Raw genomic sequence first — 103,295 nt, 5'->3', positions numbered from 1 at the left:
GCTCACGTTCTCATTGGCGAGAAATCGGCCGTATCGGACTATCTTGGCCCGATCGCCATCCGCCGCTCGACGCAGGCACGAGCTCGCGCGCGTGACCATCCCTTCGAGCAGGGCCGCCCCCCTTTATCGAGACGACCATCCCCGAACCGCCCAAGCCTGAATTGTTCATTCAACATCTTGGCACCTCAATGGAATCGAAGTGCCAGATACAGAATCACAGCAGCCCGTCGCCGCGGAAGGCCAAATCAAAACACCGAGTCATTCCGTCGCAGCCGCAATCTGTGCATCTGCTAGTGCGTTCGCAGGGACGACGGTGAGCCGGGGCACCTTGCCGCCCCAACGCCCACGTCCTTATATCCAGCGCCTGCTGCATCGCGGCACCCCGCATATGGCGGTTCAACTGCCCCGGCTTTCGTGCAAGGATGCCTGCCGAACGCAACCGTTCCTCCTCATTGCTCCCTGATAAAGAGGTTTCCGATGGTCAATCGCATGCAATTCTACATCGATGGCGCCTGGGTCGATCCGGTCGTCAAGAAGTCCACGCCCGTCATCAATCCGGCGACCGAAGAGGCGATGTATGAAGTTGCGCTCGGCTCGAAGGCCGACCTCGACAAGGCCGTTGCCGCCGCCAAGCGCGCTTTCGTGACCTACTCGCAGACCAGCCGCGAGGAGCGCATTGCGCTCCTGGAAAAGATCGTCGAGGTCTACAAGGGCCGCATGAAGGAAATCGGCGCGGCCGTCTCCGATGAGATGGGTGCGCCGCTGCCGATGGCCGAGCGGCTGCAGGCCGGCGCCGGCCTTGGCCACATCGCTTCCACGCTCGAAGTGCTGAAGAACTACCATTTCGAAGAGACGATCGGCTCGGCCGTCGTCCTGCGCGAGCCGGTCGGCGTTGTCGGCATGATCACGCCGTGGAACTGGCCGCTGAACCAGATCGCCTGCAAGGTCGCGCCCGCGCTCGCGGCCGGCTGCACCATGATCCTCAAGCCATCGGAATTCACTCCGACCTCGGCGTTGATCTTCGCCGAAATCCTGCATGAAGCCGGCGTGCCGAACGGCGTGTTTAACCTGATCAACGGCCTCGGCCCCGAAGTCGGCGCCGCGATGGCCGAGCATCCTGATATCGACATGATCTCGTTCACCGGCTCGACCCGCGCCGGCGTCGACGTCGCCAAGCGCGCCGCGCCGACCGTGAAGCGCGTCAGCCAGGAGCTGGGTGGCAAGTCGCCGAACGTCATCCTCGAAGGCGCCGACCTCACCAAGGCCGTCACCGGCGGCGTGATGCACATGTTCAACAACTCCGGACAGTCGTGCAACGCGCCGTCGCGGATGATCGTGCCGCTGTCGAAGATGAAGGAAGTCGCCGCTATCGCGAAGGGCGTCGCCGACAAGACCAAGGCCGGCGATCCGCGTGCTGAAGGCACCACCATCGGTCCGGTGGTCAATCGCGGCCAGTGGGACAAGATCCAGGCGCTGATCAAGAAGGGCATCGACGAAGGCGCAACGCTGGTTGCCGGCGGTCCTGGTCTGCCGGAAGGAGTCAACAAGGGCTTCTACGTCCGCCCGACCATCTTCGCCGACGTCACCAACGACATGACGATCGCCCGCGAAGAAATCTTCGGGCCGGTGCTGACCATCATCGGCGCCAAGGACGAAGCCGATGCGGTCAGGATCGCCAATGACACGCCCTATGGTCTCGCCGGTTACGTGACGGGCGATACGGTGGAAAGCGCGCGCCGCGTGGCCCGCCAGATCCGCGCCGGCAACGTTAACCTGCAGGGCGTTCCGAACGACCGCTCCGCGCCGTTCGGCGGCTACAAGCAGTCCGGCAACGGCCGCGAGTGGGGCAAGTACGGCCTTGAGGAATATCTCGAGGTGAAGGCGGTCGCCGGCTACAACGCCGCGTAAGTTGATGCGGCGCTCGCGCCGTCCATGAAGAAAGCCGGCTGCCGAAAGGTGGCCGGCATTTTTTCGGCCCAAATCATCGTCAGGCTGAAGCCCGCGTCAAGGCTGGCCGCGACGACGCAAAAAGAAAAGATGGAGGACGCGCGTGAAGAAAATTGCTGTTGCGCTCATCGCGCTGTTGCCGCTTGCCGGGGCAGCCCAAGCTCAGACCGCGAAGGACCTGCTCGCGACGCTCCGCGTCAAGTGGAACACGCCGACCGAGCCCTTCAAGATGATCGGCAACGTCTATTATGTCGGAACCGATGGCTTGGCGTCCTACCTGATCACCTCTCCACGCGGCCATATCCTCATTGATACGGTGATGCCGGAATCAACGTCGCTGATCAAAGCGAATATCGAGAAGCTCGGCTTCAAGATCACCGATATCAAATACCTCCTCAACACCCACGCCCATATCGATCACACCGGCGGACTTGCCGAGATGAAGCAGGCGAGCGGCGGCCAGCTCGTCGCCGGCGAAGCCGACAAGCCGCTGCTCGAAGGCGGCTACTATCCGGGTGCACAGGACGACGACGCGCTCAAGTTCCCGCCGGCGAAGGTCGACCGCACGGTGCGCGAAGGCGACAAGGTGACGATTGGCGATGTCACCTTGATCGCGCGCGAAACGCCGGGACATTCTCCGGGCTGCACGAGCTGGGAATTTTCGGTGAAGGAGGGCGATGCCACGCGCTCGGTCCTGATCTTCTGCAGCGGTACCGTCGCGCTGAACCGCCTCGTCGGCAACCCGACCTATTCCGGGATCGTCGCCGATTACCGGAAGACGTTCGCGCGCGCCAAGGACATGAAAGTGGACGTGCTGCTCGCGCCGCATCCGGAAATGTACAAGATGGCGGAGAAGCGCGCCAAGCTCAGCGATGGCGGGCCCAATCCGTTCGTCAGTCCCGGTGAATTCAACGCCTATGCGGCGACGCTTGAGAAGGCGTTCGAGGACGCGCTCGCCAAGCAGACCGCCGCCGCGCAGGAGAAGAAGGGGTGAGTGAACGCTGGCGCGTAGGGAGCTATCCGCCCGGCGCGCCCTGTGTGTTGACATAGAGGGCGTAGATCGATTGGCTCGCGGCCATGAAGAGGCGGTTGCGCTTCAAACCGCCGAAGCAGAGGTTGGCGCAGCGCTCGGGCAGGGCGATGCGACCGATCATGACACCATCGGGAGCGAACACCACGACGCCGTCGAGCTCGGGATCGCCCATGCCCCAGCCGCACCACAAATTGCCATCGATATCGACCCGAAAACCATCCGGCGTGCCTGGTCCAGCATCGACGAACACGCGCTTGTAGGAAAGCTCGCCAGACGGCGAGACGTCATAAGCGAGGATCTTGCGGTTGGGTACGCCGCGAGACTCGATGACGTAGAGAATCTTCTCGTCCGGCGAGAACGCGAGCCCGTTCGGTCCCAGAACGCCCTCGGCGACGATGGTGGCTTTGCCGGTCGCGCCATCGAGACGGTAGACATGGGCGTCGATCTCGGGCTCGGCCTTGTAGCCCTCGTAGTTGCCGAGCAGGCCGAACACCGGATCGGTGAACCAGATCGAGCCGTCGGACTTCACGACGACGTCGTTCGGCGAGTTCAGCCGCTTGCCGTCGAAGGAATCGATCAGCACCGTGATCGATCCGTCATATTCGGTGCGCGTCACCCGCCGGCCGCCATGCTCGCAGGTGATAAGCCGTCCCTGGCGATCGCGGGTGTTGCCGTTGGCGAAGTTCGACGGCTTGCGGAAAACGCTGACTGCGCCGGTCTCCTCCTCCCACTTGATGATGCGCTGGTTCGGAATGTCGCTGCACAAGAGATACCGCCCGTCGCCGAACCACACCGGACCCTCGGCCCAGCGCAGGCCGGTGGTCAGCCGCTCCACCGCCGAGAGCTTGAGCCAATATTTTTCGAAGCGTGGATCGAGTGCACGGATAGCCGGATCGGGGTAATAAGTTGCCGGGCGCCACCCGGCGGCATGCGATGCTGCATCGGACATTTGCTGTTCTCGTTGGTGCGTTCCCTCTGCGTTTGGGTTTGCTATCATTCCCTGCTAATGACCGCAAATCGGTTGCGAGATAAGAGGAACGAAATGCCACGCATATTGATGACCGGCGCCGCCGGCGGGATCGGGACATCCCTGCGCAAGCTGTTGCCGCCGATCTATCCGGACCTGCTGCTGAGCGACCTGAAGACGCCGGCCGACCTCGGCATGGACGAGAAGTTCAAGGCGGCCGATCTCGCCGACCTCGCTCAGGTCGAGGCAATCTGCGAAGGCATCGACGGCATCCTGCATTTCGGCGGCTATTCGGTGGAGGGGCCTTGGGATTCGATCCTGCAGTCCAACATCATCGGTGGCTACAATCTGTTCGAGGCGGCGCGGAAGAAGGGTGTGAAGCGCGTGGTGTTCGCCTCGTCGAACCACGCGGTCGGCTTCTATCCGCGCCATCACCGGATCGGCACCGACGTCACGGCGCGTCCCGACAGCCGCTACGGTGTGAGCAAGGTGTTCGGCGAGGCGGTGGGGGCGCTCTATGCCGACAAGCACGGGATCAGTGTGACTTGCCTCAGGATCGGCAATTTCGGCGAGATGCCACTCGACCACCGCAGGCTTTCGATCTGGCTGAAGCCGGAGGACCTCGTGCAGCTCTGCCGCATCGGCCTGGAACATCCCGACATTCACTTCGAGATCTTCTACGGCGCTTCCTATAATGAGCGCACCTGGTGGGACAACCACCGCGCCTACGAGCTCGGTTACCGTCCGACCGGCCGTGGCGAAGATTTCCGCGAGCACGCCATGGCCGAGCAGGCCAAGCTGAAGCCGGATCCGGTCGGCGATTACTACCAGGGCGGTACGTTCTGCAGCATGGAGTTCGACGGCGACGAGAGCCGGATCATCGACTGGAAGTGAGATATCGAATTCCGGGTCATGCGCCCTTGCGGCGCCGGCCCGGAAACCATACTGACGATTCTATCATGGCCCGCCCTCGTCAAGGCGGCGGAACTGAAGCCTCGAAGACGGGAACAAGAAGATGGCCGACGGACTCCGCAAGGGACTGACGAGTTATGGCGATGCTGGCTTCTCGCTGTTTCTGCGCAAGGCCTTCATCAAGGCCATGGGCTATTCGGACGATGCGCTGAACAGGCCGATCGTCGGCATCACCAATACCTATAGCGACTACAATCCCTGCCACGGCAACGTTCCGCAGATCATCGAAGCGGTCAAACGCGGGGTGATGCTGAGTGGCGCGATGCCGATGGTGTTCCCGACCATTTCGATCGCCGAGAGCTTTGCCCATCCGACCTCGATGTATCTGCGCAATCTGATGGCGATGGATACCGAAGAGATGATCCGCGCGCAGCCGATGGATACGGTGGTCGTGATCGGCGGATGCGACAAGACCTTGCCGGCACAGATCATGGCCGCAGTGTCAGCGGATCTGCCGACCGTCGTCATTCCGGTTGGGCCGATGGTGGTCGGGCATCACAAAGGCGAGGTGCTCGGCGCCTGCACCGATTGTCGCCGGCTCTGGGCGAAATATCGCGCGGGCGAAATCGATGACAATGAGATCGAAGCCGTCAATGGAAGGCTCGCGCCCTCGGTCGGCACCTGCATGGTGATGGGCACTGCCAGCACCATGGCCTGCATCACCGAGGCGCTCGGGCTTTCGCTGCCGATGAGCGCGACCATTCCGGCGCCGCATGCCGAGCGGTTTCGCTCTGCGGAGGCGAGCGGTAGGGTGGCGGCCGAAATGGCGAAAGCCAAGGGGCCGAAGCCGAGCGAGATTCTGACGCCGGCATCGTTCCGCAACGCTCAGGTCGTGATGCAGGCGATCGGCGGTTCGACCAATGGCCTGATCCACCTCACGGCGATCGCCCATCGCTCCCCGCACAAGATCGATCTCGCGACATTCGACAAGCTCGGCCGCGAGGTGCCAGTGCTGGTCGATTTGAAGCCCTCGGGCGAGCACTACATGGAGCACTTCCACCATGCCGGCGGCGTGCCGAAACTGATGGCGCAGCTCGGCGACCTCATCGATCTCGACGCCAAGACGATCACGGGGCAGACCTTGCGCGATATCGTTTCCGGCGCGGAGGACGTGCCGGGACAGGACGCCATCCGTTCGCGCGACAATCCGATCAAGCGTGAAGGCGCGATGGCGATACTGCACGGCAATCTTGCGCCGCGCGGCGCCGTCATCAAGCAATCGGCGGCAAGTCCGAAATTGCTGCAGCATACGGGCCGTGCCGTGGTGTTCGAGTCCGTCGAGGATATGACGCTCCGAATCGACGATCCCGATCTCGACGTCAATGGCGACGACGTGCTGGTGCTGCGTAATGCCGGTCCCAAAGGGGCGCCTGGCATGCCCGAAGCGGGCTATTTGCCGATCCCGAAGAAGCTGGCGCGCGGCGGTACCAAGGATATGGTGCGCATATCGGATGCGCGCATGAGCGGCACCGCGTTCGGCACTATCGTGCTGCACATCACGCCGGAATCCGCTGTGGGTGGTCCGCTGGCGCTGGTAAAGAACGGCGATATGATCCGGCTCGACGTCGCAAACCGCAGCATCGATCTGCTGGTCGACGACGCCGAGCTGGAAAAGCGCCGCGCGGCGCTCGCGCCAGCCGTTACACCCGATGTGGCCAGGCGCGGCTACGCGCGCCTGTTCAACGAGACGATTCTGCAGGCCGATGAGGGCTGCGATTTCGATTTCATGCGCGGGCAGGGCAAGGGTTAGCCCCATGGCGTCATGCCCCGCGAAGGCGGGGCATCCAGTACTCCGAGGCGCTGAATTATGAATCGAACGTGCGCGGCGTACTGGATCATCCGCCTTCGCGGATGATGACAGTTGAGTGAGCGGTGGGAGTGTGCCGCTACTTCCCCTTGCTGGTGAACTTCTTCACCGCAACGCGAAATTCATCAGTGTGCATGGCGTCGATGATCTTCGCTTCCTCGGCGTCGAGCTGCTGCTTCACCGGCGTAGTCGCGGCCTGATAGACCAGCGACTTGGTGCCGCCGATCGCCGCCGGCGGATTCTGCGCCAGCCGCTCGGCGAATTTGCGCGTTTCGGCCTTCAGCTCCGCTGCCGGAACAACGCGGGCGACCAGGCCCCATTCATAGGCCTGCTGCGCCGTAAAGCTGTCCTCGGCCAGAAATATCTGCAGCGCGCGGCGGGTGCCGACGGTGCCGACCATGCCAACCGTGCTGCCTCCGTCAGGCGAGACGCCGATCTTGGCGTAAGCCGGCGTGAAGCGAGCGTCATCGGCTGCGATGCAGAGATCGGCAACGAAGGCCAGCCCCATGCCGGCGCCGGCGGCTGAGCCGTTGACGCTTGAGAGAACGATCTTCGGCATCCGCCGCAGCGTCTCGATGAAGGCGTGATAGTGCTTCAATAATTCGCCGACCACAGGCGCGATCGTGTCGTTGGCGGCAGCAGCGCCGATGGTCTGCAGGTCGCCGCCAGCCGAGAAGGCGCGACCTTCGCCTTCGATCACCAGCACCCGAATATCGTCGTTGCCTTCGACCTCAGCGCCAAGCTGCTCGAGCTTTTGCGCGATCGCAAGATCGACGGAATTGAAAGCCGCGGGCCGGTTGAGCGTGATGGTGGCGATCGGACCGTCGATCCGGAGCAGGGCGGGGTCGCTGGCAGCGGTATCATCTGATGTCGGCATGGCTGGGCCCTCGGCTCAGAATTGGCCCAGCATTTAAATAACAGAAGGGAAGAGGTGACAATCCCCGGGGCAGGTCCGCAATACATTGCGCAATCCGTCCTCCCGGGCGACGGCGCTCTTGCGTCCGTTCGCGCCATGAGGTCAGATAGGGCCTGTCATCGTTTAGGACGGACACGAGCGCCGCTTCCAAGGGACGGGACAGGCAAGCCAAAATCATTGGAGGGAAAACGACATGGGTCATTCCCGTGCGCTCGAACGTAGGACGTGCCTATGACGATAGGACCGGTTGTCATCATTGGGGCCGGCCATGCCGGCTATCAGCTTGCAGCCTCGCTGCGCCAGCACGGCCTTTCGGAGCGCATCGCGCTTGTGAATGACGAAAGCCATTTGCCGTACCAGCGGCCGCCGCTGTCGAAGGCCTATCTGAAGGGAACCGGCGGGCCTGATAGCCTGATGTTCCGTCCGGAAAAGTTCTATTCTGACCAGAAGATTGATCTGATCTCCGATCGCGCAGTGTCGATCGATCGCGCCGCGCGCAAGGTGGCGCTCGCCTCCGGCGCTTCGCTCGATTACGGCCACTTGGTGCTGGCGACCGGCGCGCGCAATCGCCTGCTCGATATCCCTAACGCCAATCTCGACAGTGTGCGGTACCTGCGGACGCTCGACGAAAGCCAGTCGTTGCGAGACTACATCACTGCAGGCCAGCGCGTCGTCGTTATCGGCGCCGGATTCATCGGGCTCGAGTTCGCGGCGACGGCTCGCGCCAAGGGCCTCGAAGTCGACGTTGTCGAACTCGCGCCGCGGGTGATGGCGCGCGCCGTGACAGCGGAAATCTCGGAATACTTTCAGTCCCGGCATACCGCGGCCGGCATCCGAATTCATCTCGGCGTACAGGTCACCAGCATCGAGAGCGACGGCAGCAAGGTAACCGGTGTGAGCCTGAGTGACGGCCGGCATATCAAGGCCGACCTGATCGTGGTTGGCGTCGGCGTGCTGCCTAACGTCGAACTGGCGGCCGAAGCCGGCTTGAAGGTTGCTGCGGGCATTATCGTCGATGAAAATCTTCTGACCGCGGATCCGAATATCTCGGCGATGGGCGATTGTGCGCTTTATGCGAGCCCGCGGTTCGGCGGTTCGCTGCGGCTGGAGTCCGTGCAGAACGCCACCGACCACGCCCGCTGCATTGCAGCCCGCCTGACCGGCGACGCCAAGGCCTATGATGGTGTGCCATGGTTCTGGAGCGATCAGGGGCCCGACAAGCTGCAGATGGTGGGGCTGACAACCGGCTATGACCGCGTGGTGGTGCGCGGTGATCGCGAGAAGGGAGCATTCTCCGTCTTTTGCTACAAAGAGGGGCAGCTCGTGGGCATCGAGTCCGTCAACCGCGCGGGCGACCACATGTTCGGGCGACGCCTGCTTGCCGCCCACGGCTCGATCACGCCCGAGCAAGCGGCCGACGCCAATTTCGACCTAAAGAGTGCCCTGACTTAGAACACACCCTGACTTAAATTGGACTTGCCGTGGCGTCAGCTTGCTTGCATCTGCCGACTGTTTTGGCAACCTTGCCGACGGAAGTCCGTCACTGGTCTCCGGCGGTCCGTTATCGGCTGCAATCCCGCTGCACAATGACGCGTCCGTCGGGGCGGGCTGAGCAATACGACGAATTGCAGGCGCTGAAGTAGCCATAGCGTTTTCGAACGAAGCATGCCCTCGGACTTGATCCGGGGTGGACACCGGTTCGAAGAAAACGCGTCACAAAAGAATCTAGAGCCCGGTTCTGATTTCAAATCAGAACCGAACAGGCTCTAGCGGCTTAGCGCTGCCACCTCGGCTGCGGTAGGCATCGATGGCGCAGCGCCCATCCGCTGCACGCAGATTGATGCGGCGGCATTGGCAAATTCAAGCGCGTCGCGGATCGCCGTACCGTTGGCAAGCTGTGCGGCGAGGGCGCCGACGAAGCAATCGCCGGCGCCGGTGGTGTCCACCGCCTTGACGGCGCGTCCCGGTATCAGCGAGGGATCGCGACCGGCAAGGGCGAGCACGCCGCGCTTGCCCAATGTGACGCAGATAATCTTGCCTGAAGCCGTTGGCAGGCGTCGCGCTGCTTCAGCGAAACGAGCGGGTTCGTCGCTATCATGAAGCTCGGTCTGCGCGAGCAGCCCGAGCTCGGTCTCGTTGAGGATGAGGATATCGACGAGGTCGAGCAGGTCGGGGCCACAAGGGAGCGCCGGCGCCGGATTGAGGATAGTGGTCGCTCCAGCCGCGCGGGCGCGCTTGAAGAAAGCGGCGATCGTCGCTTGCGGAATCTCGAACTGGCTCACGGCGACGTCGCCCTGGGAGAACACAGGGGCGGCGACATCCTCGGCGCTGACCAGCGCGTTGGCGCCGGGCACGACAACGATCGTGTTGTCGGCATCCGCAATGGTGATTACAGCCGTCCCGGTGTGGATGTCGGCGGTGTCTTTTACCAAAGAGAGGTCGACGCCTTGGGCGGCGAGAAACTGCCGCAACTGCTGGCCAAATGCATCTGCCCCCAGCCGGCCGATCAGCGCTGAGGACGCGCCGAGCTTCGCTGCCGCGACCGCCTGGTTTGCGCCCTTGCCGCCCGGAAAATAATGCACGGCTTGGCCGGCGACCGTCTCGCCGACCCTGGGATGCCGGCTGGCTTTCGCCACCACATCCATATTGATGCTGCCGGCGACGAAAACGCGCCCCGAATTGCTTCTCAAGGATTGCCTAATCCCAAAATTCCTTCTTACGCGCGATCTGGAATTCCTGCTTGACGGCATCGATATCGGCAAGCGTCGGCAATCCAGCCTCGTTGCCGAGGCGCTGGATCTTATAGGTGGAGGCCGCGCGCGCAAACTCGAAATGCTCGTGCCAGCCTTTCGCGGGATTATTGAGATACGAAAACACGTAAGCGCCGTGAAATACGTCACCGGCGCCATTGGTATCGATGACGCGCTCGGGCGCGATCGGCAGCGCAGGTAGCCTGCGCACCGCGCCGGCCTCGTCATACCAGAGCAGGCCCTGCTCACCCATGGTGACACCGCCGACCCGGCAGCCGCGGCTCTTGAGATAATCGAGCATGCCCTCCGGCGTCTTGTCCATCTGCTCGCACAGCCGTTCGGCCACGATGGCAACATCGATGAACTGCAGGAGCTCATGGGTGTTGGTGCGCAAGCCGCCGCCGTCGAGCGATGTCAGGATGCCGTCCTCGCGGCAGAGTTTTGCGTAGTGGATCGCCGCGTCCGGTTGATGGCCGTCGATATGCAGCGCACGACAGCCCTTCAGGTTGAGCAGCGGGAAAGGATGAATGTGCTCGTCGTCGCGGCAGCGCACGATGGCGCGTTTGCCGTCTTTCGGCATGATGAACGAGAGCGATGAGGAATTGACCTTGCGCGGATGGATCGAGATTCCATACTTCGCGCTCATGTCCTGAAACATGCGCCCAAGCCAGTCATTGGCGACGGTCGCAATCAGGTCGGGGACGATGCCGAGCTTGGCGCAGCAGAATGCCGCGGTGACGGCGTTGCCGCCAAAGGACACGGCATAGGCGGAGGCCACATGTTTTTCGTCGCCGGTCGGCATGTGGTCGGTGATGAAGGTAACGTCGATATAGGTCTGTCCGATGAAGAGAGCCTGCATTCGTTTTCCGTCATGAGCTTGGGGGTGGTCCCGGCCCCGGCGTACACACATTAGCACCGGTTATCGGATGCATTCGCTGAAATTATTCGCAACCGTGCCGTCTTTGCAGCTTGAGATGGGAGTATGAGGAGAATACGACCGTCCTTGGGGCTTCCATAGAGTCTTGGGCATACTGCCGTATAACGGCTGACGGCTGCCCGGGTTTCCCAGCGGCGCGACAAAAGTGGAGGGAATTGATGACCGTTTATTCCGGTCCGGTGTTCGACATGGCGGTTAACCAATTTGGCGTCATCGCCAATCATCTCGAAATCCCGATGGATGAGCGCGACCGTATCCTGATGCCAAAACGGGCCATCACCGTCTCCTGTCCGATTCACCGCGACGACGGCACGGTCGCGGTGTTCGAAGGGTACCGGGTGCAGCATCACCTCACTCTCGGCCCTACCAAGGGCGGCACGCGATTTGCGCCGTCGGTCGACATCGGCGAGGTCGCAGCGCTTGCGATCTGGATGAGCTGGAAATGCGCGCTCGTCGGCTTGCCCTATGGCGGCGCCAAGGGCGGCGTCAACGTCGATCTCGCCAAGATCTCCAAGCGCGAGCTGGAAGGGCTGTCGCGCCGCTACATGCAGGAGATGATCCCATTCGTCGGCCCCCACACCGATGTGATGGCGCCGGACATGGGCACCAATGAGCAGGTGATGGCCTGGTTCATGGACACCTATTCGATGTACCAGGGCCAAACCGTGACCGAGATCGTCACCGGCAAGCCGGTCTCGTCGGGCGGCACGCTTGGCCGGCGCGAAGCGACGGGGCGCGGCGTCGCCTACCTCGCCAGGCGCGTGCTGAAGGAGCTGTCGATCAATCCAGGCAGCGCGACCGCCGTGATCCAGGGCTTTGGCAACGTCGGATCGTACGCCGCGCTGGAGCTGCATCAATACGGTTTGAAGATCATCGCCGTCAGCGATCACACCGGCGCGCTGCATGATCCGGCCGGGCTAGATATTCCCGCTTTGATGCGGCACGCCAGCGCGCATGGCAGCATCGCCGGCTTCTCCAACGAACTCACGTTCGATCCCGAGCAGATCCTGACATTGCCCTGCGACGTGCTGGTGCCGGCGGCGATGGAGCGGGTGATCGACGCCAAGATCGCGGAAAATCTCAAATGCCGCGTGCTGGCCGAGGGCGCCAACGGTCCGACCACGCCGGAAGCCGATCTGGTGCTCGAGAAGCGCCAGGGCGATGTGTTCGTGATCCCCGACATTCTCTGCAATTCCGGCGGCGTCGTGGTCAGCTATTTCGAATGGGTGCAGGATCTGCAGCAATTGTTCTGGGAGGAGGAGGAGGTGACGCGGCGCGAATACGCCATCCTCGATCGCGCCTTCGACACCATGCTGCAGCGTGCAAAGGCGGATAACATCCCGCATCGCACGGCGGCGATGGCGATCGGCGTGGAAAAGGTGCGCGCTGCCAAGAACACGCGAGGCCTGTTCCCGTGATTAGCGGCCTCGATCACGTCGTCGTTCTCACCGGCGATATCAAGGCGGCATCTGCCGCCTACCAGACCTTGTTAGCTCGCTCACCGGCCTGGCAGAACAGCGGCGATGGTGCCGATCGCGTCCTGTTCACGCTCGATAATACGTCGCTGGAATTGATGGCGCCGAGCGGCGAGGGCGCGAATGCCGATCGCATTCGCGCAGTGCTTGCCGCGCAGGGCGAGGGGCTGGCGAGCCTCTGCTTCCGGACCAGCGACATCGCGAAAATGCATCGCAGGCTCGACCGGCTGACGCTGAAGCCGGAGGCGATCGCCGAGGTCGAAAGCCGTGATGCAGTCTCGGGCGCGACGCTGGCATGGAAGCGCACGCGAGCGGCAACGGAAGCCACGCGCGGCGTACGCCTGTTCTTCATGGAGCGTGACAGGGAGAGGCCGCTGTCGGTGCGGACCACGACCGCATCGGTCACGGCGCTGGACCATGTCGTGGTCTCGACCTCGGATCCCGAGCGGGCCGCCGCCCTCTATGGCGCGCGGCTCGGCCTCGACATGGCACTCGACCGCTCGCATCCCGACTGGGGCCGGCTGATGTTCTTCCGCTGCGGCGACCTCATTGTCGAGGTGACGCATCGGCCGGGCAAGGAGACGGATACGTCTCTGGACCGGCTGTACGGCTTGTGCTGGCGCGTCGCCGACATCGACGCCACCCATGCACGGCTTGTTCAGGCTGGCGTCGACGTCTCGGAAGTCCGCACCGGCCGCAAGCCTGGAACGCGGGTCATGACGGTGCGGAGGGGCACGTGCGGCGTGCCGACGCTATTGGTGCAGCCGTCGGCCGGGAAGGAAGCGTGAGACGTTCATCCTCCGGGGGAGGGTAAGAAACGCGGCGCGGTTCGTTCTCAAACCGCAGCTTGCGTGCTACAGCTGCTTCACGCAATCATCGGGCAACTGATTTGGCAAAGGCAAAACGCGTTCAGAAGTGGCAGCGCGACCCGGAGGGGATGCGGATTCGCATTCTCGAGGCCGCCAAGCAGGAATTCGCCGCCCACGGCCTGGCCGGTGCGCGCGTCGACCGCATCGCGGCCAATGCCGGCGCCAATAAGCGCATGCTGTACTACCACGTCGGCAACAAGGAAGATCTCTATCTCGCGGTGCTGGAAGGCGCCTACGAAAAGATCCGCTCGGAGGAGCGGGAGCTCGATCTGGAACATCTCGACCCGCCGGAGGCGATCGAACGCTTGATCGACTTCACGTGGAATTATTTTCTCCGTAACCCCGAATTTTTGGCGCTGCTCAACACGGAAAACCTGGCCAAGGCGCGCCATCTGAAGCGCTCGACCAAGGTCAAATCGATGCATTCGCCGTTCGTCGAGATGATTCGTACCGTGGTGACGCGGGGTGTCGAAAGCGGCGACTTCCGCGTCGCGGTCGATCCGGTCCAGCTCTACATTTCGATCGCGGCGCTGTGCTTCTTCTATCTCTCCAACAGCGCCACGCTCTCCGTGATCTTCGGCCGCGACCTCCTGAAGAAGGAGGCGAGGGACGAGCGGCTTGCCCACATGGTGTCGCTGGTGCTGGCGGCGCTGACAGGAAAATCGACGGCGGATTTCGGTAAGGCTGCAGGGCAGGGCGCGCGGTCGCCCGAGCATCAGCCGGTTTGACCCCTCGTTCCTGCGAACGCAGGAACCCATAACCGCGTGGTCTTGGTTGTTGAACCGGACAGCGGCCCCAGCTTTCGTAAAACAGATGCCTGTGGTTATCGGCCCCTGCGTTCGCAGGGGCAACGGGGGTCGGGTGCGTCGAGGTGCGTGCGCAGGAACGATAGCGGCAGTCCAAATTGCCGCACGAAAACCCGCTTGCCAGTATTTATCCAACGGGTTAATTTCCGCCCGAAAGAGATAATCCCAGGGAGCGGAACGTGGCCGAGCTGAAACGCGAAAGTAGCGTGTCGAAAGTGCTGAACGCAGCGTGGGTGCGGCCGTTCCTGTTCCTGATCTTCATCGTGGTGATGTGGGACGTCACCATCCGCCTGTTCCAGATTCCGGCCTATCAGATCCCGGCGCCCGGCGATGTCGTGGCCGTCTTGCGGACGGAGTGGCCGGAACTCCTGCGGCAGTCCTGGCCCACCACCTATGCCACGATCTGCGGCTTCCTGCTGTCGGCCGTGTTCGGCATCCCCGTCGCGATGCTGATTGCAGGATCGAAGACGGTGGAAAGCTACATCTATCCGCTGCTGGTGTTCTCCCAATCCGTGCCGAAAATCGCAATCGCGCCGCTGTTTGTGGTCTGGTTCGGCTTCGGCATCATTCCGAAAGTGATCTCGGCGTTCCTGCTCGGATTCTTCCCGGTGGTCGTTTCGGCGGTGCAGGGCTTCAAGTCTGTCGATCCTGATATGGTCGACCTTGCGCGTGCGATGCAGGGCAGCCGCTTCCAGGTGTTTCGCGCCGTCAACCTGCCGCATGCGATGCCGGCCATCTTCTCCGGCCTGAAAGTGTCGGTGACGCTTGCCGTCGTCGGCGCCGTGGTCGGCGAATTCGTCGGCTCCAATTCCGGCATCGGCTACGTGATGCAACGCTCGATTGGAACGTTCGACCTGCCGACGATGTTTGCAGCGCTGGTTATCCTCGCGCTGCTCGGCGTCGTGCTGTTCTGGGTCGTCGATCGCATCGAGCGCCTCGTGATCCCCTGGCATGTCAGCCAGCGCGACGACATCGTTTTTGCTTCGTGAGGTTACTGAACGAAAACGACAACCAACGTCATTGCGAGCGCAGCGAAGCAATCCACGCTGCCGCAAGCGGAGGAATGGATTGCTTCGTCGCTGACGCTCCTCGCAATGACGGGGAAATGGAGGAAAACATGATCCGATTGATAGCTGCAGTTTTGACAACAATTGCCTGGACCGCGCTTTCGGTGCTTCCGGCATCGGCCGCCGACAAGGTGGTGCTGATGCTGAACTGGTACGTCTATGGCGAGCACGCGCCGTTCTACTATGGCAAGGCCAAGGGCATCTATGCCGCCGAGGGCATCGATCTCGAAATCCAGGAAGGCCGCGGCTCGGCGGCGACCACGCAGGCCGTTGCAGCGAAGACCGCCAATTTCGGCTATGTCGATGTGCCCACTATGATGCGCGCGGCGGTGAAGGGCGCGCCGATCATCTCGACCGGCGTGCTGCTGCAGACCAGCCCGATGTCGGCGATGGGCTTTGTCGAAAAGAACATCAAGAAGCCCGAGGATATCAAAGGCAAGACGGTGGCGATCACGCCGGCCGATTCCATGACACAAATCTGGCCGCTGTTCCTGAAGAAGACCGGCCTGAAAGAGAGCGACTTCCAGACGGTGGCGGGCGACGCCCAGACCAAGCTGAATGCCGTCATCAACGGTCAGGCCGATCTGCTGCTCGGCTACGTCATGGACCAGTCGATGAAGATCAAGGACGCGACCGGTAAGGACGTCAACGCGATCAAGTTCGCCGACTACGGCATCAACATGGTCTGCTCTGGTGTCGTCGCCAACACCGACTTCGTCAAGGCCAATCCCGATCTCGTCAAGCGCTTCATGTCGGCAACGACCAAGGCAGTTGAAGCCGCCGAGAAGGATCCGAAGGGCGCGGCGCAATCGATCCTCGACGCCAACCCGAAGGGCGGCAAGATCGAAACGCTGACGCAGGGCTTTGAGTTGACGATCCCGCTCTACCGCACGGCCGAAACCAAGAACAAGCGGCCGTTCCAGGTGACCGACCAGAACATGACGGACACCGTCAACCTGATGGTCGAATATGGCGGGCTGGATGCCAAGGCCAAGGACAATCCGAAGGCGTTCTATACCAACGATTACCTGCCGCAAGGCGGTTCGTGAGCCGCTGATGACGCATCTATCGTCGTCCCTGCGAAAGCAGGGACCCATAACCACCGGCCTTCGTTGTTGCGGAAGGTCCCTGCCGCGTGCCCGAACGACGGGCCGCGGCGTATGGGCCCCTGCGTTCGCAGGGACGACGGGTGGAGAGGGCTTTTCCAAATGGACTCATCTGAATGAACCCGGCGACTAAACAAACCGAGATCAATCAACCAGCCGCGCATCTGCGGCTGGTGTCGGATCGAGCAGGCGGCGCGGCGCCGGGGATTACGCTCTCGGGCGTCTCCAAGACCTATCGCTCGCGCGATGGCGATGTGCCGTCGCTGCGGCCGTTGGATTTCCATATCAACGAGGGCGAGTTCTTTGTCGTGGTCGGCCCGTCCGGCTGCGGAAAATCCACGCTCTTAAAGATGATCTCAGGGTTGCTTGCGCCGACGACCGGCGAAATCATGGTCGACGGCGAACCCGTGACGAAGCCGCACGGCAATGTCGGCATCGTCTTCCAGAATGCGCTGCTCTTGCCCTGGCGCAACGTCCTATCCAACGTGATGTTGCCGATCGATATGAAGAAGCTGCCGCGCGACGAATATTTGCCGCGCGCGAAGGCACTGCTAAAGCTGGTCGGCCTAGAAGGTTTTGAGAAGAAACTGCCATGGCAGCTCTCCGGCGGCATGCAGCAGCGGGCCTCGATCTGCCGCGCGCTGGTGCATGATCCCAAGATCATGCTGATGGATGAGCCGTTCGGCGCGCTGGATGCCATGACGCGCGAGAAGATGAACGTCGAGCTGATGCGGATCCAGCGCGAGACCGGCAAGACCGTGCTGCTGATCACGCATTCTATACCGGAAGCCGTGTTTCTGGCCGATCGCGTGCTGGTCATGACCGAGCGTCCCGGCGCGATCGCGGCGATCTACGACGTGCCGCTGCCGCGTCCGCGCTCGCTGGATGCGATGGCCGATCCCGCCTTCACCGAACTGGTGCAGCGGATTCGCAAGCACTTCTTCACGCAAAGTGCGCTGGACTGAGCAGGCTTCAATGTCGCCACGCCTAGCCGTAAAGGACATTTCCTTTTTTGAACGTCCGGTGCTCTTTGCCCGGCCGTTCCGGTTCGGCGCGATCGTCATCAACGGCACGCCGCAGGCCTTCGTGCGCGTCGAGATCGAAGTTGAAGGCAAAGGCCGTGCAACAGGGGCTAGCGCCGAGTTTCTGGTCGCGAAATGGTTCGACAAGCGGCCTCATCTGTCGCCGGAGGAGACGATCGCAGAACTGCGCCGCTCGCTATTGATTGCGCGCGAGCTTTATCTGGCCCATTCCGATTTCGAGACCGCGTTCGGTCTGCACGCGGCTTGCATCGGAGCGCAGATCGAGGCATGCGCCAGGGAAGACATCCCGCCGCTGGCCGCGGCCTACGGGCCGGCCGAAATCGACAAGGCGATTTTGGATGCGCTGTTGCGCGCCACCGGTGCTAACTTTTTCGACGGCATGGCGGCCAATATCGCTGGGGTCGACGCACGGCTCTCGCGCGATCTGGCAGATAGCGACGTGGCGCAGTTCCTTGCAGGACGCCAGCGGCTGGAGCGCGTCGCTATCCGGCACACGGTCGGCATGGACGACAGGATCGAAGGCGAGGGCGGGATAGCCGATAGCAACGAAAATGCCGGCGCACGCTACTTCAAGCTCAAGCTCAATGGCGATCCCGTCCACGATGCCGATCGCCTGATCCGGATCGGCCGCGAACTCACGACGCTCCCGCATGACTACAGCGTCACGCTTGACGCCAATGAGCAGTATGCCGATCTCGCGGTGCTGGGCGCATTGGTCGAACGCCTCGGCCGCGATGCTGAGCTGCGGCCGATCGCATCAAAATTGCTCTATATCGAGCAGCCGATGCCGCGCGACATCACGCGTCAGTCGCCGCTCGGCGCGTTGGCACGGCGCGACTTCATCGTTGATGAGGCCGATGATTCCTACGATGCCTTCCCGATCGCGCGGGCGCTTGGCTATCGCGGCATCTCCTCGAAATCCTGCAAGGGCATCTACAAGTCGGTGATCAACGCGACCCGCGCGGCCAAATGGAGCGCGGCCGGCGAGAAATGCTTCATCACGGGCGAGGACCTCACCTGCCAGGCGGGCCTTGCCGTGCAGCAGGATCTCGCGCTCGGTGCGCTGATCGGCGTCACCCATGCCGAGCGCAACGGCCACCATTACGTCGATGGCTTCGGCGACACGCCGGCTACCGAAGCGGAGGCGTTTCTGGCGGGCCATCCCGATCTCTACACACGCGATGGCGGCAAGGTTCGGCTCGCGATCCATGACGGCGATCTCCTGACGGGATCGCTGACGACGCCGGGCTTCGCCACATCCGCGCATCCGGACTGGTCCGCGATGTCGCCCCTTCAACAGCCCACCGCCAGAATTCCCTTGGAGAAAGCAGTATGACGACCAAACGCCTCGGCCTGATCATGAACGGCGTGACCGGCCGGATGGGGCTCAACCAGCACCTGATCCGCTCGATCATCGCGATCCGCGACCAGGGCGGCGTGCTGCTCTCCAACGGCGACCGCATGCTGCCCGACCCGATTCTGATCGGCCGCGACGCGGAGAAGGTGGAGCGGCTCGCCAAACGCTTCAACGTGGAGCGCTGGTCGACCGATCTCGACAAGGCGCTGGCCGACAAGAACGATACGATCTTCTTCGATGCTGCCACTACTCAGGCGCGGCCCACGCTGCTGACCAAGGCGATTGAGGCCGGCAAGCACGTCTATTGCGAGAAGCCGATCGCGACCAATCTCGAAGAAGCGATCACAGTGCTGAAGCTCGCCAATGCAAGGGGCATCAAGCACGGCACGGTGCAGGACAAGCTGTTCCTGCCCGGCCTCAAGAAGCTCGCTTTCCTGCGCGATTCTGGCTTCTTCGGCCGCATGCTCTCGGTGCGCGGCGAGTTCGGCTATTGGGTGTTCGAGGGCGGCTGGCAGGAAGCGCAGCGGCCATCGTGGAACTACCGCAGCGAGGACGGCGGCGGCATCATTCTCGATATGGTCTGCCACTGGCGCTACGTGCTCGACAATCTCTTCGGCGAAGTCGAGAGCATCTCCTGCCTCGGAACCACCGATATCCCCGAACGTTTCGACGAGAAGGGCAAGAAGTACACGGCAACCGCCGATGACTCCGCTTACGCCACCTTCCGCCTCAAGGGCGGTGTCATCGCGCATATCAACATGAGCTGGGTGACGCGGGTCTATCGCGACGATCTCGTCACTTTCCAGGTCGACGGCACCCACGGTTCGGCAGTCGCCGGCCTGACCGACTGCGTGATCCAGGCCCGCCAGGCGACGCCGCGTCCAGTGTGGAATCCAGACGAAAAGCGCACCCATGATTTCTATGCCGACTGGCAGAAGGTCCCTGACAACGTCGTCTACGACAACGGCTTCAAGGAGCAGTGGGAGATGTTCATCCGCCACGTTTGCGAGGACGCGCCCTACAAGTTTACGCTGCTGGAAGGCGCCAAGGGCGTGCAGCTTGCCGAATGCGCGCTGCAGAGCTGGCGCGAACGGCGCTGGATCGACGTTGCCCCCATCAAGGTGTGAGGAGGCTCAAGCATGAACAAGCCTGTCCTGCCGATGTCATCGTATCAACTGAAACTGCCGACGGCGAACCGCTCGATCGAGACCTATCGTCTGGCGGCGTCGCGGACGTTTCCGGCGAAGCTCGAAGGCACGCTCAATCGCGTGGCCTTCTCGGCCGCGCATGTGGTTGCCGATCCATTGGCGGACAATGATCCCTGGCTTAGTCCCGCGATCGACTGGGACCTTACCATTGCGTTCCGCGAGCACGTCTGGGACCTCGGACTTGGCGTGGCGGAGGCGATGGACACCGCGCAGCGCGGCATGGGACTGGACTGGCCGACCTCGCTGGAACTGATCCAGCGTTCGGTGAAAGCGGCGAAGGCGAAAGGTAATGCGCTGGTGTTTTCCGGCGCCGGTACCGATCACCTCGCCGTGGAGGATGCAAGAACGATCGATGACGTCATCCGCGCGTATGAGGAGCAGATCGCGGCGGTTGAGAAGGCCGGTGGCCGCATCATCCTGATGGCCTCGCGCGCGCTGGCAAAGCTCGGCCGCAGCGCCGACGACTACGCAAAAGTTTATAACCGCGTGCTGTCGCAGGTGCGCGAGCCTGTGATCATCCATTGGCTGGGCGACATGTTCGACCCCGCGCTGGCGGGCTATTGGGGCACGGGTGATCTCGACGAGGCGATGGATACGGCCGTTGCCATCATCAACGCTAATGCTGCCAAGGTCGATGGCGTAAAGGTCTCTCTGCTCGACAAGCAGCGCGAGATCGACATGCGCCGGCGTCTCGACAAGAACGTCAAGATGTATACCGGCGACGATTTCAACTACGCTGAACTGATTGCGGGCGACGAACAAGGCTTCTCGCATGCGCTGCTCGGCATCTTCGACGCCATCGCTCCGGCGGCGTCTTATGCGCTGTCGCGACTGGCCGCGGGTGATGAGGCCGGCTTCCATGACGTGCTGGGGCCGACGGTGCCGCTGTCGCGCCACATCTTCCGGGCGCCGACGCGGTTCTACAAGACCGGCATCGTGTTCATGGCCTATCTCAACGGCCATCAAGATCATTTCACCATGGTCGGCGGGCAGGAGAGCACGCGCTCCACACTGCATCTGGCCGAACTGTTCCGCCTCGCCGACAGGTGCGGGCTGCTCTCCAACCCTGAACTGGCGACACGGCGCATGAAGGCGATGCTGGCAACGCGCGGCATCGAATCCTGATGCGCGATTTTTCGGGTGATCATCGCTGGCTGTCGCTCAACACGGCGACCGTCCGCAAGCAGGGCGACCTTGTCGCCATCATCGACGCCTGCGCGCGGCATGGCATTCGCGCCATCGATCCCTGGCGCGATCAGGTCGCGGCCGTCGGGCTCGACCGCGCCGTGCGGGCCGTCCGGGATGCCGGGCTTGAACTGTCCGGCTACTGCCGCGGCGGCATGTTCACCGCAGACGCGGCGCACCGCATCGAAGCGCGCGACGACAATCGCCGTGCCGTCGACGAGGCCAAGGCGCTGGGCGCGCCCTGCATTGTGCTCGTGGTCGGCGGCCTGCCGCAATATTCGCGTCCCGGAAGCGAAGCCTCGAAGGACATCGTAGCTGCGCGCACGCAGGTCCATGACGCCATCGCCGAAATGCTGGAGTATGCGAGCGCGGCCAACATGCCGCTGGCGATCGAGCCGCTGCATCCCGCCTATGCCGCCGACCGCGCCTGTGTGAACACGACCAAGCAGGCGCTGGATATTTGCGATCAGCTCGATCCGCAGCGCACTGGCGCGCTCGGTGTCGCGCTCGACGTCTATCACATCTGGTGGGATCCGGAGTTGATGCCGCAGATCGCGCGTGCGGGGAAAGATCGCCTGCTCGCGTTTCACGTCTGCGACTGGCTGGTGCCGACAAAGGACATCCTCAACGACCGCGGCATGATGGGCGATGGCATCATCGACATCAAATCCGTGCGAGCGGCGGTCGAGGCACAGGGCTTCGCCGGCTATTCCGAGATCGAAATCTTCTCGAATGACTGGTGGGAAGGGCCAATGGACGAGGTTTTGCAGACCTGCATCGCGCGGCATCGCACGGTGGTCTGACAGCCGTCACATCGAGTCACTTGGTCGCTGTTTCAATAGCGGACGCTGTTGCCTCATATGTGAACTGCCGTGCGCGCTTGGTTCTGATACCGTACCGCTAGAGGACACTCCGCGGTTCCAGGTTTAACCTTTTGCGCGGCTATTTAGATTAACAAAGGGTTACCGTTGCGCCGGCGAGAGCTCCGGCGCTAGCTACACCGCACGGAGAAAGTTCTCCACGAGCGATGAGCGACACCATGAAAATCCTTTACGCAATTGCGGCCCTCGTCCTGCTGTCGTCGTCGGCGCAGGCGTGGCAGGTCGTGGAACGCTGCACCTTCAGCCAGTTCTATGGCAGGGTGTGCACAACGTCTTACCTGGATGATCCGCCGCGCAATGCGGCGCAGGAGCAGGAAGACGAACGGGCAAAGCGCGCCAGCATCGAAAAGTGGGAAGCGTTCTGCAAGCCGAAGCGCACCTACGACAACGAAGGCGTTGTCCGCCTGGTATACGCCCGCAAGGGCTGCGAGTTCGGCCGCAGCGAGTAACGTATCGGCTTCGCTTCTCGCAATCGGCGAGGAGCGCTCCGGGCCTCCGCGCCCGATCATTCCCGGCGCCCTGCCGCGCCCGAGAGACCGCTAAATCTTTATCGACCAAATTGCGATCCGGTTAGTCACGCCGCTTTACGACGCCTCAATGCTTGTCGGTCATTGCTGACGCACGCATTCATTTCAAGAGGCAGGGTCATGCGCGCCTTCATCGCAATCTCGGTCATCGTCGCTTCGGTCTCGTCCGCGTCCGCGCAATCCGCGATGGACCCCGACCACGCTGCGGCCGCCGCCCGGGCTGCTCGCGCCCCGGAGACTGCTGCGGATGCCAGGGCCGCGGCCACTGCTTCCGGTGTATCGCTGCTTCCGAGCCAGCAAACGAATTTTTACGTCGCCGGTCGCGGCACCATGAAGGTCATGCCCCGGACGGCGGAAGAGCTGACGGCCGATGAAGCCGGCCAGGCCGCCTGGAACGCCCGTTGCCGGCCGACCGTGGTGGAAGACAGCGAAGGTCTGCGGCGTGTGAGATATGCCGAGCGGGATTGCGATCTTTCCCGCTTCAATACGGCGGGCAATTAGAACTACCTTACATTGGTGATCTCAGCGCCGCCTGCGTCGGGTTGGCTGAGCTGCGGTGGGCGATGGCGTTCATCTCGACGAACGCTCTGCGGTCCTAGTGGCGCAGCGATGGAACGTGCATTAAGATCGGCACGTGGAGCGAAGTAGCCGCCGATCTTTCTCGAAAACGACTCCAAGTTCTTGCCGTCATCGCGGCTGAGCAAGGAAGGCGATGATCTTCTTTCTGTCCTCGCTCGAGGCAAGGCCGCCATACGGCTTCATACTGTTGCCGGGCACGACCTCGTCGGGGTTGGCGATGAAGCGATCGAGCTTCTCCTCATCCCAGACGAAGCCGGCTTCTTTCATCGCGCTGGAAAACCCGTAGTTCGGCAGCGATCCGGCCTTCCGTCCAATAATGTTGTGTAGATTGGGGCCAAGCCGATTGTCGCCCTCGCGCACGATGTGACACGTCCGGCAGGCATTGTTGAACGCCTGTTGTCCCGAGGCTTCCTCCGCGCCTTGCGAGGCCTGGGGGAGCGCAGACGGCGGTGAAAGCACGTACGCCATTCCGCTCAGTGCACCGATCAGAAATATCCGTTTGCTGCGCCGCATGCGTGCGTCTCGCCGGCTGGACGATGGCCCCGCGAAAAGCGTTGCAAAGTGCCATTGCCTCATTCGATCCTCACATAAACGATTGGGGTTTATGGGCCTGCGACCACCCGCTGCATCGTGTTGAACCGCGCTTTCTGTTCGCTACTCAGCGTGGCATAGAACGCGTCCAATGATTCCTGCACCCAATCGGCTGCCTCGAGCATGGCCTTGAGCCGCTGCTCCATCGCCTCCAGCCGCCCGACCGGCGTAAGCGGCATGTCGTCCGGGCAGGCACCTTGCAGCCCCGCAACTGCCTTCTTGGTCACTTCGCTTAGGCGGTCGAGCGCCTCCTTTTGCCCGCCCGCCGGCCGCACGACGGCCTCGATCCGTTCGATCGGCAGCTGAGTGAGGCTGGATTTCGGATCGCCGCAGCGCTCGGCTTGCGCATCGGCTTCCTGCGGCGGCTGCTGCGAGCGGTCGCCGACGTTCGGGCCGAGCGCGTTGAAGCGCGCCTTTTGCTCGTCGTTCAGCGAATTGTAGAACTGCTCCAATGCCGGCCGGACGATCCTCACCGCGTTGAGCGTTGCGCTCACGCGGTTCGTCATCGCCCGCAAGCGGCCTGGTGGCGTCATCGGGTAAGAATCTGCGCAGGATTCCTTGAAGGCGTCGGCTGCCTTTGCCGCGGCGGCTTTCAGCTCATCGAGTAGGGCGCGCTGCTCGGGCGTCGGCTGCACGGCGCGCGTAATCGACGCAATCGGCCAGGCGGTCACGCCTTCATCGGGCGCTCCACACAATTGCAAAAGTGTCTGCCGGCTCGCGCTTGGACGTTTATGCGTTTGATAACTGGTGATCGCAGCGCCAGCCTCAGGATATCTGGCATAGGCGGAGTACGGAGTGTCGGCACCCCAGAACACCGTGTCGACGAAGTCGTCATATGCGTAGGCCCAGTAGCCGGGGTCATAGGCATGTGGCCAGAAGGTGTAACTGAAAATGTCGGAATAGGCGTAGGGCCAGAATACCGGGCCGAGCCAGGCCACGAACGCCGCGCGATGCCCGCGCTTCCAGGCATGACGAGGCGCCCAGGCGTTCTCCCGGGCTGTCAACGCCGCGCGAGCCTGCAGGGCATCATTGCTACGGAACTGCGCGGAAAATCGTCCGCGGGCTGCCGCCTGAATTGCGGCTGCGGAGGCGGATCGTTCAGCCGAAGGCTCCGGTCCCAGCCGTTGCAGGCGGGCGAGATCGCGTTCCTGGATGCGCTGCTCGCGCTGGAGCCGCAGATTCTCGGTTTGCAGCAATCTCTGCTGCGCGCGTTGCGCTCCGGGACCTTCCGGCTTTTGCGCCTCCAATTGCTGCACACGCTGCTGCATGCGCTCGATGCGGCCTTGTCGCTCCGCGCTCTGGCGCGTCAGCATGCCTCGCTGCCGCTCCTGCACGATTTGCTGCCGCTCCTGGATGCGTTGCTCACGCTGCTGCGCACGCGTTTCGATCTGTTCCCTTCGCGACAGCCGCGCGGCGTCAGCGGGAGATGTGCCGGGACGCGATGGTGCGGCGATGCGTGGCTCGGGACGCCGCTCCATGGCGGGCCGCTGCGGCGGGGCGCCGCGATGGATCTCGGGACGCGGCGCGACAACGCGCGGTTCGGCCGCTCGCGGCGGTGCCATCGCCGGACGCTGCGGAGAGGGGGCTGCACGGAAGGTGGGCGCGGCGGGACGGGCCATTGCCGGGGGTGCCGCTGGGCGTGCCATTGCCGGAGGTGCTGCTGGGCGTGCCATTGCCGGAGGTGCCGCCGGCCGGGCCATGGCTGGAGGCGCCGCCGGGCGGGACATAGCCGGTGGTGGTGCCGCCGGCGCCGCTGCGCCGGGTGGGCCATGGCCTCTTCCGGGTTGGCCGAATGCGCCGGTGTTCAGCGTGATCGCGGAGACACCGAGCAAAAACGCTGCAACGCGGGCGGCGCGCGGAAGCATGGTCTCAACTCCCTCGTGCTTGGTCGCCCGGCAATGTCAACGCGCAAATGCTAAAATTGTTCGCTTAGGACCCGCGCGCTGCATTGCGATCTTGCGACGCAGTACGAGTGCAGTCTACGGCCCTAGCCGACCGTGCAAGGCACGCTCAGGTAGCCGCGAAAGCGCACCCGCCCGCCGCGGATCGGCTCGCCGTCGAGCGCATAGTCCGGAAAGCGCGCGAGAAAGCGCGAGATCGCAATCGCGCCCTCAAGCCGCGCCAACGCCATTCCGGCGCATTGATGCGCGCCGGTGCCGAAGGCCAGATGCCGGTTCGGCGTACGGCCGACGTCGAAAAGCTCTGGATCGGCAAACTGCGCGGGGTCGCGGTTGGCGGCGCCGATGCACAGCGTGACCGGCGTGCCCGCAGGCATGGCGATGCCGCCGACCTCGAATGGCTCGACGATCATCCGGTTGCCGAGTTGGTTCGAGCTTTCGAACCGCAGCATTTCCTCAACCGCGGTCTTGATCAGCGCAGGATCCTCGATCAAGCGCCGCTTCTCGCTGGGATAGCTGAGCAGTGTCACCAGGCCGTTGCCGATCAGGTTGGTGGTGGTCTCGTGGCCGGCATTGAGCAGGAAAATGCAATTGTGGAGCAGTTCTTTCTCAGTCAGCCGCTCGCCATTGTCTTCGCCTTGAATGAGCCGCGTCAGCACGTCGCGGTCGGGATTGCCAGGCTTGGCTCGCCGCCGCTCAACCAGCACTTCCAGATAGGCGAGAAAATCCTTCACCGCCTTGTTGCCGCGGGCAAAGGCTTCCGGGCCAATCACTGGTTCCAGCGCGCCGAGGATGGCCAGCGACCAGTCGCGCAGCGGCTCGCGCTCATCCTGCGGCACGTCGAGCAGGTTTCCGATCACTTCGATCGGAATCGCGGCAGCAAAATCGTCGATCAGGTCAACCTTGCCTTTGACCGCGATAGCGTCGAGCAGGCGATCGACCAGCCGGACAAGATCGGGCTCCATGCCGGCGATCGCGCGCGGTGAAAGCGCGCCCATGATCAGGCGCCGGACGCGAGTGTGCGCCGGCGGATCGTTGAACACGAGGCTCATGGTGTGATGCTCGTAGAGCAGGGAGTCGCCGTATTTCGGCGCGAACTCCTTCTTCTTGTCCGATGAGAAAGCCTTGGTGTTCTTATAGGCGGTAACCAGATCGTCGTAACGGGTCAGGAAATAAGAGCCGTTCGGCAGCCGCTTGACCGGCTCGGTCTCACGCAGCGCGCGATAGGTCGGGTAAGGGTTGGCGTAGAACTCCGGCGTCAGCTTTTCGAGGTCGAATGTGGCCGCCAGTTCGCGCGCATCCTGGTTCATGGCTTGCCATACTCTTCGGGAAGACGGGACAAGTCAGCGACGTCAAATTAGTCGCATTTGCAACTATCTTAGATGCCGCATCCAGGCCGTCAAGCCGAAACGGAGCTTTCCGTTGGCGTACCTGCCAGCGCGCTTGGGTTGCGGGCGATCCGCCATGAGGCCGAAGGGCGAGAGCTGATTTCGCTCAAAAATGCTGCTCGAACAAGGCGATGAGACTGTGTCTTTCACATCACCCGGTGAGAGAATCCGCTTAGTGCGCTGCAATACATCATTGACTTCGTCAAGGTGAGTAATTACTCACGCGCTCATGTCTACCCTGCGCATGACCAGTGACTTGCGGCGCCAGTTGATCCTGAGTGCCGCCAAGCGATGCTTCGCCCGCAACGGCTTTGCTGGCACCACGACCAAGAGCGTGGCGGCCGCCGCGGCCATTTCGGAAGGGCTGTTGTTCAAGCACTTCCCCTCGAAGGCCGCGCTTTATGCCGAGATCCTGGCCGAGGAGTGCGAGGCCGATCCGGATTTCGCGCACCTGCTCGGCCAGGAGCCTTCAACTGCCACACTGGTTGAGTTGGTCAAGGGCATGGTCGACCACTTCATGGAGGTGTCCAACGGGTCGGACCAGGAAGAAGCGCAGCGGCTGCGACTGATGACGACGAGTCACCTCGATGACGGAGAATTCGCGCGTCTGCTCTACGACAAGATAGCCGGTCTGATCGGGCCGGTGTTCAAGGCGTCGATCGAAAGCGCGGTGGCATCCGGTGATGCGGCACGCATCGGCACCGATCCGCTCAACCTGTTCTGGTTCGCGCACCACACCGTATTGATGGCGGCGCTGACGCGGCTTCCGGCCGTGCCCTGTCTCTCCTACGGCAACGCCGCAGATCTGGAGCGGCAGCTTACCCAATTCATCCTGCGCGGCATCGGACTTACCGAAGCCGCAATTGCTTCTCATCTGAACGGCGAGCTGTCACCGACTCCGGGACAATCGGTAACTGCGGAAAGTGCATGACATGAATATCGTGACTGAACCCAAAATTACGGGCAAGCCGATTGCCGAGAAGCCGCACAAGCGGCCGGTTCGGATGGTGCGCTGGTTCATTATCGTAGGAACGCTGCTGGCTTTGCTGGTCGGCGGTCTGGTCTGGTTCAACTATTTCCGCGGCCAGATGATCGCGCAGTTCTTCGCCAACAACAAGCCGCCGCCGGCGAATGTGACCGCGGTCGTGGCGAAGTCCGAATCGATTCCGAATCTGTTGACCGCAGTTGGCGATCTCGTCGCGGTGCATCAGGTCAACGTCACCTCCGACGTGTCCGGCCGCATCACCGAGATCTTGTTCACGGCCGGCAGTCATGTGAAAGCGGGTACGCCGCTCGTGCAATTGTTCGACGGTCCCGAGCAGGGCGACCTCGCGAACTACAAGGCGCAGCAACGCGTGGCGCAGATCTCGCTGGATCGCGCCAAGCAATTGGCCGAGCGCCAGGTCGGACCGCAGGCGACGGTGGACACTGCCCAGGCTGCATATGATCAGGCGAGCGCCGGCATTGCGAAAACGGAAGCCATCATTTCGCAGAAACTGGTACGCGCTCCGTTTGAGGGCGATCTCGGCGTTCGTCAGGTCGAGGTCGGCCAGTATCTCACGGCAGGCACGCAGATCGTGTCGCTGACCGATCTGTCGAGGCTCTATGCGAATCTGACCGTCACCGAAAAGCAAAGCTCGCAGGTCAAGGTCGGGCAGACCGTGCGTGTCGCGGTCGACGCCTATCCGGGCCGCACTTTCGAGGGCAAGATCACGACCATCGAGCCGCAGATCTCGACCGATACCCGCAACATCCGCGTTCAGGCGACGATCAACAATCCCGATCGCATCCTCAAGCCCGGCATGTTCGCGACCACCACGATCGTGCTGCCCGAAAAGCCGCCAGTCGTCACCGTTCCCGAAACGGCAGTCGACTACACGCTGTACGGCGACTCGGTGTTCCTGATCACCGAGAAGAAAGAGGATGACGGCAAGACCAGCCTGACCGCGGTGCGCACGTTCGTAAAGACCGGAAATCGGGTCGAAGGCCGCGTCGAGATCCTCAAGGGCCTCAATCCCGGCGACCGTGTCGTCGCCGTCGGGCAGATCAAGCTGCAATCGGGAATGGCGGTTGCGATCTCTAGCGATCCGCCGCCGCCGATTCCGGCTCAGCCGCCGCGCTACTGACCCCAATCACCTGAATTTGGAGGGCCATGGCCCTCCGCATCACGTTGCCGGAATCGGCAGACAACAAGAATAGGTAGGCGATGGCCTTCACTGATATTTTCATCAAGCGCCCGGTGCTGTCGGTCGTCGTCAGCATGCTGATCCTCTTGATCGGCCTGCGCGCTGCGACCACCCTGCCGATCCGCCAATACCCGAACCTGTCGAATACCGTCGTGACGATCACCACGTCGTACCCCGGTGCGTCGGCGGACCTGATCCAGGGTTTCATCACCACGCCGCTCGAGCAGGCTGTCGCCTCGGCCGAGGGTGTCGACTACATCACCTCATCGTCGGTGCTCGGCACCTCGACGATTCAGGTCTACGTCAAGCTCAATTTTAATCCGAACCAGGCTCTCACCGAGGTCCTCGCCAAGGTCAATTCGGTCAGATACCTGATTCCTAGGGAAGCGTTCGACCCGGTCGTGACCAAGGCGACCGGCGACACGATCGCGGTGATGTATCTCGGATTTTCCAGCGAGGAGCTGAGCGGCTCGGCGATCTCCGACTATCTGACGCGCGTCGTCCAGCCGGTACTGTCGACGGTCGATGGCGTCGCATCCGCCGACATCCTGGGCGGCCAGACCTTTGCGATGCGGCTCTGGCTCGATCCGATTCGAATGGCCGGGCGCGGCGTGTCACCGAACGACGTTGCAGCCGCGATCGCCGCCAACAACTTCCAGGCGGCCGCCGGCCAGACCAAGGGCTATTTCATCGTCTCCAACGTCTCGGCCAATACCGACCTTCAGAGCATCGATCAGTTCAAACGGATGATCGTCAAATCGAAGGACGGTGGCTTCGTGCGTGTCGAGGACATCGCGACGGTGGAGCTCGCAGCTCAGAGCACGGATGCCAGCGTCGCCTTCAACGGCGAGCATGCGATCTTCATCGGCATCAAGGCGACGCCGCAGGGCAACCCGCTGACGCTGGTCAAGGGCGTGCGCGCGCTGTTTCCCGAGCTCGAGCGTAACCTGCCGCCCTCGATGAAGATGAAGGTGGCCTACGATTCCACCAAGTTCATCCAATCGTCGATCGACGAGGTCCAGAAGACGCTGGGCGAAGCGGTGCTGATCGTCGTGATCGTGATCTTCCTGTTTCTGGCCTCGATTCGGTCGGTGATCATTCCCGTCGTCACCATTCCACTGTCGCTGATCGGCGTCTGCATTCTGATGCTTGCCGCTGGGTTCAGTTTCAACCTGCTGACGTTGTTGGCGATGGTGCTGGCGATCGGCCTTGTGGTCGACGACGCCATCGTGGTGGTGGAGAACATTCACCGCCATCTTGAGGAAGGCATGCCACCAGTGCAGGCATCGCTGAAGGGCGCGCGCGAGATCGTGGGCCCGGTCATCTCGATGACGATCACGCTGGCGGCAGTGTATGCGCCGATCGGCTTCCTCGGCGGCGTGACCGGCACTCTATTCCGCGAATTCGCCTTCACGCTCGCGGGTTCGGTCATCGTGTCGGGCGTGATCGCGCTGACGCTGTCGCCGATGATGTGCTCGGTGTTCCTCAAGAGCGCCGAAGAGGGGCGTTTCTCCAGGCTGGTCAACAGGGTATTCGGTTCAATGACGCGCTGGTACGGCCGCCAGCTCGACCGCTCGCTCGACTATCGTCCGATCACCGGCCTGTTTGCGCTGACCATGCTCGGTCTGGTCGGCTTCCTCTACATGAACACGTCAAAGGAATTGGCGCCCCAGGAAGACCAGGGCATCGTGTTCGCAATCACCAAGGCGCCGAAATACGCCAACATCGACTACATCGATTACTATGGCGACAAGATCGACAAGGAGTTCCAGAAGTTTCCCGAGACCGACCTGCGTTTCGTCCTGAACGGCATCACCGGTCCGCAGGGCGGCTTCGCGGGCATGCTGCTCAAACCTTGGGATGAGCGCAAGCGCACGGCCCAGCAGCTCCAGCCGCTGGTACAGGCGGAGCTGTCGAAGATCGAGGGCGTCAATGCGTTCGCGTTCAGCCTGCCGCCACTGCCCGGCGGTCCCGGCGGTTTGCCGGTCCAGATGGTTATCAACACGACTGCGGGGTTCCAGGCGGTCTACGAGGAGATGGCGAAGCTGAAGGATGCCGCGCGCAAAAGCGGCCTCTTCATCGTCAGCGACAGCGATCTTGAGTTCAACCAGCCGGTAGTTCGGGTGAAGGTCGATCGTTCCAAGGCGAGCGACCTCGGCATCACGATGCAGTCGATCGGCGGCGCGCTGGCGACGCTGCTCGGCGGCAACTACGTCAACCGCTTCAACCTGGAAGGACGCTCCTATCAGGTGATCCCGCAAGTGCCGCGCGATAAGCGCCTGGCGCCGGAATCGCTCGATAACTACTACGTCCCGGCTGCGACCGGGCAGCTCGTGCGGCTGTCGACCGTCGTCTCGGTCGAGACCGGCATCGATCCGAACGCGCTGACCCATTACAACCAGCTCAACTCCGCGACCTTTTCCGCGGTGCCGATGCCGGGCGTCACCATGGGCCAGGCGGTTGAATTCCTGCAGGGCGAGGCCAAGAAGCTGCCGTCTGGCTTCAGCTACGACTTCCTGGCCGACTCCCGGCAATACGTCCAGGAGGGTAATCAGCTCCTGATCACCTTCGCGTTCGCTATCATCATCATCTTCCTGGTGTTGGCTGCGCAGTTCGAGAGCCTGCGCGATCCCTTGGTGATCATGATCAGCGTGCCGATGGCGATCGTCGGCGCCATGATCCCGTTGTTTTTCGGCGTCGCGACGATGAACATCTATACCCAGGTTGGGCTGTTGACCCTGGTCGGGTTGATCACCAAGCACGGCATCCTGATGGTGGAGTTCGCTAACGAGCTGCAGATTAACGAGGGGCTCGACCGCCGCTCGGCGATCGAGATGGCCGCCCGCATCCGGCTGCGTCCGATCCTGATGACGACGGCGGCAATGGTCACGGGCCTGTTGCCGCTGCTGACGGCCTCGGGTGCTGGCGCCGCCAGCCGATTCTCGATCGGCCTCGTCGTCGTGGCCGGCATGACGATCGGCACCCTGTTCACGCTGTTCGTGCTGCCTGCGGTCTACATGACGATTGCGACAGACCACCAAGCCGAGTCCAACTCCGAGCGGGCCAAGCAGATCGCCGATTTCGATCTCGGCGGTCGGCAGGCGCTGAAGCCGACCTGAGCCCTCCAAGCTCATGCTCGAAGAAAAGGCGGGACTGGCGAAAGCCATTGCCGCCTTTTCTCTGCCCGTAATATCCTTCCTTGCAGGCGTCGCAAGGGGGCGCGTGGGTCAGGCATCGGTTATTGCTTCGACGCGTTTCTTCGCGAATCGGTACTCCACGTGATCGAAACGCTACGAACTTGCCTGACAAGATCTGGAGGAACAGACATGGTGAGCGATTTCTCAGCCGGAAATTACCGTTTCATTCCCGCCGTGTTCCAGTATTCCGGTGGCGTCGCCGCCAGCCCGGGTTTCGAAATCGAGCGCGTGCGTTTCGACGGGCCGGTGCCGCTAGCGGCAGGGTTTGCGCAGATCGCAAAGTACATTCAGGCAGCCGGCCGTCCGCTGACCTCATTCTGCGCCTGTGAATTGCGCTCGCCCGCCGCGTTCACGGACGAGGGTTTTCGCAATTTCAACCTGCACTATGTGAAGACGCTGGCGGAGTGGGGCCTCTATGACGGCACGACCAATCCGGTCGCGCGTAGCAATGTCTGTCCAGAGATCGATCCGCCGAGCGAGCCGTCGTTCTACGCTTTTTCGTTCACGCGGCCGAACCAAAGCGCGCCGCCGAGTTTTGTGATTGCGGGCAGCGGCGAGTCCCAGGAAGGTAACGCCAGCTATGCCGAGCGCACCGTGCGCTACCGCGATATCAGCCCCGAAGGCATTGCGGAGAAGGTCCGTTACGTCGCCGGCGTGATGGAGCAGCGCATGGGCGAATTCGGATTCGGCTGGAAGGATGCGACTGGTGTGCAGACCTACACTATCCACGATTTCTACCACGTCTTTGCCGACGCGCTGGTCCGCCGCGGCGCCGCGCGCTCGGGCCTGACTTGGCATTTCGCGCGGCCGCCGGTGATCGATCTTGAGTATGAAATGGATTGCCGGAGGGTACTGCGGGAGGTGGTGATCTAGTTAGACCCTCATCCTGAAGGAGCCGCGCAGCGGCGTCGCCATGGAAGAGGACGCGCAGGCCCTCGATCTCGATCGGCAGGCCCGCGGTCATGCCTTCGCCGCCGTCGTCGCTTCGATCGCTCCGTCGATCACTGCGCGGTCGGTGATCCCGGCCGGATTTCTCCGCGTCGGCAGGAAGGGACGAAAATGCACCCAGCGCTCGCGGCTCACCTGTTCCAGCCGTTCGAGTTCGGCCAGCGGATCGGTGTGGTCGTCGACGCGCAGGTCAAGATCGGACCATTCTTCTTCGCCATGGATCAATAGCGCCGCCGATTGCTTGCCGCGCTTGTCGCCGCCGGCAGCTTCGCCGGCCTTCATCGCCGCGATCAGCCGCTGCGCAAAGGGTAGGGCGGCGTTGGCGACATAGGCTTTCGCGGTTTCGTCGAGCACGGCGGCGCCCGCCAGCATGTTGCCGGCAAGGGAAAAGCCGTCGCCTCGGATGTGCCCGCACCAGTCGATGCATTCCTTGCCGGTATGCGCGGCGATGCGGCCCTTGACATCCATGACATGAAGCTGGCGGGCCTCGCGCCCATCGTCGCTACAGAGCAGAATGTCCACCACTTCAACGGGGCTGCGGCCGTCGCGCAGCAGCTTCACCCCGTCGATCCCATAATAGAGATTGACCAGCGCCTGCGTTGCGATGCCGCCGATGCCCGGCGCGATATGCGGCACGCGTGCGCCGACCGCGAAGAACTTGGTCGCAACCGCAATGCCGATCTGGCCGGTTGAGGGATCGTGCGCGATGATCGACCAGGTCATCTTGTCTCTCCGATTACCGGCCCGCGGCGTAGCCCTGCATGCCCCTGGGATTGGCGGCGGCGCGGCGGCGGCGGCCGATCCGGGAGGCCGCAGTAAGGCGCCCCTCGGACCATTCGGGGCCGATCTCGACGACATGGCCGCGGCTCTTCAGCGTATCGATCGTCGCCTTCGGCACACGGCTTTCGAGCACGAGCACGCCGGGACGCGCGGTGCGCGGCCAGAACGAGATCGGGAAATGTTCGGAATGCCAGGCCGGCGCGTCGATCGCTTCCTGCAGATTCAGTTTGGCGTGGACGTGACGCAGGAAGAATTGCGTGGTCCATTGATCCTGCTGGTCGCCGCCGGGCGAGCCCCAGGCCATGTAGGGCTCGCCATCACGCAGCGCCATGGTGGGCGAGAGCGTCGTGCGCGGCCGCTTGCCGGGTGCCAGCGCGGCCGGGTGATCTTCTTCCAGCCAGAACATCTGCGCGCGGCTGCCGAGACAGAAGCCGAGTTCGGGAATGACCGGCGAGGACTGCAGCCAGCCGCCGGACGGCGTCGCCGAGACCATGTTGCCGGCCTGATCGATGATATCGAAATGCACGGTGTCGCCGCGCACCTCGCCGAAGCGGCCGACCGTCGGCTCGCCCGCGCCCATGGCGCCGACCGCTTCGCGATGGCCTTCAGCGCGCCGCAGTTTGACAACCGAGCCGAAACCTTCCACCGAGCCGGGGATGAAATCGAGCGAGGCTTTGTCCCTGGAGATGAGTTTGCGGCGCTCGTCGTTATAGGCATCGGACAGTAGCGTCGAGATCGGGATATCAGTGAATTTGGGATCGCCGTAAAACTTCTCGCGATCGGCGAAGGCGAGCTTGGCGCATTCGATCTGCAGATGGATGAAGTCAGGACCGGCCGGATCGAGGCCGTCGAGCTCAAAGCCTTTGAGCAGCGCGAGCTGCTGCAGCATCACCGGGCCCTGGCTCCAGACGCCGGGCTTGCAGACAGTGTAGCGGCCATACTCATAAGTCAGCGGCGCCTCGACGGTCGGCTGCCAGCGCGCCATGTCGTCGGCGGAAAGCACGCCACGATGCGGCGAGCCAGAGACATCCATCACCTCCTGCGTGCGGCAGAATTTATCGATCGCTTCTGCCACAAATCCCTGCGACCACGATTTGCGGGCGCGTTCGATCTGCGCGACGCGGTCACCGCCGGCGCTTTCGGCTTCTTTCAGGATGCGCGCGTAGGTTTCCGAGAGCTGCCTGTTGGTGAACAGCGTGCCGGGCCTGGGCACCTCGTTGTTCGGCAGATAGACCGCCGCGGAAGTCGTCCAGTGCTTGCGGAATAATTGTTCGACCACTTGAATGGTCGCGGAGGCGCGCTCGACCAGCGGATAGCCGTCACGAGCATAGGCGATCGCAGGCTCCAGCACATCGCGCAGCCGCATCGTGCCGTAGTCGCGCAGCAGCAGCATCCAGGATTCGAACGTGCCGGGCACGCAGGCCGCGAGCAGGCCGGTGCCCGGCACCATTTCGAGGCCTTCGCTCTTGTAGTGCGCAATGGTGGCTTTTGCGGGCGCCGGTCCCTGGCCGCAGATCACTTCGGTGCCGCGTTTGACGTCATGCACGATGATCGGCACATCGCCGCCCGGACCGTTCAGATGCGGCTCCACCACCTGCAGCGTAAATGCGGTGGCAACGCCGGCATCGAACGCGTTGCCACCCCTCTCCAGAATGCTCATGCCGACGGCGGTCGCGATCCAATGGGTCGAGGTCACGACGCCGAACGTACCTTCGATTTCGGGTCTCGTGGTGAAGGGATCGGGATTGATGTTGCTCATGAGAGTCCGACGCGGTGCTGAAATCGCGATGCCGGTTCACTTGAGCACAGGCGAGGCTGAATGCCAACCAATGGCATGCTACGCATCGCTGCCATCCCCGTGATCATACCACGGCGGCGGTCTCGACCGGATGGTTGACGGCGTGGCAGGCGACGCCGTTGATCAGCGCGGGCGCCTGCTTGCGGCAGAGATCGAACGCAAGCGGGCACCGCGGATTGAAGGAGCAGCCGGGCGGCGGATCGATCGGATTGGGGATTTCGCCCTTGACCGGAATGCGCTGGCGACCGGACATCGCCAGATCCGGGACCGCACCCAGCAGCATCTTGGTATAGGGCATCCGCGGATTGGCGAACAGCTCGCGCCCCTCGGCGATCTCGACAATGCGGCCGAGATACATCACGCCGATGCGCGTTGCCATGTGGCGTACTACGGCGAGGTTGTGGCTGATGAAAAGATAAGTCAGCCCGAACTTGTCCTGCAGGTCGCGCATCAAATTGAGGATCTGCGCCTGCACGGAAACGTCAAGCGCCGAGGTCGGCTCGTCGCAGACGATGAACTCGGCTTCCGACGCCAGCGCCCGTGCGATCGCGATGCGCTGGCGCTGACCACCGGAGAATTCATGCGGATATTTCAGCCCGTCATCAGGATGCAGCCCGACCAGGCTCAAGAGTTCGCCGACACGTCCGGCGATGTCACGCTCGCCCTGGATCAGGTCGAAGGCGCGGATCGGCTCGGAGACAATGGCATCGACCCGGAAGCGCGGATTGAGGCTCGCATAGGGATCCTGGAAGATCATCTGGATGCGACGGCGCAGCCGCTGCCGCGCCTGAGACTGCCTGGGATCTGTCATCGATACGCCGTCAATCATGACGTCGCCCGAGCTCGGCGGTAGCAAACCCACCACCATCCGCGCCACGGTCGTTTTGCCCGAGCCGGACTCGCCAACAAGCGCAAAGGTCTCACCCTTCTTGATATCGAACGTCACGCCGTCGACGGCTTTCAGAAATTCCAAATGGCCGCCTTCGAGCACGCGGTTGAGCCACGGCTTCGAGACGTCGAACACCCGGCGCAAATTTCGGACATCGACAAAGGAGACCGTCATGCCGCGGTCTCCTTCGCGGTATCGCTGGGCGCGGTATCGTAGAGATGGCAGGCCACCGCATGCGAGCCCTGCTTGAGCGGCTCCGGCCGATCGACGCGGCAGCGGTCAAACGCAAAGGCGCAGCGTGGGTTGAACGAGCAGCCGGGTGGGATCGCCGACAGGCGTGGCATCGAGCCTGGAATCTGCACCAGGCGCTTCTCTTCACCGGCGAGCGTCGGGATCGCGCCCATCAGGCCTTTGGCGTAGGGATGCATTGGGTTCTGCACGACGTCCTGCACCGGGCCGATCTCGGCGATTCGCCCCGAATACATCACCGCCACGCGGTCTGACGTTTCGGCGATCACGCCCATGTCGTGGGTCACCAGCATCACGGCAGTGCCGTGGTCGCGGCCGAGCCGCTTGATCAGGGAGATGATTTGCGCCTGCACGGAAACGTCGAGCGCGGTGGTCGGCTCGTCGGCGATGATCAGCTCCGGCTCGGCGCAGATTGCAAGCGCGATCACGACGCGCTGGCGCATGCCGCCGGAGAATTCGTGCGGATAGGCATCGATACGCTTGTCCGGCGCGGGAATACCAACTTCAGCCAGCAGATCGATGGCGCGCTTGCGTGCCGCCGTCTCCGACAGGCTCATGTGGGTGCGGATCGTCTCCACGATCTGGTCGCCGATGCGGTAGAGCGGATTGAGGCTCGTCAGCGGATCCTGGAAGATCATGCCGATCCGTTTGCCCCTGACACGGCGGATTTCCTCCGGAGGCAGATGATCGATGCGCGTTCCCGACAGATAGATTTCGCCGCCCGAGATGCGGCCGGGCGGATCGATCAGCCCGATCACGGCAAGCCCCGTAACGGATTTGCCGGCGCCGGATTCGCCGACCACGCCGAGCACCTCGCCCTTGGCGATGTCGAAGGAAACCCCGTTGATCGCGCGCAGCGTAGAGCGGCGGGTGAGGAATTCCACCTCGAGATTGCGAACGGAGAGGACAGGAACGGTCATCGGAGTTTTGGATTGAGCGCGTCGCGCAGCCAGTCGCCCAGCAGGTTGATGGAGAGGATCAGCCCCGCCAGCGCAATGCCGGGGAAGGCGACGATCCACCATTCGCCGGCGAAGAGGTAGTTGTTGCCGATCCGGATCAAGGTGCCGAGCGAGGGCATGGTGTCGGGCATACCGGCGCCGAGGAACGACAGCGTCGCCTCGGTGATGATGGCAAGCGCGAGGTTGATGGTCGCGATGACGAGTATGGGGCCCATCGTGTTCGGCAGCACATGGCGCAGCATGATCTTGGGCGCGGGCAGGCCGATGAGCTGCGCGGCGGCGACATAGTCCTTGTTCTTCTCGACCATCACGGAGCCGCGCACCGTGCGCGCATACTGCACCCAGAAGCTCAGGCCGATCGCGATCACCAACACTCCGAGCGTGCTCATGGCATCCAGCCGGTTGCCGAGCACGGATTTGGCAACACCATTGACCAATAGCGCGATCAGAATAGCAGGGAAGGTGAGCTGCACGTCGGCGATCCGCATGATCAAGCCGTCGACCGCGCCGCCGACATAGCCGGCGATCAATCCAAGGGTGATGCCAAGCGTGCCGGCAAGGATCACGCCGAGCAGGCCGACGACGAGCGATATCCGCAGGCCGTAGAGAATGGCGGAGAACACGTCGCGGCCCTGTTCGTCGGTTCCGAGCAGGAACGGGCTCTGCCCATCGGCGGTCCATATCGGCGAGATCCGCGAGTTCATCAATTGCAGCTGCGCCGGATCGAAGGGATTTTGCACCGCAAGCTGCGAGGCAAAGATCGCCAGCAGGAAGAATAGAACGGTGACGGCCGCCGCCACCATGGTCATTCGCGAACGGCGGAATGAATAGAAGATGTCGCTGTCGAGCGCGCGTTTCAGCCAGCTCGCTCCAGAACGCGCTGTTGGCGCGTTCTGTTCAACTCGGTGTGGGACCACGGCGTCGGACATCGGATTTCTCGCTTATGCCGGACGGCGGATGGTCGAGCGCAGGCGCGGATCGACGACGGTGTAGAGGATATCGACCACCAGGTTGATGGTGACGAAGATCAGCGACACCATCAGCAGGTAGGCGGCCATGATCGGAATATCGACGTTCTGGACGGCCTGCACGAACAACAATCCCATGCCCGGCCACTGGAAGACAGTTTCGGTGATGATGGCAAAGGCAATAACCGAGCCAAACTGCAGGCCGGCAACGGTGATGACGGGAACCAGGGTGTTCTTCAGCGCGTGGCCAAAATGGATCGCGCGCGTGGTCAGGCCGCGGGCGCGGGCGAAACGGATGTAGTCGGTACGGAGCACTTCCAGCATTTCAGCACGCACCAGCCGCATGATCAGGGTCATCTGGAACAGACCGAGCGTGATCGAGGGCATGATCAGCGCCTTCAGCCCGGACAGAGTAAGCAGTCCGGTCGTCCACCAACCGATCCGCACCACGTCGCCGCGGCCGAAAGAAGGCAGCCAGCCCAGCGTCACCGAGAACAGATAAATCAGGAGAATGCCGATCAGGAACGTCGGCAGCGAGATTCCGATCAACGAGACTGCCTGAAAGAACTTCGTGAGAATCGTGTCGCGCCGCAGCGCCGAATAGACCCCCATCAGGATGCCGAACACCATCGCGAGAACGGTGGCGCAGGCGGCGAGTTCCAGCGTCGCGGGCATTCGCTCCATCAACAGGTTCGAGACCGGCTGGCGGAACTGATAGGACACTCCGAACTTGAACTGCGCGGCATTGGCAAAATAGCGGGCGAACTGCACCGGCACGGGATCGTCGAGACCGAGCGACTTGCGTACGGCTTCCCGCTCTGCCGCTGGCGTATCCAAGGAAACGATCTGGTTAACGGGGTCGCCGGCGAAGCGGAACATCGAGAAGGCAATGACGCCGACCGCGATCATGACGCCAATGGCCTGGATTGCGCGGCGAAGAGTGAAAGCGAGCATGGATTCCTTTCACTGCTCTCTTGTACGGCGGCGGACGTCGCTGTCGCCTCGAAAAGAAAAGTCCCGGAAGCCACCAAGCCGCCGGGACCCGTGTTGACGCCTGACTAGTCCTGTTTGGTCGCCCAGTACAGCAGGACCTGATTGTCGGCGCGCTGGCTCAGCTTGACCTTCTTCGACACGCCCCAAGCCAGCGCCTGCTGGTGCAGCGGGATGTAGCCGAAGTCTTTGGCCCCGATTTCGAACGCTTGCTTGATCAGGAGGTCGCGCTTGTTGGTGTCGGACTCCTGGAGCACCTTGTCGGTCAGTTCGTCGAGCTTCTTGTTGCAATAGCCGCCCAGATTGGCCTCGCCGCGGTTGGACTTCGGATCGTCGCGGCAGCCCATGATGTCGAACAGGACGTTGTGGGAGTCGAGTGTGCCGGGCGTCCAGCCGAGCAGATAAATCGAAGTCTGATAGCCACCGGGTTTCAGCACCTTGGCGAAATACTGCGCCTTGGGTTGGGCCAATAGCGTCACCTTGACGCCGATGCGGGCCAGCATGCCAACCACAGCCTGGCAGATCGCGGCGTCGTTGACGTAGCGGTCGTTCGGGCAGTCCATCGTGACTTCGAAACCGTCGGGATAGCCGGCTTCAGTGAGAAGCTTCTTGGCGCCGTCGGGATCGAATTTTGGCCGCGTGAAGTCACCGGAGAGCTTGAACAGTTGCGGCGCAATCATCAGCGCCGAGGGCGTCGATAGGCCGCGCATGACGCGGGTCTTGATCAGTTCGACATCGATGGCCTTGAAGAAGGCCTCACGCACCTTGATGTCCTTGAATGGATTCTTGCCCTTGACGTTGGAGTAGAGCAGTTCATCACGCGTCTGGTCCATGCCGAGGAAGATGGTGCGGAGTTCCGGACCCTTCATCACCTGGGCGTTCGGGCTGGAATCGACGCGCGTGATATCCTGGATCGGCACCGGCTCGATGACATCGACTTCGCCCGACAGCAGCGCGGCGACGCGGGTCGCGTCCGAGCCGATCGGCGTGAAGACGATTTCCTTGATGTTGTGTTCTGGCTTGCGCCACCAGTTCGGATTGGCCTTGAACACGGTTTTGACGCCGGGCTGATGGCTTTCGATCGAGAAGGCGCCGGTGCCATTGGCGTTGAGCGAGGCGAAGCTCGGCGTCGTTGCCGCGGCGGGCGTGGGTTCGACAGCATTGTTCGCCTCGGCCCACTTCTTGCTCATGATGTACCAAGTATCCCATTGCGAATTGAGAATGGGATTGGGCGAACTCAGGATGAAGTCGACGGTGTAGTCATCTACCTTGACGACCTTGGTGTCCGGAGCGACGCGGGTCTGCAGGTTCGACCCCTTTTTGCGAACGCGGTCCGCCGAGAAGACCACGTCGTCGGCGGTGAAGGGATCACCGTTGTGGAATTTGACGCCCTTGCGCAGATGGAACCGCCAGCGGGTCGGCTCTGGCGTTTCCCAGCTCTCGGCTAGCGCGGGGATGATCTTCAGGTCCTTGTCGCGGGCGGTCAGGCCCTCAAAGACCTGCCCGAGATGGGCGTGGGTGGTGCTCTCGTTGAGCGTGTAGGGGTCGAGCGATTTGAGGTCGCCCTGGTTGGCATAGCGCAGGGTCTGGGCCGATGCCGGCGCCATGGCCAGGGCAAGGATGGAAGCCGTGGCCGCTGCAAGCAAAGTCTGACGTACCCGCATTTGTTCGATTTCCCCGCGTTGATCAGCAATTTAACGGCGGATATTGCCGAGCCATGTTGCCAGAGTCCAGCCACCGCGCAAGCATCATTATCCCGCACTGCATGCCGGTTTGCGCGGCGGTGCGGCAAAGTCTAGGTTGCACCTTAAGGCGTGCGCGCGAGCACGTGACATTGAACTTTCGGAGTGTTGGATGGCGGAACTGAAGGCCGACGTTCTCGTCCTCGGTGCGGGCATGGTCGGCGTCAGCGCCGCACTGCACTTGCAGAAGCGAGGCCGAAACGTGGTCTTGATCGACCGGCACGAAGTTGCCGGCGAGGAGACCAGCTACGGCAATGGCGGCTTGATCGAATGCGCCTCGGTCTTTCCCTACATGTTTCCGCGGGATGTCGGCGAGATCCTGCGCTATGCGTTCCTGCGCGCGCCGCAGGTAAGCTATCATTTCAGGGATTTGCCGGAATTCCTGCCCTGGCTGGCACAGTATTTCTTCGCCTCGTCGCCGAAGCGTGCACTGCACAGTGCAATGGCCGAGCTGCCGCTGATCCAGCGCAGCCTGATCGAACATGAGGCGCTGATCGAAGAAGCCAATGTCCCGGAGCTGTTGCGGCGGACCGGTTGGATCAAGCTGTTTCGTTCGGAGGCGACGCTTGCCGGGGCGCTGAAGGATCTCAAGCGTGCGGCCGAGCATGGCGTCACCGGAGAAGTACTGGATGGGCCGGCGGTGATCGCGCGCGAGCCGCACCTGACCGGCGATTTCAGCGGTGCAATACATTTTCCCGCACCGGGATTCGTGCCTGATCCCGGTGGGCTGGCCAAGGCTTATGCTGCGCTGTTCGGCCGCAAGGGCGGACGCTATCTGGTCGGCGATGCCCGAACGCTTGAACAGTCCGGTGGGCGGTGGAAGGTAGCAACGCTGGAGGGGACCATTACGTCGCGCGAGGTCGTGGTGGCGATGGGGCCGTGGTCGGACCAGATCTTTAAACCGCTCGGCTATTCGATCCCGCTTCAGGTCAAGCGCGGCTATCATCTGCACCTAGAGCCGCGCGGCAATGCGATCCTGAATCATCCCGTGCTGGACACCGATCTGGGCTTTCTGCTGGCGCCGATGAACCGCGGCATTCGGCTGACAACCGGCGCGGAGTTTGCTCGCCGCGATGCGCCGCCGACGCCGGTCCAAGTCGAACGGGCGCTGCCGCGGGCGCACAAACTGTTTCCGCTGGGCGGGCCGGTCGATGCCAAGCCCTGGATGGGGGCACGGCCGTGTCTGCCCGATATGCTGCCGGTCATTGGCAAGGCTCCCCGCCATGTCGGGCTGTGGTTCGACTTCGGCCACCAGCACCATGGCCTGACGCTCGGACCCGCGACCGGTCGCCTGCTGGCGGAAATGATGACCGGCGAGACCCCCTTTGCCGATGTCAGGCCATTCGCCGTCGAACGCTTTGGTTGACCATATCGGGAATTGAGGGGGCCGGGGCCCAGGTCTTTTCCTTGCGCGATCAGGGCCATCGTGGCGATACTGCAGGGAAGCCAGCAAGAGGAGCGGTCATGAAAGTTAACGTGGAAATCGATTGCACGCCGCTGGAGGCCAGGCAGTTCTTTGGATTGCCCGACGTCTCGCCGATGCAGACCGCCGTGATGGATAAGATGCAGCAGCAGGTGATGGCCAATATCGAGAAGGTTTCGCCTGAGTCGCTGATCCAGAGCTGGTTCACGTTCGATCCGAAGATCGCCGAACGGTTCCAGGATATGTTCGTGACCATGGCGGGCCTCGGCGGCCTGGCTCAGAAGGACAAGAAATAAGTGTCCATCGCGGAGGGCGGGGTGGCGACGGAAGAGCAAAGGCTTCGGCCGCCGAGCCTGTTCCTGATGCTCGCGGAGGCGAGAGGCCTGTTCGAATTGAATTCGAGCCTCTTGCTGTCGCCGCTGTTGTTGCGCGCGCCGAAGGGCGATGGGCATCCCGTGCTGGCGCTGCCGGGCTTTCTCGCCAGCGATATTTCGATGGCGCCGATGCGGCGCTACCTCAGAGAACTCGGTTACGATGCCCATGCCTGGAACATGGGTCGCAATTTCGGCGGTGTCGCTTCCAAGCGCGGCGCGTTGCGCGATCTCGTGCGGAGCATTTATGAATCGACAGGACGCAAGGTCAGCCTCGTCGGTTGGAGTCTGGGCGGCGTCTATGCGCGCGATCTCGCAGTGCAGATGCCGGAGATCGTGCGCTCGGTGATCACGCTCGGCAGCCCGTTCGCCAATGACATCCGGGCGACCAACGCGACCCGGCTATACGAGGCGCTGTCAGGGGAGACCGTCGACGACTTTCCTGAAATCCGCGCGGCGATCGCGGGTGACCTGCCGGTGCCGGCGACCTCGATCTATTCCCGCACCGACGGCATCGTGAACTGGCGCACCAGCCTGTTGCGTCCCTCCGCGACGGCCGAAAACATCGAGGTGTACTTCGCAAGCCATATCGGGCTCGGCGTCAATCCCGCAGCATTGTGGGCGGTGGCCGACCGGCTGGCGCAGCCGGAGGGCAAATTCAAGCATTTTGACCGATCAGGACCTTTTGCCATTGCCTATGGCCCGCCTGAAAATGCACAATCGTAAACCCACGCCCCGGCTTTAGGGCATGATCTGGAAAGGTCCCGCCCTGCAATCGATGCGGGATGGCTAGCGGTCTTCGGATATGCTCCAATAACAAAGACATTTCAGACGCCAGAAGCGCCGCCAAGGCGCCGCGTTTTTCTACTGCGGGAGGAAAATATGGCGGACGCCAAGAAACTGTCGTCGCTGGACGCGTCGTTCCTTTATCTGGAAACGCCTGAGATGCCGATGCACGTCGGCAGCATGGCGATCTTCCGCCTGCCAGAAGGCTACAAGGGCGACTTCTTCGAAGAGTTCAAGGCGATGATCGCCTCGCGGCTGCACATCGCACCGATCCTGAAAGCCCGCCTGGAGAAGGCGCCGCTCGACATCGATCACCCGTCATGGGTCGAGGACGACCAGTTCGACATCGACCGCCACATTTTCCGCGCCAGCCTGCCGGAGCCGCGCGACCGCGCGACGCTGGAGCGCATCGTCGGCTGGATGCATGCCAAGCTGCTCAATCGCGCCCGTCCGCTCTGGGAGTTCTATGTCTTCGAAGGCATGAAGGACAACGAGATCGGGCTTTACTCCAAGATGCACCATGCCTGCATCGACGGCGGCGCCGGTGCGGCGCTCACCAGCATGATCTATGACATCACGCCGGTGCCGCGTCAGGTCGATCCGCCGACGGCGCGCAAGGTGGCGCCGGAGCCGCGTGACATCGCCGCCAACCTGATCGATTCCTATCAGCAGCTCTGGACCCAGCCGTTCGACGCCAAGGCGGCGCCAAAGAGCCTCGAACTGCCGCGCACGGGCAAAAGCGATCTCGGCTCGATCCTGTTCGACAATGCCATGTTCCAGATCGAGACTGCGGTGAAGTTCGCCAGCAGCGTGCCGACGGTGCTCAAGTCTCTTACCGATGTGGTCGGCAAGATTTCCGATCCGAAATCGCGCGATAGCCTCGCCAGCATGACCTCGCCGCCGACCATCCTCAACAAGACGATCTCGTCGGAGCGCAGCTTTGCCGGTGTCTCGATCTCGCTGTCGCGCGCCAAAGCGCTGGCGAAGGCGTCCGGCGGCAAGCTCAACGATGTCGTGCTGGCGCTGGCTTCCGGCGTGGTGCGGCGATATCTCATCAGCCAGGGCGGGCTGCCGAACAAATCCCTGACGGCGGCAGTGCCGATATCGCTGCGCGAGGAGGGCAATGCCGATGCCAATAACCAGGTGTTCGGCATGATCTGCTCGATCGCCACCAATGTCGACGATCCAAAAACGCGACTGGAAACCATCATCGCGCAATCCACCAAGTCGAAGGAGATGTCGCATCCGCTGCGGGGCTTGATGCCGCAAGTCTCCAACCTCTCGATGCTGGGCGCGCCGATCGTGACCCAGATCCTTGCGCTGCTCTATAGCCGCTCCAACCTCTCCGACGTGTTGCCGCCGGCGGCCAACATCACGGTATCAAACGTGCCAGGGCCGCGGCAGACGCTGTATGCCGCCGGGGCCGAGCTGTTGCACATTTACCCGGTGTCGATCTCGACGCATGGCATCGCGCTCAACATCACCGTGCAGAGCTATCGCGACCAGCTCGATTTCGGATTCATCGCCGGCGCCAACATTATTCCGCATGTCCAGGTTCTCTGCAACATGCTGCCTGGCGAGTTTGACGCGCTGGAGGCGGCCTACGCGCCGCCGCCTTCCGAAATCAAGGGCGCTGCCGAGTAGGAATCTTACCGATGATTGAAATGCCGCCACTTCAGTTCGCCCAGGTGAACGGAATCCGCATGGGCTACTACGAAGCAGGGCCCAAAACCGACACGCCGCCGGTCATCCTCTGCCATGGCTGGCCGGAGCTGGCCTTTTCCTGGCGTCACCAGATCAAGGCGCTGAGTGAGGCCGGCATCCGGGTGATTGCGCCGGATCAGCGCGGCTATGGCGCGACCGATCGCCCCGAGGCGGTCGAGGACTATGACATGGAGCATCTGACTGGCGATCTCGTCGGCCTGCTCGATCATCTCAAGATCGACAAGGCGATCTTCGTCGGTCACGACTGGGGCGGCTTCGTCGTCTGGCAGATGCCGCTGCGCCATCTTAGTCGTGTGGCCGGCGTCGTCGGCGTCAACACGCCGCATTGGGATCGCATGCCCGCCGATCCGATCGAACTGTTTCGGCAGCGCTTCGGCGACAAGATGTACATCGTGCAATTCCAGGACCCTGGCCGCGAGCCTGACAGGATTTTCGGCAGCCGGGTAGAGCAGACATTTGACGCGTTCATGCGCAAGCCGGTGGCACGGCCCCCGGGCACGCCGGAGGAACAGCCGATTGCCGGCGTCGGCGCTTCGGCGCGGCTCAATCTGGCGTTTCCGCAGATGATCGCGAATTACGATGCCAAGCACGATCCGCGCACGCCGATCCTGTCGGCGGAGGAGAAGAAGGTGTTCGTCGACACCTTCACCAAGACCGGCTTCACCGGCGGCATCAACTGGTATCGCAATTTTTCGCGCAATTGGCAGCGCTCAGAGGGGCTCGATCACACGGTCCGCGTGCCGTCGCTGATGATCATGGCCGAGAACGATGCCGTGCTGCCGCCGTCGGCCACCGAAGGCATGGAGCGGCTTGTCCCCGATCTTGAAAAATATCTCGTGCGCGACAGCGGCCATTGGACGCAGCAGGAAAAGCCGGACGAGGTCAGCGCCAAGCTGATTGAATGGCGTAGGAAGCGGTTTGGTTAAGTAAGAGGGCTATCTCACCGTCATTGCGAGGAGCGAAGCGACGAAGCAATCCATTCTTTCGTTTGGGGGACGATGGATTGCTTCGCTTCGCTCGCAATGACGGTTGAGGCAGGCAGGAGACACTTCGACAATGGCGTCCAGCAACAAACTCAGCCCGATCCCGCATCCGCCGAAGAAGCCCGTCGTCGGCAATATGCTGTCGCTCGATCCCAACGCGCCGGTGCAGCATCTGGTGCGGCTGAGCAAAGAGCTCGGGCCGATCTTCTGGCTCGACATGATGGGCGCGCCGATCGTGATCGTCTCCGGCCATGACCTGATCGACGAGCTCTCCGACGAGAAGCGGTTCGACAAGACGGTGCGCGGCTCGCTGCGCCGCGTGCGCGCGGTCGGCGGCGACGGGCTGTTCACCGCAGATACCACTGAGCCGAACTGGAGCAAGGCGCACAACATCCTGCTGCAGCCGTTCGGCAACCGCGCGATGCAATCCTATCACCCGAGCATGGTCGACATTGCCGAGCAGCTCGTCAAGAAATGGGAGCGCCTTAACCCCGACGAAGAAATCGACGTCGTGCAGGACATGACGGCGCTGACGCTCGACACCATCGGGCTGTGCGGCTTCGATTACCGCTTCAATTCGTTCTATCGCCGCGACTATCACCCGTTCGTGGAAGCGCTGGTGCGCTCGCTCGAGACCATCATGATGACCCGCGGCCTGCCGCTGGAAAATCTCTGGATGCAGAAGCGGCGCAAGACGCTCGCCCAAGACGTCATCTTCATGAACAAGATGGTCGACGAGATCATCGCCGAGCGCCGCGGCAATTCGGACGCCGCTGAGGCCAAGAAGGACATGCTCGGCGCCATGATGACCGGCGTCGACCGTGTCACCGGCGAGCAGCTCGACGACGTCAACATCCGCTACCAGATCAACACATTCCTGATCGCAGGCCACGAGACGACCAGCGGGCTCCTTTCATGCACCATCTATGCATTGCTCAAGCATCCCGAGGTGCTGAAGAAGGCGTATGAGGAAGTCGACCGGGTGCTCGGGCCCGATATCAACGCCAAGCCTACCTATCAGCAGGTCACGCAGCTCACCTACATCACGCAAATTTTGAAGGAGGCGCTGCGGTTGTGGCCGCCGGCGCCGGCCTATGGCATCACGCCGCTTCAAGACGAGACCATCGGGGGCGGCAAGTACAAGCTGAAGAAGAACACTTTCATCACGGTTCTGGTGATGGCGCTGCACCGCGATCCCAGCGTCTGGGGCCCTAACCCGGACGTGTTCGATCCCGAAAATTTCAGCCGCGAGGCGGAGGCCAGGCGGCCGATCAATGCCTGGAAACCGTTCGGCAACGGCCAGCGCGCCTGCATCGGCCGCGGCTTTGCGATGCACGAAGCAGCGCTCGCGATCGGCATGATCCTGCAACGTTTCAAGTTGATCGACGTGCACCGCTACCAGATGCATCTGAAGGAAACGCTGACGGTGAAGCCCGACGGCTTCAAGATCAAGGTGCGGCCGCGCGCCGACAAGGACCATGGCGCCTTCGCCGGCCGCGCTGCGGTGGCGGCAGCAGCCTCGGGCGCGGCGGCGCCGCAGGCCCGCACCCGCCCCGGACATAACACGCCGCTGTTGGTGCTCTACGGCTCCAACCTCGGCACGGCGGAAGAGTTGGCGACGCGCGTTGCCGATCTCGCCGAAGTCAACGGCTTCGAGACCCGGCTCGGCGCACTCGACGATTATGTCGGCAAGCTGCCGGAGGAGGGTGCGCTTCTCATCTTCTGCGCCTCCTATAACGGCGCGGCTCCCGACAACGCCACGCAGTTCGTCAAATGGCTGGATAGTGGCCTGCCGAAGGATGCGTTCGCGAAGGTCCGCTATGCTGTGTTCGGCTGCGGCAACAGCGATTGGGCCGCGACCTATCAATCCGTGCCGCGTCTAATCGACGAGCAGTTGGCGGCGCATGGCGCGCGCAGCCTCTATGCCCGCGGGGAGGGCGATGCCCGCAGCGACCTCGACGGTCAGTTCGAGAAATGGTTCGCGGCTGCCGCGCCCGCGGCGATGAAGGAGCTTGGTGTCGATTCCGGCTTCGCTCGCAGTGCCGACGACGCGCCGCTTTATTCCATCGAACCGGTGGCGCCCTCGGCGGTTCACACCATCGTGGCGCAGGGCGGCGTCGCGCCGATGAAGGTGCTGGTCAATTCCGAGTTGCAGAGCAAGGCCGGTGCCAATCCTTCCGAACGCTCGACCCGACATATCGAGGTGCAACTGCCGCCCGGGATCACTTATCGCGTCGGAGACCATCTCAGCGTCGTCCCGCGCAACGATCCGGCGCTGGTCGATTCCGTCGCGCGCCGCTTCGGCTTCCTGCCGGCTGATCAGATACGGCTGCAGGTCGCGGAAGGCCGCCGCGCGCAATTGCCGGTCGGCGATGCCGTCTCGGTCGGGCGGCTATTGACCGAGTTCGTCGAACTGCAGCAGATCGCGACCCGCAAGCAGATCCAGATCATGTCGGAGCACACGCGCTGCCCCGTCACCAAGCCGAAGCTGCTCGCCTATGTCGGCGACGATGCCGCATCCACGGAGCTTTATCGCTTGGACGTGCTGGCCAAGCGCAAATCGGTGTTCGATCTCCTGGAGGAACATCCGGCCTGCGAATTGCCGTTTCACGCCTATCTGGAAATGTTATCGCTGCTGGCGCCGCGCTATTACTCGATCTCGTCGTCGCCTTCGATCGACCCTGCGCGTTGCAGCGTCACCGTCGGTGTGGTCGACGCGCCGGCAAGCTCTGGCCGCGGCATCTACAAGGGCGTGTGCTCCAACTATCTCGCCGGCCGCCGCGTCGGCGACAGCGTGCATGCGACGGTGCGCGAGACCAAGGCCGGCTTCCGCCTGCCGGACGATCCGTCGGTACCCCTGATCATGATCGGCCCGGGCACCGGGCTCGCGCCGTTCCGCGGCTTCCTGCAGGAACGCGCGCACCGGAAGGCGGAAGGAGCAAAACTCGGCCCCGCGATGCTGTTCTTCGGCTGCCGCCATCCCGAACAGGATTTCCTCTACGCCAACGAGCTGAAGGCGTTCGCCGCCGACGACATCACTGAGCTGCATACGGCGTTCTCGCGCGGCGACGGGCCGAAGAGCTATGTGCAGCATCAGATCGCCGCGCAGAAGGATCGTGTCTGGAGCCTGATCGAAGAGGGCGCGATCATCTATGTCTGCGGCGATGGCGGCAGGATGGAGCCTGATGTCAAGGCGGCGCTGGTTGCGATCTACCGTGAGAAGTCCGGTGCGGGCGCCGATGCCGGCCTGCGCTGGATCGACGATCTCGGCACGAAGAACCGCTACGTGCTGGATGTGTGGGCGGGCGGGTAAGGCTCGCACCGTTGTCTTCCTCCGCGAAAGCGGGGGACCCAGTACGCCGCGACGGTCGTGAAGAAGCGCGCAAATAACCGCGGCCCTGGGATACTGGATCGTCCGGTCAAGCCGGACGATGACTGCGCGTGGGGTCGGCGGATCATGCTAAAAGCCCAGCATGATTCCCTGGGAAAAGATCGACATCGCCCGCATTCCTGGCACCGACGACGAACTCCGCCTGATGCGCCGCGGCAAGGAGTTCTCCATCAAGCTCGGCAGCAACGAGCTGATGAACAGCCGTCTGTCCGGCTCGGAAGAAGCGCTGGCTACGCTCGCTGCGAAAAGAATCGAGAAGGTCGCAAGCCCGCACATGCTCATTGGCGGCCTCGGCATGGGCTTTACCTTGCGCGCGGCGCTTGCCGTGCTCGGCAGCAAGGCCAGGATCATGGTGGCGGAACTAGTGCCGGCCGTCGTGGCCTGGGCGCGCGGCCCGATGGCGGAAATTTTTGGTGATAGCCTGAATGATCCGCGCGTGACCGTTCGCGAGGCCGATGTCGCCGAAATCATCCGCTCGCACCGGTCAAAATTAGACGCCATTCTGCTCGACGTCGACAACGGCCCGGAGGGACTGACGCGCAAGGGCAACGATGCGCTCTATAGCTCGACCGGATTGAACGCAGCGCGAATGGCGTTGCGCCCCGGCGGCGTTTTGGCGGTCTGGTCATCCGGACCCAATCCCGCATTCGCAAAACGCCTTGGCAGCGCGGGCTTCGACGTCAACGAAATCAACATCCGCGCCACCGGCAAAGGCCGCGGCGTGCGCCACATCATCTGGATCGCAAGTAAGGCGTAGACCGGATGGAGCGCCTACGCCGCCTTTGCCGCAGCGCCATGCGCGTGCTTGTCGATGGCGTCGATGATCTGCGGCCACATCGGAATCGGCAGGGCGTGGCCCATGCCTTCGATCATCAGGAGCTTTGCGCCGGGTATCGAGGCTGCAGTGTCCTTGCCGCCTTCGGGGCGCACCAGGGGATCGACCGTGCCGTGGATGACCAGCGTTGGCACCTTCACCTGAGCCAGCCGTTGCTTGCGGCTGCCGGAAGCCAGCACCGCGCGCAACTGCCGTGCGACGCCGGCCGGATTGAGGCCGCGCTCCCAGGTACGCGCCGCGCGCGCCGGGTCGAGCGCCTCGTCCTCGGGGAACGAGCCGACGCGCAGCACCTTCCAGGTTTTGGCGAACCGCTCGAAATATTCTTCCTTGGTGCGCGGCGGCGGCGCCATCAGCACGGCAGTGGCCTCGCGCGTCGGCGGCGGGATTTTGGGATTGCCTGTCGTCGACATGATCGAGGTCAGCGAACGCACCCGCTGCGGGAAGGCGATCGCAACTTCCTGCGCAATCATGCCGCCCATCGACGCGCCAACGAGGTGCGCGGATTTAATGCCGAGCACGTCCATCAGCCCGACCGTGTCCTTGGCCATGTCGATCACCTTATAGCTCGACGCAACCGGAATCTTCAGGAAGCGCTGTCTCAGCAGTTCGAACGCGGTCAGGCGCTTGCCGCCGGAAAAGTGGGAGGATTTGCCGATGTCGCGGTTGTCGAAGCGGATGACGCGAAAGCCGCGCGCGGCGAGCTGGCGGCAAAAGTCGTCCTCCCAATGGATCATCTGGGCGCCAAGTCCCATGATCAGGAGCAGCGGTTCCGCGGAGGGATCACCAAAAATTTCGTAGCAGATATCGATGCCGTTGGCGCGAGCGATCTGTGGCGGCTGATGGGCGAGCATCGCGTGTCTTCCCTTAAGGTGACCTGAGCTTTGAGTAACTATGGCACGGTTTCCCGCACCGCAGAAGGCTTGGCAGCGGTTGACCGGCCCGCCGCAACGGTGTGGTATGGGTAATCAAAGCGAAGCGTGGCAAGCGCTCGTAACCGTTAAGGGAGAGGGCGCCGATGGCCGACAAAGGCAATGATCCTGCCGTGATCTGGCAGACCATGATCGGGGAGATGGAAAAGGGGTTCAACTCCTTTGCCAACCAGGCGATGGCGTCGCCCGAATTTTCCAAAATGATGAATCAGGTCGGCGGCGCCACCGCGGGCGCGCAGAAGCAGCTCGGCGAGCTCATGGAGAAATATCTGCTCGCGATGAACCTGCCGAGCCGGGCGCAACTGGTCGGCATGGCCGAGCGGCTGCAGAACATCGAGGGCCAGCTCAACGAGATCAAGGCGCTGTTGCAGCAGGTGCACCATAACTCGCTGGCGCCGGACAGCGGTTATGGGACCCCGCGTCCGCCGCGCACCAAGCGCCCGCCCTCGGAGGGAGAGCAGAAATGAACGCTCCCACGGGTCTCGATTTTGCCTCCATCTCGGAGCGGGTCCAGTCCGAAGTACAGCGCGCCATCCAGCGCAGCATCAAGGGCGTCGAATATTTCTCCACCTCCGGTCCCTCGCTCGGCTCGACACCGAAGGATATCCTGGCCGTTCGCGGCACCATGAACCTCTATCACTATCGGCCGATCGCGAATGAAATCTACCGCGTGCCGATACTGATCGTGATGGCCACCACCAATCGCGGCTACATCCTCGACATGGTGCCCGGTCAGAGCTTCATCGAATTTCTCTTAAAGCGCGGCTACGACGTCTACATGCTGGACTGGACTGCGCCGAAGCCGGAAGAGAAGTCCTTGCGGATGGAAGACTACGTCCTCGATTTCATTCCGGATTGCGTCCGCCGCGTGCAGCAGGATTCCGGCGAGAAGGACGTCAGCATCATCGGCTATTGCTTCGGCGGCGTGCTGTCGCTGCTGTACGGCTCGATCTTCCACGACGGCCCGATGAAGAACCTGATCTGCTTCACCACGCCGATCGACTTCCGCGAGATGAAGCTGTTCTCGAACTTCGCCGACCGGCGCTATTTCGATGTCGACCGCCTGATCGACACCACCGGCAACATGCCGCCCGAACTGATCCTGCAGTCGTTCGAGATGTTGCGACCGGCCTCGCGGGTCGCGAGCCAGGTACAGCTCTGGGAAAACATCTGGAACGACGAATACGTCAAGGCTTACCGGATGATGGATCGCTGGGGCACAGACACCTTGCCGCTGGCCGGAGAGTACTTTCGCGCCATTACCAAGGACCTGATGTGGGACAACAAGCTCTACAACGACACCATGACGGTCGGCGGGCGCGAGGCGAAGCTTGCGAACATAAAGGTGCCGATCCTGCACGCGGTCGCTGAGCACGATCACATCGTGCCGTATGATGCGGCAAAGCATCTGATCACCAAGATCGGCTCCGAAGACAAGGAAGAGGTGATCCTCAAGGGCGGTCACGTCAGCGTCGTCGCCGGCGCCAATGCGATCAAGCGGCTGTGGCCGAAACTGGATTCCTGGCTAGGTAAGAGATCAACATGAGCGAAACACGTTCCTATCCCTGCCACGTCAAGACCGACGCCGGCGATATCGAATTCCGTCTGATGGGCCGTGCCGACGAGGCCGCAGTGCTGGCGTTCGCGCAAAAGCTCCCGACCCATGATCTCTTGTTCCTGCCGCGCAACATCAGCCAGCCAAAGGTACTGTCGGCCTGGATCAACGAGATCGAGCGCGGCGCCATCGTCAGCCTGCTGGCGGTGAAGAACGAGACGGTGGTCGGCTGCGGTACGCTGGTGCGCGATCCGCATTCCTGGTCGCCCCATGTCGGCGAGATCCGCATGGTGGTGTCGCTGGATGTTCGCGGGCAGGGGGTCGGCCGGGCGCTATCCCAGGAGACCTTTGCACTGGCGCTTGGCGCCGGCCTGGAAAAGCTATCGGTCCAGATGACGGTCGACCAGCAGGCGGCGATCGCTCTGTTCGAAAGCCTCGGTTTCAGGGCCGAGGCCCTGTTGCGCGACCATGTCCGGGACGTCGACGGCAAGAAGCACGACATCGTCGTGCTCGGGCACAATGTGGCACAGGTCCGGGCGCAGCTCGAGGCCTATGGGGTTCCCGGGGCGGTCCAGCACTAGCCAGGCGCAAAATCGCGAAAACAACCCCATGCAAAGTGGACGGGCCGGCTCCTGAGGTGGAACTTTGCCGGTTCTCTGGGCGAACCGCTCATCCATTAGGCTGATCACGAATTCGTGATATCGCGGCGCAACATGAATGTTGCGCCGCACCATTAACTATGGCACAACACTTCTGCCCCGGGCCAATGCGGACGGGGTGAGCCCCGTTGCTCAAACCTGAGGATGGAGAGACCCCAATGACAACCGATACCAATTCCATGCTGAATACGGTTAAGGAAGCCTTCGCGCCCGTCACCGAAGCGTTTACCAAGCTCCAGAACCTGGAAGTTCCGGAAGCTGCCCGTGAGTTCGTGAAGAAGCAGGCCGAGACCGCCAAGGAGCGCGCTGCCGACGCCTATGCCGGCTCCGAGAAGGTCACCGCCGCGATCGAGACCGCCGTCGCCGGTTCGGTTTCCGAGGCCGCCAAGATCAGCCGCAACATCCAGCAGGCGCTTTATCAGGACGCGGAAGCGTTCTTTGCCGGCATCGACAAGCTCGCTTCGGCCAAGTCGCTGAGCGAAGCCGCCCAGATCCAGTCGGACCTGGTCCGCGCGCGTGGCGAAGTGTTCGTCTCGCGGGCGAAGGCCACCACCGAGTATCTTGGCAAGCTCGTCGCCGACAGCGCCAAGACTGCGCAGGACAACTTCGCCAAGGTCTATTCCAAGACTGCCTGATCGCGATCTGTCTGACTACTGCCGTTGCGAAGGCCCGCTGATGCGGGCCTTCTTTTTGTCCAGTCTCGGCATAGATCAATCTGGACCCTCGTGGTGAGGAGGCGCTCTTGCGCCGTCTCGAACCATGAGGCCACGATGGGGCCTTCATCCTTCGAGACGCCGCTTCGCGGCTCCTCAGGATGAGGGTCGTCGTCCACTCGAAAGCCCTCATGCCCCTTCCGGCCACCTTCGCCATCGACACTCCCGGCGACACCGCGCGCGCCGCCGAACTGCGGCGCGTGAAGCTGTTGGCGACCTCAGTACTGATGGCGACGTTTGCGATCTTCCTCGCCGCAAGGGCGATGCTGCCGCTGCATCCCGTGTTCGGCTTCATCGCAGCCTTTGCCGAAGCTGCCACCATCGGCGGCCTTGCCGATTGGTACGCCGTGGTGGCGCTGTTCAAACGCCCGTTGGGACTGCCGATCCCGCACACTGCGATCATCCAGAGCAACCAGCATCGCATCGCCGACAAGCTCGGCCAATTCATCGAAGTGCATTTCCTCGAAGCGGCGCCGGTCGAAGCCAAGTTGCGGCAGATCGATTTCGGCTCGTTCATCGCCGACTGGCTGCGCGACCGCAAGCGCAGCGAGGATCTCGCGCGCTTTGCGCTGCGGCTGTTGCCCGAAGCGGTGGCCGCGACCGAGAACTCCGGGCTGATGACTTTCGTCAGCCGCCGGATCAGGGCGCAATTGATGGCGATCGATCTCGCGCCGCTTGCCGCCGGCACCTTGCGTGAGTTCGTGATGGAGGGCCGCCATAAGGGCCTGCTCGACGATCTCCTGCGCGGGGTGCATGAGATGATGACGCAGGCCGAAACGATGGCCATGATCCGCGAGAAGATCCGCAACGAACTGCCGACGCTTTTAAAGCTCTATCGCGCCGACAAGTTTCTCGTGAACAAGATCGTCGCTTCCGCCACCGCCTTCTTCGAGGAAGTCCGTAGCGATCCTAAGCATCCGTTCCGCGGCGAATTCGATCGCATGATACTGACCTTCGTCGATCGGCTCGACAGCGATCCCATTTACGCCGAGCGCATCGCCGGCTTGAAGCGCGATCTCCTGGCGCGCCCCGAACTGGCCAACCTTGCGCGCCACATCTGGGAGAACACGCGCTCGTTTTTCGAGCGCAGCGCCTCGGGCGAAATCCAGGTGCTGCATCAATATCTCGTGCGCGTATTCATGGACGCGGGCGAGGCGCTGGCGGGCGATGCCGAAATGCGCGCCGAAATCAACCAGGGCCTCGTCGCCGTGCTGCGAACCGTGATCGCCGAACAGAAGAGCGGCGTTTCCACCTTCATCTCCGACCAAGTGAAATCCTGGGACATGGGGCAGTTGATCTCGCTGATCGAAATCAACATCGGCCGCGACCTGCAATACATCCGCTTCAACGGATCGCTGATCGGCGGGCTTGCAGGGCTGGCGCTTTACACCCTCGAATATCTGCTCCGGCTGCTGTGACTATTTCGTCACGTCAACGCTTTTACTTCGCGCAAGTGTGATCCGGTTGGCTTGCAAGGCCAGACGCGGTTCCCTAGCTTTTTTAGGGAACAATGTTGCGTTGCGGAACGATTCTATCGCAGTTGCCAATCCAACTGAACCAGTGGCCGGCTGCCGAGACGTACGGGGCCGCGCCCCGAGAGGAGACATGATGTCCGTTGCTGCGCAGACGCTTGCCCCGCCGTCCAGGACGCTGATGCTTCTGGAAGGCCGGGCCATTTCCGAACTGGGTGCGTTTCTCGGCGCGTTGCCGCTCCTGAGCCTTGCGCCACGCGGCGATGGGCATCCGGTGCTGGTGCTGCCCGGGCTTGTTGCGTCCGATGTCTCGACGCGTCCGCTGCGTGCCTTCCTGCGTTCGCGCGGCTACGCCGTCAGCGGCTGGCGGCAGGGCCGCAACCTCGGTCTGCGCCATGGCGTGCAGGACGCGATGGTCGATCTCTTGCAGGAAATGAACGATACGCACGGCCGCAAGGTCTCGCTGGTCGGCTGGAGCCTCGGTGGCCTCTATGCGCGCCAGCTCGCCAAGATGATGCCGGAGCGCGTGCGCTCTGTGATCACGCTCGGCAGCCCGTTCGCGGCCGGCCCCAAGGCGACGAACGCCTGGCGCGTCTATGAGCTGGCCAGCGGCCGCCGCGCCGACGAGGAAGATCCGCGCTTTGGCGGCCGGCTGATGGATGCACCGCCGGTGCCGACCACGGCGATCTTCAGCCGCACCGACGGCATCTGCGCCTGGCAGGGCTGCATGGAAAAGACGACCGCGATGTCCGAGAGCATCGAGGTCGAGAGCAGCCATTGCGGCATGGGGCATCACCCCGCCGTCGTCTACGCCGTCGCCGATCGCCTGGCGCAGCCGGAAGGCGAATGGGCCCCGTTCGACCGCAGCGGCTGGCGCAGCGTGGTTTACCCGGATCCGCATCGGTAGTCCGTACGCACGCCCTGCAGTTCGAGGCTTCATCCTTCGAGACGCGGCCTACGGCCCCTCGTCAGGATGAGGTCTTAGAGCACGATGATAATTGGTTAGATCCATTTGGCCGCATCCGCGTTTCACCTCTCCCGCTTGCGGGGGAGGTCGGCGCGAAGCGCCGGGTGGGGGCTTTCTCCACTCGGGCAGCGTCGCCCGCGGAGACACCCCCACCCCAGCCCTCCCCCGCAAGCGGGAGAGGGGGCGCACCTTCTTCCTGGTCGCAATCCAGACCCTCATCGTGAGGAGCGCGGGGCGCCGCGCGTCTCGGACCATGCGGCCGTCCTGCAGCATCAGCGTTGTTGCACCTCGGCAAAACGCGCTATGCGTTGACGCATGCCGCCGCCACTTGCCCGCATCATTCAGCAGTTGAAGCGCGAACCGTCGCGCACCGGCTCGATCGTCATCACCGTGTTTGGTGATGCGATCGTGCCGCGCGGCGGCTCGGTCTGGCTCGGCACGCTGCTCGAATTCTTCGAGCAACTCGACATCGACCCCAGCGTGGTGCGCACCGCGATGTCGCGGCTCACGGCCGACGGCTGGTTCGAGCGCAATAAAGTTGGCCGCAACAGCTTCTATCGCCTTGTGCAGAGCGGGCGGCAAACTTTTGATATCGCAACGAAACACATCTATGGCCCGCCGGCCTCCGATTGGACCGGGCGATTTGAGTTGCTGCTGATCGGCAATGGCGAAGACCGCGATGCTTCGCGCGAGGCGCTGAAGAACGCGGGCTTCGGCAGCCCGTTGCCTGGCGTCTGGGTTGCGCCCTCGGGTGTGCCGATTCCGAAGGAGGCCTCGGGCGCGATCCGCCTCGAAGTCTCGGCAGAGGATGATAGCGGCCGGCGGCTGCTCAGCGAAAGCTGGCCGCTTCATCGCACCGCGGACGCCTACCAGAAGTTCATGAAGACCTTCGCGCCGCTACGCGAGTGGATCGGCAAGGGAGAGCGCTTGGCGGAGGCCGATGCCTTCACCGCGCGCGTTCTCTTGATCCACCATTACCGCCGCGTGGTGCTGCGCGATCCGCTGCTGCCGACCTCGCTGTTGCCGGCGGACTGGCCGGGCAGGGCGGCCCGCGCGCTCTGCGGCGAGATCTATCGCGCGCTGCTTCCCGCATCCGAACAATGGCTTGATCGCCATGCGACGAACGAAAACGGGCCGCTGCCGAAGCCTGACGCGGAACTGTTCCATCGGTTCGACGGGGCGTAGATATGTTACAGAAATATATTGCATATCGAAAATTATGTCATATATTGCCTCCCAACAAATACCGGGAGGTCCGCCATGTATACACAGGCGCTCAATTCGTCCGACGGCGAAGACCGCCACATTGAGGACGCCGAACGTGCCGCGCGGTTTCAGGCGCGGATCGATGCCGAGGAGCGGATCGAGCCCAACGACTGGATGCCGGCGGCCTACCGCAAGACGCTGACGCGGCAGATTTCGCAGCATGCGCATTCCGAAATCGTCGGCATGCTTCCCGAAGGCAACTGGATCACCCGCGCGCCGTCGCTGCGCCGCAAGGCGGCACTGCTCGCCAAAGTGCAGGACGAATGCGGCCACGGGCTCTATCTCTACGCCGCCGCCGAGACGCTCGGCTCCTCGCGCGAGGAGCTGGTCGACCTGATGCTGGCGGGCAAGGCAAAGTATTCCTCGATCTTCAACTATCCGACGCTGACTTGGGCCGACATCGGCACGATCGGCTGGCTGGTCGATGGCGCGGCGATCATGAACCAGATCCCGCTGTGCCGCTGCTCCTACGGCCCCTATGCGCGCGCGATGATCCGCGTCTGCAAGGAAGAGTCTTTCCATCAGCGCCAGGGCTTTGAGATCATGTTGACGCTGTGCCGCGGCACCGAAGAGCAGAAGGCGATGGCGCAGGACGCGCTGAACCGCTGGTGGTGGCCGGTCCTGATGATGTTCGGCCCGCCCGATCAGGTCAGCCAGCACAGCGACACCTCGACCAAATGGAAGATCAAGCGCTTCTCCAATGACGAGCTGCGCCAGAAATTCGTCGATGCCACCGTGCCGCAGGCGCAATTCCTGGGGCTGACCATTCCCGATCCCGGCATGAAGCAGAACGAAAACGGCAATTGGGAATACAGCGCGATCGACTGGGAAGAGTTCAAGCAGGTGCTGGCAGGCAACGGCCCCTGCAACCGCGACCGGATGGCGGCGCGGCGCAGGGCGCATGAAGAGGGCGCCTGGGTGCGCGAGGCAGCGATGGCCTATGCGGCGAAACGCAAGCAGCGCGCTGCCTTGCAGGCCGCCGAGTAGGGAGATGAGCAATGGCAACGCCGAACATTCCGCTCTGGGAAGTTTTCATCCGCAGCCGCAATGGCCTCGCGCACAAGCATGTCGGCTCGCTGCACGCCACCGATGCGACGCTGGCGCTGCAGGCCGCGCGCGACATCTACACCCGCCGCGGCGAGGGCCTCTCGATCTGGGTGGTGCCGTCGAACGCGATCACCGCGTCCGATCCGTCCGAGAAAGGAATGATGTTCGAGCCGGCGGAATCCAAGATCTACCGGCATCCGACGTTCTACCACGTGCCCGAGGAAGTCGGGCATATGTAGCCGTCATGGTGAGGAGGCGCGCAGCGCCGTCTCAAACCATGTAGCCCGCGGCCCATCCTTCGAGACGCCTGCTACGCAGGCTCCTCAGGATGACGGTTGAACAAGTGGATGCAAGGACGAAGGTATATGACCGCAGCCAATATCACCGTCTCCGAAACCCCGCTGGTGCTCTACACGCTGCGCCGCGCCGATGATGCGCTGATCCTGGGGCATCGGCTGTCGGAATGGTGCGGCCATGCACCGATGCTGGAAGAGGACATGGCGCTCGCCAATATGGGCCTCGATCTGCTCGGCCAGGCCCGCGAACTCTATACTTATGCGGCCAAGGTCGAGGGCAGGGGCAATGACGAGGACAAGTTCGCCTATCTACGCGACGTCAGGCAGTACCGTAATCTCCTGCTGCTGGAACAGCCGAATGGCGATTTCGCCCGCACTATGGTGCGGCAGTTCTTCTACGCAGCGTTTGCCGATCTCTACTGGCGCGCGATGATGCGCTCTACCGACGCCACGCTGGCGGCGATCGCCGCGAAATCGGAAAAGGAAAGCGCCTATCATTTGCGCCATTCCTCGGAATGGATCATTCGGCTCGGCGACGGTACCGAGGAAAGCCACGGCCGCGTGCAATCGGCGATCGACGAGCTCTGGGCCTTTACCGGCGAGATGTTTTCCGTCGACGACAGCGAACGCGGGCTGATTGATGCCGGCATCGCGGTCGATCCGGCGCCGCTGCGTCCGCAATGGCTGAAGACGATTAGCGGCGTTGTCGCCGAGGCAACGCTCGTTTTGCCCAAGAAGGACTGGATGCAGCAGGGCGGCCGCAGCGGCCGGCACAGCGAGCATCTCGGCCATCTCCTCAGCGAGCTGCAGTCGATGCAGCGGACTTTTCCGGGGGCGACATGGTGACGGCTCTCAGCGATACCGATCTGCGCCGGCGCGCCTGGGAGGCGGCCTCACAGGTCGTCGATCCCGAGATCCCCGTGCTCACCATCGCCGATCTCGGCGTGCTGCGCGAGGTCGAGGTGCATGACGGCCGCGTCGAGGTCGCGATCACACCGACCTATTCCGGTTGTCCCGCCATGAACATGATCGCGCTGGAGATCGAACTGGCGCTGGAGCGCGCCGGCATCGCGCGGCCGACCGTCCGCACCGTGTTGTCGCCGGCCTGGACCACCGACTGGATGAGCGAAGACGGGCGCAACAAACTCAGGGCCTACGGCATCGCGCCGCCGCTAGCCTCAAGCTCGCGCCGCGCGCTGTTCGGCGAACAGCAGGTGGCCTGTCCGCAATGCGGCTCTGATAATACCGAGCTGCTGTCCGAGTTCGGCTCGACCTCCTGCAAGGCGCTGTGGCGCTGCAAGGCCTGCCGCGAACCATTTGATTATTTCAAATGTCATTGAGATCGCGATCCATGACCGTCATTGCGAGTGAAGCGAAGCAATCCATTCGGCAGCAAAGCAAGTGTGGGTTGCTTCGTCGCTTAGCTCCTCGCAATGACGGTGGAGGCAACTAATGTCCCACGCGCCGCGCTTTCATCGTCTCGCCATCAACGACCTCCGCCGCGAGGCCGCCGACGCGGTGTCCATGACCTTCGCCATCCCGATGGAGCTGGAGGACGACTATAGCTTCACCCCCGGCCAATACCTCACGCTGCGGACGACGATGGATGGTGAAGAGGTGCGCCGTTCCTATTCGATCTGCTCCGGACCCGACGACGGCGAGCTGCGAATCGCCCTGAAGAAGGTCGATGGCGGCGCGTTCTCGAACTGGGCGGCGGAGGAACTGAAAGCCGGCGACGAACTCGACGTGATGACGCCGACCGGCCGCTTCGGCGTCGCGCATGCGCCCGACGAGGCGAGGGTGTATGTCGGCTTTGCCGCAGGCAGCGGCATCACGCCGGTCCTCTCGATCATCAAGGGCGTGCTCGCCCGCGAGCCGCACAGCCGCTTTTTCCTGTTCTACGGTAACCGCACGACATCGAGCATGCTGTTCCTCGAAGAGCTGGAGGAACTGAAGGACCGCTTCATGCAGCGGTTTTCACTCTTTCATGTGATCTCGGGCGAGGAGCAGGACATTCCGATTCTGCACGGCCGGCTCGACGGCGAGAAGGTGCGCGTGCTGTTGCGCTCCCTGGTGCCGGCGGCGAGCGTCGATCACGTCTTCATCTGCGGCCCGATGGGCATGAGCGAGGACATCGAGGCGACCTGCCGCGACATCGGCATCCCCGAGGATCGCATTCACGTCGAGCGCTTCGTCTCGGAGTTCGGCGGCAAGCCGCGTCCGAAGAAGATTGTCGAGCCGTCGGCGCCGCCGAAAGCTGTGGCATCCCTGATTATCGACGGCAAGCGGCGCGAGGTGCCCGTTGCCGAAGGTGAAGCGATCCTGGACGCCGCCTTGCGCGCCGGCATGGATCTGCCGTTCGCCTGCAAGGGCGGCATGTGCTCGACCTGCCGCGCCAAGCTGGTTGAAGGCGACGCAGAGATGGAGGTCAATTATTCGCTGGAGCCGTGGGAGCTGAAGGCAGGCTTCATCCTGACCTGCCAGGCACGGCCATGTTCGGACAAGGTCGTGGTCGATTACGATCATGTCTAGGGAAAACCGTGGTCGTTGACACCCTTGGTGCTTCGACCCAACACGAAGTAACTTCGTAAAGAGGCCGTTCAAACAGGCCCGTACGCACAGGGAGAGAACGTCGTGGAACCGTCTCGCAGAGCGGGTTATCAGCTATGAACGTCGCGCTTTCGCCGGATGAGATCGCCCGAGCCTGCGCGGATGCGATGTGGAAGGAAGACGACGCCAGCAAGGGCCTCGGCATGAAGATTGTCGAGATCAAGCCCGGGCAGGCGACGCTGACGATGACGGTCGCTCCGCACATGGTCAACGGCCAGCGCATCGCCCATGGCGGCTTCATTTTCCTGCTCGCTGATTCCACCTTCGCCTTTGCCTGCAACTCCCGCAACGAACGCGCCGTCGCCGCGCAATGCGACATCACCTTCATCCGGCCGGGCAAGCTCGGCGACGTGCTGGTCGCGACCGCGCGCGAAGTTTCGCGCAACGGCAGGTCAGGTATCTACGACGTCCGCGTCACCGCCGGCGATGTCGTGATCGCCGAGTTCCGCGGCCATTCCCGCACCATCGCGGGCACCTGGCTGCCGGATGCGGACGGCTCAGCCACGCAAGAATAGCAACAAGGGAAACGCGTCATGGCCATGGCAAGATTGAAGTCCAGTGGAAGTGGCTACCATCCCGAACTGGATGAAGCCGAACGCGCCTCGCGCGACGAGATCATGGCGCTGCAGACCAAGCGCCTCACTTGGTCGCTCAAGCACGCCTATGACAACGTCGCGCATTACAGGAAGGCGTTCGATGCAGCCGGCGTGCATCCCTCCGATTTCAAACAGCTTTCCGATCTCGCCAAATTCCCGTTCACGGTGAAGACCGACCTTCGCGACAACTATCCCTTCAACATGTTCGCGGTCCCCCGCGAAAAGCTGGTCCGTGTTCATGCTTCCTCGGGCACGACGGGCAAACCGATCGTGGTCGGCTATACGCAAGGAGATATCGATATCTGGTCGGATGTGATGGCGCGCTCGATCCGCGCCGCCGGCGGCCGCACCGGCATGATCATTCACAATGCCTATGGCTACGGCCTGTTCACCGGCGGCCTCGGAGTGCACTACGGCGCCGAAAAGCTCGGCTGTACCGTGGTGCCTATCTCCGGCGGCATGACCGAGCGGCAGGTGCAACTGATCAACGATTTCAGACCCGACATCATTACGGTGACGCCAAGCTACATGCTGGCGATTCTCGACGAGTTCAAACGGCAGGGTCTCGATCCCCGAAAATCCTCGCTGAAGTTCGGCATCTTCGGCGCCGAGCCCTGGACCAACGCGATGCGCGCGGAGATCGAGCAGGCCTTCGACATGGACGCAACCGATATTTACGGGCTGTCGGAAGTCATCGGCCCCGGCGTCGCACAGGAATGCGTGGAGACCAAAGACGGCCTGCACATCTGGGAGGATCACTTCTATCCGGAAGTGATCGATCCCGACACCGGTAGATTGCTGCCGGATGGCGAGAAGGGCGAACTGGTATTCACTTCGCTCACCAAGCAGGGCTTTCCGATCATCCGTTATCGCACGCGCGACCTGACACGGCTGCTGCCGGGCACGGCGCGGCCGGGCATGCGGCGCATGGAGAAGGTGACGGGTCGTTCCGACGACATGATCATCTTGCGCGGCGTCAACGTATTTCCGACCCAGATCGAGGAGGCGCTGCTGGCGACCGACTGGTGCGGTGGCCACTTCATCATCGAACTGACGCGGGAAGGGCGGATGGACGAGATGACCGTGCTCGCCGAAGCCCGGCCCGAATGCTGGGACGCCGGCGGCCTGGAGGCGCATGCCGAGAAAGTCTCGGTCTTCATCAAGAACACCATCGGCATCACCGCCCGCATCAAGGCAGTGGCGCCCGACACGCTGGAACGTTCGCTCGGCAAAGCCAAACGGGTTTACGACAAGCGGCCGAAAGGATAACTCCTGCTGGAATGAGTGAGCAGGAAGGCCGCGATGCCGGTTGCCAAAGACGTTAAGCCCTTTACAGCGCAGGCCCGCTGCGTCCGTCTGCTTTCGAAGGTCGCCGACGCTGCCTCACTCGCGCCCGTGATCGAAACGCGCGCGCTGTCGCGTGGCGAAAACGATCTGCTGATCGACATCAAGGCCGCGGCCATCAACCCGTCGGATGTCAAGGCGGCAACCGGGCTGATGCCCTATGCGATCTTTCCGCGCACGCCGGGGCGCGATTATGCGGGCATCGTGATTGACGGGCCGGAAGGGTGGATCGGGCGCGAGGTGTTCGGCTCGTCCGGGGATCTCGGCATTCGCCGCGACGGCACCCACGCTACCCATCTCGTGGTCGAGGCGGACGCCGTGGTTGAAAAGCCGAAGAGTCTTTCATGGGAGGAGGCCGCCGGTATCGGCGTGCCCTTTGTGACCGCAATGGAAGGCTTGCACCGCGCCGGTGTTCCGAAGGCCGGGGAGACCGTGCTGGTCATGGGGGTCAATGGCAAGGTCGGGCAGGCGGCGACGCAGATCGCGAGCTGGCGTGGCGCGCGCGTCATCGGCGTGGTGCGCAAGAGCGAGCCGTATGAAGGCCATGCCAGTTCGCCGGTCGAGGTGATCGACGCTTCGGCAACCGACATCGCGGGACGTGTACGCGAGCTAACGGACGGCAGGGGCGCTGACATCGTCTTCAATACCGTCGGTGATCCCTATTTTCAGGCCGCGCACAACTCGCTCGGCATACGCGGGCGGCAGATCCTGATCGCGGCGATCGACCGCATCGTGCAGTTCAATATTCTCGAATTCTACCGCGGCCAGCACACCTATGTCGGCATCGACACGCTCGGCCTGTCGTCGGTCGCGACCGGCGTGGTACTGCGGGAACTCGGCGCCGGCTTTGCCAGCGGCCATCTCAAGCCGTTCCCGATCAAGCCGAGCGCGATGTATCCGCTGGAACAGGCGAAGGCCGCCTTCGTTGCAGTCGCCGGCTCCTCACGGGACCGCGTGATCCTGAAGCCCTCGGCTTGAAGATAGCTGCCTTCTTTTTTGCGTGGAAAGCAAAACTCTCCTGCTTCGGGCGAGAAGCAGCATCTTTGTTCCCTGAGTTCGCTGTCGGGCGAGAGATTAATTCTCCGCAGCGGCAGGCCGTGGACGGACCTATGCTTCCAACGTATTAGCAGCACGGAAATTGCTTCCTATTTGAGCCGTGATGGCCGCCTTTTGCGGCGCATAGAGCGGGGACATGCCGGTGCTGGACGGTAGCAACATCATTGTCATCAGCGGATTACTGATCGGTCTCATCTACGGATCGGTCGGATTGTTGAGCGGGTTTTGCCTGCTCTCTAGCCTTCGCGGTTTCTGGGCCGAGGGAGACGGCCGGCTGGTGCGCACCTATGCGCTTGCGATCGGCGTTGCCGTCGCTGCGACGCAATTGCTGGCGGCCGCCGGCCTCGCCGACATCGGCAAGTCGATCTATCTGCAGCCATCCTTCTCCGCGCCGGTGATGTTCTTCGGCGGCCTCCTGTTCGGTTACGGCATGGTGCTGTCGAACGGCTGCGGCTCCCGCGCGCTGGTGCTGCTCGGGCGCGGCAATCTTCGTTCCTTCCTGGTGGTCGTCGTGCTGGCGATCTTCGCGCAGATGACATTGAAAGGCCTGATCGCCCCGGCCCGCATCGCGATGGTCGGCGCATCGCAGACCACGGCGAATGCCAACTCCGTGCCTGCGCTGTTTGCGGCCGCCGGCCTTGACGCAACAGCCGCGCGAATGCTGGCGGCCTCGATCATTTCGGCGGCGCTGATCATCTTCGCCTTTGCGCACCCGGCCTTCCGCCGTTCGCCAGGGCAGATCGCAGCCGGTCTCATCGTCGGCGTTCTGGTGGCGGCTGGCTGGTTCGCGACCGGCTATCTCGGCGCCGACGATTTCAATCCTGTGCCGGTGACCTCGCTCACCTTCATCGCGCCGATCGCGGACGCGTTGCAGTACATCATGCTGTCGACGGGCTCGACGCTGAATTTCGGGATTGTCACCGTGTTCGGTGTCTTTGCCGGCAGCCTCGTCACTGCGCTGGTGACCGGCCGTTTTCAGCTCGAAGGTTTTCAATCGCCGCGCCACATGCTGCGCTCCGGCGGCGGCGCCGCGCTGATGGGTATCGGCGGCGTGATGGCATTCGGCTGCTCGATCGGGCAGGGGCTGACCGGCTTCTCCACTCTGGCGCTGGCATCCCTGATCGCCTTCGCCGGCATCCTCGTCGGCACCGCCGCGGGCCTGCGCGGCGCGTTGCGGGTGCGCCCGCTGGCGGCGGCCTAATCCGCCGCCTTCGTCACAATCCGGATTTTCGACGTCAGCGTCCGGTGCACCGGGCACTTGTCCGCGATCTCCATCAGCCGTGCGCGCTGGTCGGCGTCGAGCGCGCCCTCGATCGAAATGACGCGGTCGATCTGATCCAGCATGCCTTCCCGCGTTTCGCACTCCTCGCAATCCCTCGCGTGGATCTTGCTGTGCTTGAGCGTCACCGTGACGCGCTCGAGCGGCAGCGATTTTCGATCGGCATACATCCGCATCGTCATCGACGTGCAGGCGCCAAGGCCCGCGAGCAGGAAATCATACGGTCCGGGTCCGCTGTCCTGCCCGCCCAGGGCCACGGGCTCATCCGCCACCATTTCATGGGGGCCTGCGGTGACGATCTGCTGGAACTTGCTGTTGCGGGTTTCGCGCACCATGACGTTGCGCGGTGCTTCGCTCGCGGCGGAAACAGGCTGCGCGGCGACGGTCTCGATGTAGCGCCCGGCCCACGCAGCGATGACGTCGGCGACGTAGGCGCCATCGCTCCTGTTGCTGAGGAGATGATCGGAGCCTGACAGCGATACGAAGCTCTTGGGATGCTTGGCGGCGACAAATATCTTCGTCGCGTTGTCGATGCCCACCGTCTCATCGGTGGGGGAATGCATCACCAGCAGCGCTTTGTGAAGATTTGCGATATGCGCCGCCAGGCTGTGCTCGCCGACGTCGTCGAGGAATTCGCGTTTGACGTGGAAGGCCCGCCCGGCGAGCTGAACCTCCACCTTGCCGTGCGTGCGGATGTCCTCGATCCGGTCCCTGAAAAGATGCGTGACATGCACAGGATCGGAAGGCGCAGCGATCGTGACGACAGCCTTTGCTTCCGGAATCTGTCCGGCGGCGGCGAGGATCGCAGCTCCCCCGAGGCTATGACCGATCAGTAGCGTCGGCGCTGCGCGGGTTTCTCGCAGATGGGTCGCGGCGCGGACGAGGTCGGCCACATTGGAAGTGAAGGTCGAGTTGGCGAATTCGCCTTCGCTGGCGCCGAGGCCGGTGAAGTCGAAGCGCAGCACCGCAATTCCTTTGGCGGCAAGCGCGGTCGCAATGCGCTTGGCCGCCAGCACGTCCTTGCCGCAGGTGAAGCAATGCGCGAACAGCGCGTAGGCGTGGATGGGCCCGTCTGGAAGATCGAGCGAAGCGGCGAGCTGATGGCCGCCCTCGCCGGTGAATTGAAAGCGTTCAGTCGACATGGCTGTTCCCCCTGATTGGTGCTAGTCGCTTGAGTATCTCTGCTCGGCCCATGGGTCGCCGCGGTTATGGTAGCCGCGGACTTCCCAATAGCCGGGCTTGTCTTCCGCGAGAAACTCGATGCCTTGCAGCCATTTCGCGCTTTTCCAGAAATAGAGATGCGGCACGACGAGCCGCACCGGGCCGCCATGCTCCTGCTCCAGCGGCGTGCCGGACCAGCTATGGGCGAGCAACGCGTCCTCGGCCGCGAAATCTTCCAACGCCAGGTTAGTCGTGTAGCCGTCATGGCAATGCAGCACCACGAACCGCGCTTCCTCGCGGGGACGGCAGGCATCGAGCAGATCGCGCGTCGCCAGCCCCTCCCATTGATTGTCGTAGCGCGACCACGTGGTGACGCAGTGGATGTCGGACAAAAACCTGCTCTGCGGCTGCGCGGTGAACTCCGAGAAGTCCCAGAATAGCGTCGCCTCGACCGCGCCATAAACGTCGAGCCGCCAGTGCTCGCGAGAGATGTTCGGCGTCAAACCGAGATCGAGCGTCGGCCAATCCTTGGTGAGATGCTGACCGGGCGGCAGGCGTGATTCCTCGGGCCGCGCAACCTTGCCGGTCAGGAATTTTCCCTCGCGCGCCCAGCGCTGCTTGCTGCGCGTCAGCTTGCTTTCCGGCGGCGGCTCGTTCTCATCAGCCATGTCTGAAATAGCTATTCGTGGCGATGCATTGCGGACGCATGTTTAGTGTCACACATCGTGACATAGATGAGGAGCGAGAGGAAGATCACACCGCTGGGATAATAATAGGACCAGTAACAGCTATTTGGGCGCCCTCGGATCGATCGGCGTCGTGCGGCCAAGGTCCAAAATATCCTCCAGCACCTTGGCGCCGGCGAGCAATTGCGCCTCGCCGCGCGGCGGCGCGACCACCTGCAGTCCGACCGGCAGGCCGGAGGCGGTGAAGCCGCAAGGCATCGATAGCGCGGGACAACACACCAACGTGATCGCATAGACGATGCCGAGCCATTCGACGTAATTGTCGAATTTCTTGCCGGCGCATTCGGCCACATAGCGGTTCTCGACCGGGAAGGGCGGCACGATCGTCGCGGGCGTGAGCAATAGATCGTATTTGTCGAAAAATTCCAGCGTCCGCGCGCTCATCGCGACGCGCTGCGCCTCGGCGCGTTCGAGCTGCTCAACCGTCAGCTTGAGGCCTTCCTCGATATTCCAGATCACTTCGGGCTTGAGCAGATCGCGTTTGGTGCGGAGTAGCGTCGCCTTTGAGAGCGCAAAGTCGAACGCGCGCAGCACGTGGAAGCATTCATGGGCCTCGCGCAGGTCGGGGTGGGCCTCCTCGACAATGACACCTAGCTCGGCAAAGCGCTGTGCCGCCTTGCGGGTGACCGCGGCGACCTCGGGATCAACCGGCGTGATGCCGAGGTCGGGCGAAAAGGCGACGCGCTTCGGCTTGTTGCCGGAACGCGCGGCGGACAGAAACGATGTCGGCAACACCGGCAGCGACAGCGGATCGCCGGGATGCTCGCCGCTCATGGCATCTAATAGCAGCGCGACGTCTTCGACATTGCGCGCCATTGGCCCCTGGACGCCGAGATTACGGTCGACCGCCGCGATCACCGTATGCGCGACGCGGCCGATGCTCGGCCGCAAGCCGACGATGCCGCAGAAGCTTGCGGGATTGCGAAGCGAGCCGCCCATGTCGGAGCCGTGCGCGAGCCAAGCCGTGCCGGTGGCAAGCGCAACCGCCGCGCCGCCCGAAGAGCCGGCGGCCGAGCGCGAGGTGTCCCAGGGATTGCGCGTCGGGCCGAACACTTCGTTGAAGGTATTGGCGCCGGCGCCGAATTCCGGCGTGTTGGACTTGGCGTAGATCACGCCGCCATTGTTTTCGAGATGCTCGACTAGGATGTCCGACTTGGCCGGGATGGCATCCTTGTAGATCGGCGAGCCCTGCGTGGTCAGGACGCCGGCGACATTGGTGAGGTCCTTGATCGGGATCGGAAGCCCCGCGAGCAGCCCGCGCTCGCTGACCGGCCTCTTCATCAGCACGGTGGCGTGCTTTCGGGCGCGCTCGAAGCACAGCGTCGGCAGCGCGTTGACCTTGCCGTCGACCTCGGCAATCCGCTGTTCCAGCACGTCGAGCAGGTCGAGCGGCGTGACTTCACCAGATTTCAGCTTGCCGACAATGGCAATCGCCGTCTCTCGCACCAGCCCTTGATCAATCACTTCGCCATCTCCGCTCGTTTTGTTCTTGTTGGTCGCAGATGGTGCTGTAAAACATTTTCCGGCAAAGTGGAAACGCATGGAAGTTGTGACCGACCGGAGATATTGCATGACGACGTTGTTTTCAGCGCTGGACTGGCGCGCCATGAGCCAGGAGGAGCGCGACCTCGGCCTCAACAATGGCGTCGCGGTGCCCGGCAGCGTCGACATGATCGCTGGCTGGGAGCAGCGCTCCGCCGAGCTGCGCAAGCGTTTCCCTGACCACATCGATTTGAGCTACGGGCCGCGCGAGCGCAACCGGATCGATTTTCTGAAGGCAGCGGACAACGCGCCGACGCTGCTGTTCATCCACGGCGGTTACTGGCAGGCACGGACGAAAGAGGTTTTTACCGTCGTTGCCGAAGGGCCGATGGCGCATGGTATCAATGTGGCCATGATCGGCTACACGCTGGCGCCGGAGGCAACGCTCGACGAGATCGTCGCCGAAATCCACGCGGGCATTGATTACCTCACTGGCCAGTTGCCCACGCTTGGCGCCGCTGCCAGCGGCATCGTGGTATCAGGCTGGTCCGCCGGCGGGCATCTGACCGCGATGGCGCTGTCGCATCCGAAGGTGCGGGCGGGCATGGCGATCTCTGGCATTTACGATCTCGAACCTGTCAGACATTCCTATCTCAACGAGAAGCTGAAGGCCGATGAAGCAACGTCGCGCCGCAACTCCCCGATGCTTCACGAGGGCGGACCATTGAAGCCATTGTCGCTGGTGGTCGGCAGCGCCGAGCTGCCGCTGTTGCGCAAGCAGACCGCCGACTTCGCCGGTCACCGCGCCAGATATGGCCTGCCGGTGACGTATGAGGAAATTCCCGGCGCGAACCATTTCACCATCGTGTACGAGATGATGTCGCCGAGGGGAAGGATCACGACGCTGATCCGGCAATTGTTCGAGCGGACGACGGGTTGAGTATCGCGCTGACGACCGCCGACCCTCATGGTGAGGAGGCGCGACAGTGCCGTCTCGAACCATGCAGGCCTCGACAGTGTCCGCGGAGCATCCTTCGAGACGCATCGCTTCGCAATGCTCCTCAGGATGACGTCGGTGTGTGTGGCGAGGCGACTAACTCCACCCCGACGTAAATCCGCCATCAACGGTAAAGATCACCCCCGACGTATATCCCGACCGATCCGACGCCAGGAACGCCATGAGATCGCCGATCTCGCGCGCATGTGCGGGCCTGCCGAGCGGCATGCCTTTCTGGAATTCCTTGTAGCGGTTCTCGTCGCCGAACTGGTTCTTGGCGCGCGTCTTCAAAAGCGTGACATGGCGGTCAGTGCCGACCGGACCGGGATTGATGCCGACCACACGGATATTGTCGGCGAGGCTTTTGCCGCCGAGCGCGCGGGTGAACGCCATCAGCGCGGCGTTGCCGGCGCTGCCGCAGATGTAGTTGGCGTCGAACTTTTCACCGGCAGCGCCGATATCGTTGATAATGACGCCGCCGCCACGCGCTTTCATCTGCGAGTAGATCGCGCGGGTGAGATTGATGTAACCGAACACCTTCAGTTCCCAGGCGTGGCGCCAGGTCGCCTCGTCGATCTTCTCGATCGAGCCGCCCGGGATATCACCGGCATTGTTGACGAGAATGTCGATTTCGGCGGCTTCTTTCGCAAGTCTTGCGATGTCCTCGCCCTTGCGCAGGTCGACGACGTGCGCCGTTGCGGCGATCTGGTGGGCCGAGCGCAGCCGCTCGGCAAGCGCCTTCAAGGCTTCGCCATTGCGAGCGGCCAGCATGACGTCGGCGCCTTCCTCGGCAAAGGCTTCGGCCGCGGCGGCGCCAATGCCCTTGGAGGCGCCGGTGATCAGGACGCGCTTGCCGCGCAGGTGCAAATCCATGGGAGTGCTCGCTTGGGTGAGGGGAGCTGAGTAAAGCCGACGAAATTGTTAGGCGTGGGGTATGGCGGCGGTCAACATTGCAGTGCAGCGTTGCGCAAGCGGCGGGTTTGGTCCATTGCATGGCGATCAAATAACCGGCATTAGCCCCTGACGAACAGGCAACGAACCTCTCAAGGAAACTCTCGATGAGCAGCGCCAAAAAGCAATACCGCGTCGCAGTCATTCCCGGCGATGGCATCGGCAAGGAAGTGATGCCCGAGGGTCTGCGCGTGCTCGAGGCGGCGGCAAAGAAGCACGGCGTTTCCGTCCAGTACGATCATTTCGATTTTGCCTCCTGGGACTATTACGAAAAGCACGGCGAGATGATGCCGGAGGATTGGAAGGCGAAGATCGGCAAGCACGACGCAATCTATTTCGGCGCGGTCGGCTGGCCGGCGAAAATTCCCGATCATATTTCCTTGTGGGGCTCGCTGATCAAGTTCCGCCGCGAGTTCGATCAGTATGTCAACCTGCGCCCGGTGCGGCTGATGCCCGGCGTGCCGTCTCCGCTCGCGGGCCGCAAGCCCGGCGACATCGATTTCTGGGTGGTGCGCGAGAACACGGAGGGTGAATATTCCTCGGTCGGCGGGCGCATGTTCCCGGATACCGACCGTGAATTCGTCACCCAGCAGACGGTGATGACGCGCACCGGCGTCGACCGCATCCTGAAATTCGCGTTCGATCTGGCGCAGTCGCGGCCGAAGAAGCACCTGACCTCGGCGACCAAGTCCAACGGCATCTCGATCACCATGCCCTATTGGGACGAGCGCGTGGAGGCAATGGCGAAGAAATACCCTGATGTGAAGTGGGACAAGTACCACATCGACATTCTCACTGCGAACTTTGTGCTGCATCCCGATTGGTTTGACGTCGTGGTCGGCTCGAATTTGTTCGGTGACATTCTTTCCGACCTCGGCCCGGCCTGCACCGGCACCATCGGCATCGCGCCATCGGGCAACATCAATCCGGAAGGCAATTTCCCTTCCGTTTTCGAGCCAGTGCACGGCTCCGCGCCTGATATCGCTGGCCAAGGCATCGCCAACCCGATCGGCATGATCTGGTCCGGCGCGATGATGATGGAGCACCTCGGCGAGAAGGCCACTGCGGCGTCGATCGTCGGCGCCATTGAGCGCACGCTCGCCGAGCGCACGCTGCGGACGCGCGATCTCGGCGGCAATGCGGATACGACCGCGTGCGGCAAGGCGGTCGCGGAGATGGTGGATTAGGCCAGACCCTATCGCTATTTTCCCTTCACGATGCGCCGGCAGTGCTCCCAGGCCGCCCGCAACAGGTTCTCGCTCGCTTCCGGCGTGCGGAACGCTGAATGCGCCGACAGCGTTACGTTGGGCAGCTTCGTCAAGGGATGATCCGCCGGTAGCGGCTCGATGTTGAAGACGTCGAGCCCGGCATGACGGATATGGCCGGATTGTAGCGCGTCGATCATGGCCCCTTCGTCGACGATAGCGCCGCGCGCAGTGTTCACCAGGATCACGCCGGGCTTCATGCCCTCGATGCAGGCGCGCGAGATCATGCCGCGCGTCTCGTCGTTGAGCAGCAGGTGGATCGAGATGACGTCGCTCTCGGTCAGGACTTCGTCGTAATCGAGGAACTCGACCTTGGGAAATTTCTTCGGCGTCCGGTTCCAGGCGATGACGCGCATGCCCGACCCGAGCGCAATCCGCGCGACTTCGGCTGCGATGCCGCCAAAGCCGATCAGGCCGAGCGTCTTGCCGGTGAGCTGCATGCCGTCGTCGCGCAGCCAGTTGCCGGCGCGAATGCCACGGTCCATCTTGGCGAGCCCACGCGCGCCTTCCCACATCAGCGCAATTGCGCATTCGGCTACCGCGGTATCGCCATAGCCCTTGATCAGGTGCACCTGGATGCCGAGCTCGGCGAGCTCTTCCGGGTTCATATAGCTGCGCGCGCCGGTGCCGAGAAACACGACGTGCTTCAGCCCTTTGCACTTCTTGGCGATGTCGGTCGGCAGTGCCGTGTGATCGACGATGGCGATCTCGGCGCCATCTAGAACCGCAGGATACTGATCCGACGTGATGTCGGGAACGCGGTGGATCCGCACCTCAGGATCTCCGGGCTCTTGCAGCCGCTCGAAGATCACGGCGAGCGATTCATTGGCGTCGACAAAAACTCCGCGCATGGTTTCCCCCAGTCTTGATTGTCAGGATGCGACGCCGGCGAGCGCCAGCACGGTATGCATCAGCACGTTGGCCCCCGCCGCGCAATCGGCCTGGGTCGCGTCCTCGAGTTCATTGTGGCTGATGCCGTCCTTGCAAGGGACGAACACCATCGCGGCCGGCATCACCGTGTTGAGATTGCATGCATCGTGGCCGGCGCCGGAGGTGATGCGGCGGTGCGAGTAGCCGAGCATTTTTGCGGCGTTCTCCACGGCATCCACCAGCTTCGGATCGAAATGCGTCGGCGGCTTGCGCCAGATCAGGTCGAACTGCATCTCGACCTTGCGCCGCGCCGCGATCTCGGCAATCGCGGCGCGCAGATCCCTGTCCAGCGCATCCATGATCGCCGCGTCCGCGCTGCGGCAATCGACCGTAAAGGCGATCTCGCCGGGAATGACGTTGCGCGAGGGGTTGGCGATCACGGCCTCGCCGATCGTGCCGACAGCGTTTGGTCCATGCTTCTTCGCAATCGATTCCATCGCCAGCACGATTTCCGACAGCGTTGCGAGCGCGTCGCGCCGCAGCGGCATCGGTGTCGAGCCGGCATGGCTCTCGAAGCCGGTGATCTTGCCGTCGTACCACAAGACGCCCTGACCGGAATCGACCACGCCGATGGTCTTGTTTTCAGCTTCGAGAATCGGACCCTGTTCGATGTGCAGCTCGACAAATCCTGAGAACTTCTGCGTTCCCACCGGCCGATCGCCGCGATAGCCGATGCTGTCGAGCGCCTGCGCCACCGTGACGCCGTCGGCATCCCTACGCGATAAAATGTCTTCGGTGGTGAAGTCGCCGACGTAAGCGGCTGAGGCCATCATCGCCGGCGCAAAGCGCGAGCCTTCCTCGTTGGTCCAGTTGCAGATGCAGATCGGCATCTCGGTTTCAATGCCGGCATCGTTCAGCGTGCGCACCACCTCCAGCGCCGCCAGCGTGCCGAGCACGCCGTCATATTTCCCGCCGGTTGGCTGCGTATCGAGGTGCGAGCCGAGGCCGATCGGGGCCTTCGACATGTCACGGCCCTTGCGCAGGCCGAACATCGAACCCAGCGCGTCGACATGCACTTCGAGCCCGGCGTCCTCGCAGGCCTTCCGGAACCAGTCGCGGACCTGCTTGTCCTCGGGACCCAGCGTCAGCCGGCGAACGCCACCTTTGGGCGTCGCGCCGAATTTGGCGGTTTCGTGGATAGTCCCCCACAGCCGGGCGGAATCGATCTGCAGGTTGGATCCGATTTTGGTCATGGGCTAGTTCCGGACGAGGGACGCAACAAGAGCCGCTTCAATGACGCGCTTGCGGCGGCGCGTCAACAATGACGCCGCCGCGCGCCAGGCTGGCCGCGATTTCGACCACGCGCTCGACCGCGACGGTGTCCGGGGAGGCGAGCCAGCTCGCGGAAAATGTCAGCGGCGCCAGTTGCAGGTTGGTCGACAGCAATTGCAGCCGTCCGTTTGCCATGTCGTCCTCGACAATCGCGGTCGGTATCAAGGCGATACCGAGGCCTTCGATCGCCATGTGGATGACGGTTGCGAGTGAGGCGCTGGCATGCAATCGGATCGGCGGCAGGTCGGGGCGGTTGAACAGCGAGCGCACGATCTCGTAGGGCTGGGTCCGGCGCGAGAATGTGATGATCGGGAATTTCGCCAGATCATGCAGCGTCAGCGCCTGCTTGCCGAGGCCAAGTGAGGGGCTTGCGGTGAAGCCCACCGGGTAATCGCACAGCGGGCGGTTATTGACCATTGGCGCTGTCAGCGGTCCGAGCACGAAAGCGAGTTCGATTTCCTGGGCGAGCAGCCGGTTGCGCAAATTCGAGGTGATGTCGACCTCGATCTCGAGCGATAGATTAGGGTAGGCGTGATTAACGCTCTTGATCAGCTGCGGCAGCCAGGTGTGCACGATGGTTTCGGCAACGCCGAGCCGCAGCACGCCGCGCATTGCCGAGCGGTCGCCGACAACCGCCAGCATTTCCGAGCGCAGCCCGATTAGCTTCTCGGCATAGACAAGCAATTGCCTTCCGCTCGGCGTTGGCAGCACCATGCGGCGATCGCGCTGCAGGAGTTTTACGCCGACCTCACGTTCGAGCTGCGCGATCCGCTGCGAGATCGCAGGCTGCGTCGTGTTGAGCTTCTGGGCGGCACCACGGAAGCTGCCGAGCGTGACCACCCACATGAAGGTTTCAATTGCCTTGAAATCGGTCATGCATCCTCTGCCCGCAGCTTGATAAGTCTGCTTTATCAAAGCCAATTAGAAAAGACGATTAGACATTATCTTAGCCATATGCCGGAGTAGATGTCGATAAGAATGGAAGCGGGGATCAACGATGATCAGCTCGGCGAGGAACGAACGACCCGGTCACGATACGGCGGATTTATCGCCAAGCGTCGCGGCCCGGCACGCCTGTCGCAACGGCATGGCCGCCACCACCGCTGGCGTCGCCAACGGATACGTCCAGGGCAATCTCGCGATTCTGCCGGAAAAACTCGCCGCCGCCTTCCACCGTTTCTGCCAGCTCAATCCCAAGCCATGCCCGATCATCGGCATGTCCGAGGTCGGCGACCCACGCATCCCCGCGCTCGGCATCGACCTCGACATCCGCACCGATCTGCCGCGCTACCGCGTCTGGCGCGACGGCGAAGTGGTGGAGGAGCCGACCGACATCATGGCGCATTGGCGCGACGATCTCGTCGTTTTCGTCATCGGCTGTTCCTATTCATTCGAGGAAGCATTGCTGGCGGACGGCCTGCCGATCCGCCACATCGAGCGCAAGCTGCGCGTGCCGATGTACCGCACCAACATCGCCTGCACCCCGGCAGGGCCGTTCGCAGGTCCGATGGTGGTTTCGATGCGGCCGTTCAAGCCGGCTGATGCAATTCGCGCGGTGCAGGTCACCTCGCGCTTTCCCGCCGTGCACGGCGCGCCGGTTCATCTCGGCCATCCGCACCTCATCGGCATCGCGGACATCAGCAAGCCCGATTACGGTGATGCAGTGCCGGTCGGCGCCGACGAAATCCCGGTGTTCTGGGCGTGCGGTGTCACGCCGCAATCGGTCATCCAGGCCGCAAAGCTGCCGTTCGCGATCACGCATTCGCCTGGACAGATGCTGGTGACCGATCTCCTGAACAAACAGCTTGCCGTGCTTTGATGCACTCCGTGCCGCGCATTGAGGCTTTACCGTAACCGTCAACCGTTTCATCGGTAGTTGCAGATCCAACAGAGGATATCGCCATGAACATCACGCGCCGAAATGTACTGCTTGGAGCCACTGCAGCCGCAGCGCTCGGACCCGCCGCGGTCCGCGCCCAGACTTCCGAAGTCGTGATCGGCGTGATCTATCCATTCTCCGGCGCCAGCGCGCAGATGGGCGTCGATGCGCAGAAGTCGTTCGAGACCGCGCTCGACATCATCAACAAGAACCATGATTTCGATCTGCCGCTGGCGAAGGGCGAGGGCTTGCCCGGCCTTGGCGGCGCAAAAATCCGCCTTGTCTTCGCCGACCACCAGGCCGATCCGCAGAAGGGCCGCGCCGAGACCGAGCGCCTGATCACGCAAGAGAAGGTCTGCGCCGTCATCGGCACCTATCAGAGCGCGGTCGCCGTCACTGTCAGCCAGATCTGCGAGCGTTATCAGGTGCCGTTCATCTCGGCGGACAATTCCTCGCCAAGCCTGCATCGCCGCGGCCTGAAGTTCTATTTCCGCGCCGCGCCCCATGACGAGATGTTCTCGGCCGCCATGTTCAACTTCTTCGACGCGATGAAGAAGAAGGGCACCAAGATCGACACGCTGGCGCTGTTCCACGAAGACACCATCTTCGGCACCGACTCCGCCAACACCCAGCTCAAGCTCGCTGCCGATCGCGGTTACAAGGTGATCTCCGACATCAAGTATCGCTCCAACTCGCCGTCATTGTCGGCGGAAGTGCAGCAGCTCAAGACCGCGAATGCCGACGTGCTGATGCCCTCAAGCTACACCACGGACGGCATCCTGCTGGTCAAGACCATGGCCGAGCTCGGCTACAAGCCGAACGCAATCGTCGCGCAGAACGCCGGCTTCTCCGAAAAGGCGCTCTATGACGCGGTCGGGGACAAGCTTGAAGGCGTGATCTCGCGCGGCAGCTTCTCGCTCGATCTTGCCGCCAAGCGGCCGATGGTCGGCAAGATCAACGCCATGTTCAAGGAGAAGTCGGGCAAGGACTTCAACGACCTGACGTCGCGTCAGTTCATGGGTCTCCTGGTGATGGCTGATGCGATCAACCGCGCCAAGTCGACCGACGGCGAAAAGATCCGCGAGGCGCTGGTTGCCACCGACATTCCGGGCGAGCAGACCATCATGCCCTGGAAGCGCGTCAAGTTCGACGAGATGGGCCAGAACAACGACGCCGACCCGGTGCTGCTGCAATATATCGGCGGCAAGTTCGTCACCATCTTCCCGCCGCAAGCCGCCATCGCCGAAGCCGTCTGGCCGATGAAATAGAATGCAGCGCTTCCACCATCCCGCAGCACCGGTCCTCATCCTGAGGAGCGCGCCTTTGCGCGCGTCTCGAAGGATGGCCGCGAGTGCGCTTTTGCCGCCATCCTTCGAGACGCTTGCTTCGCAAGCTCCTCAGGATGAGGACCTGTACTTGGAGCAGCAGCCATGACAGCCGAAGCCATCATCCAAAGCCTGGCGAGCGGTCTTTTGATGGGCCTGCTCTACGGCCTCATTGCCGTCGGCCTGGCGCTGATCTTCGGCCTGATGGACGTCGTGAACTTCGCTCACGGCGAATTTCTGATGATCGCGATGTACGCGACGTTCTTCCTGTTCATGTTCTTCGCGATCGACCCCTTGCTGTCGGCGCCGCTGGTCGCCGCGGCGCTGTTCGTATTCGGGGCCGTCGTCTACCTGCTGATAGTCCGCTTTGCCGTGCGTGCGAAAGCCAATGCCGGCATGGTGCAGATCTTCTCGACCTTCGGCCTTGCCATCGTCATGCGCGGTCTGGCGCAGTACTTCTTCACGCCGGACTACCGCAGCGTCACGCATTCATGGCTCGGCGGCAAGACGGTCTCGGTGGCCGGCATCTTCCTGCCCGTGCCGCAGCTGGTAGGCGCGCTGATTGCGATTGCGGCCTTCGGCGCGCTCTATCTCTTTATCAATCGCACTGACTTTGGCCGCGCGCTGGAGGCGACCCGCGAAGACGCCGGCGCGGTGGCGCTGGTCGGGATCGACAAGAACAAGGTGTTTGCGCTCGGCTGGGGCTTGGGAGCGGCGCTGGTCGGGCTGTCTGGCGCAGTCATGGCGATCTTCTTCTACATCTATCCCGACGTCGGCGCGTCCTTTGCGCTGATCGCCTATGTAACGGTGGCGCTGGGCGGCTTCGGCAGCGTGTTCGGCGCCTTCGCCGGCGGCATCGTCGTCGGCCTCGTCGAGGCGACGACCGCGCTGATCCTGCCGCCCTCGCTCAAGGCGGTCGGCATCTACGCCGTCTATCTCCTGGTCGTCTTCATCCGCCCGCGCGGCCTGTTCGGATCGATGTGATGGATACCGCTTTCGCAGAACGCCGCCGCCGCGACCTCATCGTCGCATCCGTTCTCGCTGCGATCGCGGCGACCGTCCCGCTGTTCGTCAAGGACGTCTACGTTCAGAACATCATGGTGCTGACGCTGATGTGGGGCGCACTGTCGCAGAGCTGGAATATTCTTTCCGGCTATTGCGGACAGATCTCGCTCGGTCACGCGCTCTATTTCGGCATTGGGGCCTATACGACCGCGCTGCTGTTCACCAAGTTCGGCGTGCTGCCGTGGTTCGGCATGCTCGGCGGCGGCGTGATCTCCGCACTCATTGCGATGGCGCTCGGCTATCCCTGCTTCCGCCTGCGCGGGCATTACTTCGTCATCGCCACCATTGTCATCGCCGAAATCGGCCTGCTGCTTTTTCACAACTGGGATTGGGCTGGCGCGGCGATGGGCATCGAGATTCCCGCGCGCGGCGATAGCTGGCTGAAATTCCAGTTCCCACGCAGCAAGCTGCCGTACTTCTACTTCGCGCTGGTGCTGGCCTGCGTCGCCTGGTTCGTCACCTGGTGGCTGGAGGACTCCAAATGGGGCTATTGGTGGCGCGCGGTAAAGGACAATCCGGAAGCGGCTGAAAGCCTCGGCGTCGACGTGTTCAATTCCAAGATGGGCGCGGCGGCGGTATCGGCGTTCCTGGTCGCGGTCGGTGGCAGCTTCTATGCGCAGTTCGTCTACTTTATCGATCCCGAGAGTGTGATGGGCTTTCAGTTTTCGCTGCTGATGGCGCTGCCCGCGGTGCTGGGAGGCATCGGCACGTTGTGGGGGCCGATGCTGGGCGCGGTCATATTGATCCCGATCACCGAACTGACGCGGTCCTATGTCGGTGGCTCCGGCCGCGGTGTCGACCTGATCGTCTATGGCGGCCTGATCATCGCGATCTCGCTGGTGCGCCCGCAGGGGCTGATCGGCCTGTTCTCGTTCAAGCAACTGGCCAGACTCAAACAACTGGCCAGGCTGTTTGCTCCCAAGCGCAAGGAGGTGGCCCGATGACGACGCCTCTTCTGGAAACCCGCGGCGTCTGGCAGCGCTTCGGTGGCTTGGTCGCCAACAGCGACGTCTCGATCTCGGTCGGGCGCGGCGAGATCGTCGGCCTGATCGGCCCGAACGGTGCCGGCAAGTCGACGCTGTTCAATCTGATCGCGGGCGTGCTGCCGCCCACGCAAGGCACGATCATCTTCGACGGCGAGGATGTCACGGCGCTACCGGCAGCCGAACGTTGCCAGCGCGGGATAGGCCGCACCTTCCAGGTCGTCAAAAGCTTCGAGACCATGACCGTGATCGACAACGTCATCGTCGGCGCGCTGGTTCGCACCACTGTGATGCGCGATGCCCGCCGTAGGGCGTATGAGGTACTGGAGTTTTGCGGTCTCGGGCCGCGCGCCGACGTGCTTGCCAGCGATCTCGTCCCGTCCGAAAAGCGACGGCTTGAGGTGGCGCGGGCGCTGGCGACCGAACCGAAGCTGCTGCTGCTTGACGAGGTGCTCACGGGGCTGACGCCGGTCGAAGCCAAGACCGGCGTCGAGCTGGTGCGCAAGGTGCGCGATAGCGGCGTCACCGTGCTGATGGTCGAGCATGTCATGGAAATCGTGATGCCGCTGGTCGACCGCGCCATCGTGCTCGATCTCGGCAAGGTGCTGGTCGAGGGCAAGCCCGCCGACGTCGTCCGCGATCCCAAAGTCATCACCGCTTATCTCGGAGACCGTCATGCTGTCGGTGCATGAAGTCACCACCGCCTATCAGGGCCTGGTCGCGATCTCGGCGGTTTCGATCGAAGTGGCGAAAGGCGAAATCGTCTGCGTCGCCGGCGCCAACGGCGCCGGCAAGTCGACGCTGCTGAAATCGATCGCCGGCGCGGAGCGTCCGCGTTCCGGCACCGTGACGTTCGACGGCGCCCGGATCGACGGCATAGCGCAGCACATCATCACCTCGCGCGGCATCGCCTATGTGCCTGAGAACCGCAGGCTGTTTCCGCGCCTGTCGGTGCGCGACAATTTGAGGCTCGGCAGCTATCTCTATCGCGGCCAAGCCAATCGCGAGGAACCGCTCAATCTCGTATTCAAGCTGTTTCCGCGCCTTGAGGAGCGGCTGGAGCAGCGCGCCGAGACGCTCTCCGGCGGCGAGCAGCAGATGCTCGCGATCAGCCGTGCGCTGATGACGCGGCCGCGGCTCTTGATGCTGGACGAGCCGTCGCAGGGGATCATGCCAAAACTGGTCGACGAAATCTTCCAGGCGGTGAAGCGCATCCGCGACGCCGGCATGACTGTGCTGATCGTCGAGCAGCGCATGTCCGAGTGCCTGGAAATCGCCGACCGCGCCTACATCCTGCAGACGGGGCGCGTGTTGATGCAGGGCAGTGCGGCGGAGATCGGCGTCAATCCGGATGTAAGGAAGGCGTATCTGGGGCTGTGATGCCGTAGGATGAGTAGAGCGAAGCGAAACCCATCAATTCATTGCGCGAAGAGATGATGGGTTTCGCTGCGCTCCACCCATCCTACGAGTGCCCATGCTCCGGCAGCGTCAGCCCGAACACCTTCGTCAAATCCTGCACTTGCGCCGGCGACAGATACCGCGGGTTCAATCCGCGCAGCAGAAGGTAGAGCCTCGCCGTCTCCTCCAGCTCCTCCATCGCAAACACCGCAGCTTCCAGCGTGTCGCCTGAAACCACCGGGCCATGGTTGGCGAGCAGCACGGAGGAGTATTTCCCGGCCAGCCCCTTGATCGCGTCGGCGACTGCGGGATCGCCTGGCCGGTAATACGGCACGAGCGCGGTGTGGCCGCATTTCATCAGATAATAAGGTGTCATCGGCGGCAGCGCGGCGCGGGGATCGATCTCGGGCAGCATCGACAGCGCCACCGAATGGGTGGAATGCAGATGCACGATGGCGCGGGCCGCGCTTCGGCTCTGGTAGAGCGCGGTGTGCAGCGGCACTTCCTTGGTCGGCGCATCGCCCGAAACCAGCCGTCCATCGGACCCGAGCCGTGACATCCGTGCCGGGTCGAGGAAGCCGAGCGAGGCGTTGGTCGGCGTCACCAGCCAGCCGCCATCGTCGAGTTTCACGCTGATATTGCCGGAGGAGCCCGGCGTCAGCCCGCGCTCGAACAGCGAACGGCCGAGGCGGCAGATTTCCTCGCGAATCCTGGTTTCGCTCATATCAGTATTCCGGCGACATCCCGATTTTTGTCTTGTCTCACGCTTTGGCAGCGCGGCCAAGCCGTGATACCCAGAGGCAAACCTGCCAAGAAATGTCGAGGAACCGCCGCATGCCTGAATCCACAAAACCGCGCGTTGCCGTCATCGGGCTGGGCTCGATGGGCTATGGCATGGCGACATCGCTGCGCCGCGCTGGCCTCGAAGTTACCGGCTGTGACGTTTCGGCTGATACAGTCAAGCGGTTCGTTGCCGATGGCGGCAAGGGTGCCGGCACCCCGGCAGAAGCGGCGAAATCGGCCGATATCGTCGTCAGCGTTGTCGTCAACGCTGCCCAGACCGAGACCATCCTGTTCGGTCTCAATGGCGTTGCCGAAACCCTCGGCAAGGGCGCGGTATTCATCTCCTCCGCCACGATGGACCCCGATATCGCCCGCCGGCTCGCCAAACAGTTGGAGGAAACGGGGCGGCACTACCTCGACGCGCCGATTTCCGGCGGTGCGCAGCGCGCGGCGCAGGGCGAGCTCACGATCCTTGCATCCGGCAGCCCGGCGGCCTTCGCCAAGGCGCGTCCCGCGCTGGATGCGATGGCCGCCAAACTCTACGAGCTCGGCGACGACGCCGGGCAGGGCGCGGCGTTCAAGATGATCAACCAGTTGCTCGCCGGCGTGCACATTGCCGCCGCCTCGGAGGCGATCGCATTCGCCGCCAAGCAAGGCCTCGACATTCGAAAAGTCTATGAGGTGATCACGGCCTCCGCCGGCAATTCCTGGATGTTCGAGAACCGCATGCCGCATGTGCTCGACGGCGATTACACACCGCGCAGCGCGGTGGAGATTTTCGTCAAAGACCTCGGCATCATCCAGGACATGGCGCGCTCGCAGAAATTCCCGGTGCCGGTTGCGGCCGCCGCGCTGCAGATGTTTCTGATGACGGCTGCCGCCGGCATGGGCCGCGACGACGATGCCTCGGTGGCGCGGATGTATGCCCGCGTCACCGGCACGCATCTGCCCGGCGAGCCGAATTAGAGCCAAGATCAAGTAGAGGACCGTCGATGCCGCGTTTTGCCGCCAATCTCTCCATGATGTTCACTGAAGTGCCGTTCCTCGACCGCTTCGAGGCGGCGGCAAAAGCGGGCTTCACCTCGGTCGAATTCCTGTTTCCCTACGATCATCCGGCCGAAGTTGTTGGCGAGCGGCTGAAGAACAACGACCTGACGCAGGCGCTGTTCAACCTGCCGCCGGGCAACTGGGATGCCGGTGAAAAAGGCTTTGCCGCGCTGCCGGAGCGCTTTGACGATCTAAAGCGCAGTCTGGAGACGGCATTGCCCTATGCCAAGGCGACCGGCGTCAAGCGGCTGCATCTGATGGCCGGCATCGCCAGCCGCAGCGATGCGAAGGCGGTCGAGCAGTTCTACAAATCGGTGGCATGGGCCGCGGAATTCTTCGCGCCGCATGGGCTCAATGTCGTGATCGAGCCGATCAACCCGCGCAACGTACCGGGATATTTCCTCAACGATTTCGGCTTCGCGCGCGATTTGATCACCGAACTGAAAATCCCGAACCTGAAACTGCAATTCGACATCTATCACTGCCAGATCATTCATGGCGACGTCACCATGCGGCTCCGCGAGATGATGCCGATCATCGGTCACGTTCAGATCGCCAGCATTCCCTCGCGCAACGAGCCCGATGGCGAAGAGCTGAACTATCCGTTCCTGTTCACTGAACTCGACCGGCTCGGCTATGGCGGCTTCGTCGGCTGCGAATATAACCCGCGCGGCAAGACCACCGATGGCCTCGCCTGGTTCAAGCCCTATGCCGGAGCAAAGCCGTGAAACTGTCTTTGGGCTGCATCGCCGACGACTATACCGGCGCTTCCGACCTCGCCAACACGCTGACCCGTCAGGGCCTGCGCACGGTGCAGACCATCGGCGTGCCGCCGGATGATCTGGCGCTGCCCGAGGTCGATGCAGTCGTCGTCTCGCTGAAGAGCCGCTCGATCGAGGCGGCCGTAGCGGTTGAGCGTTCGCGCGCGGCGGAGAAATGGCTGCGCGGCCGCGGCGCGGGCCACGTGCTGTTCAAGATCTGCTCGACCTTCGATTCCACCGACGCCGGCAATATCGGCCCGGTCATGGATGCGCTGCGTGCCGACGCAGGCGATACGATCGTGCTGGTGACGCCGGCGTTTCCGGAGACCGGCCGCACTGTCTATCAGGGCAATTTGTTCGTCGGTTCTGTGCCGTTGAACGAAAGCCCGCTGAAGGATCATCCGCTCAACCCGATGCACGACTCCAACCTGGTGCGGGTGCTGGCGCGACAGAGCCGAACCCAAATCGGCCTGGTCGATCTCGCAACGCTCTCGCGCGGCGCGGAGGCGGTCCGCGGGCGGCTCTCCGATCTCGCGGGCAAGGGCATAGGGGCTGCGATCATCGACGCGGTTTTCGACCGCGATCTGGAGACGATCGGCGCGGTGGCGCTGGATCACCGCGTGTCGGTCGGTGCATCAGGCATCGGCCTCGGTCTCGCACGGGCGCTGGTCGCCTCCGGCAAAGTCAAAGCAACTTCCGCAGGGGCTGCAACCGGCGCGCCGGTCGGTGGGCCGGCGGCATGCCTGGCCGGAAGCTGCTCGCAGGCGACGCTGGCGCAGATCGCCAACGCTGAAAAGTCCATGGCTGTGCTGCATCTCGACCCCGAGCAGATCATCGCCGGCCCCAATGAAGCGCGCCGCGCGCTGGCCTGGGCGAGCGCGCGAATCACAGACGGCCCGATCCTGATCGCCAGCAGCTCGACACCGGATCAGGTCGCAGCTCTGCAATCTCGTCATGGCCGCGATGCAGCCGGGCATGCCATCGAGCAGGCGATGGCGGATATCGCGGAAGGACTGGTGCGGTCGGGCGTCCGGCGACTGGTGGTCGCAGGTGGTGAAACTTCAGGCGCCGTCGTCGATCGCCTGCGCATTCCGGGATTCCTCGTGGGCCAGGAAATCGCTGCAGGAGTGCCGGTTTTGCGCGCGGTGGGCTCCGACAAGAGCGAAATGCTGCTTGCCCTGAAGTCGGGCAATTTCGGCGGACCTGAGTTCTTTTCCGATGCGCTGAAGCTGATGCGCTGATCGGTTCATCGGCGCACAGCTATGGGCGAGCTCAGGCTGCGGCGGAATTTTTTCGCCGGCCGTTAACTCGACCTGAGGACGCATCGGTTTTGATGTGGGCAAGGCATCCTTTTCGTTTTCCAACTCCCCGCCTTCTCCCACCCGGCGCATCCCGCGCGCCCAAAGCCAAGAGATTCCGGCCATGCTTGCCCGCTATTCGATCCGCACCAAAATCATCGCCGTGGTTGCCTTCCTGCTCGTCGCGATGACGGGCATGGGCCTGCTCGCGGTCCGGAACATGCGCGCCATCAACGCCAATACGGTCGACATTTCGACAAGCTGGCTGCCGAGCGTCCGCTTGCTGGGCGATCTGCGCGCCGGCGTCATCACCTACCGCAACGTGATCCGCGAGCACATGCTGTCCGAGACTCTGGAAGAGAAGCTGGCGATGGAGAAGACGCTCGCCGCCGTCGTCGAGAGCAACAGCAAGGTCCGCACGGCCTATGAGCCGCTGATCACCTCGGCCGAAGAGCGCGCTCTGTACAATGAATGGGTCAGGCTGTGGGAGAGCTACAAGAAGGGCACCCAGGAGGTCATGGAGCTGTCGCGCAAGGCGGCCGGCAAGATCCCGACCGAAGCCCACGACCTCAATACCACGACCGTCAACAAGATCGGGCTCGAAGCCGATGCCGTCCTGAAAAAGGATGTCGACCTCAACAATGCCGGGGCTGACAAGGCGGCGCAGGAAGCCGCCAATAGCTATACCGCCGCTCTCATGCTGCTGGCCCTGATTCTCGGTGCGGCCGTCACGATCGGCGTGGGCATCAGCGCCTATCTGGTTCGCGATGTGTCGAGCGGCATTGCCTCGATCGTCAAGCCGATGCAGGCGCTGGGTAACGGCGATCTGAGCGCCGAGGTGCCGCATCAGGGCGAGAAGACCGAAATCGGCGCGATGGCGGACACGTTGCAGGTATTCAAGCAGGCGCTGATCGCCAAGAAGGCCGCCGATGAGGCGGCCGCTGCCGATGCCGAAGCCAAGATCGAGCGCGGCCGGCGGGTCGACGGCATCACCCGCAGTTTTGAAAACGTGATCGGCGAGATCGTGCAGACGGTATCGTCGGCCTCGACGCAGCTCGAAGCTTCGGCCGGCACGCTGTCGGCGACGGCCGAGCGCGCGCAGTCGCTGACGTCTGCGGTGGCCTCGGCTTCCGGGGAAGCCTCCGCCAACGTGCAGTCGGTGGCCTCGGCGACCGAAGAGCTGTCATCCTCGGTCAGCGAGATCGGCCGCCAGGTGCAGGAATCGGCGCGGATGGCAACCGATGCCGTCGGCCAGGCCCGCGTCACCAACGACCGCGTCAGCGAATTGTCCAAGGCGGCGAGCCGGATCGGCGACGTCGTCGAGCTCATCAATACCATCGCGGGCCAGACCAACCTGCTCGCGCTCAACGCCACGATCGAGGCGGCGCGCGCCGGTGATGCCGGCCGCGGCTTTGCGGTGGTGGCCTCCGAAGTCAAGGCGCTGGCCGAGCAGACGGCCAAGGCGACCGGCGAAATCAGCCTGCAGATATCAAGCATCCAGGGCGCGACCCAGGAATCGGTGAGCGCGATCAAGGAAATCAGCGGCACCATCGAAAGGCTGGCGGAGATTTCCTCGGCGATTGCGGCTGCCGTCGAACAGCAGGGCGCGGCAACCCAGGAAATCTCCCGCAACGTGCAGCAGGCCGCCCGTGGTACCCATCAGGTCTCCAGCAACATCACCGACGTGCAGCGCGGCGCCAGCGAGACCGGCGCGGCTTCCTCGCAGGTGCTCTCGGCAGCGCAGTCGCTGTCGGGCGACAGCAGGCGTCTCAGGCTCGAGGTGGGCAAGTTTCTGGAGTCGGTCCGGGCAGCCTGACAGCCGGCGGACGGCAGACGAAGGGCCCGGCTTCCGGACAGGGAGGCGGGCCTTTTCGCTTCCGGCGGCGAAGCCGAGAGCGACACAACCCGCCTGCACAATCCCTAGTTTCCGCAAGCGGAAATTAACCGGTCGCCGCTAGGCTGCCCGCATCTTCGGGATTCGCGCGCGAAGGTTGCCGGCTCCTTGCCGCAAATTCCGCCTCAGGAAAAACTGCTTCAGAAGAATTTGGGGTCGTCGACATGATCAAGCTCAACCGTATCGGAAACAAACTGGGCTTGGCCGGGGCGGTCGGCGTCCTGCTGGCGATCGGCATGGTCGCCAACCAGATGGTCACCGAAGCGAGAATCCAGGAAGCCAGCGGGCGCGCTTCGCGATCGCAGAAGGTGGCTGACAATTCGCTCTCCGCGCATATCGATTTGCGCAAGATCCAGCTTTCCGCCGGCGACGTCCGCCTGGCGAGAGCTCCCGCCGAGGTCGAAAACGCCCTTGCCGATCTGCAGCGCCATAAGGCGAACGCGGCAAAGGAGCTGGAGGCCGCGCTGGCGATGGCCCAGCAGCCGGATGCCAGAGAGCGGCTGCAGAAGACCAAGACCTTGATGGAAGGCTTCGTTGCGGCGGTGGAAGATCTCGCGAAGGCGCAGACCACGCTGCTTGCGCAGATCGAGAAGCGCTCGGCGATTTCCGAGGAATGGAACAAGGCGGTCGATACTCAGCTGAAGTTGCCGGCCATGCAGAAGCTGGACAACCGCCTCGAGATCGAGCGTCTGCTGTTTCAGGCCGACGGCAAGGTGAACGCGCTGCGGGCTGGCGCCTGGAAGCTCGGCGCCACCGGCGATGCCAACCTGGTCACGGAGATGGCCAAGACCGAGGCCTCCCTGAAGGATGTCTTCAACAAGCTGCGCGGCGAGGCCGATGACCGGGATTTGCTGGTCGTGGTCAGCAACCTTTCCTCGATCGTCAAGCGCTTCCTGGCCGCCAACGAGGAAGCCGTACGGACCGAGCAATCGAAGAGCGACATCATCGCCAACCGCACCGTCAAGGCCGCCGCTGAAGTCGCCGGCCTGATGGAGGCGACCGTCGAGGCTGCGCAAAGGGACGCAAAAATCTCCAAGGACGCGGTCATGGCCGATACCGAGCGCGCCAACAGCATCAACCTGATCATGGCGATCGTCGTGGTCGCCTCGCTGATCGCTTCCGTGGTGTTCTCCTTCCTCGGCGTCGCCCGTCCCATGACCCGCCTCAACGGCGCGCTGGGCGAGATGGCCGGCGGCAATCTCGACGTCGAGATTCCCGGCGCCGGCCGCGGTGACGAAATCGGCGACCTCGCCAAGACGGTGACCGTCATCCGCGAGAACGCCGAGCGGAAAGCGCGAGAGGAAGCCGAGGCCAAGGTTCAGCAGGACCTGGTCGCGGCGCAGCGGCGCAAGGCCGAGATGATCAAGCTCGCCGACGATTTCGAAGGTGCGGTCGGCAAGATCGTGGAGACGGTTTCGTCGGCATCGACCGAACTCGAAAGCGCCGCGGGTACGCTGACCGCGACCGCCGAGCGCGCCCAGGAGCTGACCACAATGGTCGCCGCGGCCTCCGAAGAAGCTTCCACCAACGTGCAGTCGGTGGCTTCCTCCACCGAGGAAATGGCATCGTCCATCACCGAGATCGGCCGTCAGGTTCAGGAATCGGCGCGGATGGCCAACGAGGCCGTCGACCAGGCCCGCACCACCAACAACCGGGTCAGCGAACTGTCCAAGGCCGCGGCCCGCATCGGTGCGGTGGTCGAGCTCATCAACACCATCGCCGAGCAGACCAATCTCCTGGCGCTCAACGCCACCATCGAGGCAGCCCGCGCCGGCGATGCCGGCCGCGGTTTTGCCGTCGTTGCTTCCGAAGTGAAGGCGCTGGCGGAGCAAACCTCGAAGGCGACCGGCGAGATCGGCCAGCAGATCACGGGTATCCAGGCCGCGACGGAAGAGTCCGTCGAGGCGATCCAGGCGATCAGCTCCACCATCGAACGGCTGTCGGAAATCTCCTCGACCATCGCCGCTGCGGTGGAAGAGCAGGGCGCGGCCACCCAGGAGATCTCGCGCAACGTGCAGCAGGCGGCGCGCGGCACCCAGCAGGTCTCGGCCAACATCACCGACGTGCAGCGCGGCGCTGGCGAAACCGGCACGGCCTCGTCGCAGGTGCTCTCGTCGGCGCAGTCGCTTTCGTCCGATTCTAGCCGCCTCAAGCGCGAGGTCGGCAAGTTCCTGAATTCGGTGCGCGCGGCGTAAAGCCGCCAATCGACCGCAATGCGAAAGGGCCCGCCCCTGAACAGGGCTGGGCCTTTTTCCGTTCTGAGTCGCTCAATACCGGCCGCGCGTTCCGGCTAACGGAAATTCCGTATATCTACTGATTGCAAAATTAACGGGTAGAAAGCCGCCGGCGTATACGATTCCGCGAATTAGGGGCCGACGACCATCGTCGTCGCGTGGAGATCGCGCATGTTTGAAATGATTAGCCGGGCCAGGATGACCGTTGGCCGAAAAATCTATGCCCTCATCTGCCTCAGCTTTGCCGGGCTCCTGGGCGTTACCTTTCTGGAGTCCCGTGAGCTGGCCTCCGGCCTCCATCAGCAGAAGCAGATCGAACTACGGCATCTCGGCGAACTTGCGCTCGGCATCGTCAAGGAAGAGCATGCCGCCGCACAGAAGGGCGGCGTTTCGGACGCCGACGCGCAGAAGCGGGCGATGGCGCGGATATCAGCGCTTCGCTACGGCAACAACGACTATTACTGGATCAACGACATGCATCCCAAAATGGTGATGCATCCGATCAGGCCGGAAATGAACGGCAACGATCTCTCGGCCTACAAGGATCCGAATGGCAAGCTGTTGTTCGTCGACTTCGTCAATACGGTCAAAAAGGATGGCTCCGGTTTCGTGCCCTACGAGTGGCCCAAACCGGGATTCGACAAGCCGCAACCGAAATTGTCCTTTGTGGTTGGCTTTGCGCCGTGGAACTGGGTCATCGGCACTGGTGTCTACATCGATGATCTGAATGCCCAGACCTGGGTATCGACCCAGCGCTCCCTGATCGTCGCCGGCGTGATTCTGTTGTTCATGCTGGCCGTATCCATCTTCGTGGCGCGGAGCATCACCGCCCCGTTGCAGCGCATGACCGTTGCGATGAACGACCTTGCCAGCGGCAAGCTCGACACCGAGGTGCCCGGCGTCGGGCGCGGCGACGAGATCGGCGAGATGGCCAAGGCCGTCGAAGTGTTCAAGAGCAATGCGGTCGAGCGTCAGTCGCTGGAGGCCGAGCAGCGCGCGGCCGAGAGCCGCGCCGTCGCGGGCCGCAAGGCTGATATGAACAAGATGGCCGACGATTTCGAGGCTGCGGTGGGCCAGATCGTCGAGACCGTATCGGCGGCTTCCAGCCAGCTCGAAGTGTCGGCGGGCATACTCACGGCGACTGCGGACCGCGCGCAGGAACTCACGACGACCGTCGCGGCAGCCTCTGAAGAGGCATCGACCAACGTGCAGTCGGTGGCATCGGCCACCGAGGAGATGGCCTCGTCCGTCACCGAGATCAGCCGGCAGGTCCAGGAATCGGCGCGGATGGCCAATGATGCGGTGGGTCAGGCCCGCACGACTAATGAGCGTGTCAGCGAATTGTCGAAGGCGGCGACCCGCATCGGTGATGTCGTCGAGCTCATCAACACCATCGCCGGGCAGACTAACCTGCTTGCGCTCAACGCCACCATCGAGGCGGCGCGCGCCGGCGAGGCCGGCCGCGGCTTTGCGGTCGTGGCCTCCGAAGTCAAGGCACTGGCCGAGCAGACGGCGAAGGCCACCGGCGAAATCGGCCAGCAGATCACCGGCATCCAGGCGGCGACCCAGGAATCCGTGAACGCGATCCAGGCGATCAGCGGCACCATCGAGAGGCTGTCGGAGATCTCGTCGGCCATCGCAGCGGCCGTGGAAGAGCAGGGCGCGGCGACGCAGGAGATTTCTCGCAACGTGCAGCAGGCCGCGATGGGCACCCAGCGGGTTTCCTCCAACATTGCCGACGTGCAGCGCGGCGCCAGCGAAACCGGCTCCGCCTCTTCGCAGGTGCTCGCGGCGGCGCAGTCGCTGTCGGGCGACAGCGGCCGGCTCAAGCTGGAAGTCGGCAGGTTTCTCGACTCGGTGCGGGCGGCCTGATTGCGCAGCGGCGTGCTCGGAAGCCGGCCGCTATGCCGGCTTTCGCGATCAAGGCGATTCGAATCAGAAACGCGAACTGCCGTGAGTAGCCACTTTTTAAGGTGCACGAGGCGCAGGAGACATCCATAGATCGAAGGATTGCGATTGCGGTGCGAGCCAACCAATCGCTTTGAGCGAAAGCCGATCGAAATGTGGCGAACGAAGTTCCGAAATCGGGAAAACTTGGTAATATGCAAGGGCATCGCGAAGGTGCCATGTGTTCTGCGTCAATGAAGACGGGCCAGGACTCAAGACGCTTCATCCGCGGGAAGGGTGCATCGAAGCTCCCGTTCACCGTGGTCAAGTTGCGCGTGCCATCAATCTCAATCCGGCTAGCGTCTTTTTTTCGTTGTTGTGACGATCGCTACCGACGGCTCGGATGACCGCCGCGTGTCGTTGCTTGATGAACTAGTTGAGTCAAATTTCGTAAAGGTCAGCCGTTCTCTAGACGTTGATCGTTTCCGGAGCATCGAAGGACTGGGCGACGCCAGGAGCATTCCGATCGACGCCAAGGCCTTCAATGCCTCTTTCGCCTCCTTGAAGCTGAAGTCCTGCTCGGTCCATCTGCAGCGAACGTTCCCGCGAATTCTGCAGATGCGCTATTCTACGACCGGCGCGATCGTCGGCCTCACGATGGACGATGCGGCTTCGTTGATCATCGACGGCGTTGAAGCCCGTTCGCCGACCTTGCTGCTGGTCAAGGGCACGGCGAAGTGTGAGATCGTCGAGCAGCAGGCCAATCTTGTGGCGCTTGTGAATTTCGCTTCGATCGACGATCGAGGCTGGCCGGGCGATGCCGACAGTGCTCAACTGATAGTGACATCGCCGGATAGATGCCAAGCTCTACGGGCGACGGTTGCCGACGTCCTGACGCTCGCTTCGCATTCGCCCGATACGTTCGCCCAGCCGAACGTGATCGAGCATGTCGAAGAATCGATTCTGCAGGCATTTGATCTGGCGATGGCCGCGGCATCGCCCACGCCCGAAGCCAAGCGCCTGAGTCTGAGCCATTATCTCGCGCTGGTCCGAAAGCTCGACGAGTTCGTAGCCGCCAACGCCGGCAAGACGCTGTACAGCGCCGATGTCGCGCGACAGCTTGGGGCGTCCGTGCGAACGCTGCATAACGCCGTGGTTGCCATTCGCGGCATGAGCATGCATCGCTATATGCGGCTGCGCCGCCTCTGGAATGTGCGTCAGCAGCTGGTGCGGGCGGACGCGCCGCAGTCGATCAAGGCCGTCGCGCTCGTGAATGGCTTCTGGCACATGGGCGAGTTCTCTTCGCTCTACCGCGAATTGTTTGGCGAGACGCCGCAGCAGACATTGTCGGCAGCCCGCAACAATCCGGATAGGCAGTCGTGACGACACCGCAGCTCTGGGATTCCGTTTCGTGCCCCGGACGCAGCGCAGCACGCCGTGATGCGCTGTAGAGCCGGGACACGAGTATTATCCCACCCGCCACTCCAGCACGCTATCGTCGGCCGCAACGATATCGCCGAGTGATCCTACCGGCGTCCGGTCCATGTTCAGCAGGTGCTTAAGCGTTACAGCGTCACCAGCAGGGATGCGGGCCAGCGCGCGCTGATCGCCTTCGGTGCGCAGCATCACCACGCCGTGCTCGACTTCGCCCGTGCCCTTGTAGATCACGGTGAAGCTTTCGACCTTGCCCTTGCCCGAGGCTTCGGTAACGAAATCAGGCACCTTGCGGCGATTGCGATCGGCTTCGGCTTGCACGCTGGTATCCTGCGCGAGCGCCTGTTTCGGCGCCTCGCGCGACAGCACCAGCCCATGATGCTTGGTGACGAAGCCGCCCTGGCCATAGAGCAGGCCGAGCTTGCCGCGTTCGCGAAGCTTGCGCACCATCGCGACAGCGGCATGCGTCATGTAGGTATTTAGCGGCGCGCCGAAGAAGGTGAGGCCGCCGGTCACGGTCGGCTGCACGTCCGCGCCGAGGCCAAGCGTCCGCCGCGCCATCTTGGGGACACAGGGGAAGCAGCTATAGAGTTCGATGGCATCGAATTTCTTGCCGTCGCCTTCGACGAGATCCATCACCGCCTTCAGCACCGCGTTCTGCGGATGGCTCTCGTAGAACTGATCGCGCACGAGATAGTCGCGCGGCTCTTCCGCCGAGGCGCCGCCGATTGGATAGACGAGACGGTTTTCGGGCACGCCGGCCGCGCGCGCCTTGGCGAGCGAGGTCAGCAGCACCGCGCCGCCCATGTTCACGGTCGGATTGGCCACCATCAGCTTGGTGTAGGGCCAGGCGATCAGCCGGTTCTCCGGCGTCGGCGTGGTGATCTCCTCCGGTGCAAAACGCTTCCTCAGCCAGGAGTTCGGATTTTCCGACGCCACTTTCGAATAGGTCGACCACAGCGCGCCGGACTCGGCGAGCGCTTCGCGCGGCGTCTGGCCCCAATGGGCTGATGTCGCCGATTCATAGAGCGGGTAGACCGTGATCGGCCTGAACACGCCGAGCTTGACCGCCATCGGCTTCTGGAATGCCGCGCCGCGCTTCGGCTCCTCGACGTCATGGGCGAATGGAGTCCACGGCAGCGAGATGCCGCCGCGCTCGGCCTTGGTCGCGGTCGATTGCGCCTCCGCGCCGCAGACCACGGCGACGCTGCATTCGCCGCGCGCGATTCGCTTGGCCGCTTCGTGGATGTAGCGGATCGGGCTCTCGCCGCCGACCGGCCCGTAATAGCAATGCGCCGGATTCGCGCCAAGCCGCGCCGCCAGCAACTTCTCCGGATCGCGGTAGCGCCAGCTCAGGAAATTAACGACATCGAGCGAGCCGAGCTCGCCAAGCAGCGTTGCCCCGCTGTCTGCCTCCGCCCGCCGCACCGCCTGTTCGAGCAGCGCCAGCGGCTCGAGGCCTGCGGCGACGTCCTTGGGCCGGTCGACGATTTCGCCGACGCCGACGATGACGGGAATGCGGTCTTCGGGGAGGGAGGTGTTCGACATTTTTTCTTGTTCTCTTTCAGATTTCTTCAAACCTCATCCTGACGAGCCGCGAAGCGGCGTCTCGAAGGATGGGCCGCGGGCCTCATGGTTCGCCCGGCGATGCGAAGCATCGTCCGGAGACGGCGCTTCGCGCCTCCTCACCATGAGGGGATAAATTCACTCCTCCATCAGCATATTCATATGCTCCACCGCATCGGCAAAATCCTCCTTGAATTCCTGCACCACGGCGCCGGCGGATTTCACGCTGTCGATCAGGCCGACGCCCTGGCCGACGAAATAGCTGACGAGATCGCGCGCCTGCACATTGCCGGCGGCGGCCGCGCGGTCGATCGAGTTGAAGGCATCGCGACTGATGATGCTTTGCAGCGGCATCGGCAGCGCGCCCGGGCTGTCGGGACTGCGATCCCACGCATCGGTCCACACCGAACGCAACTGCCGCGCCGGCTTTCCCGTGCGTCCTTTCGAGCGCACCGCATCGCGCGAAGAGGCCGCGATCATCTTCTCGCGGAAGATCTCGGTGGTTTCCGACTCCACCGTCGCCAGCCACACTGATCCGGTCCAGGCGCCCGCCGCGCCCATCGCCATGCAGGCCGCCATCTGCCGCCCGGTCATGATGCCGCCCGCCGCCAGCACCGGCACATCGCTGATAGCCTTGATCGCCTTGATCACCTCGGGCACCAGCACCATGGTCGAGACTTCGCCGCAATGGCCGCCGGCTTCGGTGCCCTGCGCCACCAGGATATCGACACCGGCCGCGACCTGGCGCAGGGCGTGCTCCTTTGAACCGACGAGGGCTGCAACCGGCACGCCATGCTTGCGGCCCATGTCGATCATCGCTTTCGGCGGCACGCCAAGCGCATTTGCGATCAGCTTGATCGGATGGCGGAACGAGACCTCGAGCACATCAAGCGCGCGCTGCGCATCGAACGGCTGCGGCTGGTTGTCGGCGACATTGGTCGTGGTCAGCTCGACGCCGTATTTCTTGAGGAGGTTGCGGGTGAAGTCGCGATGCTCCTGCGAGATCCGTGCCTCCAGGCTCTTCCAGGTGACGTCCTTTTCGCCGGCGGTCGAAATGTTCTCGGGGATCAGCACGTCGAGCCCGTAAGGCTTGCCATCGGTGTGATCGTCGATCCACTTCAGTTCCTGCTCGATCGTTTCAGGCGAATGCGTGGTCGCGCCCAGCACGCCGAAACCACCGGCGCGGCTGACGGCTGCAACCACGTCGCGGCAATGGCTGAAGGCGAGCAGCGGAAACTCGATGTCCAGCATCTCGCAGATCGGCGATTTCATGGCTTGTCCTCCCGGCGGCAGCATTCGGTGGTTGCTGCTCGGCTTTCCGCGAGACGCTAGCCCATCGAAGGCTTGCATGCCAAGCGGTCTCGCTCCCCGCCATCAGGGGCGAACATTCCACCGCGCAAAATATGCAATGCCATGCCGCCGATTTGCGTCTTGCGCTTTCACGCTGCGGAGAGAATGCTGGCACCAAATCAAGAGATAACCTTTAAGGGAGCCCGTCTGTATGTCCGCCACTTCTTCCGTTACCACCAAGCCATCCGGGGCCTACGACGTCGTCGTGGTCGGCGCAGGATTTGCCGGCATGTATATGTTGCACCGGTTGCGCGGGCAGGGGATGACGGCGCGGGTCTACGAGCAGGGCTCGGGCGTTGGCGGCACCTGGTACTGGAACCGTTATCCCGGCGCGCGCTGCGATGTCGAGAGCATGCAATATTCCTATTCGTTCTCCGACGAGCTGCAGCAGGAATGGGACTGGAGTGAGCGCTACGCGCCGCAGCCGGAGATTTTGAAGTACGCCAACCATGTCGCCGATCGCTTCGATCTGCGGAAAGACATCCAGTTCGACACCCGCGTTGAAAGCGCTGAATTCGACGAGGCCACCAATCTCTGGTCAGTCACAACATCAGACGGCAAAACGGTGACCGCAAAGTTTGTGGTACTCGCCACCGGCTGCCTCTCCAACGCGCGGATGCCTGATATCAAGGGCCTCGATAGGTTCAAGGGCAAGGTCTACCACACCGGTCACTGGCCGCATGAAGCGGTCGATTTCACCGGCCTGCGCGTCGGCGTCATCGGCACGGGATCGTCCGGCATCCAGTCGGTCCCTGTCATTGCCGAGCAGGCTAGTCGTCTCACGGTATTCCAGCGCACCGCAAATTTCTCCATTCCCGCCCGCAACGCGCCGCTGACCGAGGCAGAGCGGAAGAAGTTTCGCGATAACTATCCCGAGATCAGGCGCTTTGCCCGCGAAGTCGCGAAGAATGGCATTTATACGGAGATGCCTGATCGCGGCGCGCTCGACGACGGCGATAATGAGCGCCGAGCAAAATATGAGGCGCGCTGGGAGCGCGGCGGCCTCACCTTCATGTCGGTCTATAACAATCTCGCGCTCGACAAGGCGGCGAACGACACCGCGGCCAATTTCGTACGCGAGAAGATTGCCGAGATCGTCAAGGACCCGGAGACGGCAAAGCTGCTGCAGCCGAACAACCATCCGATCGGCTCCAAGCGGATCTGCATCGACACCGATTATTTCGCGACCTTCAACCGTCCCCATGTGACGCTGGTCGACATCAGGTCGAACCCGATCGAGGAGATCACCGAAACCGCCGTGCGCGTCGCCGGCAAGGACTACGAGGTCGACGCGCTGGTGCTGGCGACCGGCTTCGACGCGATGACGGGATCGGTCGCGAAGATCGATATTAGGGGACGTGGCGGGCAGACGCTGAACCAGAAATGGGCGGCCGGCCCACGCACCTATCTCGGCCTGATGAGCGCCGGCTTTCCCAATCTCTTCATCATCACGGGCCCCGGCAGTCCGTCGGTGCTGTCGAACATGATCGTGTCGATCGAGCAGCACGTCGACTGGATCGCCGATTGTCTCGCCTATATGCGGGGTCGCGGGCTCGACACCATGGAAGCGGACAGGGACGCCGAGGACAAATGGGTCGACCATGTCAACGAGGTCGCCAACACGACGCTCTATCCGCAGGCCAATTCCTGGTACATGGGCGCCAACGTTCCCGGCAAGCCGCGCATCTTCATGCCCTATATCGGCGGCGTCGGCCCCTACAGGCAGATCTGCAACGACGTCGCGGCCAAGGGCTATCAGGGATTTGTGATGGAGCGAGCAGAGGCGCCGCGCAAGGTGGCGGCGTCGTAAGCCGCTGCCGCAGGGTGGGCAAAGCGTAGCGTGCCCACCATATGCAACGCGACAATCAAATGGTGGGCACGGCGAAAACGCGCCTTTGCCGGCCCTACGATTCTGGAGAAAAATGAATGACCGACGCCCCCGTCAACCCTTCAGTCGAATACGTCCCGCCAAGAGTCTGGACCTGGAACAAGGCAAGCGGCGGCCGTTTCGCCAGCATCAATCGCCCGATCGCCGGTCCCACGCATGAAGCCGAGCTGCCCATCGGTCGCCATCCGTTCCAGCTCTATTCGCTGGCGACGCCGAACGGCGTCAAGGTCACGGTCATGTTCGAGGAGCTTTTGGCTGCCGGTCACAGCGGCGCGGAGTACGACGCCTGGCTGATCAAGATCGACGGCAACCAGTTCGGCAGCGGCTTTGTCGCGGTCAATCCGAACTCGAAGATCCCCGCGCTGATGGACCGCAGCGGGCCGGAGCCAATCCGCGTGTTCGAGTCGGGAGCGATCCTGATGCATCTCGCCGAAAAATTCGGCGCGTTTCTCCCCGCAGGCGGCGCGGCGCGTGCCGAGTGCCTGTCATGGCTGTTCTGGCAAATGGGCAGCGCGCCATTCCTCGGCGGCGGCTTCGGCCATTTCTACGCCTACGCGCCGACCAAGATCGAATACGCCATCGATCGCTACGCCATGGAAGTGAAGCGCCAGCTCGACGTGCTCGACCGCCGTCTCGCGGACAATGAATATCTCGCCGGCAAGGACTACACCATCGCCGACATGGCGATCTGGCCGTGGTACGGCGCGCTCGCCAAGGGCCTGGTCTATGGCGCCGGCGAATTCCTGTCGGTGCACGAATACAAGAACGTGCAGCGCTGGACCGATGCGATCGCCAAGCGCCCCGCCGTGAGGCGCGGCCGCATGGTCAACCGTATCTCCGGCGATCCGGCCAGCCAGCTGCACGAGCGGCACGATGCCAGTGATTTCGATACGAAGACGCAGGACAAGATCGGCGAGCTAGCGAAGGGGTGAGGGGGAGACACTATGAGCTTCTTCGAAAAAGGCGCCGTCCGCATTCATTACGAGGAAGCCGGCGCCGGCTATCCGCTGCTTCTAATCGCGGGCGGCGGATTGAACTCGAACATATCTGGCATCACCGGTGATTACCCACCGTTCAACGCCATCAAGGAATTTGGCAACGAATACCGCTGCATCGCCTACGACCTGCGCAACGCACCGCCCGGCCAGTCCACAGGCCCGCTCGAGATCGAGCGACCCTGGGACTCCCACACCGATGATCAGCTCGCGCTGATGGATCATCTCGGCTTCGAAAAATTCATGGTGCTCGGCTTCTGCATCGGCGGTCCCTTGATCTGGAATCTCATCAAGCGCGCGCCGGATCGCGTCGTTGCCGCGGTGCTCGCGATGCCCTCAGGCTCACGCCCCGAGATGCGCGACCTGTTCTACGACAACAACATGAAGGGCTGGGCCCCGCAGCTCGTCGAGCGCCGGCCCGACATTACCATGGAGCAGGCCGAGAAATTCCTGACGAAGATGTATCGCACCAATCCGGATTTCGTCTTCACCGTGACGCGCGATTTCGTCCGCCAATGCCGGACACCGGTCTTGATCCTGCCCGACGACATCCCGGCGCATCCATATGCGGTTGCCATGGAGAGCGCGCTGCTGGCGCCGAACGCGGAGGTCAGCCTGTTGGAAGGAGCCGAAGGAGAGGGTGCCACTCGCGGTGCGGCAGATACGGTCGTTTCTGCGCGCGCACCGGCCGGTGACGGCGTAGGATGGGTGGAGCCAACGGGTCCGGCCGCTGGCCGGCCCGATGATAAACTCCGCGAAACCCATCAATCTCTTGCGCGGAGGCATGATGGGTATCGCTTTCGCTCCACCCATCCTACGGCCTAAGGGTCCGTTCCCGGCGCTTCAGCGCGCGATGGCTCCCTCGGCCGGTGGAAACACCACGCGATCATCGGTTCGGCAATAACGGTCGGCGAACATGCGGCCGATCGGGTGATAGCGCTCCATGTGCACGCGCATCGCGGCGTGGTCCCACAATTCGTCGCGGATGTGGAAGTGGATCCCTTCACCCATGACGAGGAGGCGGTCGCCATTGACGTCGATCTCCTTCCAGGTCTTGCACTCCATCGCAAACGGCGCATCCGCCAGCCGCGGAACGCCGATCTTCGTCGAAGGCGCCAGCTTCAGGTTCAGGTAATCCGGCTCGCCGATATCAGGCGGAAAGTCGCCGCTACTCTCATGCATCGCGCGCGCCAGCGGCTCGTCAGTCATGTTGACGACGAATTCAGCCGTCCGCCGGATGTTGATCACCGTGTCCTTGATACGGCCGTCGGGCCTTAAGTTAGCGGCGAACATGCAGAGCGGCGGATCCTCGCAGAACACGTTGAAGAAGCTGAACGGCGCTGCGTTGACAACGCCGGTCGGTCCGATCGAGGTCACCCACGCGATTGGCCGCGGCAGCACGAAGGAGGTGAGCACCTTGTAGCGCTCACGGGGTTTGAGATCGCTGGGGGCGTATTGCATGGGACTACCTGGTTCGGCGGGGTCCGTGCCTCGCCCCGCTTGCGGGGAGAGGCCGACGCGCGGGAGCGCGGCGGGTGAGGGGGAGTCTCCGCGAACTCGCTGCCTGCTGCTTCTGCGGAAGCAACCCCTCACCCCGACCCTCTCCCCGTGAAGAACGGGGAGAGGGAGAGAAGTCTACGGCATGCTCAGTTCATGCCGTCCGACCACCATCCAGTGCACCTCGTCCGGACCGTCCGCGAAGCGGAGGTGGCGGACGTCCTGGTACATCTCGCCGAGCGGGCTCCACTGCGAGATGCCGGTCGCGCCGTGCATCTGGATCGCCTGGTCGATGATCTTGCAGGTGCGCTCCGGCACCATCGCCTTGACCATGCTGACCCAGATCCGCGCTTCCTTGTTGCCAAGCACATCCATCGCCTTCGCCGCTTTGAGCACCATCAGCCGCATTGCCTCGATCTCGCAGCGCGCCTGCGCGATGATCTGCAAATTGCCGCCGAGATGGGCGATCTTCTTGCCGAAGGCTTCGCGCGTCAGGCCGCGCGACACCATCAGATCGAGCGCCTTCTCCGCCTTGCCGATCGTGCGCATGCAATGATGGATGCGGCCGGGCCCGAGGCGTACCTGCGAGATTTCGAAGCCGCGGCCTTCGCCGAGCAAAATATTCTCCTTCGGCACGCGGCAATTATTGAAGCGCAGGTGCATGTGGCCGCGCGGCGCATGGTCGTGGCCGAACACATGCATGGGTCCGAGAATTTCCACGCCGGGCGTGTCTGTTGGCACCAGGATCTGCGATTGCTGCTTGCTCGGCGGCGCGTCGGGATTGGTCTTCACCATCACGATCATGATCTTGCAGCGCGGATCGCCGGCGCCGGAGATGTAATATTTCTCGCCGTTGATCACCCACTCATCGCCGACGAGCTTTGCGGTGGTCGAAATATTCTTGGCGTCGGAGGAAGCCACATTCGGCTCGGTCATCGCATAGGCCGAGCGGATCTCGCCGGCGAGTAGCGGCTTCAGCCATTTCTCCTTCTGCTCCTTAGTGCCGACGCGCTCCAGCACTTCCATGTTGCCGGTATCTGGCGCCGAGCAGTTCATGGTTTCCGAGGCCAGCGGATTCTTGGCAAGCTCGGCCGCGATATAGGCGTAATCGAGATTCTTCAGGCCTTCGCCGGTCTCGGCGTCGGGCAGGAAGAAGTTCCACAGCCCTTCCTCCTTGGCCTTGTCCTTGGCCTTCTGCAGCACCGCGAGCTGCTCGGGCGTAAAGCTCCAGCGGTCCTTCTTGCCTTCGCCGAGCCGCATGAATTCGACCGACATCGGGTCGACGGTCTCGCGGATGAACTTTTTGACGTGCTCATAGAGCGGCCGCACCTCGTCCGACATGCGCAAATCGTTGAGTTCTTCGCCCGGATTGAGGTTGTAGTTCGTCGTTCGCGGGATATAGGCGTGCTTCATGGATATTCCTCCCATTTGCGCAAGTGTCGCGGGCGCAGTCGGCTCGTTGGCCGGCACTGTAGACGGCAGGCGAGGGCTTGCACAAGCGCGGTCGGAAGAGGCGTAATTTTCCGCCTCATGGCAAGTGTGTAGGATGGGTGGAGCGAAGCGATACCCATCAATCTCTCAACCGCGACGGTGATGGGTTTCGCGGAGTTTATCATCGGGCCGGCCGAAGGCCGGACCCGTTGGCTCTACCCATCCTTCTGTAACGGGCCTTCGAAGGTCAATCCCTTTTTGGCGTCGTACCGTTCGCCGGGGTCTTGCTTCTGTACGGGGTCGGCGCAGGGCCGCCACCTGATGGGGTCTGAAGAGGATAGGCCGACCAATCTACGTTTCGCGTGGTCGCAAGCGCCACTGGATGGGTAACGGTCTGACCTGATCCATCGTCCCGGCGAAGGGACTCCGCTTCGAGGGCTGGTGTCGTGACCCGCTCG

The 103,295-nt window shown here is 63.0% G+C and carries 89 protein-coding genes; 62 read left to right on the top strand and 27 right to left on the bottom strand.

The window, feature by feature from the left end:
• Window positions 1–477 precede the first annotated feature (477 nt).
• Both J6524_RS32935 and bla read left to right on the top strand, forming a co-directional pair.
• Window positions 478–1,908 (top strand): aldehyde dehydrogenase family protein, encoded by a 1,431-nt coding sequence (locus J6524_RS32935; RefSeq protein WP_225678063.1) that lies wholly within the window; start codon window positions 478–480, stop codon window positions 1,906–1,908.
• A 142-nt stretch (window positions 1,909–2,050) separates the two neighbouring features.
• Window positions 2,051–2,941, top strand: coding sequence for a subclass B3 metallo-beta-lactamase (gene bla / locus J6524_RS32930; protein WP_225678062.1), 891 nt, complete (start codon window positions 2,051–2,053; stop codon window positions 2,939–2,941).
• A gap of 22 nt (window positions 2,942–2,963) precedes the next feature.
• Here bla and J6524_RS32925 read toward each other — a convergent pair whose 3' ends face one another.
• Window positions 2,964–3,929, bottom strand: coding sequence for an SMP-30/gluconolactonase/LRE family protein (locus tag J6524_RS32925; protein WP_225678061.1), 966 nt, complete (start codon window positions 3,927–3,929; stop codon window positions 2,964–2,966).
• A 93-nt stretch (window positions 3,930–4,022) separates the two neighbouring features.
• On the opposite strand from J6524_RS32925, the gene J6524_RS32920 reads away from it, so the two are divergent.
• Window positions 4,023–4,841, top strand: a complete 819-nt coding sequence (locus tag J6524_RS32920) for an NAD-dependent epimerase/dehydratase family protein (protein ID WP_225678060.1) — start codon at window positions 4,023–4,025, stop codon at window positions 4,839–4,841.
• A gap of 121 nt (window positions 4,842–4,962) precedes the next feature.
• Window positions 4,963–6,669 carry an IlvD/Edd family dehydratase gene (locus J6524_RS32915; RefSeq protein ID WP_225678059.1) on the top strand — a complete coding sequence of 569 codons (1,707 nt, stop codon included), beginning with the start codon at window positions 4,963–4,965 and terminating at the stop codon, window positions 6,667–6,669.
• 136 nt (window positions 6,670–6,805) lie between these two features.
• Here J6524_RS32915 and J6524_RS32910 read toward each other — a convergent pair whose 3' ends face one another.
• Window positions 6,806–7,603: an enoyl-CoA hydratase/isomerase family protein gene (locus J6524_RS32910; RefSeq protein ID WP_225678058.1), complete on the bottom strand. Its 798-nt coding sequence runs from the start codon at window positions 7,601–7,603 to the stop codon at window positions 6,806–6,808.
• 270 nt (window positions 7,604–7,873) lie between these two features.
• Between J6524_RS32910 and J6524_RS32905 the strand changes: the two genes are divergently transcribed.
• On the top strand, window positions 7,874–9,094 hold the full coding sequence (locus J6524_RS32905) for an NAD(P)/FAD-dependent oxidoreductase (protein ID WP_225678057.1): 1,221 nt from the start codon (window positions 7,874–7,876) through the stop codon (window positions 9,092–9,094).
• Between the two features lie 314 nt (window positions 9,095–9,408).
• Here J6524_RS32905 and rbsK read toward each other — a convergent pair whose 3' ends face one another.
• Both rbsK and J6524_RS32895 read right to left on the bottom strand, forming a co-directional pair.
• Window positions 9,409–10,332 carry a ribokinase gene (rbsK, locus tag J6524_RS32900; protein ID WP_225678056.1) on the bottom strand — a complete coding sequence of 308 codons (924 nt, stop codon included), beginning with the start codon at window positions 10,330–10,332 and terminating at the stop codon, window positions 9,409–9,411.
• 7 nt (window positions 10,333–10,339) lie between these two features.
• Window positions 10,340–11,251 (bottom strand): sugar kinase, encoded by a 912-nt coding sequence (locus J6524_RS32895; protein ID WP_225678055.1) that lies wholly within the window; start codon window positions 11,249–11,251, stop codon window positions 10,340–10,342.
• A gap of 236 nt (window positions 11,252–11,487) precedes the next feature.
• Here J6524_RS32895 and J6524_RS32890 point away from each other — a divergent pair, with 236 nt between their 5' ends.
• The 12 genes from J6524_RS32890 to J6524_RS32835 all read left to right on the top strand — a co-directional run bounded on the left by J6524_RS32890 (window position 11,488) and on the right by J6524_RS32835 (window position 23,354).
• Window positions 11,488–12,747 (top strand): Glu/Leu/Phe/Val family dehydrogenase, encoded by a 1,260-nt coding sequence (locus J6524_RS32890; protein WP_225678054.1) that lies wholly within the window; start codon window positions 11,488–11,490, stop codon window positions 12,745–12,747.
• Entirely contained in the window at window positions 12,744–13,592 is an 849-nt protein-coding gene (locus J6524_RS32885; protein WP_225678053.1) for a VOC family protein, read from the top strand. Before J6524_RS32890 ends, J6524_RS32885 begins: the two co-directional genes overlap by 4 nt.
• Before the next feature lie 149 nt (window positions 13,593–13,741).
• Window positions 13,742–14,401, top strand: a complete 660-nt coding sequence (locus tag J6524_RS32880; protein WP_376712106.1) for a TetR family transcriptional regulator — start codon at window positions 13,742–13,744, stop codon at window positions 14,399–14,401.
• Window positions 14,402–14,658: 257 nt separating this feature from the next.
• Window positions 14,659–15,468, top strand: a complete 810-nt coding sequence (locus J6524_RS32875) for an ABC transporter permease (protein ID WP_225678051.1) — start codon at window positions 14,659–14,661, stop codon at window positions 15,466–15,468.
• Between the two features lie 128 nt (window positions 15,469–15,596).
• Window positions 15,597–16,595, top strand: a complete 999-nt coding sequence (locus J6524_RS32870) for an ABC transporter substrate-binding protein (protein ID WP_225678050.1) — start codon at window positions 15,597–15,599, stop codon at window positions 16,593–16,595.
• Between the two features lie 173 nt (window positions 16,596–16,768).
• A complete protein-coding gene (locus tag J6524_RS32865; protein ID WP_225678049.1) occupies window positions 16,769–17,617 on the top strand; it encodes an ABC transporter ATP-binding protein in 849 nt (282 codons plus the stop codon).
• Between the two features lie 10 nt (window positions 17,618–17,627).
• Window positions 17,628–19,031: a hypothetical protein gene (locus J6524_RS32860; protein ID WP_225678048.1), complete on the top strand. Its 1,404-nt coding sequence runs from the start codon at window positions 17,628–17,630 to the stop codon at window positions 19,029–19,031.
• On the top strand, window positions 19,028–20,179 hold the full coding sequence (locus tag J6524_RS32855; RefSeq protein ID WP_225678047.1) for a Gfo/Idh/MocA family protein: 1,152 nt from the start codon (window positions 19,028–19,030) through the stop codon (window positions 20,177–20,179). Before J6524_RS32860 ends, J6524_RS32855 begins: the two co-directional genes overlap by 4 nt.
• Before the next feature lie 12 nt (window positions 20,180–20,191).
• Window positions 20,192–21,385: a dihydrodipicolinate synthase family protein gene (locus tag J6524_RS32850; RefSeq protein ID WP_225678046.1), complete on the top strand. Its 1,194-nt coding sequence runs from the start codon at window positions 20,192–20,194 to the stop codon at window positions 21,383–21,385.
• A complete protein-coding gene (locus tag J6524_RS32845) occupies window positions 21,385–22,248 on the top strand; it encodes a sugar phosphate isomerase/epimerase family protein (RefSeq protein WP_225678045.1) in 864 nt (287 codons plus the stop codon). Before J6524_RS32850 ends, J6524_RS32845 begins: the two co-directional genes overlap by 1 nt.
• 236 nt (window positions 22,249–22,484) lie before the next feature.
• A complete protein-coding gene (locus J6524_RS32840) occupies window positions 22,485–22,775 on the top strand; it encodes a hypothetical protein (RefSeq protein ID WP_225678044.1) in 291 nt (96 codons plus the stop codon).
• Between the two features lie 198 nt (window positions 22,776–22,973).
• Window positions 22,974–23,354 carry a hypothetical protein gene (locus J6524_RS32835; RefSeq protein ID WP_225678043.1) on the top strand — a complete coding sequence of 127 codons (381 nt, stop codon included), beginning with the start codon at window positions 22,974–22,976 and terminating at the stop codon, window positions 23,352–23,354.
• 186 nt (window positions 23,355–23,540) lie between these two features.
• On the opposite strand, the gene J6524_RS32830 is transcribed toward J6524_RS32835, so the two are convergent.
• From J6524_RS32830 to J6524_RS32820, 3 genes are all read right to left on the bottom strand, one after another.
• Window positions 23,541–23,945: a c-type cytochrome gene (locus J6524_RS32830; RefSeq protein WP_225678042.1), complete on the bottom strand. Its 405-nt coding sequence runs from the start codon at window positions 23,943–23,945 to the stop codon at window positions 23,541–23,543.
• Window positions 23,946–24,034: 89 nt separating this feature from the next.
• Window positions 24,035–25,585: a Spy/CpxP family protein refolding chaperone gene (locus tag J6524_RS32825; RefSeq protein WP_225678041.1), complete on the bottom strand. Its 1,551-nt coding sequence runs from the start codon at window positions 25,583–25,585 to the stop codon at window positions 24,035–24,037.
• A 425-nt stretch (window positions 25,586–26,010) separates the two neighbouring features.
• A complete protein-coding gene (locus J6524_RS32820) occupies window positions 26,011–27,231 on the bottom strand; it encodes a cytochrome P450 (RefSeq protein ID WP_225678040.1) in 1,221 nt (406 codons plus the stop codon).
• 307 nt (window positions 27,232–27,538) lie between these two features.
• On the opposite strand from J6524_RS32820, the gene J6524_RS32815 reads away from it, so the two are divergent.
• The 4 genes from J6524_RS32815 (at window position 27,539) to cnbZ (ending at window position 33,565) form a co-directional block, all read left to right on the top strand.
• Window positions 27,539–28,240 (top strand): TetR/AcrR family transcriptional regulator, encoded by a 702-nt coding sequence (locus tag J6524_RS32815; RefSeq protein ID WP_225678039.1) that lies wholly within the window; start codon window positions 27,539–27,541, stop codon window positions 28,238–28,240.
• A 1-nt stretch (window position 28,241) separates the two neighbouring features.
• Complete coding sequence (locus tag J6524_RS32810) at window positions 28,242–29,435, top strand: efflux RND transporter periplasmic adaptor subunit (protein ID WP_225678038.1); 1,194 nt, start codon at window positions 28,242–28,244, stop codon at window positions 29,433–29,435.
• A gap of 80 nt (window positions 29,436–29,515) precedes the next feature.
• A complete protein-coding gene (locus J6524_RS32805; RefSeq protein ID WP_225678037.1) occupies window positions 29,516–32,614 on the top strand; it encodes a multidrug efflux RND transporter permease subunit in 3,099 nt (1,032 codons plus the stop codon).
• A gap of 207 nt (window positions 32,615–32,821) precedes the next feature.
• Window positions 32,822–33,565 carry a 2-amino-5-chloromuconate deaminase CnbZ gene (gene cnbZ, locus J6524_RS32800; RefSeq protein ID WP_225678036.1) on the top strand — a complete coding sequence of 248 codons (744 nt, stop codon included), beginning with the start codon at window positions 32,822–32,824 and terminating at the stop codon, window positions 33,563–33,565.
• An 87-nt stretch (window positions 33,566–33,652) separates the two neighbouring features.
• Here the strand turns inward: cnbZ and J6524_RS32795 are convergent, their stop codons facing one another.
• The 7 genes from J6524_RS32795 to J6524_RS32765 form a co-directional block, all read right to left on the bottom strand.
• Window positions 33,653–34,363: a DUF1028 domain-containing protein gene (locus J6524_RS32795; RefSeq protein WP_225678035.1), complete on the bottom strand. Its 711-nt coding sequence runs from the start codon at window positions 34,361–34,363 to the stop codon at window positions 33,653–33,655.
• A gap of 13 nt (window positions 34,364–34,376) precedes the next feature.
• Window positions 34,377–36,179: a gamma-glutamyltransferase family protein gene (locus J6524_RS32790; RefSeq protein WP_225678034.1), complete on the bottom strand. Its 1,803-nt coding sequence runs from the start codon at window positions 36,177–36,179 to the stop codon at window positions 34,377–34,379.
• Window positions 36,180–36,282: 103 nt separating this feature from the next.
• Window positions 36,283–37,281, bottom strand: coding sequence for an ABC transporter ATP-binding protein (locus J6524_RS32785; protein WP_225678033.1), 999 nt, complete (start codon window positions 37,279–37,281; stop codon window positions 36,283–36,285).
• Window positions 37,278–38,276, bottom strand: a complete 999-nt coding sequence (locus J6524_RS32780) for an ABC transporter ATP-binding protein (RefSeq protein ID WP_225678032.1) — start codon at window positions 38,274–38,276, stop codon at window positions 37,278–37,280. The genes J6524_RS32785 and J6524_RS32780 overlap by 4 nt, the downstream gene beginning before the upstream one ends.
• Window positions 38,273–39,244 carry an ABC transporter permease gene (locus tag J6524_RS32775; RefSeq protein WP_225678031.1) on the bottom strand — a complete coding sequence of 324 codons (972 nt, stop codon included), beginning with the start codon at window positions 39,242–39,244 and terminating at the stop codon, window positions 38,273–38,275. The genes J6524_RS32780 and J6524_RS32775 overlap by 4 nt, the downstream gene beginning before the upstream one ends.
• 12 nt (window positions 39,245–39,256) lie before the next feature.
• Complete coding sequence (locus J6524_RS32770) at window positions 39,257–40,237, bottom strand: ABC transporter permease (RefSeq protein WP_057844461.1); 981 nt, start codon at window positions 40,235–40,237, stop codon at window positions 39,257–39,259.
• A 104-nt stretch (window positions 40,238–40,341) separates the two neighbouring features.
• On the bottom strand, window positions 40,342–41,937 hold the full coding sequence (locus J6524_RS32765; RefSeq protein WP_225678030.1) for an ABC transporter substrate-binding protein: 1,596 nt from the start codon (window positions 41,935–41,937) through the stop codon (window positions 40,342–40,344).
• A gap of 190 nt (window positions 41,938–42,127) precedes the next feature.
• Between J6524_RS32765 and J6524_RS32760 the strand changes: the two genes are divergently transcribed.
• The 7 genes from J6524_RS32760 to J6524_RS32730 all read left to right on the top strand — a co-directional run bounded on the left by J6524_RS32760 (window position 42,128) and on the right by J6524_RS32730 (window position 51,451).
• The gene (locus J6524_RS32760; RefSeq protein ID WP_225678029.1) at window positions 42,128–43,381 is read left to right on the top strand and encodes an NAD(P)/FAD-dependent oxidoreductase; all 1,254 of its coding nucleotides are present in this window, start codon (window positions 42,128–42,130) and stop codon (window positions 43,379–43,381) included.
• A 98-nt stretch (window positions 43,382–43,479) separates the two neighbouring features.
• A complete protein-coding gene (locus J6524_RS32755; protein ID WP_225678028.1) occupies window positions 43,480–43,734 on the top strand; it encodes a DUF6489 family protein in 255 nt (84 codons plus the stop codon).
• A gap of 66 nt (window positions 43,735–43,800) precedes the next feature.
• Window positions 43,801–44,535, top strand: a complete 735-nt coding sequence (locus J6524_RS32750) for an esterase/lipase family protein (RefSeq protein WP_225678066.1) — start codon at window positions 43,801–43,803, stop codon at window positions 44,533–44,535.
• A gap of 156 nt (window positions 44,536–44,691) precedes the next feature.
• Window positions 44,692–46,239 (top strand): WS/DGAT/MGAT family O-acyltransferase, encoded by a 1,548-nt coding sequence (locus J6524_RS32745; RefSeq protein ID WP_225678027.1) that lies wholly within the window; start codon window positions 44,692–44,694, stop codon window positions 46,237–46,239.
• Between the two features lie 11 nt (window positions 46,240–46,250).
• Window positions 46,251–47,246: an alpha/beta fold hydrolase gene (locus J6524_RS32740; RefSeq protein WP_225678026.1), complete on the top strand. Its 996-nt coding sequence runs from the start codon at window positions 46,251–46,253 to the stop codon at window positions 47,244–47,246.
• Between the two features lie 130 nt (window positions 47,247–47,376).
• On the top strand, window positions 47,377–50,616 hold the full coding sequence (locus J6524_RS32735) for a bifunctional cytochrome P450/NADPH--P450 reductase (protein WP_225678025.1): 3,240 nt from the start codon (window positions 47,377–47,379) through the stop codon (window positions 50,614–50,616).
• A gap of 160 nt (window positions 50,617–50,776) precedes the next feature.
• A complete protein-coding gene (locus J6524_RS32730) occupies window positions 50,777–51,451 on the top strand; it encodes a spermidine synthase family protein (protein WP_225678024.1) in 675 nt (224 codons plus the stop codon).
• 14 nt (window positions 51,452–51,465) lie between these two features.
• On the opposite strand, the gene J6524_RS32725 is transcribed toward J6524_RS32730, so the two are convergent.
• The gene (locus J6524_RS32725) at window positions 51,466–52,380 is read right to left on the bottom strand and encodes an alpha/beta fold hydrolase (protein ID WP_225678023.1); all 915 of its coding nucleotides are present in this window, start codon (window positions 52,378–52,380) and stop codon (window positions 51,466–51,468) included.
• 164 nt (window positions 52,381–52,544) lie between these two features.
• On the opposite strand from J6524_RS32725, the gene J6524_RS32720 reads away from it, so the two are divergent.
• From J6524_RS32720 to J6524_RS32645, 16 genes are all read left to right on the top strand, one after another.
• Complete coding sequence (locus J6524_RS32720) at window positions 52,545–52,925, top strand: hypothetical protein (RefSeq protein ID WP_225678022.1); 381 nt, start codon at window positions 52,545–52,547, stop codon at window positions 52,923–52,925.
• Entirely contained in the window at window positions 52,922–54,004 is a 1,083-nt protein-coding gene (locus J6524_RS32715; RefSeq protein ID WP_225678021.1) for an alpha/beta fold hydrolase, read from the top strand. The genes J6524_RS32720 and J6524_RS32715 overlap by 4 nt, the downstream gene beginning before the upstream one ends.
• On the top strand, window positions 54,001–54,594 hold the full coding sequence (locus J6524_RS32710) for a GNAT family N-acetyltransferase (RefSeq protein WP_225678020.1): 594 nt from the start codon (window positions 54,001–54,003) through the stop codon (window positions 54,592–54,594). Before J6524_RS32715 ends, J6524_RS32710 begins: the two co-directional genes overlap by 4 nt.
• A 236-nt stretch (window positions 54,595–54,830) precedes the next feature.
• Window positions 54,831–55,307 carry a phasin gene (locus J6524_RS32705; RefSeq protein ID WP_225678019.1) on the top strand — a complete coding sequence of 159 codons (477 nt, stop codon included), beginning with the start codon at window positions 54,831–54,833 and terminating at the stop codon, window positions 55,305–55,307.
• 209 nt (window positions 55,308–55,516) lie between these two features.
• Window positions 55,517–56,803 carry a DUF445 domain-containing protein gene (locus J6524_RS32700; protein WP_225678018.1) on the top strand — a complete coding sequence of 429 codons (1,287 nt, stop codon included), beginning with the start codon at window positions 55,517–55,519 and terminating at the stop codon, window positions 56,801–56,803.
• Window positions 56,804–56,993: 190 nt separating this feature from the next.
• A complete protein-coding gene (locus tag J6524_RS32695; protein WP_225678017.1) occupies window positions 56,994–57,764 on the top strand; it encodes an esterase/lipase family protein in 771 nt (256 codons plus the stop codon).
• A gap of 375 nt (window positions 57,765–58,139) precedes the next feature.
• On the top strand, window positions 58,140–59,009 hold the full coding sequence (paaX, locus tag J6524_RS32690) for a phenylacetic acid degradation operon negative regulatory protein PaaX (RefSeq protein WP_225678016.1): 870 nt from the start codon (window positions 58,140–58,142) through the stop codon (window positions 59,007–59,009).
• A 75-nt stretch (window positions 59,010–59,084) separates the two neighbouring features.
• The gene (paaA, locus tag J6524_RS32685; RefSeq protein ID WP_225678015.1) at window positions 59,085–60,077 is read left to right on the top strand and encodes a 1,2-phenylacetyl-CoA epoxidase subunit PaaA; all 993 of its coding nucleotides are present in this window, start codon (window positions 59,085–59,087) and stop codon (window positions 60,075–60,077) included.
• 11 nt (window positions 60,078–60,088) lie between these two features.
• A complete protein-coding gene (gene paaB, locus J6524_RS32680) occupies window positions 60,089–60,376 on the top strand; it encodes a 1,2-phenylacetyl-CoA epoxidase subunit PaaB (RefSeq protein ID WP_225678014.1) in 288 nt (95 codons plus the stop codon).
• 126 nt (window positions 60,377–60,502) lie between these two features.
• The gene (gene paaC / locus J6524_RS32675; RefSeq protein ID WP_225678013.1) at window positions 60,503–61,279 is read left to right on the top strand and encodes a 1,2-phenylacetyl-CoA epoxidase subunit PaaC; all 777 of its coding nucleotides are present in this window, start codon (window positions 60,503–60,505) and stop codon (window positions 61,277–61,279) included.
• Window positions 61,273–61,773, top strand: a complete 501-nt coding sequence (paaD, locus tag J6524_RS32670; RefSeq protein WP_225678012.1) for a 1,2-phenylacetyl-CoA epoxidase subunit PaaD — start codon at window positions 61,273–61,275, stop codon at window positions 61,771–61,773. Before paaC ends, paaD begins: the two co-directional genes overlap by 7 nt.
• 112 nt (window positions 61,774–61,885) lie before the next feature.
• Entirely contained in the window at window positions 61,886–62,965 is a 1,080-nt protein-coding gene (paaE, locus tag J6524_RS32665) for a 1,2-phenylacetyl-CoA epoxidase subunit PaaE (RefSeq protein ID WP_225678011.1), read from the top strand.
• 134 nt (window positions 62,966–63,099) lie between these two features.
• Complete coding sequence (gene paaI / locus J6524_RS32660; protein WP_225678010.1) at window positions 63,100–63,558, top strand: hydroxyphenylacetyl-CoA thioesterase PaaI; 459 nt, start codon at window positions 63,100–63,102, stop codon at window positions 63,556–63,558.
• Between the two features lie 18 nt (window positions 63,559–63,576).
• Window positions 63,577–64,908 carry a phenylacetate--CoA ligase PaaK gene (gene paaK, locus J6524_RS32655; RefSeq protein WP_225678009.1) on the top strand — a complete coding sequence of 444 codons (1,332 nt, stop codon included), beginning with the start codon at window positions 63,577–63,579 and terminating at the stop codon, window positions 64,906–64,908.
• Between the two features lie 33 nt (window positions 64,909–64,941).
• Complete coding sequence (locus J6524_RS32650) at window positions 64,942–65,961, top strand: quinone oxidoreductase family protein (RefSeq protein WP_225678008.1); 1,020 nt, start codon at window positions 64,942–64,944, stop codon at window positions 65,959–65,961.
• A 214-nt stretch (window positions 65,962–66,175) separates the two neighbouring features.
• Window positions 66,176–67,240, top strand: coding sequence for a YeeE/YedE family protein (locus J6524_RS32645; RefSeq protein WP_225678007.1), 1,065 nt, complete (start codon window positions 66,176–66,178; stop codon window positions 67,238–67,240).
• On the opposite strand, the gene J6524_RS32640 is transcribed toward J6524_RS32645, so the two are convergent.
• The 3 genes from J6524_RS32640 to J6524_RS32630 all read right to left on the bottom strand — a co-directional run bounded on the left by J6524_RS32640 (window position 67,237) and on the right by J6524_RS32630 (window position 70,689).
• Window positions 67,237–68,460: a bifunctional alpha/beta hydrolase/OsmC family protein gene (locus J6524_RS32640; RefSeq protein WP_225678006.1), complete on the bottom strand. Its 1,224-nt coding sequence runs from the start codon at window positions 68,458–68,460 to the stop codon at window positions 67,237–67,239. The genes J6524_RS32645 and J6524_RS32640 overlap by 4 nt on opposite strands.
• A gap of 21 nt (window positions 68,461–68,481) precedes the next feature.
• Entirely contained in the window at window positions 68,482–69,147 is a 666-nt protein-coding gene (locus J6524_RS32635; RefSeq protein WP_225678005.1) for a sulfite oxidase-like oxidoreductase, read from the bottom strand.
• 120 nt (window positions 69,148–69,267) lie between these two features.
• Complete coding sequence (locus J6524_RS32630; protein ID WP_225678004.1) at window positions 69,268–70,689, bottom strand: amidase; 1,422 nt, start codon at window positions 70,687–70,689, stop codon at window positions 69,268–69,270.
• 106 nt (window positions 70,690–70,795) lie between these two features.
• Between J6524_RS32630 and J6524_RS32625 the strand changes: the two genes are divergently transcribed.
• Window positions 70,796–71,647, top strand: a complete 852-nt coding sequence (locus J6524_RS32625; RefSeq protein WP_225678003.1) for an alpha/beta hydrolase — start codon at window positions 70,796–70,798, stop codon at window positions 71,645–71,647.
• Between the two features lie 153 nt (window positions 71,648–71,800).
• Here J6524_RS32625 and J6524_RS32620 read toward each other — a convergent pair whose 3' ends face one another.
• Complete coding sequence (locus J6524_RS32620; protein WP_225678002.1) at window positions 71,801–72,577, bottom strand: SDR family oxidoreductase; 777 nt, start codon at window positions 72,575–72,577, stop codon at window positions 71,801–71,803.
• 185 nt (window positions 72,578–72,762) lie between these two features.
• On the opposite strand from J6524_RS32620, the gene J6524_RS32615 reads away from it, so the two are divergent.
• The gene (locus J6524_RS32615) at window positions 72,763–73,842 is read left to right on the top strand and encodes a tartrate dehydrogenase (protein ID WP_225678001.1); all 1,080 of its coding nucleotides are present in this window, start codon (window positions 72,763–72,765) and stop codon (window positions 73,840–73,842) included.
• A gap of 14 nt (window positions 73,843–73,856) precedes the next feature.
• Here the strand turns inward: J6524_RS32615 and J6524_RS32610 are convergent, their stop codons facing one another.
• From J6524_RS32610 to J6524_RS32600, 3 genes are read right to left on the bottom strand one after another with little or no spacing between them, the layout of a single operon-like run.
• Window positions 73,857–74,771 carry an NAD(P)-dependent oxidoreductase gene (locus tag J6524_RS32610; RefSeq protein ID WP_225678000.1) on the bottom strand — a complete coding sequence of 305 codons (915 nt, stop codon included), beginning with the start codon at window positions 74,769–74,771 and terminating at the stop codon, window positions 73,857–73,859.
• 21 nt (window positions 74,772–74,792) lie between these two features.
• A complete protein-coding gene (locus tag J6524_RS32605) occupies window positions 74,793–76,043 on the bottom strand; it encodes a Zn-dependent hydrolase (protein WP_225677999.1) in 1,251 nt (416 codons plus the stop codon).
• A gap of 37 nt (window positions 76,044–76,080) precedes the next feature.
• Window positions 76,081–76,998 (bottom strand): LysR family transcriptional regulator, encoded by a 918-nt coding sequence (locus J6524_RS32600; protein ID WP_225677998.1) that lies wholly within the window; start codon window positions 76,996–76,998, stop codon window positions 76,081–76,083.
• A 121-nt stretch (window positions 76,999–77,119) separates the two neighbouring features.
• Here J6524_RS32600 and J6524_RS32595 point away from each other — a divergent pair, with 121 nt between their 5' ends.
• From J6524_RS32595 to J6524_RS32570, 6 genes are all read left to right on the top strand, one after another.
• Window positions 77,120–77,941, top strand: a complete 822-nt coding sequence (locus J6524_RS32595) for a putative hydro-lyase (protein WP_225677997.1) — start codon at window positions 77,120–77,122, stop codon at window positions 77,939–77,941.
• A gap of 83 nt (window positions 77,942–78,024) precedes the next feature.
• Window positions 78,025–79,269 carry an ABC transporter substrate-binding protein gene (locus J6524_RS32590; RefSeq protein ID WP_225677996.1) on the top strand — a complete coding sequence of 415 codons (1,245 nt, stop codon included), beginning with the start codon at window positions 78,025–78,027 and terminating at the stop codon, window positions 79,267–79,269.
• Window positions 79,270–79,431: 162 nt separating this feature from the next.
• Window positions 79,432–80,310, top strand: coding sequence for a branched-chain amino acid ABC transporter permease (locus tag J6524_RS32585; RefSeq protein WP_225677995.1), 879 nt, complete (start codon window positions 79,432–79,434; stop codon window positions 80,308–80,310).
• A complete protein-coding gene (locus J6524_RS32580) occupies window positions 80,310–81,335 on the top strand; it encodes a branched-chain amino acid ABC transporter permease (RefSeq protein WP_225677994.1) in 1,026 nt (341 codons plus the stop codon). The genes J6524_RS32585 and J6524_RS32580 overlap by 1 nt, the downstream gene beginning before the upstream one ends.
• Window positions 81,332–82,066: an ABC transporter ATP-binding protein gene (locus tag J6524_RS32575; protein WP_225677993.1), complete on the top strand. Its 735-nt coding sequence runs from the start codon at window positions 81,332–81,334 to the stop codon at window positions 82,064–82,066. The genes J6524_RS32580 and J6524_RS32575 overlap by 4 nt, the downstream gene beginning before the upstream one ends.
• Window positions 82,050–82,754, top strand: a complete 705-nt coding sequence (locus J6524_RS32570) for an ABC transporter ATP-binding protein (RefSeq protein WP_225677992.1) — start codon at window positions 82,050–82,052, stop codon at window positions 82,752–82,754. The genes J6524_RS32575 and J6524_RS32570 overlap by 17 nt, the downstream gene beginning before the upstream one ends.
• A gap of 82 nt (window positions 82,755–82,836) precedes the next feature.
• Here the strand turns inward: J6524_RS32570 and otnC are convergent, their stop codons facing one another.
• Complete coding sequence (gene otnC, locus J6524_RS32565) at window positions 82,837–83,496, bottom strand: 3-oxo-tetronate 4-phosphate decarboxylase (RefSeq protein ID WP_225677991.1); 660 nt, start codon at window positions 83,494–83,496, stop codon at window positions 82,837–82,839.
• A gap of 32 nt (window positions 83,497–83,528) precedes the next feature.
• On the opposite strand from otnC, the gene ltnD reads away from it, so the two are divergent.
• The 7 genes from ltnD (at window position 83,529) to J6524_RS32530 (ending at window position 94,059) form a co-directional block, all read left to right on the top strand.
• Window positions 83,529–84,521, top strand: a complete 993-nt coding sequence (gene ltnD, locus J6524_RS32560; RefSeq protein WP_312002520.1) for an L-threonate dehydrogenase — start codon at window positions 83,529–83,531, stop codon at window positions 84,519–84,521.
• 26 nt (window positions 84,522–84,547) lie between these two features.
• Complete coding sequence (otnI, locus tag J6524_RS32555; RefSeq protein ID WP_225677990.1) at window positions 84,548–85,330, top strand: 2-oxo-tetronate isomerase; 783 nt, start codon at window positions 84,548–84,550, stop codon at window positions 85,328–85,330.
• Window positions 85,327–86,604, top strand: coding sequence for a 3-oxo-tetronate kinase (otnK, locus tag J6524_RS32550; RefSeq protein WP_225677989.1), 1,278 nt, complete (start codon window positions 85,327–85,329; stop codon window positions 86,602–86,604). Before otnI ends, otnK begins: the two co-directional genes overlap by 4 nt.
• Before the next feature lie 181 nt (window positions 86,605–86,785).
• Window positions 86,786–88,477 carry a methyl-accepting chemotaxis protein gene (locus J6524_RS32545; RefSeq protein ID WP_225677988.1) on the top strand — a complete coding sequence of 564 codons (1,692 nt, stop codon included), beginning with the start codon at window positions 86,786–86,788 and terminating at the stop codon, window positions 88,475–88,477.
• Between the two features lie 242 nt (window positions 88,478–88,719).
• Window positions 88,720–90,750, top strand: a complete 2,031-nt coding sequence (locus tag J6524_RS32540; protein ID WP_225677987.1) for a methyl-accepting chemotaxis protein — start codon at window positions 88,720–88,722, stop codon at window positions 90,748–90,750.
• Between the two features lie 219 nt (window positions 90,751–90,969).
• Entirely contained in the window at window positions 90,970–92,661 is a 1,692-nt protein-coding gene (locus J6524_RS32535; protein ID WP_225678064.1) for a methyl-accepting chemotaxis protein, read from the top strand.
• A gap of 429 nt (window positions 92,662–93,090) precedes the next feature.
• Window positions 93,091–94,059 (top strand): helix-turn-helix domain-containing protein, encoded by a 969-nt coding sequence (locus tag J6524_RS32530; RefSeq protein ID WP_225677986.1) that lies wholly within the window; start codon window positions 93,091–93,093, stop codon window positions 94,057–94,059.
• A gap of 84 nt (window positions 94,060–94,143) precedes the next feature.
• Here J6524_RS32530 and J6524_RS32525 read toward each other — a convergent pair whose 3' ends face one another.
• Both J6524_RS32525 and J6524_RS32520 read right to left on the bottom strand, forming a co-directional pair.
• Window positions 94,144–95,658 carry an acetyl-CoA acetyltransferase gene (locus tag J6524_RS32525; RefSeq protein ID WP_225677985.1) on the bottom strand — a complete coding sequence of 505 codons (1,515 nt, stop codon included), beginning with the start codon at window positions 95,656–95,658 and terminating at the stop codon, window positions 94,144–94,146.
• A gap of 156 nt (window positions 95,659–95,814) precedes the next feature.
• The gene (locus J6524_RS32520; protein WP_225677984.1) at window positions 95,815–96,948 is read right to left on the bottom strand and encodes a nitronate monooxygenase; all 1,134 of its coding nucleotides are present in this window, start codon (window positions 96,946–96,948) and stop codon (window positions 95,815–95,817) included.
• Between the two features lie 229 nt (window positions 96,949–97,177).
• Here J6524_RS32520 and J6524_RS32515 point away from each other — a divergent pair, with 229 nt between their 5' ends.
• From J6524_RS32515 to J6524_RS32505, 3 genes are all read left to right on the top strand, one after another.
• A complete protein-coding gene (locus tag J6524_RS32515; protein ID WP_225677983.1) occupies window positions 97,178–98,836 on the top strand; it encodes a flavin-containing monooxygenase in 1,659 nt (552 codons plus the stop codon).
• A 116-nt stretch (window positions 98,837–98,952) separates the two neighbouring features.
• Window positions 98,953–99,846 carry a glutathione-dependent disulfide-bond oxidoreductase gene (gene yghU / locus J6524_RS32510; protein WP_225677982.1) on the top strand — a complete coding sequence of 298 codons (894 nt, stop codon included), beginning with the start codon at window positions 98,953–98,955 and terminating at the stop codon, window positions 99,844–99,846.
• Window positions 99,847–99,858: 12 nt separating this feature from the next.
• Complete coding sequence (locus J6524_RS32505) at window positions 99,859–100,734, top strand: alpha/beta fold hydrolase (protein WP_225677981.1); 876 nt, start codon at window positions 99,859–99,861, stop codon at window positions 100,732–100,734.
• Between the two features lie 18 nt (window positions 100,735–100,752).
• Here the strand turns inward: J6524_RS32505 and J6524_RS32500 are convergent, their stop codons facing one another.
• On the bottom strand, window positions 100,753–101,370 hold the full coding sequence (locus tag J6524_RS32500; protein WP_225677980.1) for a flavin reductase family protein: 618 nt from the start codon (window positions 101,368–101,370) through the stop codon (window positions 100,753–100,755).
• A 174-nt stretch (window positions 101,371–101,544) separates the two neighbouring features.
• Window positions 101,545–102,819, bottom strand: coding sequence for an acyl-CoA dehydrogenase family protein (locus J6524_RS32495; protein ID WP_225677979.1), 1,275 nt, complete (start codon window positions 102,817–102,819; stop codon window positions 101,545–101,547).
• Window positions 102,820–103,295 lie beyond the last annotated feature (476 nt).

Origin of the sequence: Bradyrhizobium hereditatis (assembly GCF_020329435.1) — a bacterium.
GTDB classification, from domain to species: Bacteria; Pseudomonadota; Alphaproteobacteria; order Rhizobiales; family Xanthobacteraceae; genus Bradyrhizobium; species Bradyrhizobium hereditatis.
This window is presented reverse-complemented; position numbering and strand designations above follow the sequence as displayed.

What these genes read in the sequence shown, in the direction of transcription:
- J6524_RS32935 (WP_225678063.1), top strand. Translation starts at nt 478, where the DNA reads ATGGTCAATCGCATGCAATTCTACATCGATGGCGCCTGGGTCGATCCG.
- J6524_RS32925 (WP_225678061.1), bottom strand. Translation starts at nt 3,929, where the DNA reads ATGTCCGATGCAGCATCGCATGCCGCCGGGTGGCGCCCGGCAACTTAT.
- J6524_RS32920 (WP_225678060.1), top strand. Translation starts at nt 4,023, where the DNA reads ATGCCACGCATATTGATGACCGGCGCCGCCGGCGGGATCGGGACATCC.
- J6524_RS32915 (WP_225678059.1), top strand. Translation starts at nt 4,963, where the DNA reads ATGGCCGACGGACTCCGCAAGGGACTGACGAGTTATGGCGATGCTGGC.
- J6524_RS32910 (WP_225678058.1), bottom strand. Translation starts at nt 7,603, where the DNA reads ATGCCGACATCAGATGATACCGCTGCCAGCGACCCCGCCCTGCTCCGG.
- J6524_RS32905 (WP_225678057.1), top strand. Translation starts at nt 7,874, where the DNA reads ATGACGATAGGACCGGTTGTCATCATTGGGGCCGGCCATGCCGGCTAT.
- J6524_RS32895 (WP_225678055.1), bottom strand. Translation starts at nt 11,251, where the DNA reads ATGCAGGCTCTCTTCATCGGACAGACCTATATCGACGTTACCTTCATC.
- J6524_RS32890 (WP_225678054.1), top strand. Translation starts at nt 11,488, where the DNA reads ATGACCGTTTATTCCGGTCCGGTGTTCGACATGGCGGTTAACCAATTT.
- J6524_RS32880 (WP_376712106.1), top strand. Translation starts at nt 13,742, where the DNA reads ATGCGGATTCGCATTCTCGAGGCCGCCAAGCAGGAATTCGCCGCCCAC.
- J6524_RS32870 (WP_225678050.1), top strand. Translation starts at nt 15,597, where the DNA reads ATGATCCGATTGATAGCTGCAGTTTTGACAACAATTGCCTGGACCGCG.
- J6524_RS32865 (WP_225678049.1), top strand. Translation starts at nt 16,769, where the DNA reads ATGAACCCGGCGACTAAACAAACCGAGATCAATCAACCAGCCGCGCAT.
- J6524_RS32860 (WP_225678048.1), top strand. Translation starts at nt 17,628, where the DNA reads ATGTCGCCACGCCTAGCCGTAAAGGACATTTCCTTTTTTGAACGTCCG.
- J6524_RS32855 (WP_225678047.1), top strand. Translation starts at nt 19,028, where the DNA reads ATGACGACCAAACGCCTCGGCCTGATCATGAACGGCGTGACCGGCCGG.
- J6524_RS32850 (WP_225678046.1), top strand. Translation starts at nt 20,192, where the DNA reads ATGAACAAGCCTGTCCTGCCGATGTCATCGTATCAACTGAAACTGCCG.
- J6524_RS32845 (WP_225678045.1), top strand. Translation starts at nt 21,385, where the DNA reads ATGCGCGATTTTTCGGGTGATCATCGCTGGCTGTCGCTCAACACGGCG.
- J6524_RS32840 (WP_225678044.1), top strand. Translation starts at nt 22,485, where the DNA reads ATGAAAATCCTTTACGCAATTGCGGCCCTCGTCCTGCTGTCGTCGTCG.
- J6524_RS32835 (WP_225678043.1), top strand. Translation starts at nt 22,974, where the DNA reads ATGCGCGCCTTCATCGCAATCTCGGTCATCGTCGCTTCGGTCTCGTCC.
- J6524_RS32830 (WP_225678042.1), bottom strand. Translation starts at nt 23,945, where the DNA reads ATGCGGCGCAGCAAACGGATATTTCTGATCGGTGCACTGAGCGGAATG.
- J6524_RS32825 (WP_225678041.1), bottom strand. Translation starts at nt 25,585, where the DNA reads ATGGCACCGCCGCGAGCGGCCGAACCGCGCGTTGTCGCGCCGCGTCCC.
- J6524_RS32820 (WP_225678040.1), bottom strand. Translation starts at nt 27,231, where the DNA reads ATGAACCAGGATGCGCGCGAACTGGCGGCCACATTCGACCTCGAAAAG.
- J6524_RS32815 (WP_225678039.1), top strand. Translation starts at nt 27,539, where the DNA reads ATGTCTACCCTGCGCATGACCAGTGACTTGCGGCGCCAGTTGATCCTG.
- J6524_RS32810 (WP_225678038.1), top strand. Translation starts at nt 28,242, where the DNA reads ATGAATATCGTGACTGAACCCAAAATTACGGGCAAGCCGATTGCCGAG.
- J6524_RS32805 (WP_225678037.1), top strand. Translation starts at nt 29,516, where the DNA reads ATGGCCTTCACTGATATTTTCATCAAGCGCCCGGTGCTGTCGGTCGTC.
- cnbZ (WP_225678036.1), top strand. Translation starts at nt 32,822, where the DNA reads ATGGTGAGCGATTTCTCAGCCGGAAATTACCGTTTCATTCCCGCCGTG.
- J6524_RS32795 (WP_225678035.1), bottom strand. Translation starts at nt 34,363, where the DNA reads ATGACCTGGTCGATCATCGCGCACGATCCCTCAACCGGCCAGATCGGC.
- J6524_RS32790 (WP_225678034.1), bottom strand. Translation starts at nt 36,179, where the DNA reads ATGAGCAACATCAATCCCGATCCCTTCACCACGAGACCCGAAATCGAA.
- J6524_RS32785 (WP_225678033.1), bottom strand. Translation starts at nt 37,281, where the DNA reads ATGACGGTCTCCTTTGTCGATGTCCGAAATTTGCGCCGGGTGTTCGAC.
- J6524_RS32780 (WP_225678032.1), bottom strand. Translation starts at nt 38,276, where the DNA reads ATGACCGTTCCTGTCCTCTCCGTTCGCAATCTCGAGGTGGAATTCCTC.
- J6524_RS32775 (WP_225678031.1), bottom strand. Translation starts at nt 39,244, where the DNA reads ATGTCCGACGCCGTGGTCCCACACCGAGTTGAACAGAACGCGCCAACA.
- J6524_RS32770 (WP_057844461.1), bottom strand. Translation starts at nt 40,237, where the DNA reads ATGCTCGCTTTCACTCTTCGCCGCGCAATCCAGGCCATTGGCGTCATG.
- J6524_RS32765 (WP_225678030.1), bottom strand. Translation starts at nt 41,937, where the DNA reads ATGCGGGTACGTCAGACTTTGCTTGCAGCGGCCACGGCTTCCATCCTT.
- J6524_RS32760 (WP_225678029.1), top strand. Translation starts at nt 42,128, where the DNA reads ATGGCGGAACTGAAGGCCGACGTTCTCGTCCTCGGTGCGGGCATGGTC.
- J6524_RS32755 (WP_225678028.1), top strand. Translation starts at nt 43,480, where the DNA reads ATGAAAGTTAACGTGGAAATCGATTGCACGCCGCTGGAGGCCAGGCAG.
- J6524_RS32750 (WP_225678066.1), top strand. Translation starts at nt 43,801, where the DNA reads ATGCTCGCGGAGGCGAGAGGCCTGTTCGAATTGAATTCGAGCCTCTTG.
- J6524_RS32745 (WP_225678027.1), top strand. Translation starts at nt 44,692, where the DNA reads ATGGCGGACGCCAAGAAACTGTCGTCGCTGGACGCGTCGTTCCTTTAT.
- J6524_RS32740 (WP_225678026.1), top strand. Translation starts at nt 46,251, where the DNA reads ATGATTGAAATGCCGCCACTTCAGTTCGCCCAGGTGAACGGAATCCGC.
- J6524_RS32735 (WP_225678025.1), top strand. Translation starts at nt 47,377, where the DNA reads ATGGCGTCCAGCAACAAACTCAGCCCGATCCCGCATCCGCCGAAGAAG.
- J6524_RS32730 (WP_225678024.1), top strand. Translation starts at nt 50,777, where the DNA reads ATGATTCCCTGGGAAAAGATCGACATCGCCCGCATTCCTGGCACCGAC.
- J6524_RS32725 (WP_225678023.1), bottom strand. Translation starts at nt 52,380, where the DNA reads ATGCTCGCCCATCAGCCGCCACAGATCGCTCGCGCCAACGGCATCGAT.
- J6524_RS32720 (WP_225678022.1), top strand. Translation starts at nt 52,545, where the DNA reads ATGGCCGACAAAGGCAATGATCCTGCCGTGATCTGGCAGACCATGATC.
- J6524_RS32715 (WP_225678021.1), top strand. Translation starts at nt 52,922, where the DNA reads ATGAACGCTCCCACGGGTCTCGATTTTGCCTCCATCTCGGAGCGGGTC.
- J6524_RS32710 (WP_225678020.1), top strand. Translation starts at nt 54,001, where the DNA reads ATGAGCGAAACACGTTCCTATCCCTGCCACGTCAAGACCGACGCCGGC.
- J6524_RS32705 (WP_225678019.1), top strand. Translation starts at nt 54,831, where the DNA reads ATGACAACCGATACCAATTCCATGCTGAATACGGTTAAGGAAGCCTTC.
- J6524_RS32700 (WP_225678018.1), top strand. Translation starts at nt 55,517, where the DNA reads ATGCCCCTTCCGGCCACCTTCGCCATCGACACTCCCGGCGACACCGCG.
- J6524_RS32695 (WP_225678017.1), top strand. Translation starts at nt 56,994, where the DNA reads ATGTCCGTTGCTGCGCAGACGCTTGCCCCGCCGTCCAGGACGCTGATG.
- paaX (WP_225678016.1), top strand. Translation starts at nt 58,140, where the DNA reads ATGCCGCCGCCACTTGCCCGCATCATTCAGCAGTTGAAGCGCGAACCG.
- paaA (WP_225678015.1), top strand. Translation starts at nt 59,085, where the DNA reads ATGTATACACAGGCGCTCAATTCGTCCGACGGCGAAGACCGCCACATT.
- paaB (WP_225678014.1), top strand. Translation starts at nt 60,089, where the DNA reads ATGGCAACGCCGAACATTCCGCTCTGGGAAGTTTTCATCCGCAGCCGC.
- paaC (WP_225678013.1), top strand. Translation starts at nt 60,503, where the DNA reads ATGACCGCAGCCAATATCACCGTCTCCGAAACCCCGCTGGTGCTCTAC.
- paaD (WP_225678012.1), top strand. Translation starts at nt 61,273, where the DNA reads ATGGTGACGGCTCTCAGCGATACCGATCTGCGCCGGCGCGCCTGGGAG.
- paaE (WP_225678011.1), top strand. Translation starts at nt 61,886, where the DNA reads ATGTCCCACGCGCCGCGCTTTCATCGTCTCGCCATCAACGACCTCCGC.
- paaI (WP_225678010.1), top strand. Translation starts at nt 63,100, where the DNA reads ATGAACGTCGCGCTTTCGCCGGATGAGATCGCCCGAGCCTGCGCGGAT.
- paaK (WP_225678009.1), top strand. Translation starts at nt 63,577, where the DNA reads ATGGCCATGGCAAGATTGAAGTCCAGTGGAAGTGGCTACCATCCCGAA.
- J6524_RS32650 (WP_225678008.1), top strand. Translation starts at nt 64,942, where the DNA reads ATGCCGGTTGCCAAAGACGTTAAGCCCTTTACAGCGCAGGCCCGCTGC.
- J6524_RS32645 (WP_225678007.1), top strand. Translation starts at nt 66,176, where the DNA reads ATGCCGGTGCTGGACGGTAGCAACATCATTGTCATCAGCGGATTACTG.
- J6524_RS32640 (WP_225678006.1), bottom strand. Translation starts at nt 68,460, where the DNA reads ATGTCGACTGAACGCTTTCAATTCACCGGCGAGGGCGGCCATCAGCTC.
- J6524_RS32635 (WP_225678005.1), bottom strand. Translation starts at nt 69,147, where the DNA reads ATGGCTGATGAGAACGAGCCGCCGCCGGAAAGCAAGCTGACGCGCAGC.
- J6524_RS32625 (WP_225678003.1), top strand. Translation starts at nt 70,796, where the DNA reads ATGACGACGTTGTTTTCAGCGCTGGACTGGCGCGCCATGAGCCAGGAG.
- J6524_RS32620 (WP_225678002.1), bottom strand. Translation starts at nt 72,577, where the DNA reads ATGGATTTGCACCTGCGCGGCAAGCGCGTCCTGATCACCGGCGCCTCC.
- J6524_RS32615 (WP_225678001.1), top strand. Translation starts at nt 72,763, where the DNA reads ATGAGCAGCGCCAAAAAGCAATACCGCGTCGCAGTCATTCCCGGCGAT.
- J6524_RS32610 (WP_225678000.1), bottom strand. Translation starts at nt 74,771, where the DNA reads ATGCGCGGAGTTTTTGTCGACGCCAATGAATCGCTCGCCGTGATCTTC.
- J6524_RS32605 (WP_225677999.1), bottom strand. Translation starts at nt 76,043, where the DNA reads ATGACCAAAATCGGATCCAACCTGCAGATCGATTCCGCCCGGCTGTGG.
- J6524_RS32600 (WP_225677998.1), bottom strand. Translation starts at nt 76,998, where the DNA reads ATGACCGATTTCAAGGCAATTGAAACCTTCATGTGGGTGGTCACGCTC.
- J6524_RS32595 (WP_225677997.1), top strand. Translation starts at nt 77,120, where the DNA reads ATGATCAGCTCGGCGAGGAACGAACGACCCGGTCACGATACGGCGGAT.
- J6524_RS32590 (WP_225677996.1), top strand. Translation starts at nt 78,025, where the DNA reads ATGAACATCACGCGCCGAAATGTACTGCTTGGAGCCACTGCAGCCGCA.
- J6524_RS32585 (WP_225677995.1), top strand. Translation starts at nt 79,432, where the DNA reads ATGACAGCCGAAGCCATCATCCAAAGCCTGGCGAGCGGTCTTTTGATG.
- J6524_RS32580 (WP_225677994.1), top strand. Translation starts at nt 80,310, where the DNA reads ATGGATACCGCTTTCGCAGAACGCCGCCGCCGCGACCTCATCGTCGCA.
- J6524_RS32575 (WP_225677993.1), top strand. Translation starts at nt 81,332, where the DNA reads ATGACGACGCCTCTTCTGGAAACCCGCGGCGTCTGGCAGCGCTTCGGT.
- J6524_RS32570 (WP_225677992.1), top strand. Translation starts at nt 82,050, where the DNA reads ATGCTGTCGGTGCATGAAGTCACCACCGCCTATCAGGGCCTGGTCGCG.
- otnC (WP_225677991.1), bottom strand. Translation starts at nt 83,496, where the DNA reads ATGAGCGAAACCAGGATTCGCGAGGAAATCTGCCGCCTCGGCCGTTCG.
- otnI (WP_225677990.1), top strand. Translation starts at nt 84,548, where the DNA reads ATGCCGCGTTTTGCCGCCAATCTCTCCATGATGTTCACTGAAGTGCCG.
- J6524_RS32545 (WP_225677988.1), top strand. Translation starts at nt 86,786, where the DNA reads ATGCTTGCCCGCTATTCGATCCGCACCAAAATCATCGCCGTGGTTGCC.
- J6524_RS32540 (WP_225677987.1), top strand. Translation starts at nt 88,720, where the DNA reads ATGATCAAGCTCAACCGTATCGGAAACAAACTGGGCTTGGCCGGGGCG.
- J6524_RS32535 (WP_225678064.1), top strand. Translation starts at nt 90,970, where the DNA reads ATGATTAGCCGGGCCAGGATGACCGTTGGCCGAAAAATCTATGCCCTC.
- J6524_RS32525 (WP_225677985.1), bottom strand. Translation starts at nt 95,658, where the DNA reads ATGTCGAACACCTCCCTCCCCGAAGACCGCATTCCCGTCATCGTCGGC.
- J6524_RS32520 (WP_225677984.1), bottom strand. Translation starts at nt 96,948, where the DNA reads ATGAAATCGCCGATCTGCGAGATGCTGGACATCGAGTTTCCGCTGCTC.
- J6524_RS32515 (WP_225677983.1), top strand. Translation starts at nt 97,178, where the DNA reads ATGTCCGCCACTTCTTCCGTTACCACCAAGCCATCCGGGGCCTACGAC.
- yghU (WP_225677982.1), top strand. Translation starts at nt 98,953, where the DNA reads ATGACCGACGCCCCCGTCAACCCTTCAGTCGAATACGTCCCGCCAAGA.
- J6524_RS32505 (WP_225677981.1), top strand. Translation starts at nt 99,859, where the DNA reads ATGAGCTTCTTCGAAAAAGGCGCCGTCCGCATTCATTACGAGGAAGCC.
- J6524_RS32500 (WP_225677980.1), bottom strand. Translation starts at nt 101,370, where the DNA reads ATGCAATACGCCCCCAGCGATCTCAAACCCCGTGAGCGCTACAAGGTG.
- J6524_RS32495 (WP_225677979.1), bottom strand. Translation starts at nt 102,819, where the DNA reads ATGAAGCACGCCTATATCCCGCGAACGACGAACTACAACCTCAATCCG.